This window comes from Metamycoplasma alkalescens (genome assembly GCF_900476125.1).
Taxonomy (GTDB): Bacteria; Bacillota_I; Bacilli_A; order Mycoplasmatales; family Metamycoplasmataceae; genus Metamycoplasma; species Metamycoplasma alkalescens.
In genome coordinates, this window is record NZ_LS991949.1 from 403,701 (window position 1) to 519,043 (window position 115,343).

92 protein-coding genes, 4 tRNA genes, 2 rRNA genes and 1 pseudogene (2 of these 99 cut by a window edge) are annotated in these 115,343 nt (G+C 26.4%); 21 read left to right on the forward strand and 78 right to left on the reverse strand.

The annotated features are described in order from the left end of the window. The 16 genes from D2845_RS06360 to D2845_RS06410 form a co-directional block, all read right to left on the reverse strand. On the reverse strand, positions 1–435 hold the 5' portion of the coding sequence (locus D2845_RS06360; protein WP_117275968.1) for a BspA family leucine-rich repeat surface protein. Its footprint begins 171 nt before the window's first position; 435 of the gene's 606 nt are visible here — the first part of the coding sequence; its start codon is at positions 433–435; the stop codon falls past the left edge of the window. A gap of 55 nt (positions 436–490) precedes the next feature. After that, positions 491–874, reverse strand: a complete 384-nt coding sequence (locus D2845_RS06365; RefSeq protein WP_117275969.1) for a hypothetical protein — start codon at positions 872–874, stop codon at positions 491–493. Further along, complete coding sequence (locus D2845_RS06370) at positions 864–2,384, reverse strand: BspA family leucine-rich repeat surface protein (RefSeq protein ID WP_117275970.1); 1,521 nt, start codon at positions 2,382–2,384, stop codon at positions 864–866. Before D2845_RS06370 ends, D2845_RS06365 begins: the two co-directional genes overlap by 11 nt. Next, positions 2,369–3,208: a BspA family leucine-rich repeat surface protein gene (locus D2845_RS06375; protein WP_117275971.1), complete on the reverse strand. Its 840-nt coding sequence runs from the start codon at positions 3,206–3,208 to the stop codon at positions 2,369–2,371. Before D2845_RS06375 ends, D2845_RS06370 begins: the two co-directional genes overlap by 16 nt. Next, the gene (locus tag D2845_RS06380) at positions 3,183–3,905 is read right to left on the reverse strand and encodes an Mbov_0392 family ICE element protein (RefSeq protein WP_110858393.1); all 723 of its coding nucleotides are present in this window, start codon (positions 3,903–3,905) and stop codon (positions 3,183–3,185) included. Before D2845_RS06380 ends, D2845_RS06375 begins: the two co-directional genes overlap by 26 nt. 86 nt (positions 3,906–3,991) lie before the next feature. Further along, on the reverse strand, positions 3,992–4,765 hold the full coding sequence (locus D2845_RS01820) for a C-5 cytosine-specific DNA methyltransferase (RefSeq protein ID WP_110858392.1): 774 nt from the start codon (positions 4,763–4,765) through the stop codon (positions 3,992–3,994). A gap of 814 nt (positions 4,766–5,579) precedes the next feature. Next, a complete protein-coding gene (locus D2845_RS06385; RefSeq protein WP_110858391.1) occupies positions 5,580–6,245 on the reverse strand; it encodes an Mbov_0400 family ICE element protein in 666 nt (221 codons plus the stop codon). 484 nt (positions 6,246–6,729) lie between these two features. Then, positions 6,730–7,173 carry a hypothetical protein gene (locus D2845_RS06390; protein ID WP_110858390.1) on the reverse strand — a complete coding sequence of 148 codons (444 nt, stop codon included), beginning with the start codon at positions 7,171–7,173 and terminating at the stop codon, positions 6,730–6,732. Between the two features lie 75 nt (positions 7,174–7,248). Further along, positions 7,249–7,707, reverse strand: coding sequence for a single-stranded DNA-binding protein (locus tag D2845_RS01835; RefSeq protein WP_110858389.1), 459 nt, complete (start codon positions 7,705–7,707; stop codon positions 7,249–7,251). A 55-nt stretch (positions 7,708–7,762) separates the two neighbouring features. After that, on the reverse strand, positions 7,763–10,462 hold the full coding sequence (locus D2845_RS01840; protein WP_110858388.1) for an Mbov_0397 family ICE element conjugal transfer ATPase: 2,700 nt from the start codon (positions 10,460–10,462) through the stop codon (positions 7,763–7,765). Next, entirely contained in the window at positions 10,449–12,068 is a 1,620-nt protein-coding gene (locus D2845_RS06395) for an Mbov_0396 family ICE element transmembrane protein (protein WP_117275972.1), read from the reverse strand. Before D2845_RS06395 ends, D2845_RS01840 begins: the two co-directional genes overlap by 14 nt. A 125-nt stretch (positions 12,069–12,193) precedes the next feature. Continuing rightward, positions 12,194–12,529, reverse strand: coding sequence for an Mbov_0395 family pilin-like conjugal transfer protein (locus D2845_RS01850; protein WP_110858386.1), 336 nt, complete (start codon positions 12,527–12,529; stop codon positions 12,194–12,196). Positions 12,530–12,571: 42 nt separating this feature from the next. Next, positions 12,572–13,891, reverse strand: coding sequence for a hypothetical protein (locus tag D2845_RS06400; protein ID WP_110858385.1), 1,320 nt, complete (start codon positions 13,889–13,891; stop codon positions 12,572–12,574). Beyond that, positions 13,875–14,561, reverse strand: a complete 687-nt coding sequence (locus D2845_RS01860) for an EcoRI family type II restriction endonuclease (protein WP_110858384.1) — start codon at positions 14,559–14,561, stop codon at positions 13,875–13,877. Before D2845_RS01860 ends, D2845_RS06400 begins: the two co-directional genes overlap by 17 nt. A gap of 229 nt (positions 14,562–14,790) precedes the next feature. Next, positions 14,791–15,201 carry a hypothetical protein gene (locus D2845_RS06405; protein WP_110858383.1) on the reverse strand — a complete coding sequence of 137 codons (411 nt, stop codon included), beginning with the start codon at positions 15,199–15,201 and terminating at the stop codon, positions 14,791–14,793. Between the two features lie 8 nt (positions 15,202–15,209). After that, positions 15,210–15,941, reverse strand: coding sequence for a hypothetical protein (locus D2845_RS06410; RefSeq protein ID WP_110858382.1), 732 nt, complete (start codon positions 15,939–15,941; stop codon positions 15,210–15,212). 1,205 nt (positions 15,942–17,146) lie between these two features. Here D2845_RS06410 and D2845_RS06415 point away from each other — a divergent pair. Both D2845_RS06415 and dnaB (D2845_RS01880) read left to right on the forward strand, forming a co-directional pair. Next, entirely contained in the window at positions 17,147–22,231 is a 5,085-nt protein-coding gene (locus D2845_RS06415; RefSeq protein ID WP_110858381.1) for a hypothetical protein, read from the forward strand. A 2-nt stretch (positions 22,232–22,233) separates the two neighbouring features. After that, positions 22,234–23,628 (forward strand): replicative DNA helicase, encoded by a 1,395-nt coding sequence (dnaB, locus tag D2845_RS01880; RefSeq protein ID WP_110858380.1) that lies wholly within the window; start codon positions 22,234–22,236, stop codon positions 23,626–23,628. 44 nt (positions 23,629–23,672) lie between these two features. Here dnaB (D2845_RS01880) and D2845_RS06420 read toward each other — a convergent pair whose 3' ends face one another. Beyond that, positions 23,673–24,266: an Mbov_0392 family ICE element protein gene (locus D2845_RS06420; RefSeq protein ID WP_110858379.1), complete on the reverse strand. Its 594-nt coding sequence runs from the start codon at positions 24,264–24,266 to the stop codon at positions 23,673–23,675. A 177-nt stretch (positions 24,267–24,443) separates the two neighbouring features. Between D2845_RS06420 and D2845_RS06425 the strand changes: the two genes are divergently transcribed. Then, a complete protein-coding gene (locus D2845_RS06425; protein WP_110858378.1) occupies positions 24,444–28,862 on the forward strand; it encodes a hypothetical protein in 4,419 nt (1,472 codons plus the stop codon). A gap of 70 nt (positions 28,863–28,932) precedes the next feature. Next, positions 28,933–30,120 carry an Mbov_0401 family ICE element transposase-like protein gene (locus D2845_RS06430; protein ID WP_110858377.1) on the forward strand — a complete coding sequence of 396 codons (1,188 nt, stop codon included), beginning with the start codon at positions 28,933–28,935 and terminating at the stop codon, positions 30,118–30,120. A 283-nt stretch (positions 30,121–30,403) separates the two neighbouring features. Here the strand turns inward: D2845_RS06430 and ychF are convergent, their stop codons facing one another. Continuing rightward, positions 30,404–31,507, reverse strand: coding sequence for a redox-regulated ATPase YchF (ychF, locus tag D2845_RS01900; protein WP_110858260.1), 1,104 nt, complete (start codon positions 31,505–31,507; stop codon positions 30,404–30,406). A gap of 145 nt (positions 31,508–31,652) precedes the next feature. On the opposite strand from ychF, the gene D2845_RS01905 reads away from it, so the two are divergent. Next, positions 31,653–32,219, forward strand: coding sequence for a thymidine kinase (locus D2845_RS01905; protein ID WP_110858261.1), 567 nt, complete (start codon positions 31,653–31,655; stop codon positions 32,217–32,219). A gap of 89 nt (positions 32,220–32,308) precedes the next feature. Here D2845_RS01905 and D2845_RS01910 read toward each other — a convergent pair. From D2845_RS01910 to msrA, 6 genes and pseudogenes are all read right to left on the reverse strand, one after another. Continuing rightward, positions 32,309–32,384 (reverse strand) — tRNA-His (locus D2845_RS01910). A gap of 125 nt (positions 32,385–32,509) precedes the next feature. Beyond that, the gene (locus D2845_RS01915) at positions 32,510–34,300 is read right to left on the reverse strand and encodes a S41 family peptidase (protein WP_110858262.1); all 1,791 of its coding nucleotides are present in this window, start codon (positions 34,298–34,300) and stop codon (positions 32,510–32,512) included. Positions 34,301–34,441: 141 nt separating this feature from the next. Continuing rightward, complete coding sequence (locus D2845_RS01920; RefSeq protein ID WP_110858263.1) at positions 34,442–36,205, reverse strand: S41 family peptidase; 1,764 nt, start codon at positions 36,203–36,205, stop codon at positions 34,442–34,444. Positions 36,206–36,834: 629 nt separating this feature from the next. After that, positions 36,835–37,140, reverse strand: a complete 306-nt coding sequence (locus D2845_RS06435; RefSeq protein WP_002882072.1) for a hypothetical protein — start codon at positions 37,138–37,140, stop codon at positions 36,835–36,837. Positions 37,141–37,182: 42 nt separating this feature from the next. Continuing rightward, positions 37,183–37,614, reverse strand: coding sequence for a peptide-methionine (R)-S-oxide reductase MsrB (gene msrB / locus D2845_RS07005; protein ID WP_416371573.1), 432 nt, complete (start codon positions 37,612–37,614; stop codon positions 37,183–37,185). 105 nt (positions 37,615–37,719) lie between these two features. Further along, positions 37,720–38,112 (reverse strand): annotated as a pseudogene (gene msrA / locus D2845_RS07010) (peptide-methionine (S)-S-oxide reductase MsrA); the annotation flags it as partial. Positions 38,113–38,474: 362 nt separating this feature from the next. Here msrA and D2845_RS06440 point away from each other — a divergent pair. Beyond that, complete coding sequence (locus tag D2845_RS06440) at positions 38,475–39,209, forward strand: hypothetical protein (RefSeq protein ID WP_040545238.1); 735 nt, start codon at positions 38,475–38,477, stop codon at positions 39,207–39,209. A gap of 149 nt (positions 39,210–39,358) precedes the next feature. Here the strand turns inward: D2845_RS06440 and D2845_RS01940 are convergent, their stop codons facing one another. From D2845_RS01940 to D2845_RS06445, 9 genes are read right to left on the reverse strand one after another with little or no spacing between them, the layout of a single operon-like run. Further along, positions 39,359–39,733, reverse strand: a complete 375-nt coding sequence (locus tag D2845_RS01940) for a F0F1 ATP synthase subunit epsilon (RefSeq protein ID WP_002882069.1) — start codon at positions 39,731–39,733, stop codon at positions 39,359–39,361. Between the two features lie 8 nt (positions 39,734–39,741). Then, complete coding sequence (gene atpD / locus D2845_RS01945) at positions 39,742–41,187, reverse strand: F0F1 ATP synthase subunit beta (RefSeq protein WP_002882067.1); 1,446 nt, start codon at positions 41,185–41,187, stop codon at positions 39,742–39,744. Positions 41,188–41,200: 13 nt separating this feature from the next. Then, positions 41,201–42,079, reverse strand: coding sequence for an ATP synthase F1 subunit gamma (gene atpG / locus D2845_RS01950; RefSeq protein WP_002882065.1), 879 nt, complete (start codon positions 42,077–42,079; stop codon positions 41,201–41,203). Further along, positions 42,058–43,641, reverse strand: a complete 1,584-nt coding sequence (gene atpA, locus D2845_RS01955; protein ID WP_002882064.1) for a F0F1 ATP synthase subunit alpha — start codon at positions 43,639–43,641, stop codon at positions 42,058–42,060. The genes atpG and atpA overlap by 22 nt, the downstream gene beginning before the upstream one ends. Positions 43,642–43,660: 19 nt before the next feature. Further along, the gene (locus tag D2845_RS01960) at positions 43,661–44,200 is read right to left on the reverse strand and encodes a F0F1 ATP synthase subunit delta (RefSeq protein WP_110858265.1); all 540 of its coding nucleotides are present in this window, start codon (positions 44,198–44,200) and stop codon (positions 43,661–43,663) included. A gap of 2 nt (positions 44,201–44,202) precedes the next feature. Beyond that, a complete protein-coding gene (locus D2845_RS01965; RefSeq protein WP_040545236.1) occupies positions 44,203–44,742 on the reverse strand; it encodes a F0F1 ATP synthase subunit B family protein in 540 nt (179 codons plus the stop codon). 38 nt (positions 44,743–44,780) lie between these two features. Continuing rightward, positions 44,781–45,089, reverse strand: a complete 309-nt coding sequence (atpE, locus tag D2845_RS01970) for an ATP synthase F0 subunit C (RefSeq protein ID WP_002882061.1) — start codon at positions 45,087–45,089, stop codon at positions 44,781–44,783. 27 nt (positions 45,090–45,116) lie between these two features. After that, complete coding sequence (locus D2845_RS01975; protein WP_002882060.1) at positions 45,117–45,914, reverse strand: F0F1 ATP synthase subunit A; 798 nt, start codon at positions 45,912–45,914, stop codon at positions 45,117–45,119. After that, positions 45,914–46,378: a hypothetical protein gene (locus D2845_RS06445; protein WP_110858266.1), complete on the reverse strand. Its 465-nt coding sequence runs from the start codon at positions 46,376–46,378 to the stop codon at positions 45,914–45,916. The genes D2845_RS01975 and D2845_RS06445 overlap by 1 nt, the downstream gene beginning before the upstream one ends. Before the next feature lie 269 nt (positions 46,379–46,647). Here D2845_RS06445 and D2845_RS06450 point away from each other — a divergent pair, with 269 nt between their 5' ends. Continuing rightward, positions 46,648–48,795, forward strand: a complete 2,148-nt coding sequence (locus D2845_RS06450; protein WP_002882055.1) for an ATP-dependent Clp protease ATP-binding subunit — start codon at positions 46,648–46,650, stop codon at positions 48,793–48,795. 48 nt (positions 48,796–48,843) lie between these two features. Here D2845_RS06450 and D2845_RS01990 read toward each other — a convergent pair. Continuing rightward, positions 48,844–48,919, reverse strand: a tRNA-Lys gene (locus D2845_RS01990). Between the two features lie 173 nt (positions 48,920–49,092). Between D2845_RS01990 and D2845_RS06455 the strand changes: the two genes are divergently transcribed. The 5 genes from D2845_RS06455 (at position 49,093) to D2845_RS02015 (ending at position 55,148) form a co-directional block, all read left to right on the forward strand. Further along, positions 49,093–50,706: an ABC-F family ATP-binding cassette domain-containing protein gene (locus D2845_RS06455; protein WP_110858267.1), complete on the forward strand. Its 1,614-nt coding sequence runs from the start codon at positions 49,093–49,095 to the stop codon at positions 50,704–50,706. A gap of 875 nt (positions 50,707–51,581) precedes the next feature. Further along, positions 51,582–52,079 (forward strand): hypothetical protein, encoded by a 498-nt coding sequence (locus tag D2845_RS06460; RefSeq protein WP_231992752.1) that lies wholly within the window; start codon positions 51,582–51,584, stop codon positions 52,077–52,079. Between the two features lie 127 nt (positions 52,080–52,206). Then, a complete protein-coding gene (locus D2845_RS06465; RefSeq protein WP_110858269.1) occupies positions 52,207–52,971 on the forward strand; it encodes a hypothetical protein in 765 nt (254 codons plus the stop codon). Beyond that, on the forward strand, positions 52,952–53,716 hold the full coding sequence (locus tag D2845_RS07000) for an MAG0920 family protein (protein WP_110858270.1): 765 nt from the start codon (positions 52,952–52,954) through the stop codon (positions 53,714–53,716). The genes D2845_RS06465 and D2845_RS07000 overlap by 20 nt, the downstream gene beginning before the upstream one ends. A 379-nt stretch (positions 53,717–54,095) precedes the next feature. Beyond that, positions 54,096–55,148, forward strand: coding sequence for a zinc-dependent alcohol dehydrogenase family protein (locus D2845_RS02015; protein ID WP_231992758.1), 1,053 nt, complete (start codon positions 54,096–54,098; stop codon positions 55,146–55,148). Between the two features lie 110 nt (positions 55,149–55,258). Here the strand turns inward: D2845_RS02015 and D2845_RS06475 are convergent, their stop codons facing one another. From D2845_RS06475 to D2845_RS02035, 3 genes are all read right to left on the reverse strand, one after another. Beyond that, complete coding sequence (locus D2845_RS06475) at positions 55,259–55,948, reverse strand: hypothetical protein (protein WP_110858271.1); 690 nt, start codon at positions 55,946–55,948, stop codon at positions 55,259–55,261. Positions 55,949–56,424: 476 nt separating this feature from the next. After that, a complete protein-coding gene (locus D2845_RS02030; RefSeq protein ID WP_110858294.1) occupies positions 56,425–57,417 on the reverse strand; it encodes an IS30 family transposase in 993 nt (330 codons plus the stop codon). Positions 57,418–57,513: 96 nt separating this feature from the next. Beyond that, positions 57,514–57,589: transfer RNA gene (locus D2845_RS02035), tRNA-Lys, on the reverse strand. Positions 57,590–57,772: 183 nt separating this feature from the next. On the opposite strand from D2845_RS02035, the gene D2845_RS06480 reads away from it, so the two are divergent. Further along, positions 57,773–59,386, forward strand: coding sequence for an ABC-F family ATP-binding cassette domain-containing protein (locus D2845_RS06480; RefSeq protein ID WP_110858273.1), 1,614 nt, complete (start codon positions 57,773–57,775; stop codon positions 59,384–59,386). 156 nt (positions 59,387–59,542) lie between these two features. Here the strand turns inward: D2845_RS06480 and D2845_RS06485 are convergent, their stop codons facing one another. The 3 genes from D2845_RS06485 to D2845_RS02050 all read right to left on the reverse strand — a co-directional run bounded on the left by D2845_RS06485 (position 59,543) and on the right by D2845_RS02050 (position 63,349). Continuing rightward, a complete protein-coding gene (locus D2845_RS06485; protein ID WP_170107387.1) occupies positions 59,543–59,710 on the reverse strand; it encodes a hypothetical protein in 168 nt (55 codons plus the stop codon). Positions 59,711–60,139: 429 nt separating this feature from the next. Continuing rightward, positions 60,140–61,870, reverse strand: a complete 1,731-nt coding sequence (locus D2845_RS02045) for a M28 family metallopeptidase (protein ID WP_110858274.1) — start codon at positions 61,868–61,870, stop codon at positions 60,140–60,142. Between the two features lie 219 nt (positions 61,871–62,089). Further along, entirely contained in the window at positions 62,090–63,349 is a 1,260-nt protein-coding gene (locus tag D2845_RS02050) for a hemolysin family protein (protein WP_002882049.1), read from the reverse strand. 95 nt (positions 63,350–63,444) lie between these two features. Here D2845_RS02050 and def point away from each other — a divergent pair, with 95 nt between their 5' ends. Beyond that, positions 63,445–64,002 (forward strand): peptide deformylase, encoded by a 558-nt coding sequence (def, locus tag D2845_RS02055; protein ID WP_002882048.1) that lies wholly within the window; start codon positions 63,445–63,447, stop codon positions 64,000–64,002. 17 nt (positions 64,003–64,019) lie between these two features. On the opposite strand, the gene D2845_RS06490 is transcribed toward def, so the two are convergent. The 3 genes from D2845_RS06490 to D2845_RS06495 are packed head-to-tail and all read right to left on the reverse strand — an operon-like array spanning position 64,020 to position 69,219. Further along, positions 64,020–65,156: a hypothetical protein gene (locus tag D2845_RS06490; protein ID WP_110858275.1), complete on the reverse strand. Its 1,137-nt coding sequence runs from the start codon at positions 65,154–65,156 to the stop codon at positions 64,020–64,022. A gap of 17 nt (positions 65,157–65,173) precedes the next feature. Further along, on the reverse strand, positions 65,174–68,857 hold the full coding sequence (locus tag D2845_RS02065; protein WP_110858276.1) for a DEAD/DEAH box helicase: 3,684 nt from the start codon (positions 68,855–68,857) through the stop codon (positions 65,174–65,176). After that, on the reverse strand, positions 68,857–69,219 hold the full coding sequence (locus D2845_RS06495) for a PTS sugar transporter subunit IIB (RefSeq protein WP_110858277.1): 363 nt from the start codon (positions 69,217–69,219) through the stop codon (positions 68,857–68,859). The genes D2845_RS02065 and D2845_RS06495 overlap by 1 nt, the downstream gene beginning before the upstream one ends. A 198-nt stretch (positions 69,220–69,417) precedes the next feature. Here D2845_RS06495 and trpS point away from each other — a divergent pair, with 198 nt between their 5' ends. Both trpS and thrS read left to right on the forward strand, forming a co-directional pair. After that, positions 69,418–70,425: a tryptophan--tRNA ligase gene (gene trpS, locus D2845_RS02075; protein ID WP_110858278.1), complete on the forward strand. Its 1,008-nt coding sequence runs from the start codon at positions 69,418–69,420 to the stop codon at positions 70,423–70,425. Continuing rightward, positions 70,409–72,154 carry a threonine--tRNA ligase gene (thrS, locus tag D2845_RS02080; RefSeq protein WP_110858279.1) on the forward strand — a complete coding sequence of 582 codons (1,746 nt, stop codon included), beginning with the start codon at positions 70,409–70,411 and terminating at the stop codon, positions 72,152–72,154. Before trpS ends, thrS begins: the two co-directional genes overlap by 17 nt. Before the next feature lie 156 nt (positions 72,155–72,310). On the opposite strand, the gene D2845_RS06500 is transcribed toward thrS, so the two are convergent. From D2845_RS06500 to D2845_RS02095, 3 genes are all read right to left on the reverse strand, one after another. Further along, positions 72,311–73,051, reverse strand: a complete 741-nt coding sequence (locus D2845_RS06500) for a hypothetical protein (RefSeq protein WP_002882042.1) — start codon at positions 73,049–73,051, stop codon at positions 72,311–72,313. 105 nt (positions 73,052–73,156) lie between these two features. Continuing rightward, positions 73,157–73,813 (reverse strand): hypothetical protein, encoded by a 657-nt coding sequence (locus D2845_RS06505; RefSeq protein ID WP_002882040.1) that lies wholly within the window; start codon positions 73,811–73,813, stop codon positions 73,157–73,159. A 14-nt stretch (positions 73,814–73,827) separates the two neighbouring features. Further along, the gene (locus tag D2845_RS02095) at positions 73,828–74,538 is read right to left on the reverse strand and encodes a M48 metallopeptidase family protein (RefSeq protein ID WP_110858280.1); all 711 of its coding nucleotides are present in this window, start codon (positions 74,536–74,538) and stop codon (positions 73,828–73,830) included. Positions 74,539–74,657: 119 nt separating this feature from the next. Here D2845_RS02095 and rpsT point away from each other — a divergent pair, with 119 nt between their 5' ends. Then, entirely contained in the window at positions 74,658–74,921 is a 264-nt protein-coding gene (rpsT, locus tag D2845_RS02100) for a 30S ribosomal protein S20 (RefSeq protein WP_002882038.1), read from the forward strand. 71 nt (positions 74,922–74,992) lie between these two features. On the opposite strand, the gene rsmI is transcribed toward rpsT, so the two are convergent. The 6 genes from rsmI to dnaX are packed head-to-tail and all read right to left on the reverse strand — an operon-like array spanning position 74,993 to position 80,091. Further along, positions 74,993–75,697, reverse strand: coding sequence for a 16S rRNA (cytidine(1402)-2'-O)-methyltransferase (gene rsmI, locus D2845_RS02105; protein ID WP_002882037.1), 705 nt, complete (start codon positions 75,695–75,697; stop codon positions 74,993–74,995). Next, entirely contained in the window at positions 75,687–76,562 is an 876-nt protein-coding gene (locus D2845_RS02110) for a DNA polymerase III (RefSeq protein ID WP_110858281.1), read from the reverse strand. Before D2845_RS02110 ends, rsmI begins: the two co-directional genes overlap by 11 nt. Next, positions 76,562–77,203 carry a dTMP kinase gene (tmk, locus tag D2845_RS02115; RefSeq protein ID WP_002882035.1) on the reverse strand — a complete coding sequence of 214 codons (642 nt, stop codon included), beginning with the start codon at positions 77,201–77,203 and terminating at the stop codon, positions 76,562–76,564. The genes D2845_RS02110 and tmk overlap by 1 nt, the downstream gene beginning before the upstream one ends. Before the next feature lie 16 nt (positions 77,204–77,219). Further along, the gene (locus D2845_RS02120; RefSeq protein WP_110858282.1) at positions 77,220–77,810 is read right to left on the reverse strand and encodes a toprim domain-containing protein; all 591 of its coding nucleotides are present in this window, start codon (positions 77,808–77,810) and stop codon (positions 77,220–77,222) included. After that, complete coding sequence (locus D2845_RS02125) at positions 77,810–78,103, reverse strand: YbaB/EbfC family nucleoid-associated protein (RefSeq protein WP_002882033.1); 294 nt, start codon at positions 78,101–78,103, stop codon at positions 77,810–77,812. The genes D2845_RS02120 and D2845_RS02125 overlap by 1 nt, the downstream gene beginning before the upstream one ends. A 17-nt stretch (positions 78,104–78,120) precedes the next feature. Next, the gene (dnaX, locus tag D2845_RS02130) at positions 78,121–80,091 is read right to left on the reverse strand and encodes a DNA polymerase III subunit gamma/tau (protein WP_110858283.1); all 1,971 of its coding nucleotides are present in this window, start codon (positions 80,089–80,091) and stop codon (positions 78,121–78,123) included. A gap of 137 nt (positions 80,092–80,228) precedes the next feature. Between dnaX and D2845_RS06510 the strand changes: the two genes are divergently transcribed. Both D2845_RS06510 and D2845_RS02140 read left to right on the forward strand, forming a co-directional pair. Beyond that, on the forward strand, positions 80,229–80,750 hold the full coding sequence (locus tag D2845_RS06510; protein WP_110858284.1) for a hypothetical protein: 522 nt from the start codon (positions 80,229–80,231) through the stop codon (positions 80,748–80,750). Continuing rightward, positions 80,738–81,163 carry an NUDIX domain-containing protein gene (locus D2845_RS02140; protein WP_002882027.1) on the forward strand — a complete coding sequence of 142 codons (426 nt, stop codon included), beginning with the start codon at positions 80,738–80,740 and terminating at the stop codon, positions 81,161–81,163. Before D2845_RS06510 ends, D2845_RS02140 begins: the two co-directional genes overlap by 13 nt. 30 nt (positions 81,164–81,193) lie before the next feature. Here D2845_RS02140 and secA read toward each other — a convergent pair whose 3' ends face one another. The 9 genes from secA to D2845_RS02185 all read right to left on the reverse strand — a co-directional run bounded on the left by secA (position 81,194) and on the right by D2845_RS02185 (position 92,536). After that, on the reverse strand, positions 81,194–83,782 hold the full coding sequence (gene secA, locus D2845_RS02145) for a preprotein translocase subunit SecA (protein ID WP_110858285.1): 2,589 nt from the start codon (positions 83,780–83,782) through the stop codon (positions 81,194–81,196). 99 nt (positions 83,783–83,881) lie between these two features. Then, positions 83,882–84,073 carry a hypothetical protein gene (locus D2845_RS06515; RefSeq protein WP_002882024.1) on the reverse strand — a complete coding sequence of 64 codons (192 nt, stop codon included), beginning with the start codon at positions 84,071–84,073 and terminating at the stop codon, positions 83,882–83,884. A gap of 3 nt (positions 84,074–84,076) precedes the next feature. Beyond that, positions 84,077–85,111, reverse strand: coding sequence for a carbohydrate ABC transporter permease (locus D2845_RS06520; RefSeq protein ID WP_110858286.1), 1,035 nt, complete (start codon positions 85,109–85,111; stop codon positions 84,077–84,079). Beyond that, positions 85,053–86,069: a carbohydrate ABC transporter permease gene (locus D2845_RS06525; RefSeq protein WP_002882019.1), complete on the reverse strand. Its 1,017-nt coding sequence runs from the start codon at positions 86,067–86,069 to the stop codon at positions 85,053–85,055. Before D2845_RS06525 ends, D2845_RS06520 begins: the two co-directional genes overlap by 59 nt. Next, a complete protein-coding gene (locus D2845_RS06530) occupies positions 86,069–88,021 on the reverse strand; it encodes an ATP-binding cassette domain-containing protein (protein WP_110858287.1) in 1,953 nt (650 codons plus the stop codon). Before D2845_RS06530 ends, D2845_RS06525 begins: the two co-directional genes overlap by 1 nt. Before the next feature lie 21 nt (positions 88,022–88,042). Next, positions 88,043–89,002 carry a thermonuclease family protein gene (locus D2845_RS06535; RefSeq protein ID WP_110858288.1) on the reverse strand — a complete coding sequence of 320 codons (960 nt, stop codon included), beginning with the start codon at positions 89,000–89,002 and terminating at the stop codon, positions 88,043–88,045. 74 nt (positions 89,003–89,076) lie between these two features. Then, a complete protein-coding gene (locus D2845_RS02175; RefSeq protein WP_110858289.1) occupies positions 89,077–91,218 on the reverse strand; it encodes a P68 family surface lipoprotein in 2,142 nt (713 codons plus the stop codon). Positions 91,219–91,474: 256 nt separating this feature from the next. Beyond that, the gene (locus D2845_RS06540; protein ID WP_110858290.1) at positions 91,475–92,308 is read right to left on the reverse strand and encodes a hypothetical protein; all 834 of its coding nucleotides are present in this window, start codon (positions 92,306–92,308) and stop codon (positions 91,475–91,477) included. A gap of 143 nt (positions 92,309–92,451) precedes the next feature. Continuing rightward, positions 92,452–92,536, reverse strand: a tRNA-Leu gene (locus D2845_RS02185). A gap of 145 nt (positions 92,537–92,681) precedes the next feature. Here D2845_RS02185 and D2845_RS02190 point away from each other — a divergent pair. Then, positions 92,682–93,167 carry a dUTP diphosphatase gene (locus D2845_RS02190; protein WP_110858291.1) on the forward strand — a complete coding sequence of 162 codons (486 nt, stop codon included), beginning with the start codon at positions 92,682–92,684 and terminating at the stop codon, positions 93,165–93,167. A gap of 77 nt (positions 93,168–93,244) precedes the next feature. Here D2845_RS02190 and D2845_RS02195 read toward each other — a convergent pair whose 3' ends face one another. The 17 genes from D2845_RS02195 to D2845_RS02275 form a co-directional block, all read right to left on the reverse strand. Beyond that, a complete protein-coding gene (locus D2845_RS02195; protein ID WP_110858292.1) occupies positions 93,245–94,330 on the reverse strand; it encodes a M42 family metallopeptidase in 1,086 nt (361 codons plus the stop codon). A gap of 297 nt (positions 94,331–94,627) precedes the next feature. Further along, entirely contained in the window at positions 94,628–95,002 is a 375-nt protein-coding gene (locus tag D2845_RS06545; protein ID WP_002882007.1) for a hypothetical protein, read from the reverse strand. 284 nt (positions 95,003–95,286) lie between these two features. Beyond that, positions 95,287–98,198, reverse strand: a 23S ribosomal RNA gene (locus D2845_RS02205). Between the two features lie 186 nt (positions 98,199–98,384). Beyond that, positions 98,385–99,905, reverse strand: a 16S ribosomal RNA gene (locus D2845_RS02210). The 16S and 23S rRNA genes sit together here, the layout of an rRNA operon. A gap of 508 nt (positions 99,906–100,413) precedes the next feature. Further along, complete coding sequence (gene greA / locus D2845_RS02215) at positions 100,414–100,884, reverse strand: transcription elongation factor GreA (RefSeq protein ID WP_002881994.1); 471 nt, start codon at positions 100,882–100,884, stop codon at positions 100,414–100,416. Positions 100,885–100,888: 4 nt separating this feature from the next. Beyond that, positions 100,889–101,626, reverse strand: a complete 738-nt coding sequence (locus tag D2845_RS06550) for a BC85_0335 family putative methyltransferase (RefSeq protein WP_110858353.1) — start codon at positions 101,624–101,626, stop codon at positions 100,889–100,891. A gap of 30 nt (positions 101,627–101,656) precedes the next feature. Next, positions 101,657–101,974: a hypothetical protein gene (locus D2845_RS02225; protein WP_002881992.1), complete on the reverse strand. Its 318-nt coding sequence runs from the start codon at positions 101,972–101,974 to the stop codon at positions 101,657–101,659. Then, positions 101,974–102,408 (reverse strand): Holliday junction resolvase RuvX, encoded by a 435-nt coding sequence (gene ruvX, locus D2845_RS02230; protein ID WP_002881991.1) that lies wholly within the window; start codon positions 102,406–102,408, stop codon positions 101,974–101,976. Before ruvX ends, D2845_RS02225 begins: the two co-directional genes overlap by 1 nt. Continuing rightward, complete coding sequence (gene alaS / locus D2845_RS06555) at positions 102,408–105,062, reverse strand: alanine--tRNA ligase (RefSeq protein WP_110858354.1); 2,655 nt, start codon at positions 105,060–105,062, stop codon at positions 102,408–102,410. Before alaS ends, ruvX begins: the two co-directional genes overlap by 1 nt. Before the next feature lie 24 nt (positions 105,063–105,086). Further along, positions 105,087–106,199 (reverse strand): tRNA 2-thiouridine(34) synthase MnmA, encoded by a 1,113-nt coding sequence (gene mnmA / locus D2845_RS02240; protein ID WP_110858355.1) that lies wholly within the window; start codon positions 106,197–106,199, stop codon positions 105,087–105,089. Positions 106,200–106,302: 103 nt separating this feature from the next. Continuing rightward, entirely contained in the window at positions 106,303–107,709 is a 1,407-nt protein-coding gene (locus D2845_RS06560) for a DUF2179 domain-containing protein (RefSeq protein WP_197712587.1), read from the reverse strand. A 5-nt stretch (positions 107,710–107,714) separates the two neighbouring features. Beyond that, positions 107,715–109,154 (reverse strand): replicative DNA helicase, encoded by a 1,440-nt coding sequence (gene dnaB / locus D2845_RS02250; protein ID WP_110858356.1) that lies wholly within the window; start codon positions 109,152–109,154, stop codon positions 107,715–107,717. 34 nt (positions 109,155–109,188) lie between these two features. After that, positions 109,189–109,626, reverse strand: a complete 438-nt coding sequence (gene rplI, locus D2845_RS02255; RefSeq protein ID WP_110858357.1) for a 50S ribosomal protein L9 — start codon at positions 109,624–109,626, stop codon at positions 109,189–109,191. Further along, positions 109,607–111,577 (reverse strand): GGDEF domain-containing protein, encoded by a 1,971-nt coding sequence (locus tag D2845_RS02260; protein WP_110858358.1) that lies wholly within the window; start codon positions 111,575–111,577, stop codon positions 109,607–109,609. Before D2845_RS02260 ends, rplI begins: the two co-directional genes overlap by 20 nt. Positions 111,578–111,994: 417 nt before the next feature. Then, positions 111,995–112,849 (reverse strand): hypothetical protein, encoded by an 855-nt coding sequence (locus D2845_RS06565; protein WP_110858359.1) that lies wholly within the window; start codon positions 112,847–112,849, stop codon positions 111,995–111,997. Between the two features lie 227 nt (positions 112,850–113,076). After that, positions 113,077–113,775, reverse strand: a complete 699-nt coding sequence (locus D2845_RS02270; RefSeq protein WP_002881979.1) for a pseudouridine synthase — start codon at positions 113,773–113,775, stop codon at positions 113,077–113,079. 120 nt (positions 113,776–113,895) lie between these two features. Further along, a complete protein-coding gene (locus D2845_RS02275; RefSeq protein ID WP_110858360.1) occupies positions 113,896–115,119 on the reverse strand; it encodes an endonuclease in 1,224 nt (407 codons plus the stop codon). A gap of 218 nt (positions 115,120–115,337) precedes the next feature. Between D2845_RS02275 and D2845_RS02280 the strand changes: the two genes are divergently transcribed. Then, on the forward strand, positions 115,338–115,343 hold the 5' portion of the coding sequence (locus D2845_RS02280) for a BspA family leucine-rich repeat surface protein (RefSeq protein ID WP_110858361.1). It continues 1,395 nt past the right edge of the window; 6 of the gene's 1,401 nt are visible here — the first part of the coding sequence; it begins with the start codon at positions 115,338–115,340; the stop codon falls past the right edge of the window.

A 115,343-nucleotide genomic window follows, 5' to 3' on the forward strand; every position in this document is an offset into this window, starting at 1 on the left:
AGAACCTATTGGTTGATTGAAGGATGAGGCAAAAAAGAACATAGTTGTCATATTTTCTACTTGTGATACATTTCAATCTGAAATATCTTGATTGAATTTCAATGCATTTTTAAACATTGATTCCATATTAGTTACATTTGAAGTGTCTCAATATGAGATGTCTTGATTGAAGGATTCTGCAAATTGAAATGTTGATTTCATATTAGTTACATTAGATGTATCTCAATACTGAATTCCTTCGATTTCTTTGTTTAGATTTCTTGCAAAAGCATATGCTAAACTGGTGATTTCTTTTGGAAGTTCTTTTGGAACTTTTTTTGTTGTTTCAAGAAATGGAATGATTGTTCCTGAAGAATCAAAACCTATTTCTAGACATTCAGTTTCATCATCATTGTAAATTGCTTTTTTAGGTGTGATTTTTATTTTCTTTTTCATTTGAACTCCTTAGTTTTTATTTCATTAATTTTGGGTTAAAGTAACAGTAATTTTTTTAGTCATACTCATTTTCAAAATCTCCTTTCTTTTTAGTATCTTCAATTTCTATTAAAATCTTATCTATTTTATTACTAATAAAATCAACAAACTCATTGTTATTTTTTTTAGATATTTCATTATCAATATCTTTATTTTTTGATGAATCTCAATTAAAATCTAAAATCTTGTGTTCTTTTTCTTTGTTTTGAATTTGTTTCAATGTTTCAGCAAATGTTTCGATGATAGATGGATTTTTCAAAGCATCTTTTAACTCTTCATTGGTTATATTTTCTTTTGTATATTTCAAATAATCACTTAACCTACTTTGTTTAATTATTTCAAGCAAATCATTAGAAAGTTTTGTTTCAACTTGTTCTTTTTTGAGATTTTTATCATTCATAATTATTTTTTACTTCTTTGTTTTTTGATGGACAAAACTCATTTTTGATTGGACAAGAAGCAAACATATAAGACATTTTTGTTTTTTTATTTAGATTTCATTTTGAAATATCTTGATTGAAGGATTTTGCTCAATGAAACATTTTGGACATATTTATAACATTTGAAACATCTCAAGAACCTATTGGTTGATTGAAGGATGTTGCTGAGGCAAACATCCCTGACATATTAGTTACATTTGATGTATCTCATTTTGATATGTCTTGATTGAAATTATAAGCATGTGCAAACATTCAAGACATATTTGTTACATTTGATGTATTTCAAGATGAAATGTCTTGGTTGAAATAACTGGCAAAGGAAAACATAAAACTCATATTTGTTACATTAGAAACATCTCAATTATTCAAAGGTTGGTTGAAAGAACTGGCAAAGGAAAACATATGATTCATATAAGTAACTTTTGATGTATTTCAATTTGATAAGTCTTGATTGAAGGATGAGGCAAAATAGAACATTTTAGACATATCAGTTACATTTGAAGTGTCTCATTTAGATATGTCTTGATTGAAGGATTTTGCTTCTTCAAACATAAAACTCATATCTGTAACATTTGATGTGTTTCAATTGTCTAAAGGTTGGTTGAAGTTTGATGCCTTGTAAAACATAAATCTCATATTAGTTACATTTGATGTATTTCAGGTGTTCAATGGTTGGTTGAAGGATTCTGCTTCTTCAAACATAAAGTTCATGTCAGTTACATTAGAAACATTTCAATTATTCAATGGTTGATTAAAGGATTTGGCATATGCAAACATTCAAGACATATTTGTTACATTAGAAACATTTCAATTATTCAAAGGTTGATTGAAGGATTTTGCTCAATAAAACATTCAAGACATATTTGTTACATTAGATGTATTTCAATCGTTTAATGGACGATTGAAGGATTTGGCATTTGAAAACATGTCAGACATTGTAGTTACACTTGATGTATTTCAATTTGAAAGGTCTTGATTGAAGGTTTTGGCATATGCAAACATACCTTCCATATTAGTTACATTAGAAACATTTCAATGTTTTAAAGATTTATTGAATTTTTTTGCATTTCTAAACATATTATTCATATTAGTTACATTTGATGTATTTCAATTGTTTAATGGACGATTGAAACTTTTAGCATCTTTGAACATACCTTCCATATCTGTTACATTTGAAGTGTCTCATTTTGAAATGTCTTGATTGAAATAACTGGCAAAGGAAAACATAAAACTCATATTTGTTACATTAGATGTATCTCAATACTGAATTCCTTCGATTTCTTTGTTTAGATTTCTTGCAAAAGCATATGCTAAACTGGTGATTTCTTTTGGAAGTTCTTTTGGAACTTTTTTTGTTGTTTCAAGAAATGGAATGATTGTTCCTGAAGAATCAAAACCTATTTCTAGACATTCAGTTTCATCATCATTGTAAATTGCTTTTTTAGGTGTGATTTTTATTTTCTTTTTCATTTGAACTCCTTAGTTTTTATTTCATTAATTTTGGGTTTGTTTTCTTTTTTCATTGATTTAGCATTCAAAAACATACTTTCCATATTAGTTACATTTGATACATCTCAATCTGATAAGTCTTGATTGAAAGATATTGATGAATCAAACATTTTTTTCATTGATTTAACATTAGAGACATCTCAAGATGAAATGTCTTGATTGAAGGATTTAGCATTTGAAAACATCCAGGACATATTTATAACATTTGAAACATTTCATTTAGATAAAGATTTATTGAATCTTCTTGTTCCCAAAAACATCAAACCCATATTAATTACATTAGATGTATCTCAGTTGTTTAATGGACGATTGAAACTTTCAGCATCTTTGAACATACCTTCCATATTTTTTACTTTGGAGACATTTCAATTAGAAATATCTTGATTAAATGTTTTTGTATAACCAAACATTCAAGACATATCTTTTACTTTGGAGACATTTCAATTAGAAATATCTTGATTAAATGCTTTTGCATCCAAAAACATTCCTGACATATTCTTGACATTTTTAGTATTTCATTTTGAAATATCTTGATTGAAGGATTGGGCATTTTCAAACACTGAAGACATATCTTCAATTTTTGATGTGTTTCAATACTGGATTCCTTCAATTTTTTCATTTATATTATTTTTAAATGCTTCAAATAAACTAATAATTTGTTTTGGTAGTTTTTTTGGAACAAACTTGACTGTATATGGAAATGGTTCAATGAAACCATCTTCATCTCATCCAATTTTTAAACATTTTGTTTTATCATAATTATATTTTGCACTTTTTGCCTTCATTAGTGCTCCAAATGCAATTTTGGTCAATTAAATCTTGATTGTTTAAAAAATTGAATGCTTCATCAATTTCTTCTTTTTTGTTGTCGAAATCAACATAAAAGTCTAAAAGATTGTCTAAAGATTTTTCTGCAAGATATTCTTTTACTATTTCAATGATTTCTTCTTTTTTGCATTCTTTTGCTCTTAGATATCCATCAATTTTTACAAATTGAGAATCAATATTTTCTAAATCTTGTAATAAATATCAATGTTGACTTTCATCTTTATAAATATCAACACTTTCTTTAGCATTTGAAAGTATATTTTCATATTCATAGATTTCATTTTCTTCTAAAATATCTTGAATGTAGATATTACAATTAAAAAGATTTCTTAATTCATCATTTGTTATTTCTAGTAAATCTAAATAAAGGTCATCTAATTGCTCTCAATTATCAACTAAGTTTCAAATCTGAGAGATTTCATCTAAGGTTGTTTTTTCATCAATTAATTTTTTATATATTTTTTCTTTTAATTGAGTTGGTAATTCACTAAAACCAATGTCAATTAGTTTTATTAATTTAATGTAATATTCTTTTGTTTCTTTGTTGATTGAGTTATTTGCTATTCTATTAAAAATATCAGTTGTTGTTGTAACTAAAATAGTGTTGTCGAAAGATGTTAAGTTTGGGATATTATGTGGTGTAAAGTAATTCATATTTTTTCCTTATTTTATTTGGTTGTTGTTTATAGAAAATAAGGAATATAACTTATTATTAATTTAAATCAATTAGATAATTTCTATTATTTAAACTTATTTAATATTTGGTTTAGAATATCAACAATTAGTGGTTCAGGGATTTTAGACCTTTGATTATACCCACCATTTTTAATATGATTTTTATTGTATCCAGTTTTCAAGATTTGTTTTTTTAATTGAAGTTCTAAATTACTTTTGAAAATAGTTGGTTTTTGACTAAAACTTAAATCATAATTGTAATAATAGGTTGGGGTTTTGATACCATAAAAGTTTCAATGTTGTTCTTGAAAATCTCATAATTTGGAAGTTCTTGGATTTTCAATAACTCAATATTTAGGTTGGAATGTTTCAATTATATGAACTGTTGCTCCGGCAGTTGATTCTCCATTTAAACGGTTTTTTTCTTTTTTAACAAAATCTCTAACTCGATTTTTGATTGTTAAGTCTTTAGCTCTTGTTTGATATCATTTTCTATTCAGAACAATCCAATTAGTATTTGAATAATCTTGAGACATTCGACAAATACTATCTGCAATTGAGAAAGACTCGCAAGGTGGACTAGCAAGAATGATATCTGGTTTTGGAAGTTCTGCTAAAGTACTAATTAAATCTTTGTTTGTTAAAGATAAATCAATTTGTTTATATTCATAAACAATATTATTTTTAATTTGTTTGGTTTGTTCAAATGAATTCATTCCAAATCCATAAACTTTTATGTTTTGAAATGATTTAAACAATTCTTGGTTGTTTAATATAGTATTTTTATATGAACAAGAAGTGTCATCAAATAGTAATCAAAACACTAATTCATTTTTCATTATTCTCCTTAATTTGGTAAACTAAAAATTAAAATTAAATAAATAAGTTATAAGTTTCCTTATTTGTTTTGGTTTTTTAGTATTTTCAAATTAAGAAAGTAAAAAATAAACACATATCCTTTCTTTTTTTTGGAAAGAATATATGTTTTATTGTTAAGATTTTCTTCTAACTTTTGGTAATTTAATTATATCAAATTAAGTAATTTTATTTTAAAGAAGATATTTTTAATTAAATTAGAGTTTTAATTTAAATTATTGTTTTTTGATTTTATAAATTATATTTAATTATATTTTTTTGATAATCTTCGTCAAATATTGTAAAAAAAGTGTGCAAATACACACAAATTTTAAAAGTTGTAAACTTTTTTATCTAAATCTTGTAAATCCCTTGCACTAAAAGTTATAAAAAATAATATAGAAGATTTTAGATATATGTTACTTGCAATTGTTTTTCTACCACTAATCTACCACTAATCTACCACTTGTGGTAGATTAGTGGTAGAAATTAAAATATAAATAAACCAAGAAAGTTATATCTTTCTTGGTATCAGATACTTTTTATTTTTTGACTAAGTTAATTTTATAGTCCGGTCAGATAAAGTATAACTCCCGATACGCGTTTTTAGGAGTTTCTCGACAGCACACTCTCCAATCCCTAACAGGAATTAACAATATTGTAACGCATAAAATATAAACATTATTGATAAATGTATTGAAAAATGCTGAATAATCTATGTACCATTAATCTACCATAATTGGTAGTTGCTAATACATAAATTAATTCCAAATACTATTATTTAATTACCATTGAAACTTAATTTTTGTTGTTGTTTCATTTGTCATATCCTAAACTAATTAAATGTTCTTTTAATTCCTTAATTTCTTCTTTCTTTAGATTTAGTACTTTTAATTTATCCAAAGATATAAAATTGCTATCTCATATTTCTTTATATATTTTTATAAAATCTATAATTTCCTTTTTAATGTTGATATCAATTTCATTTTCTCAAAGAAATTGAGTTTGATTATTTTCAAATCCTATTACTTGTGAGAATCAAATATTATTTGAGATTAGATTCTTATTCATTTTTAGCATTACTTTGCCATAAATCTTATCATTAACTTTGACATCATTTAAATTACTGTTTGAGTCATATAAATCTAAAAACATTTGCTTATCCATTATATTTATTACTGAACAATTAATCGAATTGCCTAATTTATTAGTGTTTTCATTATATATATTTCTATTCTTTATTATCACATTTGTTTTATCATTATATGTATTTTCTTTATTTCCTTTTGTTATAGTTTTCACTGCCAAATAGTAAACATATGTTCTTGCAAAAATAATTAAATATGGTCGATTTAATTTGAGAAATCCCGTCTCTATATTCTTAGCATTACGATTCCTTGAAATTGGAAAATTATTTGTTTCATTTCTAACTTTGTATATTCTTCCAAAGAATAAAGTATTCATAATTTAAATTATAAATAAAGTCACCTATAATTGGTGACTTATCTATTTTATTCTTTTTTTTGTTGTTCAATATTAATATAGACAACGAGCTGGTAAAAATATAAACCTCTGATACGCGTTTTTAGGAGTTTCACCCACTCTCCAATCCCAACTGGAATTAACATTATTATAACATATATTTCAATTTGGAGTATTATATAAAGATAATAAATAATTATGTATATATTGTATCTAGTTATTTACATTAAATATACATTAGTAAGAATGAAGAACAAACATGAGAAAGTATGTTTATGATTATTTTTTTTATACTAATAATACCTTATATCAATAGATGTGTATAAATATAATAATATGCTTATTCTAATGTCTTTGAGTTTTCTATAATAAAGAAAAAAGTCATCAATAACTTGATGACTAATTATTTTATTCTTTTTTAGATGCCACCAGTTCTGCAACTCAAGGAAGACAAAATATAAACTCCCTATCCTTGTTTTTTTAAAATTGCTTTATATGTTGTTAAAAAGATTAAAGGAACAAATCCTGGGTTTAATTCATTATTTGATGAAAAATATGAATAAGATTTTTTTCAAGCAGATAATTCAATTGCATTAAGAATAATAAAAATAAATGAAATTACTGTGAAAATAATTGAGGAAGAATAAAGTCATCAAGGAATTGTTTTAATTTCAGATTTCTTTAATAAATCAAGAACAATTGGTTTTAATAAAAACAAACTTAATAAGATAAATAATGAACTTAAAAAAATTATTAGAAAAAATAGTAAGTTTATTTTTTTAGTATTTTTTTCAGTTAAAAAAAGTTTATAAAGGTTTTTAGGGATTTCTTTTTTATGAATATCAAGATTTGAAAATGAAGAAAGATTTACAATTTCACTATTTGTTGTGGTTTGAGTGTTGTTTATCATTTTTTATTTTAATCTAATATGAAATTGAATTACATCAAAAACTATAAGAATTATTATTTAAGAAGATTATTTGATTTAGGTTGGTCAAGATAAACCATCATCTTCGTCTGGAATTGATGTTTCAGATGGTGATGATTTTGAATCTTCAATGTCAATTGATGTGTTTGAGAAGTCTTCAACAACAGTTTGTTCAATTTGATTCTTTGTTACAAAATCTTGAAGAAAAGATGATACATCTGGTTTAAATGGTTTAATTTTTGAGACATTTATAAAATAATCTGAAATAGTTTTGTCTGGTAAAACATAATTTTTTCCTTTTACAAAATAACCTTCTATTTCAACTAAATCTCCTTTTTTGAAATTATTATTAATAAATGAAGCAGTTTTTGCTCAGGATGAACAAGGTAAATATTGTGGTTTGGTTTCTAAATCATAAGATGTTAAAACTGTAAACTTTGAATATTCTTGTCCATATGAACTGGTGCCTTTGTATGGGTCATTTACTAATTTTCCAATTAAAAATGCTTTATTCATATTGATTTTCTTTTTTAATTAATTTTTGGTGGATTTCCACCTTTTTATTGTGAGTTTAAATTATTTGAGATAAATCTCCTTTTTTGAAAATAATTTCTTTTTCAAAGTCATTGTAATGTAATTGAATTAATAATCTATTGTTGCTTCCAATGTTCATTAATCCTTCACCAATTGGTGCTGATGCTAGAAAGTTAATTTCTGCTTTGGTTAAACCACCACGTGATTTATACATTGCATCAACTGCTTCCAAGTCTTTTTGATTTAACCTTAAAATTAAAGAGTAATCAATGTTTTCAATAATTGCTTGAGTTTTAGTAGCAATTTCATAATCTTGTGAGAAATCTGATGGTTGTTGAGTTGTTAGAATCAGTGAACCATTATATTTTCTTATTGTTTTAACAACGTCAAATAAGAAATCAATTATTGCCATATTTTTTTTGTTAATAAACTTATGTGCCTCATCAACAATAATCAAGATTTTTTTGGTATCTTTATTCAAAACAAAGTTATTTGTAATTTTGTTTTGAACGAAATTCATAATCAGATACATTGCTGCTTGAGCAGATGGTGATGTTGTATCTTGAATTAAATTGTATGTATCAATTACAACAAAATCATCATTAGATAAAGAAATATTTGTATATCCGTTATATAGACTTTGGTATGGACCTTGGTCTTGGAAGTCATTTTTGAAATTAATTCATAATTCTTTGATTTCTTTTGAAAAAAACTCTTTTTCAATATCATTATCAAATTGATAAGTTTCTAAAAAATTGATTAAATCTGTAAAAATTGGAAAGTCAGTTGGTTTTTTCTTGTTTAAATCAAAAGATGGTTCATAAAATCCATATTTTGAGTAAAGTTTTTTTAGAACAACTGATAATGCCCTAATTTTGTTTTCAGAAAAATCTGGATACAATGTTTTAACAAAAACACAAACTTTTTTAATATTGTCATTAGCAAGTTGATAATTAGTTACTTTTTGATTTTCATCACTAAATTGATTGTCTAATTGAAGTGGATTTAGAGTTGTCTCTAAACCTTTCCCGAGTTCTATTCAAGCACCATTTAATTTATCAACTAAGTATTTATATTCCCTTTGAGGGTCAATGATAACAATTGAATTGCCATTTAATAAATAGTTCAAAAATAGTTTTGATGTGGCAACAGATTTTCCACTTCCAGGGACACCTCAAACGAACATTGAAAAATTAGTTCTATCTCTTGTTTTTCTAAAAATGTCTAAGATGACTGGCGAGTTTGTTGATTTAGAAAAACCTCATAACAGGTTATTGTTATCATTTAAATCATTGTTTATTCAAGGTCAACCTTGGACAATGTTTCTTGAAACCATTTCCAAATTGTTTTTTAAATAATCTTTATTTGAAAAAAATGTATTTAAATAAACTTTTCTTTGTAAATAAATATTTGGATTTAGGTTTGCTTGGATTGTTGCTGCATTATTTTTATTAATGTCTTCAATTGCTTTTAGAGTTGATGCTTTATCTGCTTTGTTCATTAGAATCAAGTTTGAATCAAAAAAGTTCATATTCAAGACATTTATCAATTCAGTGATTTCTTCTAAAACTTGTGTTGCCAAAGAGTTTTTATTTTTGTTAAACTTAGATTTTTCATCATTGTCATTCAATTCAATTTTTTCTATGGTTTTATCTAAAATCTTTTGTTTTTGAGATAAAGTCAAAGGTGTAAGATTTCAAATAATTGTTGAAGGTGTGTTAAATAAAACATTTGCTCATCCTTCAGATAAATTAAATGAATGGAAGTCATTAATTACTTGAAATGACATAAACTTTTTATCATATTTGATTTTGTCTTTTAAAACATTGATTTTTGAAGGTGCTAAGATTTTGTCTAAATCTAAAACTTCTTTTTTGGTTTTGTTATTTGATGATTGATTTTGGGTTTTTTGAAGTGAAAAATATTTCTCAATTGTTTTTTTTGAAATATTTGGATTGAAATGAAATGACAAGAAATTAATTAAGTTTTTATTTGTTAATAAATGGATTTTTAAAACAGTTGGAGCAAATAATGCTTGAGTTTTTGAAACAATGTTTTTTAACTCTTCAATTGAAATTGCTTTGACAACTAAAAAATAATTATCAATGTTTTCAGTTTGTTCTAAACTTCCAAAATCACTAATATTTTGTTCAAAATATTTTTTCTTGAATTCAAGATTAATATTTGTTTTCTTTTTGGCAGATTCTTCAATATATAAGAAGTTTAGTTCAGTATTTGAAGGTTTGGGTATTTTAACAAATGAGATTGGAAAATCAATATTGTTGAGTGCATTAATCACTCCTTGATAAAAAGCATTTTTATCAGAAGCATCATTGTTGAAAACATCAAAACCTTTGAATTGGAATACTGAGAAGTAATTTGAAGAATCAATTTTAACAATTGAATCTTTGATTATTTCTTTAAAAAAGATTAATTCACTTGGATTAGAACCTTCTTTCTTAGACAAATAATTCTTTTTAAACTTAAAATTAATTCATCTAATAAGAAACTCATAATATTTACAATTATGTCTTTTGTTTTTTAAAATCAATCATCCTAATGAAAGAAAAATACCAAAGGAAATAATGATTTTAAATGCTAAATGAAGTGATGGTTTGGTTAAGAAACCAAGTGAAAAAGATATTGCTGTAAAAATTAATAATAATGCAACATCTAATAAAGAAAAGTTTTTGAAGATTTGTAGTTTAACATCTGATAACTTTTTATTCTGAAGCATTGGTTTGACCGCCTTGTGATAAAATTGAGTTTAACATTTCATTATTTTGTTTAATAGTAGCAAGTTCTTCCATTATTCTATGAGTTTTTTCATTAAACTTTGGAGCAGTGTTAGAACCATATCTTTTGTCTTGTTGAAGTTTTGAAACTTCTTGGTCAACAAGTTGTTCTTTAACTCTTAATTGAGTTTGGAGTTCAGACATTGAATTAACTTTAGATAAATCTAATCCAGATTTTGAAATATTTTGTGTAAACATTTTTTGTTGTTGTTCATTTAGTTTAAGACCAGGAGATGATAAGATAGAGGATGCTGTTTGTTTTGACATTCCTGTTGTTTTTGCAAGTGTTGAAGCATTTCTATTTCTGCTAATTGCCATTTTACCTGCAGCAAACAAACCAGCTGCAATTCCAACTGCGCCACCTCCTGCTGCTCCAGCTAGTAATGATTTAACTGCGCCACCTTTTTTAATAAAACTAGAACCTTGTGATGCTTTTGAACCAAATGATTTTAATCCTTTTGCAAGTGAAAATGCTTGAGTACCAAGTTTAGAATGAATAAATCCTAAAAAGTATTTCAATCCAAATGCTGCTCCAGCTGTGGCAAATGGATGAATTATTATTGTATTAAGAAACTCAGCACCAGCATATCAAGTATTATTTTTAGTTATTTCTGAAGATGAACTTATTTTGATTTTGTCGTATAAATGATAAATTAACCAAACAAATAAGGAGATTGAAAGAATATTTACAACTACAGTTAAAATAGACTTAAAATATGAGTCTTTTCAAGTTTTTAGTTTTCTTCCGTCATCAGAAATTGACATTGTTGAAACAAGTGGAGATGATATGAATAAAACAAACTGGAATATTATTTGTTTGAAGACATTTATTGCTATTTCAACAATAAATCAAATCAAGATTAAATTGATAATAATTAATTTAACAATTGATAAACCAAGATTTAAAGATTGTTGGGGGTGGACAGCAAAGTTTATATATTGAGTTAAGGACATTGGGGCATATCATTGTAATGGATTGGTTGGAGATTTATTAAAATTGTCTAGAACTCATTGTTCGTGGTTATTAACTGTATAATAAATACTTTGAATTGCTGAAGGTGGTTTGTTACTAATTAGAGTTAAATGTGGGTTAGTAATGTGTTGTTCAATTGTACCAACAATTAAAGAAAGGAGGATATTAATTACTAAAACTAATAATGGTAATGCTGCTATTGTGATTATTGCTGGGAATGCATTTTTAAGAGCAACTTTTAAAGGCATTTTTCCAGATTCTGTTTTTTGGTTTTGAGAGTGTTTGATTAAAACAATTACAAACAAAAGAGTAAAAATTAAAATGGAAAACAAAGCAAAAACAAGGAATAGTCGAGGAAGAGATGAAAAGATTGATAAAGGATTAACATTAGAACCTGATGATTTGTTGAAAAGTAAAAGATTTAACAAATCAAAAGAAATAAACTTTGTAAATGTATAAATACCTTCTAGAAGTGCTCAGAAAAAGGTGATAAAGATTCCTCAGAAAACTGAATAAATTAAATATAATATTGGTGAAAATATCAAGGTAAATAAACTACCTATTATTGAACCCATTTGCCTCCTTTCATTTGAATATAAATGTTTGATTGCAATTTATGAAAATAAGTAGATTGAAAAATTGAAATAAAAAACTATTTTTTTTGGTAATTGTTTGTTTAAATTAGTTTTAAATTAAGTTGTTATTTTAAGACTGTGGATTTGATTATTCCTATAGCACTACCGAATAATGCTAAAATTACTAGACCACAAATAAATGCAATTAAGATATTTTTCATTCTTTTTTTTGCTTGAGATGCTGCTTCTTTGTCACCTGATTTTAATTTAAATTGTGCTGATATGGCAGCAAAGATACAAGAAATTGCTAGAATAAATACAATAATTCCTAAAACTGATAATCCAATGGTTTGGATTTGTGGAAATATTCCATTTGCAATACTCTTAATTGATGCTGCTGCATCTGATGTTGCTTGAGTTTGTTGATTGAATTTAATTGGTGTTAATGTTGATAATAACATATGTTCTCCTTTAGTTAATAAAATGTTTTTTTGGGTATTTGATTATTTTTTAAGTAGATTTAAATAGTCTTTTATTGTTTTTTCAAAATCATTATTTTCAAAGTTCTTTGGTTGATGAAACTTAATTGTTGAAAAATAATCTTGTTGGTTATATAAATATGTTTTAAAATATTCAGATTCTTTTTTAAGAGTTGTTTTGAATCAATTTGATTCTTTAGTTTTTTCTTTATTAATACTTAAAATTGGGTTTATTATTAAGTCAGTTAAAACTAAAATATCATTGAAAAATAAAGAATGATTTAAGTCATTTGCAATGTTTGGTGGAGTGAAAAACACATTGATAGTATTTTTTTCATTATTTGGTTCATTAGTTTGTAAAAAAGAATTGGTTTTTTCACTTAAAACATATTTCAATAAATCTTTTAAAGAATCAAGGTCAAAGTCTTTTTCTTTTTCAAGTGTTTCTAAAACTTTTTCTTTAGTTTCAAAATTGGTGAGGTTTTTTAAAATAACTTTGTTTAATTTTGAAATTAGAATTACTAAAGATAAATGTTTTTTTAAGTTTTTTAGGATTGAAAAAGGTTGAAATAGAAGTGTTGATGCAGAAAAAAGTTCTGCTGTTTGATTTAGAATCATTTCTTTTTCAATTTCTGTTTTAGATTTTAAATCACCATTTGTTACTCTCAAATATGAAAAAGATCGATATTCTTTTAAGTATTTGTTTTTTAATCAATTTGGATAATCTTCATTAAGTTTTCATCAATCAGGTGTTTTAATCTTGAATTCAACATCATTTTTAAGTTTTCCATTTAAATCTTGATTTGAGTGTTGTTTATCATTACTCTTATCAGATGAATCTTCTTTTGAAGAACTTAGAATTGAATCAAGATAACTTTCGTTGCTTTTAGAATCAATTTTAAAAAGTTTATTAATATCATCTTGTTCTTGATTGAAAGTTTTGTGTTCTTCTAAATACTTTTGATAAGTTTCAAGTTCTTTAATAAACTCATCTAACTTTAATTTTTGTTGAGATAATTCTAGAGTTTTAGAAAATAAAATAGAAAATAGAACTTGGGTTATTTTTGACATTCCAAAAAGAGTATCTGTTTTTTGTTGATATTCTTTTGGAAAATCAAATAAGTATTGTTTGGAGTCAATTTTTTCATAAGTTGAATTATAGATTTTAGTTTGTTGGATTTCCTGTTGATTATTTGGAATTGGTGTTGTAGGTGATGAAGTTGGTAAAGATGAATTATTTGGAGATGGTTGTGGAGGAGTTTCAATTGGTGAACAAGAAACTAATACTATACTTGGAATTAGTGAAGAAAGTGTTAAAAAAGGTATTTTAGATTTTGATGCCATTTTTAGAAGCAAAATATAAGATTGAACGAGTTGCTATTTCTTCACAAATTGAATAGATTTCATCAAAGTCTCATTCTTCTTCTCGACAAAAATAACTTCCAGGGTTGATTGAACCATATTTAAACAAATTAATTTTGTTTAATGGAGCAAAACAAGCTATTGTTGATAGTCTATCAATAATTTTTGATTTAGATGGATTAAAATCAGGTCCTGAACAAAATGTTACAAAAGGTAATATTTCGTGGTTTATAAAATAATTCCTTAATGCAATGACATTTTTACCAAGTCTTTCTATTGCATTACCTTTAAAAGATGAATTAGAACCTTGATATTTCATTTCTGAAATTAAGATTGGATATTTTTTATTAGTAATGTTGTCAACTAAGAATAGAAATCCACCATCTGGAGAAATAAAAGTAGTTTTGAAAATAGGAGAAAAAAATGTTTCATTTTCAAAATTGTTTATTTCGGATGCAATATCAGATAAATAGATTTTGTTTTTTAGTTCAAAAGAAAGATTTGGATATTTTTGTTGAAGATTAGATAACAATGTATTAACTACATCTCTTAATGATTTTTCTTGTTTGGAAGAATTGATGTTCAAATAATTAGAACCTTTTGTTTCATAATTTAAAATCTGTTGGATTGAAAGTAGTTTTGAGTTACTCATATTTCAGTATTTGAGGTTGATTTGACCTTAAAAGATGATTTAAATCTTGATTTTGAAAATTAATGAAAGGATAAAAACAAATTTAGCAATGGTTTTATATCTTAAATTATTGTAAAATTGATTTTTTGAAGTAAGTATTTGACTCACAAAGACAATGCTTAGGAGAAACAGGTGAATATTAAAATTAATTACAAAATCAATTGAGAAATTGGATTTTTGTTGAATTTTTTTAAGGTATGAAAAAGTTATTATCTGAAGTTGTATATTCTTCATTTAAATCATTAATAATTCTTGAAGCATCAATAAGAGTAATTTTTAGAAATGATGCAAGTTTTTTGATTTGTTTATTTTGAATAAAATTAATAATTGTTGATGAATCATTAACAAATGAAATAATTTGATGTAAGTCATTTAAAGAAGGTCACAAATTATATGGTTTTAAAGAACAAAATAACTGTAATTCTTTGTAAGTTTCAAATCCAAGTGCTTTATTAGTTGACAATCAATAAACAAATAACTTTATTTTGTCATTAATTTTTAAATTAGATGAATCAAAATAAATCATTTGGTTATTTTTTAATGTCAAGATGTTTAATTTCTTGTTGATATTTTTTATTGTTCCTGAAGTAATTATTTCCATAATTCTAGTTAACTTTCAGAAGAAGGTAAAGATAATTCTTTTTTGGTAGATGGATTTGAGGTTATAGAATAACTATAATATTCAGGTGTTGATTTTGATGGGGTTTCGATTGAATTATCTTTTTCTAAAGATTTATCAACTTCTATATCACTTGATTTAATTTCTAATTTAGAATCTTTTAAACTAGTCTTAAATTGGGTATTTTGGATATCTTTATTTAACTCTTGATTATTTTTGGGTTGGTTGGTTTTATCAATTAAAACATTTTCTTGTTGGTTGGTCGGGTGAAGATTAGTTATTTCTTTATCAATTGGTTTTGGTGATTCAGGTGAAACTATGTCTTTTTTGGTAGATGGAGTTGGTGTGGTTTGTTGTTGTTTCTTTTGTTCAGAGGTTACATTAATTGTTTTTTCTTCTTGAACTAAAAAGTTGAACAATTTGAAATGTCTTGGATATGGTTTTGAAGAGACTGAATCTTGGAAAAATTGATTTTTTAGAACTGAAAATGCTATAAATCAAGAAAAACTAAAAGCAAATTGGAAAATAAAAAGAGATAAAACTAAAGATTTTCAATTTGAATGTAAATATTCCAAAAATGTTTGGTTTGAATTAGTTTGTTTGTTTCTTAAAAATACAATGAAGGTTCAACCAAATGGTGCTAAAGCAAAGATAATTAAGAAACTAATGTTTATAAAATGTTTTAAGGCAATTCCTTTTTTTGAAAGAACTGCTGTTTTCAATATTGTCTCCTTTCGATTGAAATTAAGTTTTTTGAATGAATGAAAAAAGTAGATAATAGTCTTTTGATTATTTTGAGAAATATATTTAAACTTTTTGAATTAAATAACAGCAAAACAGAAGAATATTTTCTACTCTTCTTTTTATTTTCTAGTAATTTTCTTGTTTAAATATATGTTTTTTTAGACTGAAATTAAAATTAAAATTATTAGATTTGGAAAGAATCTAATCTTAACTTAAACTTTCTTTTTGGTTTGGTACATACTAATTGTAACATAAAAAAAATAATTTGTTAAAAAAATCAAAATATTTTTCGGAGACTAAAACAAAGTAAAAAAACCATAGACTTATGGAAGAAATTGTACAGCAAAAACTATCGGGATTAAAAATCAAAAAAGAAAAGGAAGATTTTATTAAGGAAACTTCTTTCTTATTAAACTTCTTTTCTTTTTTTTTCTTTTCTTGATTAATTACTTTCTTGAAAGTTTAATTTGATGGATATGATTCCATCAAATATAAACTTACTGTATGATAAATAAAACTTGATAAATAACTGTTTTGAAATGTTTAGTTCTTGACTCAGTAAGTTTTTATTTGATAAATAATTCTCTATAAATAAATGATTAATCTGGTTGTCTGTTCTTGAACAGATAAATAGATTAATGAACAAAGTTATTTTATCTTGAAATTACTTGATAAATATCTATGATATATGTTATTTGTTTTATTTATTAATCTATTTATTATTTATAAATATAAAATATATGAACAAGATTATAAATATAACTTGTTATTTATCTTATAAGACTTTTTTTCTTGAAAATTGGTTTAGATTAATAAAATCTGCTTCTCAGCAGGAATAATCTCTTATATGTGTTTTTTCTACCGAAAAAAGGAAATGTATTTCTAGATTAAATAAAAGATTAATACTTTGATTTTTGATAAATTGTATTTGAAATCCTCTCTAAAGACTTTTTTTCTTTATGTTTCATATGTTGAAAAAAATAAAAAAGTTATTTAAAACATAAAAAACTAAGATTTAATCACAAAAATATCAGGATTGCCAACAAATCCCAAAATAATTTGCAGAAAAAATTCAAAATATGTTACAATTAAAACACCAAAGAAAAAAAGAATAGTTCTAAATCTAAAACTTCATATCACTTTCACTTACTAAAAAAACAATTAAGTGAAAGGTTTTTATTTTATGAAGCAAAATAATTTATGAAAAATATTATTTATTCCAATTTTAACTTCTAGTATTATTCCACTAACTTTATTAAGTGCTAATAAACAATCTCCTGAAGCTAGTAATCAAAAAATGAAATCTCAGATTGAAAAACACTTAGAAAAGTTCAAAGAAACTATAGAAGTTCATCCATTTTCATCATTTAATATTTCTAAACAAATAAACCCCCATAGTAATAATGAATTAATTGACAATCCTAAATATATTCCAAAATATCAATCATATATTGAAGAAGATAACCAAATTATTGTTAAACTAAAACAAGAAACATATGAAAATCCAATTACTTTTTTAATCAAACAAAACGATCAAGGTTCTGGATTTCAAACTATTACATCTTTATCTATAGCAGAAAAAATTAATCAATTCCAAGAAGATACTTATTCACAACAACAAAAAGAAACCAACCAACAACAACTAAATGAATTAGAAGAAAAAATTAAAAAAGAACCTAATGATAATGAAGAATTGAAAAAAGAATTAGAAAAAAATAAAAAACCCAATGAAACACCTAATAACCAAGAAGATCCAATTGAAAAAGAATATAATCAATTAAAAACAAAATCAAATCAAAATAATTCATCTATTTCACCATCCGACTTCAAAAAAATTACTTTTACCAATGACAATTCTTGAAAAAATGATTATTTCAAAACTGATTATTCTAATACATATTCACAAGTTCTAAAAGCAGAACTTCCAAAAGAATTAAGAGATGAAATTGAAAAAGAAATCAAAGAACAAACTAAAAAACAACAACAGTATCGAAAAAAATATAATGATTTAGTTTTAGAGAATAAATCTCAATCTTTAAAAGCAAAATGAATCTTACTTAAGTTACAACAAACTCAAACTAAAATTACTGACTTACAATTAAAACTAACATCTCCACTTCTAAAAACATACACAATTAGAACAAAAATCCCTAATTTAACAATCAATTCTTCAAAAGAACAAGAACGTGGCAATAGTCTATCAGCATCAAAACAAGTAGTTTTTGAACAAACTTTTAAGATTAAAAATAATTTGTTTAATTTAAGTCTTTTACCATCTCCAAAACACACTGGTGCATATTTTAACAATCAAGTTCTTTGATTTGATTCATCTCAATTTACAACTCCATTTCCAACATATGATTCATCATCACAACATCTTTTTCCATTAGAAACCAATTTATCAAACAATCAAACTGATTATGGTTTCTTTGTCAATACTTTAATAACTGACCAATTTGCTATTTTACGTGGTAATTTTCAAGACAATGAAAATGAAGTTTATACCTATGATTTAACAAAAATAATAAAAACTGATAACAAATACAATTGACCATCTCCAAAAAAATATTCATATCAAGAATTACAAAACCATATTAAAGATTCTAATTCAAGATTTTCATCAACCAAAGAACTTTTATTAGTTGTTTTTAAAAACAAAAAAACAAATCTTTCACAATTTCATCTACTTCAATCTTTTCCATCATTAAATAATGAATCTGAAATTAAAAAGTTTTTAGAGTTTTTTAAATTAACTGATTTCACCAAAACCAAAAAAGATTATGAACAAAAAATCAAAGAATTAACAGAAAAAATCAAAAAACAACAAAGTTTTTTAACAAAAAAACAACTTGAAAAAGCAAAAAATAATTTAGAATCTCAATTAGAAACTCTAGAATCAACTCTTCCAAATCCAAACTTCAAGTCTTATTTACCTTTCTATTTAAAAACACTTCAAGAAACTAATCAATTAGAAAACAACTCAATTAATGAAACCTCTTCTGAAACATTATCAAACACAATTAATTCATTTCTAATCCCTTTAACAAACCAATTACCTAATTCATCAAAAAATCTCCAAATCCATCCTAAATCCTCATTTTTCCAATATTTAAAACAATCAAAAAAACTTGATGAAAAAAACATTCAATCTCAAAGTTATTTCCAACTTTATGCTAATTACCAAGAATATTTGACATATTTAGCAAATAAAACAATTGACCAAAAACCAACAAAACCAATTTTAATTAAGTTTGATTCATCTAAAATAAAAGACCTTAAATCTCAATTTACAACTCCATCCAATAATGTTCAAGATATTAATAAACTTTTTGAATCTCAAATAATAAGTTTATTTTTAAATGATAAAAAAATAAAAAACAATGAACTAGAAGAACTAAAAAAGATTCTTAAGATTAGAAAATATGAAATGTCTAATAACAAAAAAGAATTGTTAATTGAGTTTCAATTAGAAAATCCTTCATCAAATAATTCATCATCATATATTCTTTCAAAATCTGAATTCATCTTTGATTTAGAAGAACAAAAAGAAATCACAGATGATATCTTTAATAAAAAATTAATTTTTAATGAACAAAAGATTAAGTCATTTATTAACCAATTTTCAAAAACTCAATTTATCAAACTTTTAAGAAAAAAAGATTTTAATTTATTTTTAGAAGAAAAAAATAGTTTCTTATCAAATGGATTAAGTTCATTAACTGATGAAGAAAAAGAACAACTTAAAAAATCAAAAATTGATTATGATTTTGATACATATTTAGAATCAGAAGGTAAAACATTAAAGTTTACAATTTCATCAAATGATTATTCATTTGGTTCATACTCTTTTGATAATTTATCATATTTAGGTGATATTTTTCAAAATACAAAACCAAACTATATTGAACAATCAAAAAATATCATTGAAATCAATTTATATGAAGAATTAAAAGAAGATTCATCCAAACCTGCTGATGAAAATAAATTAAAAGAATTAATAAAATCAAAAATTGAATCTTGATTAAAAGAAAACAATTCATCATTAACTACTTTTCAAAAAACAAGTGATTCAATTACTAATTTAACTCAAGAAAATCTAAAAAAACTTCAATCAAACAATCAAACTTCAATTGAGCAAAAAAGAAAAGACTTTATTGAAATTGAATTATCATCAATTCAAGATGAAAACACTGAACCATCACCATTGTTATCTTCAATCAAAGAAATCTTAGATAAAAATAAACTTATTTTTAGATTCACAAATATTAAACCATTTGATGTATCTACAATTCAGTTTGAACCAATTCAAACTAACATCAACACATTATTCTCAAACACATACACTGAATTTGAATTAAATCATCGTTATGAAACACTAATGAAAGACTTCAAACAAGAAATATTTAGGTCTTTAGCATCTCAAATTGAATCAAATAAAGACAAACTCAAATCTGAATATACTTTAGAAGATTTCATTAAAAAAGATTCTAATTCATCATTATTTAAGTTTAAAATCATTCCAAAAAACAAAGATTTTACTTGAAAAACAAATAATTTTGAATATGATGAAAATGAAGAAAAAGTATTTCATAAAGAACTTGAAAATCTTTTTTATCCTCAAAGAAAAGTTAATTTAGAAATATTGTTACCTGAATATCTAAAACAATACTATTTAAACACAGACAAATTGACTTTAAGTATTCAAAACAATTCACCTTTATCCAAATTAATTGATTTTTCACAATTAGAAACTGAATTAGACCAATCATTAGAAAAAAAATATCCAAATTGAAAGCAACAATTAAATCAAACATATAAAGAAACATTTAATCAATTAGCAATTCCATTAAGAATACCTTTCAAAGAATCTTATTCATCTAGTGATTTTCTAAAAATTAATCCAATTTTATTAAAAAATATAGTTTTTTCAAATGAACATTTAATCAAAGAAAAACTTCAACCAAAAATTATTGAACTAAAACAACAACTTCAATCAAAAACAATTGATAATAACTATTTTCTAGTTGAAATATCAAAAATATATTCAGATTTCTATGGTCAATTAATTAATAATTTAGTTAAAAAAGAAATCTCAACTTTTACAAAACTAATAGATAGTTCATATGATGAAAATTGATTTAATATTGAAGAGTTTATTTCAAAAGAAAAAGAATATAAATTAGATATCAATAAACTTTTTAGTTTTTTACTACCCAAAATCAATTTTAAAAAGTTTGAATCAATAACAAAACTAAATATCTCATCTGATATCAAAAAAAATCTTCATATCATTCCATATCAATTAAAATCAGGTCATACACCTTTTGCATTTGGTAAAACCTCTGTTGATTTGAACCTATTGTTTAACAAAGAAGAAATATTTGATTTATCTTGAACTCAATATATTTTAGATTCAAACAACAAAGTAAACAATTTTGTTATTCCAAAAAATCTAAAAGATTTCTTATACAAAAAGTATTCATTATCTGATGAAAACAATCCTGAAAAAGTAGTTGACCCAGATAATCCAAATGGTGACAGTGTGAATGATAACAAATCAAATGATAAAAACAACAATCCCAACAATCCTTTGAAACAAAAAAATAAGTTTGATATTAAACAACATTTATTTTGATTAATTCCATTATCTTTAATATCAATTGTTGGTCTTGTCTTCTTAATTCTTTATTTAATCAAAAACAAAAAGAAAAAACCAAACAAGAATCTAAAAGATAAAGATGAAGATGATAATGCTTCAAATCAATCAAAAATAAATATTATTGATATTCTTAAAACAAACAACCAAGATGACTTTAAAAAACAAGTTCTAGATTTAAAAGAACAATTAAATCTTGATGCTAATGTTGAAGAAGATATTGAATTAAATAACAACATTGACTCCAAACCAATTGAAAGTAATCTTAACAATGATAAAAAAGATTTACTACAAGATAAAACTGATGATTTAAATGACAACAACAATGATATTCTTGAAGATATAGAAGATGATATAGAATATTCCAACAATGATGAAAATCAAACCAATATTAGTAGTACATTAGCAACAGAACCTTCTTTATCAAATTATTCAAGTACAAATAAAATTGAAACAAGAAATGACATTTCAAATGATGATATTCAACTAAAACAATTAGAAACAAAAAAACAAAAAGAAGCACTTGAAACATTTGAAAAAGAAAAAACTACTAAAAAAACCAAAAATAAGAAAATCAAAAAACAAAAACCTAAATCTAAGGAGTCAAAATAGAAATGAATATTAATTTGTCTCCAAAAGAAATTGCTATTGCAAATAATGAATCAGCACTTTTAGGACTACTTTTAATTAATCAAGATGCTTATTTAAAAATTGCTTCACTTCTATCACCAGAAATGTTCTATTTTGAAAGCAACAAGATTCTTTACAATGCTATTACTGAAGTAAACATCCAATCTAAACAATTTGATATTTCAAACTTAATTGTTTATTTAGAAGAACAAAAAGATTTAGAAAAAGTTGCTTCTTTTGGAATGTCTGCCCCAGAATACCTTGGTTTTATTTCAGATAATGCAGGTTTCATTAGTGAAATTGAAACTTATGTTAAAAACATCATTGACCAATTCAAAACTTCTACTTTAGAAAAATTACTTTTAGATACTTATAATACTATCAAAACAAAAGTTTTCAATATCTCTGATTTATTATCTCATCTTCAATTATCTTTAATTAATATTGATATATCTGAAATCAATTCATCATATGAAAAAATTGGTGAATCAGCAGACAAAATCTTCCAACAAATCCTTAAAAAACAACAAGATGACATTGGGGTTGGATTAAAATTGGGTTTCCCTCAACTTGATGAAACACTTTTAGGACTTAACAAAGGTGATTTAATGATTTTAGCAGCACGACCTGCAATGGGAAAAACAGCATTTGCTTTAAATATTGCTAACAATGTTGCTAAACAAGGTAAAACAGTATTATTCTTTAGTCTAGAAATGTCTAATTCACAATTAGTCCAAAGAATGTTAGCAATTGATTCATCAGTTCCAATTTCTAAATTGAAAATCAAAAATCTTGATATTTCTGACCAAAAAAGTTTAATTCACACAGTTGAAGATATGTCAACTTGAAATATCTTTATTAATGACAAAGCAACACTAACAATTTCAGACATATCAACCTTGTCAAAACGCTTTGCAAGAAATGCAAAAGTTGATTTAGTAATTATTGATTATTTGCAATTAATTGGTGATACTTCCAAATCATCTTTAGCAAATAGACAATTAGAAATAGCAAAAGTATCTAGGTCTTTAAAGCAATTAGGTCGTGAATTAGAATGTCCAATTATTGCTTTAAGTCAATTAAATCGGAATGTTGAAAAACGTGAAGACAAAACACCTTTAATTTCAGATTTAAGAGAATCAGGTGCTATTGAACAAGATGCTGATAGAGTTGTTTTTTTACATCGTGATGATTATTATAAAAATAAAAAAGACAATTCATCAAACACTTCATCTCAAGACCAAAATCAACCATCTTTAACAAATGTGATTGTTGCCAAAAACCGACATGGTGCTACTAGAAAAATCCAACTACTTTTTGTTCCAGAATATAATAGATTTATTTATGAAAGAACAAAACCTTCAAAAGATTTCAATTAATCTTTTATTTTAAAAAAGTACTAGGAAAAAAACTCCTAGTATTTTTAAAATATTATTTTTTCCAAATCAAATTGAATCAATCACTCTTTATATAACTCTTCAATCTCAAAATAATTTAATTTAGTTCAATTTGTTTTAGTTTGATTGATTCAAAAATAATCATTTACACTTGCTTCAATGACTGGGTTTATTAAATATATTCAATTAGAATGAATACCTTCTTTTCTCAAATCTTGATGTATTAACAAAACTAATGATTTATAACTAAAAATATTATTTATTTTTAAATAATCTTTAACAAAATATCCTCAATTCATCACTTCTTCAGATTTCATAAAAGTAATACTTGGATTTTTAATTGTTAAAAAATGTACAAAGTTACTTAATGCTTCAATTTTATAAATATTTAATTTCTGATTAAACAAAGTTTCAAAAACCTTCTTTTTAAACTTACTTTCAAGTTTTAAATAATTTTCATTTATTTTTTTCATCCAAAGAACAAACTCATCTTTCTCAATTTCAGTATTTTCTTTTAACACAAAAAAATGAAAAATCTCTCAGATTTCTTTATCATTTAACACATTAAACTTATTTTCAAATAAATATTCAACATCAGACATTCTAATTAACATTCCCATAAAATTATCCTTACACAAAAAGAAAAAATATTTTACAAATTAATTATAACATTTTGTTATAATTAAAATAACCAAAAGAAAAAGAAATCTGTTTAAATACATATTTAGTCAAAAATATGTATATTTTGTTATTTTTTCAAAAACTTGCAAATAATATTCACAAAAAAAGGAGTTAAAATGATAAACAATTCAAATAATAATTCAAATCAAGATAATTTAAATAATCAAATACCCAAAAAGAAATCTAAGTTCAAAAAGTTTTTAATTGCTTTTGGAACAATTTTAGGTATTTCAGCAGTTGGATTAGGAATCCGTTCAATCCAATCATCCAAACATTCAAAAAAAATCAATGAAACATCTCATCAAGATTCATCTCAAAAAAATCCTCAATCCCAAACCAAACAAGATAATAAACAAAATCTTGTTTCTAATCAATCAATTTCCAAAGAAATCAATCCATCTATTAATAGTTTTAAAAATGAATTATTAACATATAGTCCTTCAGTTTTAACAAGTACATCATCTCAATCATCAGTTCTTCATTCTAAATCTTTTAACCTAAAACTAACATCTTTAGTTTCTTCACCACCAAAATATAACTACTTTACTAGTCATAGAGCATTAATAAATCCTTTTGTCAATGGATCAAATTGATTTGATGAAAGATTTTTTAATGAATTAGAAGAACAAATCAAAAGAATTATTAATAAAAAACCAAGAACTGATGAACTTTTAATAACAGAAAAAAATGTTACTAAACACCTTCAATCAATCATTGAAAGATTGTCAAAAGTCCCAGATGAAGTCTTAAGAATCTTTCAAACTATCTCATCAGATTTTAAAATAGATTACTCAAATCTACTTAGAACAGGTGATTTACCTTTTCACAAAATCAAAGATTCAAAACTTAGGTCTTCTGCACTAACATTAATCAATTTAGCAACTTTAATCAAAAAAAGACCATCTGTTTTCAAAACTTTATTATTGTCTGACATAAAAAACTTTAAACTTGACATTGAAGAAGTTTCAGAAGTAATTCCACATTTTAAAAGAACAAACAATCAAGAACTTGACCAATATATCACACTTTTAACTTTAGAAAAAACAATAAACTATTTAAAAACAAAAGTAACTAAAATTAATAAAAACAATCCAAGTTATTGAGATAATAATGCCAAATCTTGAGATGATATCAATTATCATTTTAATATAAATAAATATTATTCATTTTGGTTAAAACTTGTTTCAACATATATTCCTAAAAAAGACCAAAAACCTTTTTTAAAAGCACTTTCAGCTGCTGCTTATGACACACCTTCATCAGTTTGAGTTGATAATGTTTCATATTCATCTCAAACTTTCCCAATTTGAAAACCAATCATTTCTCAATTAATTGAATTCAAATCCTCCAATAAAAACACTATTTCATCCAAAATAATCCCATTTTTATCCCAAATTAATAGAACTGAGTATTATCAATCTAAAAACAACATTAAACCTTCATTAAAAGCAATTTCTCATTTCTTTATAGCATCTCAGTTTAAATACTTTGCTTATTATTACTTTAGTCATCTTCATATGTTTGATTATGACTTATTAGAATCAACTTTAATTGATTACATCCCTAGATTTTTTGATGATATCAATAAACTTGACCTTTTTGATAAAAAAGTTTCTTCAACAATCAAATCATCCATAAACCACATAATACAATTAACTGAAGATTTATTCACAAAAACAAAAAAACTTCCTTCAACCAATTTATCAAATAACCAAAAAAACCAAACAAAACTCAATGACCTTCAAAAACAATTCTCTCAACTCAAATCTTCTTATCACAGTTATTTATCTCACTCTAAAACTAATTTTTCAAACCAAGGTTCAAAAATCTTAGCAGATTTAAAAAAAATCTATCATCAATTAAAAAAAGACCATGACCAATACTCTACAACATCCAATAAAAAACCTTTATCCAAAATCAAACAAATCCAACAATCAATCAAAGATTGAAAACATTATTTGTTTTTATTATTTAAATCTTCATATCCAAACAAATTATTAAAATCAACAACTACTTTCAATTCTTTACTAAATCAATTAAATGAACTAAAAACTTTATCTTTAAGAAGTTCTAACCAAAATCAATATTCTGATTTAAACAATGATAACTTTTTATCAAAATGAAATGATTTTTTATTAAAAGCAATTAATTTTGATATTTGAAACAAAAACATTAATTTCAAAAAACTTTTTTCTGATGACCCATCTTCTTCACTTTACCCATACATTGCTTTACAAATTGATTTTGAACGAACTAAAAGATTTAAGTTTATTGATAATAACATCACCATTGAACTAAAAGATATTGATTTAAGTACAATAACTAAAAACAACATTAAATTATTAGTTTCTTCGCCTTATGATCTTGTCATTGATAAAAATATCCAAAAAGTTGAAACAAATCTAGATGGTTCACAAACAACAATCACATTTGAATTAATTTTAAATAAAACTCCATTATTTGAAAAGCAAACTATAATAAAAACTTTAAAATTAACAGCAACTTCAGAAAAACTAGATATATTCAAAAAAATCAAAGAAAAACAACAACAAATTGAAAACTTGTTTACTGATAACAACATAACTTCTGAAACAATGAAAAATGAGTTCCAAGACTTCAAATCAATTTGAGATAATTATCAAACCAAAAAAATGTCTAAGTTTGACAACAAAAAACAATTAAGAGACTTTGAAAAAAAACTAAAAGAATTACAACAAATTGAAAATCAATTCAAAGAAAAATATGCTGAATATTTAATTCAACTAAAGAAAAAATTAATTGAAAGATTCAAACAACAATATGACAATTTTATCAATGAAATTGACAAATTAAAAGAAAAGAAGTTCAAAAAAACGATTTCTTCATTTAAAGCAAAAAATTGAATTGAATGACAAAAACAATTTAATGTTTATTCACAAAAAAAAGAGTTTATTAATTCTTTATCTAAGTCAAACACTGAAGACTTCTCAATTGCATCACATATTGACATGCAGAATTACTTAAAGTTTTTAGAAGACTTAAATACAAATCTTCAAAATGAAATTGAAAGAATAAATAAACTATTTGATATTTCAGATTTAAAACTAAACCTTCCAATTACAAATCAAACTCCTAAAGAAAAATTAATTGAAGCATTTAAGAATGAAATCCCAAAAGAATTAAATGTTCAAGAAAATATTGATTTTCAATTAGAAATTAAATATGCTAACTATGGTATTTTAGGAGAAATCAAGTTCATTGCTGATGATTCTAAAAATAAACTAGTTGGTGAATTGTTAATCCCAATTTCTATGATTAATAAAGATATTTCCAAAATAAAATTAGGTATTCCAATATCTAATTCAACAAAAAAAGAAGATATCATTGCTACATTAATAAAAAAATTAGGTTTTGAAGTTATTGAAAATGTTGATTTCAAGTTCTTTAAACAAAAATCAACAAAAACCAATGAAGGTTTTGTTTTGATATCATCACAAGGTTTAAAAATAACAGGTCAACTTCAACATCAAATCCAAAAAATCTCAAAAGATGATATTTCAGATTTAATTTTCAATCTTGATTTTACAAAACCAATAACTAAACCAATCATCAAAGAAAAATTAATTGAAGCACTTGGATACAAAGTTGATGAATGACTTGATTATGAAATAAATATCAAAGAATCAACTTCTACTTCACCTGGTTTAATTACAATCACAACAACTAACAATAAAATCACTGGCAAAAAAGAAATTGTTATTCCTCAAAAAAATCAAATTGATTTATCAAAACTTGAATTAGATATTAAAGATAAAATTACTTTGTTCACCAGAAAAGAAGATATCATTGAATCCTTCAACAAAGCACTTGGATTTATTCCAACAGAAGGAAATGACTATGCCTTAATTTTATATAAAGACCCAACTTCTTGAACTGGTCATGCAATATTTTTCCCAAGGTCAACCATTTTTGAATCCGGTGAAAATAAACATTTAAAACTTGACTATAATCAACCTCAAACAATTGATATTTCAAAATTAATTTGAACAAAAAGAGTAACAAATCACACTCCAGTTTGAGAAATAACAGAAGAGTTTATTGCACTAGCAAGAACATCTTGGTTCCAACCTGAACCACAGTATGATTTTACATATGAAATAAAAAGACCAACTAAACAAAAAGAAATTGGAACACTCAAATTCATTGGAAAAGGTTTAGTTTTACAAAACCAATTAGAAATCCCAATTTTTTACACTGACCAAGTAAATGAAAAACCAGAACCAAATCTTCCAGTTGAAGACAATTCAAACCCAAATCAATCTCAAAATGATAAAGAAACATCTCAAGATAATAATTCATCTTCACCAATAGAAACTCCACCATCACCTTCAGACCCAAACTTCATCCCAAAAATCATTGGTGGAACACTAACTGGATTAATCTTTTTAGCAGTAATTCTTTCTGTAGCAATTGTTTTTATTAAAAAACATAGAAATAGAATTAAATTAGAATTAAGTGAAGAAGATTTTGACAATGACGAAGATAATAATGAGTAAAATAAATCTTCTTTTTATAAAATCAAGATATACTTTTTCAAAATGAAATAAATAATATAAGGATAAAAAAATGCTTGATGAACAAAAAAATTATGATTTAAACATTTTAGAATTATTAAAAAAAGACATTGAACAAGCGGATTTAGATTTTAGACATTCAAAAAAAAGATTTAATAAAAAACTTTGAGTTCACTCAAAGATAAAAAAGAAAATCATTTTAAAAAATGGAGTTTTAATTGTTTATGTAACAAAATACATTAAAAAAGAAAAAAACAAACCTACTAAAACTTATATCTTTGACAAACATCCACTTCTAAAAAATAAATATAAAAATATTGATTCTTCAGTTTATCAATCAGTTATTCAAGATTTTTTAAATGGATATAGTTATCGTCAAAATGCTAAAAAACATAACATTTCCTTAGGTTCTGTTTGAAGCATCATTAGACATTTCAAAATAGAAAAAAATAATTTAATTTCTTTTAAAAAAAAGTTAAATAGTAATTCAACCAATGTTGTTTATATCTCAGTTGATGATACCTATCATAAGTTTTATATTAAAAAGAATGTTGTTCACAAAATCAAATTCAAAATCATCAATTTTTTTATGTTAAATCAATATAAAAAATTAATTAACAAAAATCACTTTTTAATTCTTGATGATACATCCAACAAAATAACTTATCCAGTTTCAGTTTTATCTGAAAAAATCAAAAAGATAATTTCTTATTGTTATGGTGAAAACATTAAATTAGTTGTAACCGGAGATGGTGCATCTTGAATTAAAACTCTTGCAAACAAATTAAAAGCAAAATATATCCTTTGTAGATTCCATATATTTCAAAAACTTAAAGTTATTTTTAACAACTCAAAAGAATTGAAACTTATGTTAAAAAAGTATTTTAATGAAACAGGAATTGCACTTGATAGAATTATTAATAAATTGTTAAGATATCAAAAATATCAAGATTTAATTAAATTATTAAAATCTTCACTAGATAATTTAAAAGAGTATTTTAATTTATCAAGATGAACTCATCTTTTTAACTTTTATAAATATATAAAGAATAATTTAAATGGTTTAATAGATGTTCCTATTAATGATAATTTGTACTTTGGCAATGTAGCAGAATCCTTTGTCAGTCATCTTGTGAAGAAAAAGATTAAGAGATATTGAAGTATTTATAGTATCAATTCAATTTTGTTATTAATTACAAAAGAAACATCTGGTTTGTATATTGAAAACTATATATTTTAAAAAATAAATAACTTTTTTACAAGGATTTTTTATCCTTGTTTTTACCTTAAAAGAAATTAAATATTTTTTAAATCATTCTTTATTTTTATGTTATAATTTATAATGTAATAAGTTTGGTTTATATAACTACACTTAATTCTTGACATTACCAAATATTTTTTCATTTTAAACAAAAAAATAAGTTATAGAAACATTTAATTTATAATAAAAAAAGCAAATGCAACAGTGTTGCACTTGAACTTTTCATTTAGGAATAACTGGCTTTTAACCAGTTATTTTTAAATTATTTTGCAATTTTGAAATAGCAAACATCCCCATCTTGCAGCAAATAGTTTTTACCTTCCAAAAACATTTTTCCAGCTTCTTTAGTTTGTTTTTCACCTTGATAAAAAATATAATCTTCATATTTGATAATTTCAGCTTTTACAAATTTTTTTTCAAAATCAGTATGAATGATTCCAGCACATTGTGCTGCATTCATTCCTTTTTTAAAAACTCATGCCCTTGTTTCAGTTTCACCAGCAGTAAAATAAACTGCTTGATTTAATAAATAAAAACTTTTTTTAATAATTTCATCTAATCCAGAGTGAAGAATATTATATTCATTCAAAAACATTTTCTTTTCTTCAAAAGAAAATTGTGAGATTTCATATTCTAATTTAATACAAACTGGAATAACAATTTCATCAAATTTTTCAAGATATGCTTTTAAAGCTAAATAATGTTTTGCTTGATCAAGATTTTTATAAGATTGTTCATCCAAATTAGCAACATAGATTGTTGGTTTGCTTGTAAGAAATTGATAATTTTTAACAATAAATCATTCATCATCATCAAAAGCAATGTTTTTTAACATTTTTTCATCTTCCAAATATGACTTGATTTTTAAAAGAATTTCATATTCTTTTTTTAATTCTTTATCATTTGAATTAATTGCTTTTTTGGAAATTCTTGATATGACATTATCAACCATTTGTAAATCTGATAAAATCAATTCTAAATTAATAATTTTCATATCATCCAATGGATTAATTTTGTTTTTAACATGAACAATATCATCATTTTCAAAACAACGAATGACATGCACAATTGCATCAACTTCACGAATATTAGCTAAAAACTTATTACCAAGTCCTTCGCCTTTAGAAGCGCCTTCAACTAATCCAGCAATATCAACAAACTGAAATGTAGCAGGCGTAATTTTTTTGGTATTAACAATTTTAGCAAGTTGATATAGTCTTTCATCTTCCAAATTAACAATTGCAACATTTGGTTCAATTGTTGTAAATGCATAATTTGCTGATTCTGCTTCATTTAATGTTAAAGCTGAAAAAAGTGTACTTTTTCCAACGTTTGGTAATCCAACAATTCCTGCTTTTAATGACATAAGTTTACTCCTAGTTTTGCAATCCAAAAATTCTAAATTTTATTATTAATTAATAATTTTAATTGAATATCAAAAAAATAAAAAATAAAAGATATGATTATTAAATCATTTGCAAGAATTAAAAAAAGAAGGGGATTAATTTAAGATGTATAAAAAATTTTCAGATGGGATGATTGAAGTTATTACTGGACCAATGTTTAGTGGTAAAAGTGAAGAGCTATTAAAAAAATTAAGAACTTTATCATATGCTAAATTTGATGCATTAGTAATCAAACCAGATTTTGATAGTCGCTTTTCTAAAGATGAAATTGTTAGTCGTTGTGGATTAAAAGAAAAAACATTTACAATTAAAGATATTAAAGATATTTATTCCTTATTAGAAAAGAAAAAATATCAAGCAATCTTAATTGATGAAGCACATTTTTTTTCAAATGAATTGGTTGATGTTGTTGATGATTTAGCAAACAAAGGTTATTTAATTATTGTGGCTGGATTAGATCAAGATTATCAAAGAAAACCATTTGGACCAATACCAAATTTAATGGCAATTGCTGAAAAAGTCACAAAATTACAAGCAATTTGTGTAGTTTGTCAAAATATCGCTACAACTTCTTATAAAAAAATTAACAATCATCAATTACATTTTTTAGGTGATTATGATGAATATGAAGCACGTTGCCGTAAATGTCATAATAAAGGAAATAATTTGTAATTATTCCTAAATGGAAGTTCAAGTGCAACACTGTTGCATTTGCATTTGCTTTTTTTATTATTTAGTAGATAAAAAAGAAATAAAAAAAATGGGGCGTTCGAAGGGGATCGAACCCTCGTATGCCGGAGCCACAACCCGGAGCGTTAACCACTTCGCCACGAACGCCATAATTTTTGCTTTATTATTTTAACATAAAAAATTAAATCATTCAATAAAGATTTAAGGATTTAAAAATATTTCAATTTACATAATAAAACACCACAATTTACAATGGTGTTTTATTTATGAAATTATTGTTTGTTGACTGCTGCGATTGCTTTTTTAATTGCATTGTCATCATAGAAGTCTTTATAATCTAATTGATAATCTGGATCAATCCCACTTTCAATTTCTTTATTATCTTCTCCTTGAACAGCATTGTTTGGTGAACTCATTGTTAAAGTTGTTCCATCATTGAATGTAATTGGGAAAACAGCTGACATTCCGCCCCCAGTTTTTTGACCAATAATTTTAGCAATACCCATTTCTTTGACAATGCTTGTTCCTTGGTTAGCAGCACTAAATGTATTTAAACTAACTAAAATATTTCATTTGTATTTTTGGTCATAGTCATGAGGTTTAAACTCATCACTTTTTTGTGTATCAACATTAGCTTTAGTTATACTTGCAATTTTATTTAGTTCATTATATTCACGATTTAAAATTTGTTTATTTGTCATGAATCCAAGTGCTCGAATCATTGCATAAACACTTCCACCCCCATTCATTGACAAATCAACAAGAATATTTTTAACGGTTTCTTTTTCCTTAACTTTTTTCATGAATTCATACATTAAATAATATGTATCATATTTTCAAGCATCGTTTTTTTGGTTTTGTTCTTTAGTTCCATCAAAAAAACCAAATGTTCTTAGTATAGCAGTTTGATCATTGTCAATAAATTTTATATGATCATCCAATGTATAATTTCTAATATCTTTAGGATATTTCTTATGAAAATTCTTTTCTAACATATCTTTTGTATCAAAGAATCTGTTGTAATATTCACCATAATATTTTTTTGGATCTTTTTTTAATTTTGATTCACGCAGTGATTCTTCTGATGATAAATCATAATATGAAAATGAATCTAATCTTGTATGCAATTCATTTAATTTTTTATGGAATACATTTATATATCCTTCATGAAATTCATCGGGATTAGTTGATAGAATTTTTTTCTTATCTTCATTGCCAATATAATCTTCAAATGAAGTAATTTTTTTGTAATCTTTTAATCCATAAAAATAATCCATTGCAAATAATAAATGATTGAAGTTAACAACCCGGTCTTTTATTGTTTGTGGTTTTTTGGCAACTGTTGCTTGGTTTTTAATTCTTTGGCGAGCCTCAGGTGGGAATGTGGCTGAAGAATATGAATCAATGCCGCCAAATACATTTGTAAATGTGTCACCGTTAAAATAAATATTATTATAATTTTGACTCATAAATAAAGTATTAAAAATTAAGAAAGGAATTAAAATTTTTTGATCTTTATAAATGATGTCCATATGGTATTTAGATAAATCAAAAGTAATCCCATTTTCATTTTCATACTTAACTTCATAATCAAGTTCTAAAAATTGATTACCATCTGTTAATTCTTGCGGTTTTAGAATGCTTCAAAAAAATGTAGTACCATTGACAAAAATGGTGTTTTTTTCTCAATCAATTACCATTTGGGCTGTAACTTGACCATCTTCATCTTTTACTTCATAAATTTTTTGATGTTTTTCATAATCGACTCTTGAAATAAATTTCGTTGGATCAATAAATCCATCTAGTGCTTTTAAAAATTCATCAAGGTCCACAAAAGCCATTTCTTCCTGATTTTTAATCCGATAAACTGATAAATTATTATCATTGATTGTATATTCAGGATTGTAATTTTTAAATGAATGCTGTGTGACAGACATTTTTAGTTGGCTATCAGGAATTTTTTTGTTTTCGCAACTTGCTGAAATTACTGAAATTGGAATAATGCTTGTTGCAATAATTGGTAAAATTGTTTTAAAAAATTTTGTTTTATTTCCTTTTTTCATATAAATATTAAATAAAAAATTCCTTGTTTTTTTGGGACAAGTCCCATAAGAATTTTATTCCTTAATTTTTAAACTAAAAATAAAATATAAACTAAAAAATTAAAAAATTCCCAATCGTATTTATTTGGGAATTTTTGTAATTTAATTTCTTGATGCATTTAAAGCCTGGTCAATTGCTGCGTCGTTGTAAAAATCTTTGTAATCAAGTTTAATGTCTGGTTCAATTCCGCTTTCAATTTCTTGATTATTTTCACCATGAACAGCGTTATTTGGCGAACTAATTGTGATTGTTGTTCCGTCATTTAAAACAATTGGCATAATTGCTGACATACCACCCCCTGATTTTTGACCAATGATTTTGGCAATGCCCATTTCTTTGACAATGCTTGTTAATTGGTTGGCTGCACTAAATGAATTCATTCCCACTAATAAACTTCAGTTATATTTGTCATATGCGTCGCCATCATATTTGCCATCGCCATTTGTATCAACTTTTGATTTACTTAAATCAGCTCTTTGATCAAGAACATTATATTCACGGTTTAAAATTGGTTTATCTGTCATAAATCCAAGGGTTCTTATCATTGATAAAACACTTCCGCCACCATTAATTGCAATATCTAAAACAATATTTTTAATTTCAGGTTTTTTTGCAACTTCTGCCATTAAGTGACGCATTAAGAAATATGTATCATGTTTTCAAGCGTCTTTCGAAGCTATTTCTTCAGCCGTTCCATCTTTAAATCTTAAAAGCGTAACAATTGCTGTATTGCCATGATAACGAATATAATCTTCAGGTTGAAATTCACTTATTTTCTTTTTAAATTTTTCTTCAAATTGTTTTACTAATGATTCACGGTTGTTATTAAATTCATTAAAATAATCACCAAAATCATCTGGTCTTTTTAAACGGTTTCGCAAATGTTTTTCATGGTATCCATCATAATATGAAAGGGTATTAATTCTTGTATGCAATTCATTTAATTTCTTATGAAAAATATCAATATATGCTTGATGAAATTCCTCGGGATTGATTGATAATAATTTTTCTTTGTAACTAGGACCAATTCAGTCTTCAAATGACTTAATTTCTTTATATTGCTTTAATCCATAAAAATAATCCATTGCAAACATTAAATGATTAAAATTAGCTTCACGTTCTTCTTTTGTTGGAGTAAGTTGACTAATTTTTGCATCTTTAATGATTCTTTCCTTAAAATCATCTTTTTCATCAGTTGGAAAAATATCGACTGCGGCTTCAACGTTTGTAAATGTATCACCATTAAAATAGATATTGTTATATGCTCAACTCATAAACAAAGTATTAAAGACTGAAAATGGAATTAAAACTTTTTTATCTTTATATAAAATATCCATCTTATATTTAGATAAATCAAATGTTATTCCTTTATCATCCTCATTTTTTGACTCATATTCAGTTTGTAAAAAACGACCTGAGTCAGTTAATTCGCGAGCTTTTAAAATTTGAAAGAAAAATGATGAACTTGGAGTAAAAATTGTATTTTTTTCTCAATTGATAACAAGTTTATTTAAGATTTTCCCGTTTGTATCAATTACTTCATATATTTTTTCATTATTATTTTCATCAATTTTAATATTATAACTTTCTTCATCAACCAATCCACTTAGAGCGTTTAGAAATTGATCAACATCAATATAAATCATTTCATTTTTATTTTTAATCCGGTAAGCTAATAAATCATCTCTTTCTTGGATTGTATATTCTTTATTAAAATTTTTGAAACCATGCTTGCTAATTTCAAATTCAAGATGATTATCATTAATTGGCTTAGTATTTTCACATCTTGCTGATAATAAAGCAACCGGGAATAAACTAAGAGCTGCTGCACTCAAAAAATATTTTAATGTTTTTTGTTTTTTCATATTTTTTTGATATATTCCTTTCTTATTTATTAATTTTTAAATTATTAAAATGAAAAAATGGGGGTATTTTTCTTAATTATTTCTTATTATTAACATTTTTATAGAAAATAAATTTTTGTTAAAAAATTAGCAAAAATAAAACAAATTTTTTAATTTTATTTTCCTTTTTTTAAAAAAAATCCTATTTTTTTGTTGATTTTTAAAACTATATCCAAATTATTTGGAATGAAACAAAATAAGTATTTTTAAAATTACTAAAAAAATCCGAGTTTAACCTTATTTAAAAGTTTAAAATTTTATTTTAATTCAAAACTACTTTATCAATCAAAATAAAAATTATCTTTATGAACTGCTATATTGTTTTTTTATATTATTAAACTAATATAAATAATAATTCATTTAAGCAATTTTTGAACATAAAAAAATATAAAAAAGCAAGTTTATTATTAAAACCTGCTTTTTTTGATTCATTTTTTTAATTTTGTCATCTTAAAGTGATACAGAACTAGCAAAACTACACTCTGCTAATCGAAGTTTTAAAAATATTCCTTCAATTCTAATATTAGGTTTAATATTAGTTATAACAAATTTTTAAAATTAACATTAAATAAGAATTTTTTTATTTGATTTTAGTGTTTTTTCAAAATTGGTTGTGAATGACTCTCTAAAGTGTTTAAAGCATCTTTAAAATCATCGTTATTTTTTTCTTGATTGTTTAAAGTTTGATTTGCTTCCTCAAGAATTTTTTTGATCTGTTCTTTTTCTTCCTCAGTTCAATCCTTTTTTTCTTTTGAAAGATTAATAACTTTTTGAATTCCTTGTTTAAGCTTGAATTTTGGACTTGAAACCCGGGCAGCAATGACTGTTGCAGCAATCGTTGTAATAGTTGCGAATGTTGTCAAACAAATTAATGATACTTTGGTGATTTTTTTCATTTTTTTTAACCTTAAAATTTTTAAATAATCGAATTTATATTTTTATTTAACAAATTCTTTATATGCAGAATAACCTTTTTCATCCATTTCTTCATACGGAATGAAATCCAAAGCTGCACCATTAATACAGTATCTTAATCCGCCCATTGCTTTTGGGCCGTCATTGAAAACATGACCTAAATGATTATTGCCTTGTCCCGATCTTACTTCAGTTCGAAGCATGTTGTGCGAAGTATCTTCAAAGTATAAAATACTTTTTTTAGCAATTGGTTCTGAGAAACTTGGTCAACCACATCCTGCATCAAATTTTGTTGATGATGAAAAAAGTGGTTCACCCGTGATTTTTTCAACATAAATTCCCTTACGATACTCATTATTTAAAAAAGAAGTATGTGGTGCTTCAGTTGCCGAATTTTTTAGTACTTCATAACTTAATTTGTCCAAACTAAGTTCTTTTCTTAATTGCTTGATAATTTCTTTGTCCTTGCTTGTTAATCCATAATTAGCATTTAAATTAACATGACAATATCCATAAGGATTTTTTTGTAAATAATCTTGATGATATTCTTCCGCAACAACAAAATGATCTAAAGGTTTTAGTTCAACATAAAAAGGATCATAATCTTTTTTTAGATATGCAAATAATGCTTCAAGTTTCATTAAATCAGCATTATCTTGATAATAAACGCCAGTTCGATATTGAATACCAACATCATTTCCTTGTTTATTCAAAGAACTTGGGTTAATAATCTTGAACAAATACAAAATTAATTCTTCTAATGAAACTAAATTTGGATCATAGGTGATTTTTAGTGTTTCTGCATGTTGGGTATTTTTTAGATTTTGATAACTAGTTTCTTTGGTAATGCCATTTGCATAACCAACTTCTGTATCAACTACACCTTTAATTTTTGCAAAAAATGCTTCAACACCCCAAAAACATCCGCCAGCAACATAAATAACTTTTTCCATAAATAACCTCCAACTCCTTAAAAATGTTTAATTTTCTTTCATATTAAAGCGCATTAAATTAAATAAAAACTACAAATATTTTACCTTTTTTCAAAAATAAATTAAAAACTTAATCCAAGACAAAAAATAAAAGTTAAAACAAACAAATTTTTTTAAAAATATCTCAACTTAAACTATACTATTTTTAAAAGATTTTGTTACCTTTTTTTATAAATATTTATTTTATTTATAAAAAAGTAGAAATTTTTTTTACACTTAAATAGTTAAAATCACTTCAGATTTGCATAAGATAAGTTATAATTTTAGGAATATAAAATCTTTCTCATTAAACTAAAACAAATTAATTATTGAGGTTTATAAACATGCGAAAACTATATTTTTTAGATTGAAACAAATTATTTGCCCATGGTGATGACATTTTTTGAAAAGATGAAATAACATTATTAAATGCTTTAAATGATTCAATCATTATCAAAGATCAATATTTAAAACTTTATGATGAAGAAGACAATAAAATTTATGATGCACCCCTTTCTTTTGTTGATAGTTTAATTGAAATTTTAAGTGATACTAATGAATCTAAAAAATTAAGCTTTTGAACAATCATGGATAATTTAGAAAATTATGATAAGAAAAAATATGACAAAGCACTTTGTTTCTTAATGCATCTAAAATATAAAGTTCAAGATTACCGCACATTTTTCTTTTTAACACTAGGAATTAAACTTGTAAAAAAATTAACGCAAATTATGACAAACTATATTAAAGATAAATATGGATTAATTGCTAAAACAGGTTATAATGACATTTTTGATGAAGATATTTATTTTTATCATGATGCTGAAGTTAAAACTTATCAAGATGAAATTAATGATTTTTACAAAAATATTTTAAAAAATGTTGGAATTGATTTTGAGCTTGGTGATTTGTGTCTAAAAATGTCTTCATTAACAAATCAGGATGAAGAAGAAGACAATAATTTCTATTTATCAAATGCAATTGAAAATACAATTAATGATTTTTGACAAATATTTAAACCTTCAACAAACCAATTATTAGAGTTAGATAATTTGTTAGAAAAAAAATATAATGTTTAAATATTTTTATTAGTTTTATGTTTAAGATATTTAACAAAATTTTTTTTAATAATAAAAAATATTTATAACAGCAAAAAAAGTTTATTTTTAAAATGCATCAAACTTTTTTTAGTTTACAAAAAAATACAGAAACTGGTTTTTCTGTATTTTTATAAATTGTTTTTTTGTTCAGCAACTTTCTTTTTAACGTATAACTCTTCAATCACAGTATATCTTGTTTGTTGGTGTGATTTTTCGAATTTTGTTTCCAAATCAAGCGCCTTTGTATCAATATTATTGACAATTAAAGATAATAAATTATTTTTAAATTCAACAATTCCGCGATCAATATAAAAAATTTTATTTTGATTATTCTTGGTTTTAATAATTACTTGTGATGGTACCAAAGCAGCTAAAAAAGGTGTTGCATCTTTCATCAAGCCAATCTGGCCTTCAGTTGTTGTAAAAGTAACAATTGGCGTTTTTGTTTCATAATAGACACCATTTGGTGTGCTTATTACTAAATTTATTTCTTTATCATTCATAACATAAATTAAGCTTCAAAATTATAACCAAGAGTTTTTGCTTTTTCAATCACATCTTCAATTGTTCCCACATATAAAAATGCTTCTTCAGGTAAATTGTCATATTTACCACTTAAAATTTCCTTAAATGATCTGATTGTATCAGCTAGTTTAATGAATTTCCCAGCAATTCCACTAAATTTTTCAGCAACAAAAAATGGTTGTGATAGGAAACTACGAATTCTTCTTGCTCTTGCAACAACTTTTTTATCTTCTTCAGATAGTTCATGCATTCCTAAAATTGCAATAATATCTTGTAATTCTTTGAATCTTTGTAAAATATTTTGCACTTCTCTTGCGGTATTATAATGTTCCAAACCAATAATATTTGGATCCATCATTCTTGAATTTGAACCAAGTGGATCAATTGCTGGATAAATTCCAAGTGCGGCGATATCACGATCTAAAACTGTTTTAGCATCAAGATGTGTAAACGTTGTAGCCGGCGCTGGATCTGTTAAATCATCAGCTGGAACATAAACTGCTTGAACAGATGTAATTGAACCTTTGTTTGTAGAAGTAATTCTTTCTTGCAACTGTCCCATTTCCACAGCTAATGTTGGTTGGTAACCAACGGCTGATGGCATTCTTCCTAAAAGTGCTGAAACTTCAGAACCTGCTTGGGTGAATCTAAAAATGTTATCAATAAATAACAAAACATCTTGTCCCATTTCATCCCGAAAATATTCAGCCATTGTTAGTGCAGTAAAGGGAGCTCGCATTCTGGCTCCAGGGGGTTCATTCATTTGTCCAAAAACTAAAGCTGTTTTATCCAAAACACCACTTGCTTTCATCTCATGGTATAAGTCATTACCTTCCCTTGTTCTTTCCCCAACACCTGCAAAAACTGATAATCCTCCATGTTGCTTGGCAATATTATTAATTAATTCCTGAATTAAAACTGTTTTGCCAACCCCAGCACCACCAAATAAACCAATTTTTCCACCCTTAATATAAGGGATTAAAAGATCAATCACCTTAATTCCTGTTTCAAAAATTTCAAGTGTTGATTTTTGCTCTTCAAACCCAGGTGCACTACGATGAATTGGCATTTTTTTAGCAAATTCACCACCTAATAAATCAATTGGTTCACCTAAAACATTAAACATTCTTGACAAAATTTCTTGTCCAACTGGCGCTGAAATTGGTGCTTTTAAATCTAAGACTTTCATTCCCCGTCTTAACCCAATTGTTAGACTCATTGCAATCGTTCGAACTGTATCATTGCCAATATGTTGGGCAACTTCTAAAATTTGTTTATTATGAGGATTTTTTTCATCAATAACTTCAAGTGCATTGAGCATCTTAGGCGCTTTACCTTCTTCAAACCTAACATCGATAACTGCACCTAAAATTTGTGTGATTACCCCATAATTTAATTCTTCTTTTTTATTTTTTGTCTTTGTTTGTGCCATTTTATAGACTCCTTTAAGAATTCGAACCATTAATGATTTCTGTTAGTTCTTGTGTAATTTTTGATTGACGAGAAATGTTGTATTGATTTTTAAGATCATCAATTAGATCTTCAGCATTATCACTTGCTTGCTCCATTGCTGTCCGACGCTGACTTGTTTCAGCTAATTTTGAATTAATAAGTGCATGAAAAATTGAAGCCTCAAAAAATATCTTGAATGAATTCATTAAAATTGTTTCTGGATTTGGTTCAAATATAACATCTTTTTGAACTTGATTTAAAGAATCAGAACCTTCTTCAAAATCATTAATTGTTTTTTTTGAAATCGGAAATATTTCTTGCACAACCGGAAATGATTTTAAAGGGTTTTCATAATTTGTATAAATTAATTTCACTGAATTTAACAATGATATTTCTAAAACATCATAAATTTTATTCGAAAGTATTTGCGCTATATCAAAATTTGGATTATCACTAATTTGGGTTAATGCTTGAATAATATGATATTTTTTATTTTTTTCAACAAGACTTAATAACTTATTGCCAATCACAATTAAAATATCTTCAGCCTTCACAACGTCAATAATTTTTTTATACATTTCTGAATTAAATGAGCCACAAAGTCCTAAATCGCTTCCAAAAACAATGTAAAGATTCCGACGTGCTTTAAATTTCCATGCGCGGCTATTTAGCAACTTATCAATATCTTGGTCGATGTTTTTAATTAAACTAATAAAAATTTTTTCGACATTTTTAAAATATGCTTTGATATTACTAATTTTAGTTTTATTTTTTGCAAATTTTGCAGCTGCAACTAATTCCATTGCTTTCGTAATTTTTTTTGTTGAATTAATTGAATTAATTCGGTGCTTTATTGTTTGTAAGCTTTTCATGGTAAATCTGGAACTGGGGTGTAATTATCACTTGAATACATTGGAATTGTTTTAACAAATAAATCATTAAATAAAATAATTTGTTGATAAATTTCTTCAATTAATTCATTTGTTCAATCATTTGCTTCTTCAATTTTTCGAATGATTTTAAGTGCTTCAGTATTAGTTGCAAAATAAGTTAGAATTTCTTGACCATATTTAGCAATCATATTTTTAGGAATCACATTAATCAAACGATATTTCGCACAAAATAGCAAAATAATTTGTTGTGCTGGCGAATATGGTGAAAACTGCGGTTGTTTCAATAATTCATAAACTTTTGAACCATGTTCCAAGATTGTTCTTGTATTTTGATCAAGGTCTGATCCAAATTGTGAAAATGCTTGCATTTCATTATATTGTGCTAATTCAAGTTTTAAACTTGAAACAACTTTTTTCATCAATTTTGTTTGTGCAGCTGAACCTACCCGACTAACTGAGTACCCAATGTCAATGGCTGGTCTTTGCCCTGAGTTAAATAATGATTCTTTAGTAAAAATTTGTCCATCTGTAATTGAAATTACATTTGTTGGAATATAAGCTGAAATATCTTCTGCTTGAGTTTCAATAATTGGTAGTGCTGTAATTGAACCACCACCATAATCACTATTTAGTTTGGCTGATCTTTCAAGAAGTTGTGAATGCAAGTAAAAAACATCGCCTGGATAAGCTTCACGTCCTGGTGGTCTTCGAAGTAGCAGTGATAATGTTCGATAAGCAACAGCATGTTTTGATAAATCATCATAAACAATTAAAACATTTTTTCCTCTTGCCATTCATTCTTCAGCAATTGTAATCCCTGTATACGGAGCAATATATTGCAATGGTGCACTATCTGAAGCTGAGGTTGCAACAACAACTGTATATTTTAAAGCATCATTTTTTGCTAATTGATCAACGATTTGGGTAATTGTTGAATTTTTTTGACCAATTGCAACATAAATACAATAAACATCTTTACCTTTTTGGTTAAGGATTGTATCAATCGCAATTGCTGTTTTTCCAGTTTGACGATCACCAATGATTAATTCACGTTGTCCTTTACCAATTGGAATTAAGGCATCAATTGCTAAAATTCCTGTATGTAGAGGTTCAGAAACTTCTTTTCTTGTCATCACACCAGGCGCAATTTTAAAAATTGGACGATTAATTTGTTCATCAATTTTACCTTTACCATCAATTGGCTTAACTAATGCATTAACAACTCTTCCCAATAATGAATCGCCAACACTTACGGAAATAACTTGATTGGTTCGTTTGACACTTGAATTTTCAACAATGTTTCGATCATCGCCCATGACAACAATCCCAACTAATTCTTCTTCAAGGTTTAATGCCATTCCAACAATGCCGCATTCAAAAATTACTAATTCACCATATTCAATATTATTCAAACCACTTACAAGCGCAATTCCATCACCAACGGTTATTACCCGACCAACTTCATCATAACTAATTGTTTCATTGAAATTTTTAATTTGGTTTTTAATAATTGCTGATAAATCACTTGGTTTTAGTGCCATACTATTCCTTTCTTAAATTTTATAATTCAATTGATTTTTTAATGTTATTTAATTTGCCTAAAACTGAATTATCAATTAAAAATTCATCAACTTTTATTTTGATTCCACCAATTAATTTTTTATCAATTTCATTGACAAGAACTACTTTTGATTTGAGTTGTGAAGATAATTTGTTTTGCAGTTTTGTAATTTCTTTTGCAGTTAATTTTTTTGTTGAATAAACATAACCAAATTTAATATTTAATTTATCATTTGATAACTCAATGAAGCGATGTAAAATTCCATCAAGATATTTAATTGCATGTTTTTTTGTTGCTAGCTTAATTGTATTTAAAAGATAGGGATGATATGAACTAAAAGCTTCGTCAATCAATTGATTTTTTTGCTCCATTGAAAGATCAAAAGAATTTAGTATTTTTAAATAATCCTTATTTTGCTTAATAATTTTTAAAATTTGAACACTTTCGTTGCTTATTTGACTTAATAATTGATCTGTTTCTCTTGCTAAATCAAATAAAGCAAATGTTCAATTATTAACAGTTTCATTTAATTCCGTCATAATTATTTGTTAATTACTTCATTAATCATTTTGATATTATCACTATCTTTAATTTCCCGACCAATGATTTTTTTAGCAACTTCAATTGCGTTTTCCATAATAATCTGCTTTTGCTCATTTTCAAATTCAGCACGTTTTTTAGAAATCAAAATTTCGGCTTGTTCAAGCATAAGTTCAGCTTTTTTCTTTGCTGAGGCTGAACCACTATTAACAATTCTTTCGCTTTCTGCTTTTGCATTATTAATAATTACTCTTGCTTGATTTGTTGCTTCAATAATCATTCTGTCACGTTCTTCTTGCACTTTTAAGACTTCATCTTTTGCTTTGATTGATGCATCAATATTATCTTGAATCAATTTTTGGCGTGATTTAACCATTTTTTTTAATGGTTTATAAACTAAAAAAGTAATAATTGCCGTTACCAACATTAAAACAATTAATGAAAATACAAAGATTGGTCAATTAAATTTTAATTGTGAAAAAGTATTATTAAGTTCTTCAGAAATACTTTTTTTAGCATTTAATACTTCAACTATATCCATAAAATTATACTTTTCTTTCAAATCTTAAATCTGATATTTTATACAAAGATTAATAATAAAGCAATAACTAAACAATAAATTGAAGCTGTTTCAACAATTGCTAATCCTAAAATTAATAATGTCCGAACTTTTGCTAAAGCCTCAGGATTTCTTCCAACTGCTTCACAGGCTTTTCCAACAGCAATACCTTGTCCTAAAGAAACAATTCCGGCCCCGGCAATTGCAACACCAGCTCCCAACATTGTTAATCCATAAGCAAGTGGATAATTTGCATTATCTTTATTTCCTGCTTGTTCGGGATTAAATCTTAAAATTGTTTCACTAATTTTATCTAATTTGTCAATCATATTATTTTAAACTCCTAAAAAATAAATTTAAATTTGTGTTGCTACTTGTTTTTCAATCTGATCTTTTTGTTTCTTTGCAAGTAGTCTTCTTTTTCAATCTTTGATTTTTTTCTTATGTTTTTCTTTAACATCAACCTCAGCTGCCTGTGCTCAATAAGACATTGTTAAAACAACAAATACAAATGCTTGAATTGCGCCGCCAAATAAATCAAAATAAAGATTAAAAGCAGGCATAATCAAGATTCCAAAAGGATTGAATGTTGCGGCTGAAGCTGATGGCTCAACACCAATTATTTTTGCTCAAATATTATTTAGAAATATTGTATTAAGGGTTACTAAAACAACACCACCAATAATATTTCCATATACCCGGAAAGTAAGCGAAATAATTGGTGAATAGTTTGATGCGAATTCTAATGGATTTAGTAATTTAATAAGATGCTTAAATTTGCTGTACGCAAATCCAATTCCTGCAGTTCCAAGTCATGTTACAACCGTTGCTGCTAAAACTGCTGATAAACTTGAACCAATTGGTGCAAAACCAACTAATGAAAGGATATTACCAAAAAATATAAAAGCAAATAAGGATATTAAATATGGATTTGCTTTATCAAATTTTGATTCATGTGTATCACTTAAGAAATTATCTCCACCAATCACAACACTTTCAACCAAAACAATTGCTGCATTTGGCGCTTTATTAATTTTTTGACGTTTGATTGCTATATAAATAAGGACTGATAAAACTAAAACAATAAAAACTAATAAAACAAGCGAAAAAAGATGGTTGGAATTAATTTCATTACTTCCAAATAGCTTATCCATTATTCTCCTTTCTTTTTATTTGTAAATAACATTGCAATTCCCCGAATGATAACAAATAAGGATAATAATAAATAAGGACTTGTCATTGTTATTACATGAAACGGAAAAAATGCAATTTTTGAACTTAAATCATAAGTATGATGATAATAATAATTTACTCAAATAAATAATGCAAAAATTCCAATATTTAAAAACATAAATAAAATAAAAATTAAAATTGCTACAAAAAAATTCCCAATTTGCCTTTTTTTTAGTTTTTTTGCTTGGGGATTATCAGCAGCATTTTTGATCATTTTTAAAACAATTAAAAGTGAACATAAAAATAATAAAAAACTAATTATGCCAACGAAATATCCTAATAATAATGAGTAATCATAAAAGGATATTGAACTAAATATAAGCAATAATGCAATATTAAAAGTAGCATAAGTTATTCAAAAATTTTTTCCATTTAATTTATTCATGTGCAATATGGCTATTCATAAGAAAATAACCTAATTATCATTATATTACTTTTTGTTTAATTAAATAATTAAAGTTTAATAAATCCAATATCTTATTTTAAATATAAGGATTTAAAAAAGAACAAAATATTTTTCCTAACAATATTTTAAGCAAATAAATTAAAAAAATCCATAAAAATCATGTTAAAAAAAATTAGCACTTTAATATAAAGAGTGCTAAAAGATATGTTATAATTTAGTCTGTAATCAAAATTAGGAGGTTTATAAATATGCACGCATCATGAACACCTGCTGAAGAAAAACAAAAAAAAGATCCATTAACATTATATGGAAGAAATCTAACACAACTCGCACTTGAGCGAAAACTAGAATTAGTAATTAATCGGGATGAAGAAATTCGCTCACTGGTACGAATTTTGTCAAGAAAAACTAAAAATAATCCAGTTTTAGTTGGCGAACCTGGTGTTGGTAAAACTGCAATTGTTGAAGGACTTGCTTTAAAAATTGTTGAAAACCAAGTTCCTGAAAATCTTAAAAATAAGCAACTTTATGAATTAAATATTTCTTCAATTGTGGCTGGAACTTCATTCCGGGGACAATTTGAAGAAAGAGTCCAAGAAATTCTAAAAAGAATTGAAGAATCAAATGGAGAAATCATTCTATTCATTGATGAGATTCATATGATTGTTGGTGCTGGTCAAAGTGGGGATGGAAGTATGGATATTGCTAACATGCTTAAACCAATGATGGCAAGAGGTCAATTACATTTAATTGGCGCAACAACACTAGAAGAATATCGAAAATATATTGAAAAAGATTCTGCTCTTGAGCGAAGAATGCAAAAAATTTTCATTCAAGAACCTTCAATTGAAGACACAATTTCAATTCTAAGAGGAATCAAAGAAAGATATGAAACATATCATGAAGTAAAAATTAAAGATGAAGCATTAGTTGCTGCTGCAAATTTATCAGCAAGATATATTTCAGATCGTTTTTTACCAGACAAAGCAATTGATTTAATTGATGAAGCTGCTTCAAATATTAAAACAGAAATGAAATATATTCCTGAACCAATTGAAAAACTAAATTATGAAATTGCAAAATTAGAAATTGAAAAAGCAGCAATCACAAACTCAGTTAACAAAAATCTTAATAATAATGCTGATCGAATCAAACAAATTAATGATTCATTAACGAATTTAAAAAACGAACATTCTAATTTGATTAATCAATGAAATCATGAAAAAGAATTACTAACGAAACTTTCTGCATCTAAAGATAATCTTGAGGATTTAAAAAGACATCTTCCAATCTTGCAATCAGAAGGCAATTATTTAGAAGCATCAAAAATTATGTATGTTTTAATTCCACAACTTGAAGAATCACAAAAAGAGATTGAAAACAAACTAAATTCCTTAAAAAATCGTTTAATTAAAGAAACAATTGATGAAGAAGAAATTGCTAATATTGTTAGCAAATGAACAAAAATTCCAATTACTAAATTATTAGAAAGTCAAAAAACAAAATTACTTAACTTAAGCAATAATTTAGCAAAAAGAGTTAAGGGACAACCCGAAGCAATTAAACTTGTTTCTGAGGCAATTAAAAGAAATAAGGTTAATATCAATGATCCAAATCGTCCTATTGGTTCGTTTCTTTTTTTAGGACCAACTGGGGTCGGAAAAACCGAATTAGCAAAAGCTTTAGCTGCTAATTTATTTGATAATGAAAATCACATTATTCGTTTAGATATGTCTGAATATATGGAAAAACATTCAACATCAAAATTAATTGGTTCGCCTCCGGGATATATTGGATATGATGACAATGGTGGCCAACTAAGTGAAAAAGTCCGTCAAAATCCTTATTCAATTATTTTGTTTGATGAAATTGAAAAAGCACATGTTGATGTTCTAAATATTTTGTTACAAATTCTTGATGATGGAGTTTTAAGTGATAATAAGGGAAGAAAAATAAACTTCAAAAATACGATTATTATCATGACCTCAAATATTGGTTCCGAAGAAATCATCAACAAAATGCCAACAAAAGAAGAAATTAACAAAATTCTATTAAAAAAATTCAAACCCGAATTTATTAATCGAATTGATGAAATTATTCCTTTTAATTACTTAGATTTAAAAACAATTCAAGAAATTACACAATTAGAATTAAATAAATTAAGCAAAAGAATTTTGGATAACACAAAAATTAAATTAGTTTTTGATAAATCTGTCATTGAATTTATTGCTAACAAATCATTTAACGTTGCATTTGGCGCAAGAACAATCAAAAGATTTATTCAAAATCATATTGAAAATCAAATTGCAGATTTAATTTTAAGTAACCAAAATCTTGATCAAGCAATCATTGAAATCACTGTTTTGGATGATGATTTAAATATTGAATTTATATAGTTTTTGAAAACAAAAAAGGCAAGCGTTCTCACTTGTCTTTTTTTGATATGGTACATCCTGTGGGGCTCGAACCCACGACCCAGGGATTAAGAGTCCCTTGCTCTGCCAACTGAGCTAAGGATGCTTATTTTTTTTAAAACAAATAAATTATAAATCATTTTTTAATATTAAAATTTAATTTAAAAATTTATGTGTTAACATTTATAAAAATTTATTTAAATTTTAACAAATATAAATTTCAAATAAATATATTAAAAGATGTTACAAAGAAAACAAATAAAAAGGGGGGTATAAGTAATGTTAGATGTCGTTGGAATTAGTAAAATTTTCCCTGATAAAAAACTTTTTTCAAATATCAATATCAAATTTTTACCAGGAAATGTTTATGGCATTATTGGTGCAAATGGGGTTGGAAAATCAACATTTTTAAAAATTTTAAGTGGTGAAATTGAAGCGTCAGAAGGACAAATTATTAAAAATAAAAATGCAAGAATGAGCGTTTTATCACAAAATCAAGATGAATTTAATGCTTATAATGTCACTGACGTTGTGATTATGGGAAATAAAGAGTTATATGAAATTAATCTTGAAAAAAATAAAATCTATGAAAATCCAAATGCAACAGATGCAGATTATGAAAAAGCAAGTCATCTTGAAGAAAAATATGGTGAAATGGGAGGATGAAGTGCTGAAAATGATGCACAAACTTTATTATCAAATTTAGGAATTGAACCAAGTAAGTGAAATATTCAAATGAAAGAGTTGAAAGCAAATGAAAAAGTTAAAGTTTTATTAGCTAAAGCATTATTTGGCAATCCTGATATTTTGGTAATGGATGAACCAACAAACCGTCTTGATTTAAAAACAATCAAATGACTTGAAAACTTTTTAATGGATTATCCCAATATTGTGATTGTTGTTAGTCATGATAGTGATTTTTTGGATGCAATTTGTACTCATATCATTGATATTGATTACTCTGAAGCTAAACTATTTATTGGCAATTATTCATTTTGAAAACAATCAAGCCAACTTCTTATTGAAATGCAGCAAAAAACCAATCTGCGTAAAGAAGAACAAGCTCAAAAACTTAAAGAATTCATTGCTAGATTCTCAGCTAATGCTTCAAAATCAAAACAAGCAACAAGTCGGAAAAAACTGCTAGAAAAAATTGTTATTGATGAAATAAAACCATCTTCAAGAAAATATCCATTTATCAAGTTTGATCTTAATCGAACTCCAGGTAAGCAAATACTTAATGTTAAGAATTTAACTTACATTAATGAGAATAATGATATCTTATTTGAAAATGTATCATTTAGCCTTAAAAGTGGTGACAAGATGGTTATTATTGGAAATGATGATATTGCAAAAACTAGATTTCTTGAGATCTTAATTGGCAAAAGAAAACCAGCTTCTGGAACTGTTGAATGGGGAATTACAATTACTCCAAATTATTTTCCATCAAATAATCAAGAATATTTCAATGAGTCTCAATCAATCATTGATTGAATTAGCAAATGACCTCTAAATAATAGCACTCAAGAAACTAAAGATAATAGTGATGCAAGAATGCGTGCTTTTCTTGGCAGAATGTTATTTTCAAATGATAGTGTATTTAAAAATGTTCAAGTTACCAGTGGGGGTGAAAAGGTTAGATTAATGATGTCCAAACTAATGCTTGAAGAAAGTAACTTTTTAATCTTTGATCAACCTTTAGACCACTTAGATTCTGAATCAATTGATAGCCTAATTGATGCACTCAAATCATACAAAGGTTCTACTATTTTTACTACATATAACCGTGCGATGATTAAAGAATGTGCAAACGTAATTCTTGAAATCAAAGAAAAAGAAAGTTTTCTATTCTATGGAAGTCTTGAAGAATATGAAGAAGCAATGGGATATTAATTACTAACTAAAAATTAAATCTTGCTTGTTAAGCAATAGACCAATTTTAAGTTTTTTGGTCTATTTTTATTTATTTTTTGACATCATAAAAAATCTTAAAAACAAATTTTTATAAAGTTATAAAATAAAAATGAGATGAGTAATTATAGTTATAAAAATTAGCAATTTAAATTAGCTTAAGGTTTAGGTTATTTTAATCTCATTTGATTAAAAAAATTAATGAAATAAGATAAAAAGAAGTTTAGATTATGCAATTATTCAAATTGATGAATTCATTATCAGCTTCCATTTTGCCACTTACTGCAAATAGTGTAGTCTTTGAAGAACATAAATATGTCAATTGAACTTAGTGCAATAATATCAAATCTTAAAAAAATTAATATGAATTGTGATAAATGAAACTAATCTTGATATATCTTATGAAAATAGATATAGATAGAATTAATACTCACTTTAAAAACCAAGAAATAGGTGAAAAACGTTGAAAAAATTATTGAAATTAAGTGCAAATGGACTTGTAAGAGTTAGGGATCCAAAGAGAGATGAATATCTTAGAACATTTCCAAATAAAATAAAATGAGATAACTTAGGATAATTAGTATATGTCAAATACATCTTTTATTATAGTTGTAAGTGTGTTTTTACCAATACTTATATTTGGTATCATTTTAATCCATTCTATTCCTTACATTCATGCTAAAAAAACAAGTAACATCTATAACATTAAAATTCATTCTAAGAAAACAATGTTATCACAATCAATAAGATTACCAAAAGAGACATTTAATAATTTTTATATATTTTTTAGAAAAGAAAAAATTTATCTTAGTCTTCTAATTGCTCTTATTTTATTTCTACTCTTATTAAATATAATTATGACCTTAGAACCTTATTTTGCTTTTTTAAAAAATGATAAGAAGGCAATAAAATGAAGTTTTGATTGAATTTCAATACCTATATTTATTCTTGTAATAGCTTATCCATTATTTTGGTTTATAAGAGAGCTTGTTAAGATAAATAAAACTAAAAAAATAATTGATGACTGAGTAATACAAAATGAGAAACTTCTTCAATGAAATAAACAAATAGAAAAGCCCTTAGATTATGATAAATTCAAAAACACAATATTGTATGAAGATTTCGAAATAAAAATTCCTGTTTTCAAGGATTCTAAAGCACATTTTTATACAAATAAGATTTTAAATTCAAAAAAACTTTTTATAAAAGATAACAAAATAGATATTCCAAAATTACTGTATTTCTTGTTATTCGATTATGATTCAGAAATACAAATCAATAATGTTATTTATTCAAAAGAATACTTCTTATTCTTTATAGATGAATGTTTAAATAATAATTCAATTAACAAATAGATTTTTTCTTTGAACTTAAAAAATAAACTTTTTTTTGCATACTAAATTTTCTAAATTTAATAAATCTGCTTAAACACAAAATTAATGAATAAAATGAACAAATAAAAGACTAGGATCTTATTTCGAAATGTTAAATATAATATCAATTTTATTTATAAGTATCATCCTTCCTAATTTTGGATTTCTTCTTATTTTATTTTCTTGTGCTAATTGATGACTTAAAAAAGATGATTGAGAATATATTAATATTAAGATCAGATCTAAAGAGTCAATATTATCAAATTCAATAAAATTACCAAAAGATATTTTTAACAAGTTTTCTATTTTTTTAAGGAGAGAAAGAAACTATTGTGCATTTTTAATTGCTTATATTATATTTATCTTACTAGTAGATTTAGGTCTAGGAATATCTTATTATTTTATAATTTTAAAAACGAATAATATTACTGATTCCCTTGTTTTATTTGCATTAATTGGTTTTCCAATTCTTACAATTATAGCAATAATAGAAACTACATTTGATCTTCTTAAGATAAATAAAAATAAAAAAATAATTGACGATTGAGTGATACAAAATGGAAAACTTCCTCAATGAAATAAGCAAATAGAAAAACCCTTAAATTATGAGCAATTGAAGAACATAATATTATATGAAGACTTAGAATTAAAAGTTCCTATTTTTAAGAAATCAAAGATACATTTTTATACAAAAAAGATTAAAAGTACAAATAAAGATTTTATAAAAGATAACAAAATAGATATTCCAAAATTACTGTATTTCTTGTTATTCGATTATGATTCAGGAATACAAATCAATAATGTTACTTACTCAAAAGAATATTTTTTATATTTTATAGGAGAGTTCTTGGACAATGATTTCAGCAGACAATAAACTTTTTAACCCGCTAGCAACGACATTTTCTTTTTTAAATCTCTTTTTATTAATTGCTTTTTATATATTTCTTCTTATATCCCATTATCAAATAAAAAGAATATGAATAAAAGAAAAATCGTCAAATTTCTTTTTATCTAAAAATATTAAAATAGACAACACATTCTTTGATACATTTAATAATAAACTTAAAAAATTAATTCCCCCTTTTATTGTTTTTATAGTGATTTCAATAACTTTATTCTTCATATCACTTTCATTTATAACAAGATTTCATATTGATATTTCAAAAGCTAAGATTACCTATTTTATTTATCTATGATGAGCTGCTTTAGGTTTTGCAATTGCAGTATTCTCTATTAGTTTGCTTTTTATAAAAAAGATGAATAAAGTAAAAAAAGAATTTAATCAATGAAAAATCAAAAATAGTAAATTAGATGGTCATTTGTTTGAAGATATTCAAACAAAAGAAAATATTGACCTACTAAATAAATTTAAATTTTCAGACAACTTAGATTTATATATCATTGTAAGAAAAAGAGATTATTATTTAACTAAAAAATATAAAATTAAAAATGATAATTGAAAAGAACGCTTTTATAAATACGATGATAAGAAATTAAGTGAAGAATTTTATTATTTTCTAATCTTTAATTATGATGATGTTGCTATTAATATGGAATCATATACACTTGAAAATTACTCATATGTTTATCAAAACCGCAACTATATATTTAATCGATAAATCTTTATTACCTAAATAAAATAACAAAAAACCTTAAACTAAATTTAACAAGAAACTACTAATTTTCTTGTTTTTTATTCTCCTTTTTAATCTATCCTAAATAAGCAATCCTAGGCTTATATAGATATTAGTATGAAATTAGCAGCAAAATCATAAGATTAATTTTTAAGCTACTTTTTGCTAAATAAAAAATACAAGATTTTAAAACTCTTTAGTCATTGAGGTATCAATCAAAATACCTGTATTAATAAATTAGAGATTATAATAAGCACCTAAACAATCAAACATTACTTATATATCTATAAGTCTTTTAATACATTATAATTTTTATGTAAGAAATGTAAGAAAAATATAAAGAAGAGATTTAGAAATATAAATTATGAAAATGAAAGCTTTAGTTTATCACGGGGAACATAATATTTCTCTTGAATTAGTTGATAAACCAACAATTTTAAAACCTACAGATGCAATAGTAAAAGTAACAAGAACAACAATTTGTGGAACTGATTTAGGAATTTATAAAGGAAAAAATCCTGAAGTAGTAAGTGGCAGAATCTTAGGACATGAAGGAATCGGAATTGTTGAAGAAGTTGGAGAAAGCGTATCCAATGTTAAAGTCGGTGATAAGGTCTTAATTGGATGTATTACTCCTTGCGGAAAATGTGATAATTGCAGAAAACAATTATATTCACACTGCCGCGAAACAGAGGGTGGATGAAAACTTGGTTATATGATCAATGGAACACAAGCTGAATATGTAAGAGTTCCATTTGCAGATAATAGTTTATACAAATATCCACAAACAATTAACGATGAAGTTGCAGTTATGCTATCAGATGCACTTCCTACAGGTCATGAAATTGGTGTGCAATATGGACATGTTAGTCCAGGAAAATCTGTTGCAATTATAGGAGCTGGACCAGTAGGGATGGGTGCCCTATTAACTGCCCAATTGTATTCACCAGCGCATCTAATCGTAATTGATTTAGATAAAAATCGTTTAGAAATGGCTAAAAAATTAGGTGCTACACATACACTAGTACCAGATGAAAAATTATTTGATAATTTAAAAGAAATTGTCGGAGAAGATGGTGTTGATGTTGCAATTGAAGCAGTAGGGATTCCTCAAACTTGAGATGTTTGTCAGCAAATTGTTAAGGCAGGCGGAAACATTTCAATTGTTGGTGTGCATGGAAAACCAGTTAATTTCAATGTTCAAAATCTATGAATTAAGAACATTACATTAACAACAGGATTAGTTAATACAAATACATTGCCAATGTTAATTAATGCTGTTTCAACTGGAAAATTACCTGTTTCAGATTTAATTACACATAGATTTAATCTTTCAGATATGATGAAAGCTTATGAAACATTTATCAATGCATCAGATAATAAGGCAATGAAAATATTTATTGATGCAACTAAATAGGCAATTTGAAAATATTGAATTTAATTATACTAAGATAAAAAATCTAAGAAAATAAGTCTAAACCAATAAAAAAACCGCAGTTTTTATACTGTGGTTAATTTTTTTAGATACTAGAAATTTTCTATATCCTTTATATCTTCAAGTCCTCACTCTTCTAAAAATTCATTAATTGAATAGTCTTTATATCAATTCATTATTTCATTGATGGAAACTTTTTCTAGTCAATTTATTAATTGCTCACCATCAATATTAATAAATTGCAATTCAGTGTTATTATCAATCTTTTTGAATTTTTCTATTTCTTTTGGATCTACAATTTTTTTAATTTCCTTTAGTTCCTTAGATGAATATAAATAAGTGATATTCTTTTCATTTGGTACTCGTTGGTCACTTGTATTTATTTCAATATTGGGTTCCCCATAGGTATATAAGACGTTATTTTTAGCGTACTCAGATACAACATTGTCTTCTATTGATATATAATTAAAATCAAAATGACTAATTCTTCGTAAATTGCTTGCAAAGCCAAAAACTTTTGCCAACTCATCTAGATTTGTTGTTGATAGAATCTTATCGCAAATTTTTTGATTAGATGCCCCATCCAAGTTAAATTCAATTTCATGAATCATAAAAACAATTCCTGATATTAGGCTATAGTAAAGGTGCTTATCTTCAAATTTTTCAAAACTTTTTGTGTTATCTTCAAAAGTCTTTTGTATTTCTTCTTCATCTATATTATTAGATGAATAAGTGTTTATTAAATAAAATCAATCTTTTACGTTTTCAAAATATTCTTCCATAATTTAAGTTCCCTTCAGGCATTGTTTACATGTATAAATTGGATTAAAGCAGCAAAGCTTTATTTTAAATTTTAGGATCCGGAGAAAATAAGTGTGTTTTCTAATTTGCACAAGAAAACTCCTATATCCAATTTTATAGCTTTTTTTAGAATAATTAATTTTTTTATTTTTTTTGAAGGTGCAATTTTTGCTGGCGCAGCACATCAGAAATTCCTTTACGCGCGCGCCCGCACCTTTAAAGGCAAGATAAGAATTGCGCCAGCACCTTTTACCAAGGGGCAATTTTTGACACTACTAATTATTAATACGTCAAGTATTATAATTCCCAAAATGAAAAGTCAAGTGCAACAGTAATTGCTTGGCTTTTTTTATTATAGACTTTTTGATTGATTAATTAAAAAAAATTAAAAATGGATAACAAAAAACACTCCTATAGATAGGATTTTTGTGATTTCACATAATTATGTTATAAGTTTTTAATACAAATTATTAAAGTAGATTTCTTCGGATGATTTTCAACCAAAAATTTCTCGAGGCATATTATTTACTTTTAATACAATGGCTTGCAATTCTTCATTAGTAATGGCATTAAAGTCAAAACTTTTCTTAAATTGACGTCTAATTAGTCCATTTCAATTTTCATTACTTCCTCGTTGGAATGATGAATACGGTTCAGCGCGATATATTTTTATGTTTAACCATTTAGCAAGAATTCCAATTTTTTCAAATTCAATCCCATTGTCAATAGTTATTGTTTTAACGTATAGATTATTATTTTTTATAAGGTTTTTTAATGTCGCATTGATTGTCATTGGGTTTTTGCTTTTAACCTTAATTGCTACCCCAAATCGACTTTTTCTCTCAGTTAATGTTAAGATATTGTCATATCCTGTTGCTCTCTTTCCTATAATTAGATCAGCTTCCCAATGACCAAATTCTTCTCTTAAATCAATTGTTTTGTCTCTTGTTCATATCGGGAAAACATACTCTACACCTTGCAATAATCTTTCATATACCGAACTAGTTCGCTTTCCGCCTTTTTTATATGACGTTCTTAGTCGATCTCTTTTTTTTATTTCTCACTTATTGGTTTTTATTCAATTAAATACAGTTCTAAGAGATGGACATTTTATATTTTTGTTTGATATTATGTAGTGATGTGTTGCTTTTATACCATAATATCTTTTATCATATTTTCTTTTAAAAATCTTTGTAAATTCATCATATACATTGTTTATAGTGAATTTGAAAAAGTGTTTATGATTACGTCTTGCTATGTATTTGTATTGTGAGTATTTATGTGAATAAATTCCATTATAATTAGTATTCCTTTTTATTTCTCTACTAATTGTTGATTTACTTCTGTTTAATACTCTTGCAATATGACTTATTGTGCCACCTTGTTCAAAAAGAGTTTCGATTATTACCCTTTCATCATAGGAAAGATGCTTATATTTTGTATAATTCATATGGGTTCTCCGGTTACGAAGGTGAACCTTTCTTTTTTTCAAATTAATAATTAAAAATCAAGGAAAAAAACAAGCTTTAAACTTGTTTTTTTTATTTGGTACATCCTGTGGGGCTCGAACCAACGACCCAGGGATTAAGAGTCCCTTGCTCTACCAACTGAGCTAAGGATGCTTATTATTATTAACTATAAAAATTATATTAATTTTAAAGATATTTTAATATTTTTAATGACTTTTATATGTTAATATTTAATAAACTTATTAAATTATATACTAAAAATAATAATTGAATAATCTATTGTCTTATATAAGTTTTTAATTGATTAAAATAACATAATAAAAAAGGTGGAGCTTTATGTTAGATGTTTGTGGGATTAGTAAAATTTTTCCTGATAAGAAGCTTTTTTCGAATATAAATATTAAATTCTTACCAGGCAATGTTTATGGCATCATTGGTGCAAATGGAGTTGGTAAATCAACATTTTTAAAAATTTTAAGTGGTGAAGTTGAAGCTACAGAAGGTCAAATTATAAAAAATAAAAATGCAAGAATGAGTGTTTTATCTCAAAATCAAGATGAATTTAATAATTTCAATGTTACTGATGTTGTTATTATGGGAAATAAAGAGTTGTATCAAATAAATCTTGAAAAAAATAAGATTTATGAAGATCCTAATGCAACAATGGAAGACTATGAAAGAGCTAGTCATCTTGAAGAGAAATTTGGAGAAATGGGTGGGTGAAATGCTGAAAATGATGCCCAAACCTTGCTTTCAAACTTAGGGATTGAAGCTAGCAAATGAAACATTAAAATGGAAGAATTAAAGGCTAATGAAAAAGTTAAAGTTTTATTAGCTAAAGCATTATTTGGCAATCCTGATATTTTGGTAATGGATGAACCGACAAACCGTCTTGATTTAAAAACAATCAAATGACTTGAAAACTTTTTAATGGATTATCCCAATATTGTGATTGTTGTTAGTCATGATAGTGATTTTTTGGATGCAATTTGTACTCATATCATTGATATTGATTACTCTGAAGCTAAATTATTTGTTGGAAATTATTCATTTTGAAAACAATCGAGCCAACTATTAATTGAAATGCAACAAAAAACGAATTTAAGAAAAGAAGAACAAGCACAAAAACTTAAGGAATTTATTGCCCGTTTTTCAGCAAATGCCTCAAAATCAAAACAGGCAACAAGTCGGAAAAAATTGCTTGAAAAAATTGTGATTGATGAAATTAAACCTTCTTCAAGAAAATACCCATTTATTAAATTTGAATTAAACCGTTTGCCAGGAAAACAAATTTTAAATGTCAAAAATTTAACATATGTCAATGAAAGTGGCGATACTTTATTTGAAAATGTTTCATTTAGTTTAAAAAATAATGAAAAAATGGTTGTAATTGGCAATGATGATATTGCTAAAACAAGATTGCTTGAAATTTTAATTGGAAAACGTCAACCAACATCAGGTGAAGTTGAATGAGGAATTACTATTACTCCAAATTATTTTCCATCAAATAATCAAGAATATTTCAATGAATCAGAAAGCATTATTGATTGAATTAGTAAATGACCACTAAGTAATTCAACACAAGAAACAAAAGATAATAGCGATGCAAGAATGCGGGCTTTTTTAGGAAGAATGTTGTTTTCTAATGATAGCGTTTTTAAAAATGTGCAAGTAACAAGCGGGGGCGAAAAAGTTCGATTAATGATGTCAAAATTAATGCTTGAAGAAAGTAACTTTTTAATTTTTGACCAACCCCTAGATCATTTAGATTCTGAATCAATTGATAGTTTAATTGAAGGAATCAAATCATACAAAAGTTCATGTATCTTTACAACTTATAACCGTGCAATGATCAAAGAATGTGCCAATGTCATTCTTGAAATCAAGGAAAAAGAAAGTTTCTTATTCTATGGTAACCTTGATGAATATGAAAAAGCAATGGGATACTAAAAAATTTTAAATAAAAAGGAGAATTGTAATTAGCTCCTTTTTTTATTTAAATTTACAAATATAATAATCTATTAAAGCATTAATCAGAATGACAATTATTCCATCTTCACGACGATAAGTTGCATTGCCAAAACCAACAGTTGATTTGTATGCTTGCTATTCTTCCAACCCCTCTATGTAGAACTCTTTTTTTCTTGGTGTTGAGGAACCTGTTAAAATAAATAATCCATTTTCTCCTCTTCGATCAACTTGTGATCTTATTTCATCTCGCAATGTAGTAACTTCTTGTCATTCATCAATTGCACTTGGATTATCTCCACCCAAAACAAATGTCGGATTAAATCTAGCTAAATCTCAATTAATAAAATTATTTCTAGGATCTCTATCAAAAAATACACTTTTAGAATTATTTAATGAAGTTCATGTTTCCCTACACCACCTTGGTCCTTCAACACAAACGGTGCCAACAAGTTTAAGGTATTTTTGAATTACTTTATCAATAATTCTTGATTTGTAGTCTTTAATATTAATAAATTTTTCATCCTTAAATTCTTTCCTAAACTAAATTTCAAAAAATCCTTAAATTTATATTATTTAATATAAAAATTAAACAATATTTGGCAAACTTTTTTTACAATATTTAATAAGATTATCAAAAAAATATAATTAATAAAATCAAAAAGAATAATAATTTAAACTTAAATTAAAACTCTGAGACTTAAATTTCTCAGAGTTTTAAAATATTAATTTTAATTATTCGAAATATACTAATTTGGTTTTACCATCTTTATCAGTTTTTAATTGTCAATTGGCTAATAAATAAGATATTACTGTTTCATAAGTTGTATCTAGTTGTTGATAGAATTTTTTTCCAACATGCTTATTAAATCATTGTGGTGTGTCTAAATCACTATGTCAAATATTTCCAGGAATTGCAAAATCACTTAGTTTATATTTATTTTCATCAAACTTATATGTTTTGATTATTCCGTCTTTATGAACTGTTTCAATCAATTCTGTTGGTTCATATTTAATTTCAGTTTTTCCATCTTTATTTGTTGTCTGAATTCTTCTTAATCATGCATTAGGATTATTTGTCATTGAATATCCATCATATTCTCCAGCAGGAGAATATACTGAGAAATTAGTTGCCTCAATGTTAGCTACAGGAATTTTTGCTTTCTTATAAAATGGTGCATGATCAGAAAAGTCTCCAGTTTCTCCTACTTTATATCCATTAGGTTCAAACATTGGATGAAGTTCTAATTGTTGACTTGGATCCTTTAATTTAATACTTCTTTGTTGTGAAATTGCATAAATTTGATCACGTAAATGTTGTGAAACATTTGCTCCAGGACTATTTTTAACATTTTCTTCTCTTGAATCTGGACCATGAACATATAAAATGTCTCCACCTGCAACCGTATCTAAATTAATCATACCTAATGAATTTTCTTGCATTGCAGTTTTCTTACTATTTCTTTCAGATAAGAATTGTTGTACAAATGCTTCTGAACCAAATTTTCCTAGTTCTTCTGCATCAACAAACATAATATGCAATCTTACGCCTAAATTTTGACGGTTTTTTTCATCAGAAAAATATTTCAATAATCTTAAATTAACAGAAACAGATGTTGCATTATCAGCTGCTCCTCATGAAGTACCATTTGGACCAACATTATTCATTGAGTCATAATGTGATACAATGAAGAAATCCTTAGGATTTTCTTTATTTTCACCTGTTGGATTAATTGTAACAATAACATTATTCCCAACATTATTAAATTCTTCTAAATTTTTATTTTCAAATGGACCTCTTGGTCTTCTTGTGAATAAAAATCCATGTGTAACAAACCCATCTTCATTTAATTTTTGTTCAAGTTGCTTATGCTCTTCTGTGGTATTTTTAAAAATAGTTACCGGAATTGTAGTAGTATCATTAATCTTGACAAATTCAGTATTTTCCATATCAGAAATTTCTGCTTTACCAATTTTAATTTTTTGTCCATTTTTAAAAGAAATTTCTTGTTCAGTAATTTTGTTTTGAGTTGGATAAACAATTTCTTCGGGATTGTTGTTTTTATATCCCATTTTTTTTATTTCATCAAGCAAAATTTGGTAAGCACGATAATTTCCTAAATTGTCTTTTTCAGTTTCAAGAAAAGGGTTATTTGCATCATATGGATGTAATAATTTATCTTCAAAAATTTTGTTTGTTAGTTTTTGATTATCTGCTAATTTAAAGCCTTTAAAAATTCCTGATTCACTTTTATCAAGAATGCTTGGATCAAAATTGAAAACATTACCAGCAATTCTTCCTCTTGTTGACATAATAAAATTATTAAATACTTTATATGCCTCCATACCTCGATAATGTCTTGCTTGATCACCTTTTACTAAAGCAAAACCAACTCCTAGACCAAGACCTAAGGGAACTAATAATGCTCCGGTGGTTATTAAACCAATTTTTGTACTAGTTTTCACTAAGTTTTCCTACCTTTTTTAATATATTTATATTTAATTTTTTTATTATATACAATAAATTATATCTGCTTTAGTTGCATAAATTCCAATTAAAGATACTAAACAGAAGCATCGCTTTAAATCTTTTTTAGAATAATTAAAAAAATAGCATTTGTTGATTTTTTTAAAATAATTATGCTATTTTTAAAAATTTTAATTTTGTTTATATAAGAAAATTTTTTAATTACTTCAATCAATTTCAATGTAATCAAATGGTTTTTCTTTTGATTTTTTTTCTAATACTTTAAAAGTGATTTTATCATCCAGTGTATACTTTGAATTTTTTCTTAATGAGCGCCCAATTTTTTGCTCTAATCATAAAGAAAGTTTTTGATTTTTTTCTTTATCATCTAATTTGTAATCTAAAAAGTCACTTAATTCTAATTGTTTTCATAATGTTTTCATTAAAACTGTGCCTTTAGCTTCACATCTTTCTAAACTAATTTCATAAATTTGCTCATCAGTATCAAATTCATCATAAATTTCACCAACAACCTCTTCTAAAATATCTTCAATTGTAATAATTCCAATTGCTCTATCATTATTATTACTTTCTGTAACAAAGGCCATTTGTGTTCTTGATTTCCGCATCTTCTCAAGTGCTACTGACAAAATTGAATTTGTTGAAACTCTTGGAACTCTTTTAACATAGTTCATAATATTTCCTCGTTGTAAAAAGAAAATATCTTTTAATAATAAAACACCAATTAATTCGCCATCTTTTTCAACAGGAATTCTTGAATAATTTGTTTTTTTAAACATTGCAAGTGCATCATGCATTGAAGTTTTTCAATTAATGAAATCAACATTTTTTAATTTCACATAATGTTGTGAGACTTTTGTTGAGTCTAAATTTAAAACATTTTGTGCCATGATTGATTCATTAATTTCTAAAACACCTTCATCTTGGGCAATATTAATTAAATTTTTAACTTCTTCTTCGGTATTTGTAATGTAGATTTTTTTACCAATTTTTGAAATTGGATATGTGAAGGGAATAAATATTCAATAAAGCATTTCAATAAACCAATAAAATGATTTAATTGTTTGTTCTGGTTTTGATTTAGCAATTAGTTTCGGAATAATTTCAGCAAACAACACAATGATTGGTGTCATGACAAGTGTTGAAATAATTGAAGCTAATCCTGCTCTTTCAGCCCCAAATGCTTGTGTTAATAAATAAACTAAAAGTGTTGATGAGCCAATGTTGACTAAATTATTAGCAATCAAAACTGTGCCAAGTGTTCGATTAAAAAATTTGTGCTGTTTTTCAATTAATTTTGCACCTTTGATTTTCTTTTCAATCATTGTTTCAATCTTTACTTTTGATAAAGATGTATAAGCTGTTTCCATTGATGAAAAAATTGCCGAACAAACAAGCAACAATACTAGGGAAATTATTAATAGTGCATATTGTCAGGAAGCGAGGTGTATATCCATCTAAGTTTTCTCCATAAAATATAAAATTATTTTTTCATAATAATATTAACAAAAAAAATTATTTTAATTCAAATAACTCATCTATAATGTATATTATGTTTAAATTTGAAGATGTAAAATTAGTACAATTACCTAAAAAAATTCTTCGTGAAAAATCAAAAGATATTCCAATTCCCTTAATTTCTGAAGATATTGAATTAATCGAAAAAATGATCTTTCATGTGAATGATAGTCAAACCCCCAACACAAAATTTCGCCCTGCTGTTGGTGTAGCTGCGATTCAATATGGAATTCCTAAAAATATTTTTTATATATTAATCACAAATGAAAAAAACGAAGTTATTTTTAGTGATGCTTTAATTAATCCGAAATTAATTGGTCACTCAGAACACAAAATTTCACTTTCTGAAGGAGAAGGATGTTTAAGTGTAAATGAAGAATGACCAAATCAAGAAGGATATGTCCCAAGATATTCTAGAGTAATTGTTGAAGCATATTCATATTTTGAAAAAAAATTCAAACGTTATGAAGTTAGTGGTTACACTGCAATTGTTTTTCAACATGAATATGATCATTTGCAAGGAAAATTATTTATTGATCATATTAATAAAAAAAATCCTTGAAATAAAAACAAGGATCTTGAAGTAATTTAAAACTCAATTTGAGTTTTTTATTTTGGAATTTTTCTAAATGAAAGTGGAGCATTAATTTCAATCTCTTGGTCATCAGTTTTAATTTCAATATAAATCCCATATTGAACTTTTTTTGATCCCAATTTTTCAGTATGTGTTGATAGGGTTAAAATTTTTGCATCAAATTTTAATCTTGAAGTTTGTTTTCAATTTTCTTCATCAAAATTAATTAATTCAATTTTTTTTGTAAAAACAATTGGTGCAAAAAAATTAAATGTATCAGTTGTAATATTTGAAGCAATTTTCATTTGACCTAAATTATTTGTTGATTGAAAAGGTTCAGAAAAATTTCATGATAAATCAAGATTTTGGTAAAACTCATTGGCAGTTTCAATTTTTTTATTATATTGATCAATATATTTTTTAAATTCTTCTTTATATGATTTGATTGTTGACACAGGAAAATTATCCTTTAGATCAATTTGCGTATAAAAATTGTAAGCAATTTTTTTCTTAATTTCTTCAATATAAACTTTCCCAAGTTGTGTTTGTTTTTCTTTGATTTGCGGATTTTCTGTTGAATATTTCTCTGTTTTTTTGCTTGTCTTGATTGGAAAATTTTTAATTACAAAATCAATTGGTGTATTGCCTTTTTCTTTCAAAACCAAATCAACATATAAAATATCTTTTGAAATTGTATCAATAACAAAATTTTCAAATTCCATTTCCCAGTTTTTTTGCTTATTTTTTAAATTAAATTTAGCATAAGCTTCATTATTAGTATCACCAAAAATTAAGCGGACATTCTCTTCGTTTTTATTATTAACAATTTCCTTAATCAAACCTTCGGGTGTGAAAGCAAGAGAGTTATTTTTATTAATTTCTATTTGAATATCAGGATGTTTTCCTTCCTTAATATCTGAAAATGAATACTTTTTTATCCGATCATATCAATATATTAAGGCTTTAGCTGGTTTGTTTAATGCAATCCCAATTGCAGCACCAATGATTGCTGTTAGTGCAGAAGAAGTAAAAGTTCAAAATAAAATTTTTTTAATCTTTTTATTTTTAACAACTTTTTTTGCATATTCCTTATGTTTTAATTGATCCTCAGCACTTATTTCATTTTCGATTGAATCAATTCAGTCAAATTCATTTTTTTTATTTTTTTTCACTAATTTATGCTCCGATACTAAGTTTGTTTATTTTGATTTTTGATATTTTTTTCTAAAAAATTTGAGGAATCTAGTTGATTATTAGATTGCTTTTTTTCTTTATTATTTGAATTTAAATTTTCTAATGAAGAAATATGGTCATATTCTTCATGATCTTCATCCTCAGGTTCTTGATATCTATTATTTTCTAATGAACGTTGATCAATTTCAAATTCAACAAAATCAGCTGTTTCATTATATTCAATATCATAAGATTTATCTTCATCATCTAAAGTATCAATGTCATCAAAATTACTTTCATTGTTTTCAAATGATGAAAGATGTTTTTCAAATGCATCAATTTCTTTAATTTCTTTTGCAACATCAATTTTTTCTTCAACATAAAAATCATCAATCTCATTTAAGGCTTTTTGTTTTTTATCATCTTCAATTTCATTCATATTTTCTTTACCTCCATCAAAATTATCAATTTCACTTTCATTATCGATTTTGATCTCATTGGTCTCATTCACAACATTTAAGGCATCTTTGTTTGAAGAATTATTTTCTTTATTTGCAAAAACTATTTGATTATTTTTTTGCTCAGACGCAATAAGTGTTTTTATATAATTAAAAATTTGCTTTTTCATAATTGGTCATTTGATTTCTGAAATTGTAATAATTGGATATTTTTTTGAGATTAAAAAATTAATATTATCTTTGAAAATTAAATAATCACGATAATTGTTCCCGTAAGAAAAATTATCTAAAATAAAACCTTGGACTAATTTGTTATTAATTTTATTAATTAAAACGATATCAATTGTTTTTGTTCCAATTGAATAATTCGATTGAAATTCAAAATCAGGATCAGTTAATAAACTTTTTAATTCAGTTAAAACATCAACTTTGAATTTTAAATCCTCTGGAATTGCAATAATTTTTGTTGCCAAGAAATCTTCAACTTTATCCAAATAATTTTTTTGTTTAGTTAAAGATAGATCAAGAAATTCAAGCCATTCTTTGAACATGATCATGTCGGCTGTTGAACGTTCATTAATTTCAATATCATATGAATAAATTGATTTAACCACAAAGATTTTTTCTTTTGCCCGAGATATGGCGACATTTAAAGCATTTTTTCCGCCTTTTCTTGCAACATATGTATTATACAAGGCAGTGTTTTTATCATAAACAACTGACATAATAACTAAATCTGCTTCATCACCTTGAATATTTTCAATATTTTTTAAAACAATTTTTTCAGTCATCAAGGCTTTTTCTAACAGTGGTTCATTACCAAAAATTTTATTCACCAAATACTCTTGCTGTTTAATATTAAAAACAAGAATAATAATTTTTTCATACTTATTTAAATTATTTTTTGCTAATTCAATGACTTTTTTTCCTTCAGCTTCATTCATACTATTATCTCATTGTCCATCAACTTGAAAAACTTCAATTGCTTTATCATTTGATAATGAGACTTCATAATCATCAATAACATCAAGTTTTGATTGATAAAAATGTTTTGAAGAAAAAGTCATCAAGGTTGCTTTTTTGGAACGATAATTTTTATCTAATAATATTGAATAAACTCCTCTTGCTTTGGCATAATCAAGCAATGATTCAATATTGCCAAAATCATCTTCTTCATCAAAATTATAGGTTGCTGAAAATCATCTTGTTGGTTGCATTTGTTGATTATCTCCAGCCAAAACTTTTCTTTTTCCTAAATACAATAAAGGAATCCCTTTTTCAATATACATTTGTGATGATTCATCCAAAATTACATAATCAAATTCTTGTTTATTCCACATTGATAAATCTAATTCTGGTGTTGTTACAATGACTGGAAATAATAGTTTAATCATTTCTTTATGTTTATGAAAAAACTTATATGGTTTTAAATGTCCTGTTCGAATTGCCATTGCAAAAGCATTGTATTGCGTTTTTTGTAGATCATCAAAATTTTTCATTCGTTCAAAAGTTTTTTCAAGCAACATTTTGACTAATTTTTTATCATCATTTAAATCTATTGTTTTGTTTATCAAAATCTTTTTGTATTCTTGTTCAAATTGAGTGATTTCTTCATAAGTTACATGATTAATATATCTTAGAGCTTGATTAATATCAATTGTTGACAGAGTTTGATTAATAACTAAAAGTTCAGCCATATTTTTAATTATTTTTGGAACAAGACTAAAAATTGTATGTTTTTTATTAAAGTTTAATTCATATAATTTTTTAATCACACTTTTTTTATCAAAAAAATCATCAGCAATTGCATAATTTAAACTTGGATCAAGTGATTTAAGAATCTCATAAATTTCTTTTGAAAAATTCCCATTCATAACTGTTGAATAGAAATTAATAATGTTATCTAAATTTTTTATTTGCTTAATCGAATTAACATTTTTAACATACTCTTCATCTTCATCACTAAAAATTGGAATGCCATTTTCTTTGGCATAACCATCATAAAATTCCAATAAATCAAGAAATTCTCTTAAAGGTTCATAAAATGTTTCACTTCTTAAATTTTTATCATTTAAAGTAAATAAGCAAAAAATTGAGATTTTTTTTAGTCGACTTCGTAAAACATCTAAAGCTGCTTTTTTTTGACTTACAACTAAAGCAGTGTATCCTCTTGAAATGACATTGACAATTAAATTTGTAATTGTTTGTGATTTCCCAGTTCCTGGAGGACCTCAAATAATTGTGTCTTGGTATAATGATGAAACAGTGGCAACATCTTGTGAAAAATTTGTTTCCTGAATTTTAAATAATTTAAATTTATCATCAAAAATTACTTTTCTAACTTTTTCACGATATAAATTCTTATTAAAATTTGGATTTAAAATTTCATCAAATTCATTTCTCTCAATAATTTTTTTCATTTGGTTTCATAAATAACCTGATGAAACATTATAAAAACCTAAAACAAGACCAGGATGAAGTTTAATTGAGGTGTTATTAATATGGTCAGCATCTAAGTTTTCAACACCACTTTTTAAACTTTCAGGCATTTTAAACATTGGTGCCCAGAATTTCTTTAAATACTCATAAATTTCTTCAATTGACAAATTGTTTAAATCAAATGAATCAATGTTTAAAGAAAATCCTTCTTGGTTTAAAAAAGTTACTAATTTACTATTTAATCTAACATCTGAATTTGAATGTAAATGAACTAAAGAGTTTTTAACTTCAATGACTATTTCTTTAAAAAAAAGTGGAGCATAGATTGTCTTTTTTTCAGTTTTAATTGAAATATATAAAAACCCAATATGCAACGGTCAAATATTTGTTTCAATATTCATGTTTTGCGCTTTATTAAGAATTTTTTTTCATTTGACAATTGATTTTTGAAATTCAGTTTCTTGCTTGGCAACAATGATATTTTTTGCTTTTTCAAAATTTGAACTAAGAAGTTTAAACACACTTTCATCAATGATCTTGTTATAGCTTTTAAAAATTGCAATAACTTCTGTTTTATTTTTTGCCTCATGAACTTTTTTAGCAATATCTTTATTTAAAACCTCAGTTAGAATGCAATCAAAATGAAAGTTTTTATAAATCTTGTCAAAAGTTTCTTCGCCAAAACTTTTTAAAACATCAAAATATTTTTCATTATCAATTGAACTAAACAATGATGAATCAAGCGTATCAATGTTTAATAAATTTGCCATCAATGTTTGATATTTTGGATTTGATGCATTCATTATAGCACTCCATTAATTTGCTCTTCTAAATGTTTTGCAACATTGCCAACAACAAGTGAAATACTCTTAGTTTGAAATGTCATTCCACTTATGCCATCCAATTCTTTTAGTTTTAAAATATTTACTAATTCTTTATTATGAAAATTTATTTTCAAAACTTTTTGTGTTGAAGAAACATTTGCAATATTTTTAGCGCCACCTAAATTAGCTAAAAAAATATCAAAATCAAAATTTAGTTTTGTATTCTTTGATAAGTAATTTTTAGTTTCAGTTTGTTTGTATTTTTTCTTTCAATATATCAAAATAAAGCCCAATGTTATGATTATTAAAAAAACATATAAAAACTTGTTTTTTGTATTCATTGATTCTTGCTCCTTTAATCAGATTCAAATTCATCTTTTATTACTTTTAAATTATATTTTAATTTAAATCTAAAAATCTAAATTAAGAAATGAAATATTTTATACAAAAATTAATTTAGATGATTGAATAGTTTTTATGCAAATGTAATAAAATTAATAAAGAATTTTGTTTTTTAACAAAAAAACATGGAGAAATTTATGACAAAAAAAAGAGTTTTAAGCGGAATAACTGCAACAGGAAATTTAACAATTGCAAATTACATTGGAGCAATCAAAAATCTTGTTAAATTTCAAGAAGAATATGAAAGTTATATTTTCATTGCTGATCTTCATGCTTTGACGCTTCCAATTGAACCAAACGAGCTAAAAAAGAATAAAAAAGAAATTTACGGATTATTTTTAGCATGTGGAATTGATCCAAAAAAATCAACATTGTTTTTTCAATCAGATGTTATTGAACATGGTTTAATGAATTGACTAGTTTTGACAAATACAACAATTGGTGAATTGTCAAGAATGACGCAATTTAAAGATAAATCAACAAAAATAAAAACTGCAAATGGAATGGAAACAATTCCAACAGGTTTGTTAATGTATCCAACATTGATGGCTGGTGATATTCTTTTATATGATCCTGATTTAGTTCCTGTTGGTGTTGACCAAAAACAACATGTTGAATTAACAAGAAATTTAGCACAAAGATTAAATCATAAATTTAATTTAGATTTCAAAATTCCGCAACCATATATTCCACAAATTGGTGCTAAGATTATGTCATTAATTGACCCAACTAAAAAAATGTCAAAATCTGATTCAAATAAAAAAGCTGCAATTTATTTATTAGATGATCCAGATGAAGCTTATAAAAAAATTATCAAAGCAGTAACTGATTCGGAAGGAAAAATTTATCTATCTGATGATAAACCAGGAATTAAAAATTTATTATCAATCTATGCTTCTTTGGTAGATATTAGTTTAGAAGAAACTGAAAAAAAATTTCATGATAAAAATTATGGTGAATTAAAACAAGAAGTTGGTTTAGTTGTTAAAAATTTTTTAATTGAAATTCAAAAAAAATATCACACTGCATTGAATTCAATTGATGAATTTGCAAAAATTGGGGCAAATCAAGCTAAAAAAATTGCTTCAAAAAATTTAGAAAAGTTAATGAAAGGTTTAGGATTAAAAAATGAAAGCAAATCATAAATTAAATCACTCCACATCGCATTTATTAGCAGCGGCTATTTTGAAACTTTATCCAAATACAAAATTAGCAATTGGTCCAGCCATTGAAGAAGGTTTTTATTATGATTTTGAATTTGAAAATCCAATTCTTGAAGCAGATTTATCCAAAATTGAAAAATTAATGAAAAAACTTGCCGAACAAGGTTATGTTACAAAACAAGTTTCAAAAGAATTTTTTAATTTTAATAATCAACCATACAAAACTGAACTTTATAATGAATTTTTAAATGATAAAAAAGAAATTACATTTTTTCAATTTATTCATCCAAAAACAAATGAAATTCTTTTTACTGATTTATGTGCAGGTGGACATATTGAAAACACAAAAGAAATCAAACATTTTAAACTCCTTTCAACTGCTGGTGCATATTGAAGGGGTGATTCAAAAAATAAAATGTTAACAAGAATTTATGGAACTTGTTGAGAAACTAAAGAACAATTAGAACAATATTTAGCAATATTGCAAGAAAGAAAAGAACGAGATCATCGAAAAATTGGTAAGGATCTTGAATTATTTATGTTTAATCAGCTATCAGGTCAAGGTTTTCCGATTTGATTAGAAGATGGAATGAAAATTCATAACATCATTAAAAACTACATTTTGAAATTAGATAAAAAGTTTGGTTTTAAAGAGGTATTAACTCCACATTTTGGTGAAAAAAAATTATATGAAATAAGTGGTCATTGAGATCATTATCAAGATACAATGTTTAATCCGATTAAAATGGATAATGAAACACTTGTTGCAAGGCCAATGACATGCCCGCATCATATTATCTTATTTAATGCAACAAGACGCTCATATCGTGATCTACCAATTCGTTATTCAGAACAATCACGTTTATATCGCTATGAAAAATCAGGTGCTTTATCAGGACTGGAAAGAGTTCGATCAATGGATTTAACTGAAGGACATGTTTTTGTTAGACAAGACCAAATTAAAGAAGAATTTAAGCACTTATACAAAATGATTTTGCAAGCATTAAAAGATTTCAATATTGAAATTGATCATGTTTCATTATCACTAAGAGACCCAAATGACACTGAAAAATTTTTCCAAGATAATGCGATGTGAAATCGGGCTGAAAATGATTTAAGAGAAGTTCTTGATAAATTAAAAATTAAATATCAAGAATTTATTGGTGAAGCAGCATTTTATGGTCCAAAAGTTGATTTTCAAGTTCGTACTGCACTAAATAAAATCATTACGATGTCAACATTGCAATTAGATTTCTTGTTACCACAAAGATTCGATATGAAATTTGTCAATGACAAAGAAGAATTTGAAAAACCTGTTTTAATTCATCGTGGTTTAATTGGAACATATGAACGTTTTATTGCGACACTTCTTGAACAAACTAAAGGAATATTACCTTTTTGGTTAAGTCCAAAACAAATAACAATTTTACCAATCACAAATGACTTTGAAATAATTCAATATGCACAAGAGTTATATGAAGAATTATCAATCTTGGATTTCAATGTTAATATTGATTTACGCAATGAAAGAATCAACAAAAAAATTCGTGAATCACAAATTCAAAAAACCAAATTCATTGTGATTATTGGCAAAAAAGAAGTTGAAGAAAAGCTTTTAGCTATTCGTGAATATGGTTCTGAAGTAACTAATGAATACAAAAAAGATGAATTTATAAATAAACTCCTTTCTTTAAAAAAAGATTTAAAATAAACAATAAAAATATCAAGCAACTGTTTGACTTGATATTTTTTTTAAAGTTTGTGATTAAATCTTTGATTTCTTTGATTAGAATATTGAAATGTTTTTTTTATACAAAATTCAATACAAAATCAAGATTTTTTTATATTTAAAAATTATTATCTAAAATTAAATTTGATTTGTAATTCGTAAAACAATTAAAATAACATTTGCTAGTGTTAATAATAATAAAATTATGAAAAATGTTCAAAATATTTCTTTTTCTCTCTTGGTTTTTAACGCCATTGCTTCTTTTTGACAGCATTCACATGACTTGCATTCGCAATGTTCAACAAAACCGGTTATTTTATATTCAAATGTGTCTGATCTTTGATCGCCATTAATTAAATGGTAAGCAATCACAATAGTTTGGTTAACATGTGTAACTTTTTCAATGTAAACTTGATATCTTGAATCTCATTTAATATCTTTAAAACGAACGTCAGAAATTTTTTTGTTGCCAGGATTTTCAACAAAAAATCTTGTTTTTTTAGCTTCATCATTAATATTTGAAACTGGAATTAGTTTCTTAGGAACTGGTTTATCAACTAAGTTCTCTCTATCAATGTATTCAATAACTTCTTCGTTCCGGATATTGCTTCCTTTAAGTCTATCAAGAATAATGTATGCTTTTTTAACATTGACGCTACCACGATAAGCTCCATCACGGTGGAATCAAACACGTGTTTCATTATTTGTTTTTTCGCTAATTCTAATGAATTCTAAAAGTGCATCGCTGAAATCTTTAAAATTACCAGAAATTTTTTCATTTGCTTTTTTAATATTGAATGATATATTTCTATTTTCATCAAACTTTTCAGCAATATAGTACTTTTCTAAAGTACTTTTTTCTGATGAGTTATTTCCCATTTTTTCTCCTAATTTTGTTAAGTCTTTATTTATATTTGTTTAAACTACCTATACTATATTTTAAATAAATATAATTAAAAATTAGCATTTTTTTTGAAAAAATCGCTATATTTTTGAGGTTTTTGCATTGTTATTGTTCAATAAATCAATGATTTGATTGACATTTTCATTGCTCAAGGTTGGTTGCAATTGAGATTTTATTTGATACATTAGGTCTGGTAAATTACTAATATTTGTATATAATAAATGTCCTTGAAAGTTGCTAAGTTTAAATTCTTTTACAAATTTACAAATCAATATTCCTAAGATTGGCAGATTCTTTGGCAATAAAGGAATCAAATTTTCAATATTTTTATTCAATGCTCAAAACAAATTATTGATTGAATATTGTTGATTATCAGTGTGCAAAAATCATTCACGTTCATTGAAATTTCCTTCAAGAATCATTGCTTGATCATTAAATTCTTTTAAAACAAATAATCCATAGTTATTAACCAAGATTTTTCCAGAATCGAAACTATAGTCATTAGTTGATAAAGAAGTAATATTATTTAAAAGATATGTATTTGGAATAAGTTTATTTATTTTGTCAACTTGTTGAGACAAATTAGGAGTAATATTTTCAACCAAATTTAAATCTTGATTTTTTGATTTCTTTTTTTGATTAATAATTTTTTTAACGATTACAAGAATATCAATAATTAAAACAACTAGAAAAAAACTATAAGCAATTGTTAAAATCAATATTATTTGTGAATCCATTTTAATTCCTTATTTTATTTAAAAATATGATTTTTTAATTTGTTTTTAAGTTCCTGATAATTGGGAATATATTTTTTTAACAATGATCAAAATTCCTTTGAGTGGTTATGATGTATTATATGGCAAATTTCATGATATGCAACATATTTAATAATTTCATCCGAAAAATAAATTAAGTCACTACAAATATTAATTTTTTGTGATGCAACAGTAATTGAAGCTCATGATGTTTTTTTATCTCGTAAAGAGTATTTAAAATCTAAATTTTTCTTCAAAATCGAATTCGCGGCTTCTTTTGCAAAAAAATCAAATTTAGAAAGCAATTCCTTTTTTAAAAAATTTTTAATTAAAAAAGCATCATCAAATTTGTCATTATTTGACTTTTTAAATTTTTTAATAATGTTATTTTTCGCATCAATCAAATAAATTAAATTATTTTTTATTTGATAGTTAAGCAAATTTCCAAAATAATAAATTTTTTTATTCAATGTATCAATTTCTAATTTTGGTTTGCTTTTTAAACTAAGTTTTTTCAAAATATTTAACATTGCTTTATTCAAGAAATTTTCAAACCTAGAATTTAATAAATTAATTATTGAACCCCTTACTAAAAAAGCACCATCTTCATATGTTAAATAAACATGCTTAGCATTTGAATAAAAAAATTTAATTTCATATTCTTGATTATTTATTTTTGTTTTTCGAACTTGATTTGGATGCTTCATATTAAAATATTTTAATAAATTAAAATAAAATTTAAAAAATAAATGAAATCTTAAAAAAATATTTTTTTTATGTAAAATTATGGATGCTAATTAATTTTTTTTAGCAAGAGAGGCAAAAAATGGCAAATATTAAATCAAAACAAAAAGCAATATTATCTAACGCAAAAGCAAATGCTCGTAATTCTGCGATTAAATCAACTGTTAAAACTGCGATTAAAAAAGCAAAATTAGCTGCCCAAGCTAAAGATGAAAAAACAGCTGAATTAGTAGCTAAAGCACACCATGAAATCGATAAGGCTGTTTCAAAGGGTGTTTTACACCAAAATAATGGTGCAAGAAAAGCTAGCCGTTTAGATGCATTTATTGCTAAAACAAACAATTAATTTTGAAAAAACTATTTCAATAAATTTAAAATAAAAAATTAAAAATAGGCCAAAAAATAAAAGCCTATTTTTTATTTTGCATATTTATTAATCTTAATTCTTTTTTGTTTTTTAATTAAAAAAACTAAAACATATTCACCCTTAATTGCATCATTTTCAAGCATCAAAAGAATTTCACTTGGCTTGCCAAAATAATCTTTTTCATGCAATTTTGTTAATTCTTTACATAAATAAATTTCAATTGTATCCAAAAAAACAGTTTCAAAATCTTTTAGGGTATTAATTAATTTATGTGGCGAAACGTATGCAACATATACACCTTCATTTAATTTTTTTAGTTGATTAATTCTTTCTCCACTTTTATCCTTTAAAAAACCTAAAAAACTAAAAGTTGACCCAAAATTTGCCTTGATGAAAGCATGTACAAAAGCACTAACTCCACCAATTACATCAATAAAAATATTATTTTTTTTAGCTTCAGAGATTAAATTAAAACCAGGATCTGAGATACATGGCATTCCGGCGTCTGAAATTAAGGCAACTTTTTTATCAAAAAAAATGTATTCAATAATCTTGTTAACTAATTTTTTTTCATTAAATTTATGATAAGCAATTAAATGCTTATTACTAATATCATAATGATTTAAAAGTTTTTTACTTGTTTTGGGATCTTCACAAAGAATAATATCGGCCTCTTTTAAAATTCTTATTGCCCGAAGTGTAATATCTTCTAAATTGCCAATTGGAGTACCAACAATAAATAATTTATATGTCATAAAATTGCTCCAACTTTAATAATAAATTGCTTTTTTGCAAATTAAAATTTGCTGAACTTTCTAGATTAATTTTAGTCTCTTTCAATAAACTAATAATTTTATAAATTGGAATATAATCAAATGATTCTTTTTTAATTTTGTTTGCATCCAAAAGATCTAAATTCCGAATTTCTTTTTTAATCTTATAAACATCAATAAATGCCATAATTAAAAAATCAAGAATTATTTCTTTGTTCTCATAAACAAAAAATTCAATAACTGCTTCTAAAAAATCAATTGGTTTTTTTGATGATTGATAAATTGTTTCACTTAATTTCTTAAAAATCAAAACTAAATCTTCATCATAGACTGAATTTGTATTTGCAAAAAAGTTTTTAAATGCTTCATTCGAGTTTTCTAATTCGTTATCATTTGTTGAAATTTCAATAATGAATGCCCGAGACTTAATTGTTTTAAGCACTTTTGCAATAAAATTACATGACATAATAATAATTGTGTTCTTAGGTGGTGATTCAAGATACTTAAGCAAACTATTTAAAGATTGCATCGTTGCATTTTCAATATTATTAATAATTAAAATCCTTTTTTTATTTTGATTCAAGATTGATGTCTCAGAAGTATCATTCATTGCGTCTAAAATTGTTTGCTTATGAATATTTTGGTTTTTTCCATCAATATAAAAATATAAATCCCCAAATTTAATATCAGAAAAGTTTTGATAATTTTCATGATTAATTTGATTAATAAAATATAAAAAATATTCATAAAAATTTTTTATTTTTTTTGATGACAATAAATAAGCATGACTTAATTTTTTGGCATTAAGAGAATTATTGATTATTTTAATAAAAACTTCATTTAGCATTATAAAACTTTTTCTTTTTGTAAAATATCAATCACTTTATTAAATAATTCAATGATTGAACAATTCGCATTAACAACACGATATTTTTGTGGGTTTTTTGCAATGATTTTTTTGTATGATTCTCTTAGTAAAAAATAATAGCCAACATCATTTGTTTCTAACCGATCCATCTCATTCCGCATTTTTGTAATTCTTTCAATTGAAATTGCAGGTTCCAAATCAAAAAAGATAATAAAATCAGGTTCCGTATTATTTGTAGCAATTTTATTAATTATTTCTACATTTTCTAATTGCGCATCACCTAAGATTCCTTGATAAACATATGAAGATGTCGTATAACGATCTGAAATAACATTTTTATTATTTTTTAATGCAGGTCAAATTCCCTTTTCCAAATTTAGTCTCCGACTTGTTGCAAACAATAAAGCGTCAACCATTGAACTGAATGAATTTGCATTATCCAAAATTAATTGTCGAATCTTCTCGGCTTCTTTGGAAAATGCTGAACCAGGTTCTCTTGTAAAAACAAAATTATTAATTAAATTCCGATTAATTAATTCATCTTTAAGCATTTGAATAATTGTTGTTTTTCCTGAACCATCCATTCCTTCAAAGACAATAAATTTACCTTTCTCAAGCATAAATTAACCTCATTTTCTATAACTTTTTTTTATTTAAAATTGACTGTGTTAATGATATTGAATCAATTGCTTCAATCGACATTCCAAATGGTATTCCAATTGATAATTGGTAAACATTTTTTTGGGGATAGGTATAACGAATTTGTTTTTCAATGTATTTCATTGTAATTTGACCATTTAAATCAGTATTTAAAGCTAAAATAATTTCATCAAACTCTTTGATTAATTTTAAAAATAAACTAATTTTGTTCAAAACTAAATCTGAAATTTTTTTTAAATTTATATTTTCATTGAAAACAAAATATTTGCCTTTTTCAATCTCAAGTGATTCAAATTTCTCAATATCTTGCGAGTCTGAAACAACAAAAAGCTTTTTAACCCTTTTTTTATCTAAACAAATATTACAAATTTCATTCTCTGTATAAGCTAAACATTGTTTACATTTTTTAGTTTTTTGTTGCAAATTGACTAACTCTTCAAACAAATTTTTAGTAAAACTTGGCGGATTCTCCAAAAAAAATGTAACAATTTTTTTTGCTTGTTTATTTGAAATACCAGGAATTTTCCTAAGCATTTCAATAATTTTTTTAAACTCTTCTTGCTGCATTAGAATGGCATTCCAGAGTTTGAATATTTATTACTAATTTCATCATATGCTGCATCAACAACATCAATTGCTTCATTTACTGCTAACATCACTAAATCTTGAATTAATTCTGGATCTTCAGGATCAATTAGGGCTTCATTAATGATAATTTCTTTAATTTTTCTTGATCCTAACATTGTTATTTTGATGCCTTGTTTCTCAATGACAAATTCTTTTTTAGCAACAATTTGTTCATCTTTTTCCATTTCACCTTGAATTCTTTTCGCATTTTTTAGCATTTCATTTATATTCATAATTTTCTCCAGTAATTTTATTTTGATGGTTCTTTAACAATATCTCCAAATAATTTTTTGGCATATTCAACTGTTTCAGAAACTTTATTTTTATAATTATCTAAATTCAATAAAGAAATCATTTTTATTTCTTCAGGATTTTTTGTTTTCCAGTTATTTTTACAATACTCAATTGCATTTGTTACTTGGTCTTGGGTAACTGCAACAACATTAAGATATCTTGCAAAAATACTATTACTTGCTTCAATAAATTCATCTGCGTTTCGACGTAAATTTAATTGATGAACCTTAAAAATATCATCGGATTTCAGAACAATTAATTCATTTGAACACAAAAAGACTTTAAAACCAAAAAGCAAATCATTTAAATGCTCATATTTTTTGCCTAATCGATTTTTTAACATATTGTAATGCATAACATCTAAATTTGCTTGAATTTTATTACCATTTCATCCATACAAATTCATTTTCATATATTGATAAATAAAAGCTAATGTATTGACTTCTTCTTGATCTAATTCTGGTTTTAAAGACAGTTGTTCATTATTATCATTTTTTTGATTTTGATCATTTGGACTTAAAAGATCATCTAATAAATCATTAATGCTTGCTTTTTTTGCAAAAGAAGCATTTTTTTCTTTATCTTCCTCAATGTTTTGCTTTATTTCATCTAATTGATCTTGATTTTTTTTAATGTCATTAGTTATGATTTCTTTGTTTTTTTCTTGATCAAATGCTAAATCATAAGAATTAGCAATGCTTGCTAAATCAAAAACTGAATTAAACTCTTTTGCACTATTATTAATTTGAAGATCGTTATTATCTTGATTATTTTTAAATACAGGCTCAAAATTATTGTTTTCAGTTAAATGTTTATTTAATAAAAAATCCGTTGAAACTAAATTTTCTTTAAGTTCATAAGAAACCATTTTTAATAAATATAGTTCAATAATTTGTTTTGGCAAATTTGAATTTTGGATTTCTTTAATTGCTTTTTGCATTAATTCAAAATAATAAAATAATCTTTCATCATCAATTTTCAATTCAACTAAATCTTTTTTTGAACAAAATTCTAAAAGCTTCTCATCATGTGTTTTTTTTAAAACAAAATAATCTTTTAAAACATTGAAAATTTGTGAAATTAATTTTTCAACACTTGCACCATTTTCAACCAAATAATTATATTTATTAATTAATTGCGTGTGATTATTTGTCAAAATTGCTTTGATTAAAAACAAAATGTTTTGAATATCCACAATTCCATACAATTCCTCAATTGCTTGTTTTGTTATAATTCCATTTGAACAATAAACTGCAACTTGATCGGCAATACTTAAAGTATCACGAAAACTTCCATTACCTAAGTCAACAATTAATTTAATTGCTTCTAATTCAGCATTGATATTTTCTTTATTAAAAATTGTTGTGATTTGTTCAAATAATATATCTTTATCAATTTTTTTAAAATTGAATCTTTGCACCCGACTTAAAATTGTTAGCGGAATTTTTTGGGGGTCAGTTGTTGCTAAAATAAAAATAACATGTTTTGGGGGTTCTTCAATTGTTTTTAATAAGGCATTAAATGCACTTTTTGAAAGCATATGAACTTCATCAATAATATATATTTTATATTTGCCATGCGTTGGAAGATGCTTGATTTTTTCTTTTAATTCGCGGATATCATCAATTCCTGTATTTGAAGCTGCATCAATTTCAATAATATCAATATTTTGATTAATATTTTTAATACATAAATCACAAGGATTTTCATTGAACCGATGTTCACAATTAATTGCATTGGCAAAAATTTTTGCAGTTGATGTTTTTCCATTTCCATGTGGACCGCAAAATAAATAAGCATGTGTCAATTTATTTTCTCTAATAATATTTTTTAATGATTCAATAATATGTTTTTGACCATAAACATCATCAAATGTTTTTGGACGATATTGTCGATATAATGCTAAATATTTTTTTTCAAACGTCATTATACCTCCCTAAAATATATTTATATTTTACCAAAATTAAGGATGCAAAAAATTTAAAGATAATTTTTTAAATTTTATTAATTTGAATCCAATTTTGATTAAAACAAATTAGTTTTTTTATCTATATAATTTTTGTTATGAATAAGGTCGATAAAATTATTAGTAATATCCATCAAAGAAATTTTTTAACATTTTTTATACTGACAATCATTTCTTTATTTGTTGCAATCTTTTCAATCATAGGAATTAGTTTTTTAAATCCTAAAATCAATCGAAATATTTTTATTGGAATCATAATTTTAATTGTTTTAACAATAATTATTGTGTTTTTTAGTATTTTTAGTTTTTTTGCAATTTATAAAGAAAGAAATTCCTTGCAACATCAAAAACTATTAAAAATAATTTTTTGATTTGTTATTGGCTTAATTGTTATTATGCTACTGTTTCTTGTTTTAGTTTTTTCTTTAAATGTTACGCATCAAAATATAATTAAATATTTAAATGCAGAAAATGAGCAACTTACGTTACAAAATCAAAAACTTTTTGCAAGTATCAAAATAATTTATCTTATTGCAAATTCTCTTTTAATTTTAAATATAATTACAATTGTAGCGATAAATATTTTTATCAAAAATAGAGGTGGGATATGAAATATGTAAAATCATGTGGTGCAATTGTTTTAAATAATGTTGAATCAAAATTATATGTCTTATTAGTTCAGCACACCGCTGGACATTGGGGTTTTCCAAAGGGGCATGTTGAAGAAAACGAAACTGAAGAAGAAACTGCGATTAGAGAAGTTAAAGAGGAAACAAATGTTGATATTGAAATTTTGGATGGTTTTAAGGAAACAATAAATTACTCACCATTTTCCAATGCAACAAAAGATGTAATATATTTCTTAGCAAGACCAAAAAATTTTGATTTAAAAAAACAAATTGGTGAAATTGATGTTGTGGAATGAGTCAATATCAAAGAAGCAATTGTCAACCGAATAACACATGAAAATGAACGTGAACTTTTAGAAAAAACAGTTGATTTTTATTTAAATAATTTTTGAGATTATAAATAAAAAATAGAAGTAAGATAAGCAATCAAACTTCTATTTTTTTTGGTCCTGTTTTTGTAATAATGAATCAAGTTTAAACTTAAATTCTCTTAAAATTTCTTCTTTTTTAGTTTTTAAAATTTCAGTAATTTCTTCTTCTGATTGATTTTTTTCAAGCAGATGTTTTTTTTCTGATTCTAATAAAAAATTGACAAATTCATTTAAGTTTTCAATCCCTTGTTCAAACTTGTTTTCAGAAGTAAAATTGCTTACAAACGGGAAATCAAAGTCCGCATTATTGGCCGGAAGTGCTTCATAGTTGTTTAATAAATTAACACTACATTCCATTGCAATCCGGTTTGTTAATTCTTTAAATTTTTTTGAACCTAATTTTGTGTAGATTTGATATGGATTTTTTTGGGCATATTGCACTAAATGCGTACTACGACGTAATTTGTCCATAACATTAATATGATCTTGTCATCCGGCATCAAAAACATTTAAAATAATATTTCGCTCAGATTTAATTAATGATGAAATTCCGTATTTGTCAATGATATTTTGTCTCAATTGGTCGTATTCTTTATTTCAAATTGCAATAATATAAGCAATTAAATCTTCTTTATCCATCTTTTTAAGCTCATCAATGCTAAATTGATGTTTTGTCAAAATCATAAAGTTTTTATTCAAATAATCAACAAAAGCCTCAAAATCAATCGTATCTGTTTTTCTTACAAAATAAGGATTATTAACAATTTGTTTAACAGCAACTTGGAACATCTTATGAATAATTGAACCAAGATCATCACGATTTAAAATTAAATCGCGTTGTTCATAAATTAAATCGCGTTGTTGACGAATAACGTCATCAAAATTTAAAACGCTTTTACGGTTATCGTAATTAAATCCTTCAATCTTCTTTTGTGCTCTTAAAAAAGCTGATTTAATTGCTTTACCTGGAATTGGATCTGAACCATATTCTTTAAAAAGCTCTTTTCATTGGTCTTGAATTGAAAATCTCAAAATTAGTTGATCATCCAAAGATAAAAAGAATTTTGTATATCCAATATCACCTTGACGCCCTGAACGCCCTTTTAATTGATTATCAATCCGACGCGATTCAGCTTTTTCGGTTCCCAAGACATATAATCCGCCATTGGCAATTGCTTCTTTTGATGGTTTAATATCAGTTCCCCGACCGGCCATATTTGTTGCAATTGTTACAGCTCCAGCTTCACCTGCTTTGGAAATAATATCAGCCTCAGAAGCATCTTGCTTAGCATTTAAAACAGTATGCGGAATTCCTTCATTTAATAAATATTCATGCAAGACTTCTGAATCTTCAACTTGGGCTGTTCCAATTAAGATTGGTTGTTTACGTTCATATGCTCTTTTAACCTCTTTTGTCACAGCTTTTCATTTTGAATGCATGTCAACATAAATTTCATCTTGGTCATCAATTCGAATCACTGGTTTATTGGTTGGAACAACATTAACCCGCATATTATAAATATCAATAAATTCTTTTTCTTCAGTTTTAGCCGTCCCAGTCATACCACTAATTTTTTTGAATAATCTAAAAAAGTTTTGATAAGTAATTGTTGCTAGAGTTTTCGTTTCTGATTCAATTTCAACTCTTTCTTTGGCTTGAATTGCTTGTTGCAACCCTTCTGAATAAGCACGCCCTTCCATGATCCGACCAGTAAATGAATCAACTAATTCGATTTTGTCATTTCGCACAATGTATTCAACATCTAATTTCATCACTTTATGTGCTCTTAGTGAATTTTGAATCCGGTGCACAAGTTCAGAATTTTCTAAATCATATAAGTTTTTAAAATTGAAATATTTATTTGCTTTTTCAATTCCTTCATCCGTTAAATAAACTGATTTGGTTTCTTCATCAATAAAATAATCATTGCTATTTAGAGTGCGAACAAATAAATCAGCAATGTTATACATACTACTTTCTTCTTGATCTCCTCCTGAAATAATCAAAGGAGTTTTTGCCTCATCAATTAAAATTGAATCCACTTCATCAAGCAAAATATAATCAAGACCGCGTTGGACTTTTTCTTCTTTGCTCATTGCCATATTGTCCCGCAAATAATCAAAACCTAATTCTGAATGCACAGAATAAACGACATCACAAGCATAAGCTTCCCTTTTTAAATCAGCTGGCATTTGTGCTTTATTAATTCCAACACTTAGTCCAAGAAATTTAAAAACTAATCCCATTTCATGGGCATCACGTTCTGCTAAATATTCATTTACGGTTGAAACAATTACACTTTGTCCACTTAAAGCATTTAAATAAACAGGAGCAATTGAAGTAATTGTTTTCCCTTCCCCTGTTTTCATTTCCGCAACCGAACCAAGATCAAGAATAATTCCACCAAGCATTTGAACATCATAAGGTCTTTTACCTAAAACTCTTTTGGTTGCTTCCCTTGAAACAGCAAATACTTCATGGCGAATATCTTCTTGTGTTTCGCCTAATTTAAGTCTTTCTTTAAACTCAATGGTCTTACTTTTTAATTCATCATCACTTAAAAGTTCAACTTGTGATTCAAGTTGATTAATTTTTTTTAGCGTATGCTCAGCAATTCGCATTTCTGTTGATTGGAATTTAAAAAATTTCATAATTTAATATTTTATATTAAATTTAAAAATCTTGATTTAAATAAAAAACAAGCAACATCTTTATTAAAAAGAATTGCTTGCTTGATATTGTTTATTTTTTTATGTGAATAATCTTAATGTATCTTGATCAAAAATTCGGTATATTCCAATAACTAAGCCATAAATCATGAAAGCTAATAAGATCAATCCAATAATCACAACTAATAAAATTCAAAAAGCTCGAAAAAGTTTTTTTGAAATTCTTTTGGTTTTGGATTTATTAGCCATTGAACTATAATCTTTATATTCCATATTCTATCCTTTTGTTGCTGTTCCACGTCTTGAAATAGCTGACATAATTTTATTTCTTAGAATGAAGTAAACAATAATCATTGGAGCGACAGCTAAAACTGTTGCTGCCATTCTCACTGATAAAACAATTTGAATTTGTCCAGGAGCAACTTCATGTCTACCAGTGGTAAATAATCATAAGTTAATTGGTGCATAATAACCTGCTGTTGGCCCAGGGGCTGAATCTCATAATAGCGCTGGTCATGTATACGAGTTTCATGAAGCAATTGCTGTTAAAATAATCACTGTTCATGTTGTTGCTTTTACCATTGGAAGGGCAATATTAAAGAAATATTTAACTCCACTTGCACCATCAAGCATTGATGATTCTTTAACTGAATTCGGAATTGCTTCGAATGAATTTCTATACATGTAAGCATTGAAAATTGAAGTTGCAAAAGGTACAATCATTGCAATTAAAATCAATGGATTTTTTGTTCCTAATCACCCAGCTTTTGATACTAAAGTATATTGCAATGAAATCAAAGTAATTTCAGGAATAACAATTAATGATAACAAAATTGCAAAAAAGACATTTTTTCCCATTCAGTTTTTCATTGAAAGAGCATATCCTAACGTGATTGCAAAAAACAATCTTACAATCACTGAAATTGTTGCAAACCCTGCTGTAAATAAGAGTGATTGTAAATAACCTTCTTGGATTGCACCTTTGAAATTAGAAAAGAATAATTTTGTTCCTAAAAAACCACTAAATTCTTTATTTGCAGCAATAAATTTATCAAAGTCAAATGGTCATCATGCGATTTGGAATCCTTGACCTTCATAAAATCTTGGGTCAACTAATGCTTGTTCAAGCATAAAGTAAAATGGAAGAAGAATAAGAAAACTAAAAAAGGTTAAAATTGTTATTTTAAAAGATCATTCAAAGATTTTTCCCCATACATTTGTTGTTGAGTATGGTTTTGTCATCAGTTCTTGTTTAGATTTTAAAACTGATTTTTCTCTTTTGTATCTCTGCTTTAAGCTTGTTAATAACATTTCTTTCTCCTATTTTAATTTTTAATTGGTAAATTAATGACACTGATTTTTTTAGTACATATGACAGTAGTATTCCAATAATAAATAGGAACACTGAGGCTGCCATTGCTCTTCCATACCCATTTGATGCAAATCTAACTGCTTGGAAAATATAAATTAATAATGTGCTTCCATTTTCAGCAATAGCCAAGGTTGAATCATTGTTATATAAAGCAAGTGGGAAAACCTTAATTCCATTAATAATTCCGATTGTGAACAAGAATGAAAGAGTTCTTTGAATTGATGGTAATGTAATTGAAAAGAATTGTTTTGAAGGTGAAGCACCATCAATCGCTGATGATTTATATAAGTCAGGATTAACTGATAGCATTGCCGTTGTTAAAATTAAAACTTGAAATGCTAATCCACCTCAAACACCCCGAATTAAAATAACCAAAAATGGATTTCAACGATTAGATGTTCCATATAGTAGTGGTAAGATTGCTCCTTCGCTTGCTCTTCCAAACACTGCAGTGAATGTTAGCGAAACTGCAACCGCTCCTGTCATATATGGTAAAAAGAAAACTGTTTGTCAAAAACCACGCGCATATTTTCTTACTACCATTGTAATCGCTGTGCTTATTAAAATCGAGATTGTTAAACCAATTGGCAATGCAGTAATTGCATATAGCAATGAGTTAACTAATGAAGTTTGGAATTTAGGGTCATTTAATATCCCAACAGTTCCTGTTGTTTTATAGTAATTATCAATTGATCAACCAAATCTTGTAAATGTTGCTGGTGCTCGGAATGAACCAATAATCACAAAGATGAAAGGAACTACGACCATAAATAATAAGGCAATTAATGATGGCAGCATTAATACAAATGGTTTCCAAAATGGTGTTCTTGTATTTAGAATACTTAATGCTTCACCAGTTTTTTTAATCCGGTATTTTTTTCAAAAATAAGTTGTCATTAGATTCTTTCCTTTGTATCAATATCAAACATATGATATAGATCTTCTCTTTTGATACTTAATTTAACATTTTCACCAATTTCATATTTTGATTTTTTGCCTAAAAACACATTTGCAATTTTATTAATTTTTTCAATAAAGATTTGTGCTTGAATTTCTTTACCAAGATACTCAACTAAGCGAATATCTCCAATAATAATTCCTTCTTCATCTTCAACTAAAGATTCACCACGGAAACCTAAATTAATTTTATTTTTCTTATAGTTTTTTGGAACTTTTGTTAATTTTTTATTGCCATAGTATGCATAACCACTTTTTACTTCTGTTTCAAAAACAGTCATTTCTGGCATTCCTAAGAATTTTGCAACAAATTCATTTTTTGGTTTTAAATATAAATCCATTGGTGCGCCAATTTGTTGCACTTTAGCTGTTGACATACAAATGATTTTGTCACTAATTGACATTGCTTCTTCTTGGTCATGGGTAACAAAGACTGTTGTAATTCCTAGTTCTTGTTGAATTGAACGAATTCATTTTCTTGTTGAAATTCTTAATTTAGCATCCAAGTTTGAAAGTGGTTCGTCTAATAAAAGAATTTTTGGTTTTTTAACAATTGCTCTAGCGATTGCTACCCGTTGTTGTTGTCCCCCTGACAATTGGGTTGGACGTTTACCTAAATTTTTGGTAATTTCTACTTTTTGGGCAACATCTAAAACATCCCGTACAATTGCTTCTTCAATACTTAAAACATCTTTACTTAAAATTTTAATTTCGTTTTGAATTTCTTTTGGTAATAAAAGAACTAATTCATTTAATGCTTTTTTTGGACATGAAAATTTAATATTTTTTTGCTCAAAAATTGGAGCTAATAAACTTTTAATTGTTTGTGAATAAATTTCTTCGGTTTCTTTTTCAACAAGTTTAATCCGCATTTTAATTTTTTTAATCTTGTCATTTAATTCATGATGTTTTTGTTGATGTTTTTTAACTTGTAAAAGTTTTTTAGCTTCAGCAACTTTTATTTTGTATTCAGCTTTAGTTTTGTTATATTCTTGCACATAAGCATCTTTTAAAACTTTGATTTGCCCTGAAAGTTCATTTTTAATTAAAGTTTTTTTTGCATTAAAATCTTTTTTTACAAGCGCAATTTGCTCATCAAAATTTATAAAATCTTGATTATTTGCGATTGCAACATCTTTTTGTTCTTTGATGTTTGTAATTTGTTTTGCTAATTCTTGTTTTAAGTTTTCAATATCATCTTTTGCTTTTTCTTTAGCATTGTTTATTGCTTTTAAAACATTTTTAGTTAGTGATGATAAAAGAGCTGTTTTTTTAGTAACAACAAAATTGTAATCATTTAATTCTTTATCAATAATGTTGTTATATTCAGTTTTTAATTCCGTTAAATAATGTTTTGTTTCTTTGGGATTATCAATTGAATGATATAGTTTCATTCTTGAATCAGAAATTATTTCTTCGGGAATATTAAAATGTTTAAAAATTATTTCAAATATTTTTTGTTGTGCTAATTTTGATTTTTCAATTGTTTCTTCTTTTCAGTGTTTATCATTTAACAAAGGAAATGCGATATTATCATACACAGTCATGTGTGGATATAAAGCATAATTTTGGAACACTAACCCAAGTTCTCTTTGTTGTGGTGAGAACTTAGTAACATCAACACCTGAAAAAAATATTTTTCCGGATGTTGGTCGTAGTAAACCAGAAATTGCATTAAGTGTAGTTGTTTTCCCTGAACCAGAGGGTCCTAGTAAAGTAACTAACTCTCCTTTTTCAATAATAAAAGAAACATTATCCACAGCTAAAGATTCACCAAAGTCAATAACCAAATCCTTAACTTCAATCGCAGGAATTGATTTTTTTGCTTGGTAACGTTCTTTTGAAAAACTATGAATATCACTTTGTGTTAATCCATTATTTGCTTTTATCATATTTATTTCCTTAAAAAATTACTATTTTTTTACTACTTGTTTTGTTTTTAAAAATTCATAAATATTATTTTGTGGGTTATTATAAAGTTTTCGATGTTGTTTTTCAATATTAAATGGATATAGAAAACGATATGCATCCGAAATTAATGCTGACCCATGGGCATCAAAAACTTCAGAAAATTGTTGTGGATTTTTAAATTTAAGAGTCTCTTCTTTACCATTGATAGTAACTTTATGGCCTTCAGTTCGATAAAATCCTCTTTTTTTAGTATATCCATCATTGAAAGCTTTTGCTGCATAGTAAGCCAAATATGAAGATATAACTGGCTTAATTTCTTCATTATAATCAGTTACAAATGATTTAAAATCGCTTTCAGAAATTCTTAGCATTGTATAACCATTTGCTAACATTTCAATATCAAATTGTTTTTCAAAATTTTCCCCAAAGAAAATATAAGCAACTTTTCTATCATAGCTTCCTGAAGCTCAATTATCTGAAATCAATCTGACAGTTGTGCCTACAGGTAGCAAAGATCTAGCAAAAGCAGAATCATAAGCTGCTAATCCTTTTTCTCTTTCAGATGCATCCCCATATTCTTCTAATGTATCAGTAAGTGGAACTCTAATTCTTAACTCAGTACCTGGTTCAAACATTTTTTCTTGAGTATCTGAGATGCTTCCTTTTACAACACTAAATCATATTGTATCACCATCAACAACTCTAGTTACTTTTGCTTCAATTGCATTGAAGTTTTCTCATAAAGATTTTGTAACTTTTTTTTCTTCTCTTGTTTCACGATTAACAATTTCAGTTCGTGTAAATTTTTGGTTAAATATTTCTCCGACTTTATGATAATCTTCTACTCCAAAAAATGTTTCATTCAATTTCAAGTTTTCAAACTCAGTATTTGAGCATGAAATTGCTGCCATTGGAGTAAATAAAATTGGCATTGTTAGAAACAAACTTAATTTTTTTTTCATTTTTTACCTTACTTAATAAAAACAACACAAATTTGTGTATGTTTTTATTTTTTATTTAATTTTTGTTATTTATTTTATTTAAATAAATTGCTAATTTGTTTCATAAAATCTTCAAAAGTAATGGCTGTATTTGATGTGTATTGTGCCACCATTTTTCTACCAGCTGTACTAATTGAATCTCTTAATTTATCTGATAGTACTGATGAGACATCTTCTGCTAATTGATAATTATCTGCATCTTTTATTGCTAGATTAAAACTTTCAAATGCAAGTTTTGTAGCTTCATTTAGTACTTTTATAGTTTCTTCTTTTTTATCATCAGCAAAGTATGAGTTTGTTGGTGAAATATAATTTCCAAATCTATTAAAAGCATCAATAGGTTTTATATTTTTATATGTTTGACTGTATTTTTTTCTTCTTAAGGTTATTTCAGGAATATTATGTGTAAACATTCAATTTACAAATAGTTTAGTTCCTTTATTTTCAGGTTCATTGGCATGAATTAATACCATTGAAGGACCTTGAGCAAATATTGATTTTTTATCTCCATCTTTATTAACTAAAGGGTAATTAATTCAATCAGCATCATTTTTATTTAGAAGTCCATCACCGCTTATTGTTTCATTAGAAATTGAATTTTCATCTAAAACTAAAGAATAATTTTTATCATCATCAAATATTTTTCCTAGTAATTTAAATTTACCTTTGTGCTTATCATCTAGTTTAAAACTATTTACAACAGTGCCTTTTGAATCTCTTCCTAAAATTAATGAATTATTATTTTCATCATATTCATATTCCAATAATTTAGCATTAAAATTATTTTTCAATTCATTTAAAAATTTATCTTGCTCATTCTTTGATTTAAACTTCTTGTCATATCTTCCAATTTTTGATTTTGAATCATGAGAATAAATTTTATTTATTTTATCGTCTCCGTCTTCAAATCTTTTAAATTTTGAAATTACATCGCCATTTGAATCTGGTTTATGTAAATTAAAGTATCTATTTTTATCAATTTCATTTTCTTTTTTATCAACAAAATAGATTTTTGATGATGTTTCTTCTATAAATGTGTTATGTCAGCCTGCTGTTGAACCTATATTTAATGCCATGTTATGTTTGGTTAAAATATTTGATCCATAAGCACCGCCACCACCAACTCAAATAGCGCCTTCCTTAATTCCTTCAAATACCAATTTTAATAAATCTTCAAATACTTTATTTTGAGGAGTATTTTTTTCTAGAAATGACTCATAATCATATCCGCCAGTAACTTCATGTTTGTCAGATGGTGTAATATAGCCTTTATTTAAATCACCTTTTGATTGTGAAGCATTCATAACATTTATTGAGGTTGCTAATGAATCAATTCCAAGAATTGGACGGTTCACATTTTTTGGAAAAAGTTTCTTTGCAGCAATAGAGAATTTAATCAATTTTTCATATGATTCAAAAATATCATCTGCTAATTTAATATTCATACTTAAAATATCTTTTTTTACTTTTTCTGTATCGCTTGCTTTATCTTTATTTCATTCAGTATCTATATGGTTCTTTTTAGGTGACTTAGAATAATAATCAATATATTCATTAACCTTTTTGACATTTTTTTCTTCAATTGTTAAATCGACTTCGCTTTTCAAATCATTTAATAATTTGCCTAGTACAAGTTTATTAACAGATTGCATTTCAGATGAAACACCAAATGGAACAACTCATTTTTCATGATTTTTGTTTCCAGCAATTGGTTTGTTAGTATTTTTAAATACAGATGCCAAGTTTAAATTATCAAATTCCTCATCAGATAATGCTAAATTCATTTCACTTTGAGCTAAAATTGAGGCTGCTTGTGGGTAATTAAGAAGGATGTTTCAAAATGTATTTTGGTCTTTAGAAGATAATTTATTTGATAATGGACCAGTATTATATCCATTAGGCAAAAATACTAGTTCAACTGGTAAATATCCTTTTGCTGTTCTTCCTTTTTTTTCTTCATCAGAACCTGAATTTAATCACTTATTGTATTCCTCAACAACACCTTTTATTGCAACCCCTTGATTATTGGTTTCTGATAGACCTGTTGCTAATTTTAAAATTCCATCATTTTTTTGATCGAATTTTTGTGATCCACCACATCTAGCTGCAACTAGAGGTAATGCACATAATGCAGCAACTGAAGCCATTGATATTAAAATCTTATTTGATTTTTTCATATTCGAATTATTTGTACCTTTCCTTTTGTTTGTTATTTTTTTTAATAATTTTATTTTCCTATTTTTATTTATATTATTCTAATCCTCCTAATCCTCAAAATTTATATCATAAATAAAAACACACCGTCAATTAGATACCTAATTGGTAGTGTGTAGTTTTTTTAGTCTCAAGTTTTGATTGTGTAATTCACATAATACATTTTACTATAAATTTGACAAAAACAACAAGAATTGACAAACTAATTTTGCAATAAAACTATCTTTTAATTAATGATGAATTTAAATATTTAAATTCAAAATTATTAAATGATAGGAAATAAAAGTCATTAAAACTATTGTAGTTTTTGATTCCTTTTAAAAGATAAAATTCATAAATTGTGATTGAAACCATTAAAGAAAAAATTGTTGTTAATAAGATAATTAAAATTCTTGTGATTGCTGAAACTGAAATTACATGGTCTAAAATTTGTTTTTGGTGCACAAAAATAATTAACAAAAGTAAAATTGATTCAATTGCTAGCGGAATTAAAAGATCAAGAATGATAATTTTTGTAATTGCAACACTTTTTTGTTTATTAAAATTTGGCGTTAAAAATGAATGCAATGCAAAATCGGTATTAATTTCATTCACTAAGTTTCGATAATGTGGTGACATCATTGAATAATCAAGAATTTTTGCAACAATGAAAATAAACTCTGTTTTTGTCATTTGTGTTGCTGTTTTTTTATAAAGTTCTTGAGGAATTTTTGAATCCTTAAAAAAAGTATATTTGGTTTTGTTGCGCAAGGAATTTAAATATGAATAATAAGAGAAATAATCCTTAATATAAGATCGTTTGATTAAATCTAAAAAAATAAAGGCAAAAAGTATCGTTAACCTTCCTGAAATTAAACCTGTTACAACACTTACAACAATGTCATTAATTAATCTAAATGAATCATCATGCGCATATTTATTTTGAAAAATTGCAACAATATAAATAACTAATAATCAAGTGGCAAAAATTGCAGTTAATAACAAAATTAGATATCAACTTGAATATAATTCATACTTTTTAAGTTTTTTTAATTCGTTTTTGCGGTTATTCATTTTATGCTTTTAATTCCTTTATCAAGATTAAATTGCGACTAATAACTATAAATTATAAACAAAAATACTTATTTCGCAAGAGTTTGAAATAAGTATTTGGCTAAAAAAATATTTTAAATTTGGTAATTTTTTTAAAAATTATTTGGTGCTCCAGACTGGACTTGAACCAGCACGGCTTTTAACCGGTTGATTTTGAGTCAACTGCGTCTGCCATTTCGCCACTGGAGCATTTTTTTTATTAATCTTAAATTAGCATATAAATTATAAAATATATTTTTAAAAACTGCTTCAAGAAAAGTTTGATTTTTTGTTTGAAAAATAAAAAAAGTTTCTTTTATTAATTAAAAAAAGATATCACATATAATATTTAATTATGAATTTAGAAGAAATATTTGAAGCCCAAAAGATTTTAGACAAAGTTTTTGCTGCGTCAATTACAAAAAAAGAAAAAGTTTTCTTTGATAAAAAAATTGTGATTGCGCTTTTGGTCGAACTTGGTGAATTCGCAAATGAAGTCAAATCTTTTAAATATTGAAAAAAGAATAAACAAACCGATCGAGCAAAAATTCTTGAAGAATATGCTGATGGGATTCATTTTATTACAAGCATTGCATATCCGCTTTCAGTTTCATCACAACTAAATCCAAAAATAAAATATAAAAATTTTGTTTTACAACTTGGGCACACTTATAAATTATTTACTAATCTAATCGCACAAAAAAATCAAGAAAATGTCACGAAAGCATATGAGGCTTATTTGGGTTTGGGACAATTAATTAATATTACGGAACATGAAATAATTGCTGCTTACATGGCAAAAAATAAAAAGAATTATAAACGGATTGAAGAAAAATATTAATTTTGTAAGCTATTTCTCTTAAAAAATAATAAAAAAATGCGGGATTTCTAGTTTGAAATTCTGCATTTTTAAATTTTTTAGTTATATTTAATTTCTTTTCATGTTGCTTCATTAAAATCTTCAAGAAAATGAATTAATAAATCCCCGGCTGCAATTAAATCTGAAATTGCACAAACACCAATTGGACTATGTAAATATCTTTGCGGAAGTGAAATTGTTAGTGTTGCTGCGCCACCGTGGGCAAATTGTAGTTCATGAGCATCAGTACCACCACCCATCGCAACAAATTTATAGGTTGGAATTTGATATTTTTTTGCAATATTTTGAAAAACTTTTACTAATTTTGGATCCATCATTGTTCCGCGATCCTTAATTCTTAATGCAGCACCCTTATATAAGCTTGTATTTCCAGGAATTGTATTTGGGGTATCATGTGAAGCACAAGTATCCAAAGCAATTGCAATTTGAGGTTTAATTAACGAAACACTTGTTCTGGCGCCTCTTGTTCCAACTTCTTCTTGCGCTGTTCCAACTAGATATAATTCAACATCTAAATTTTTAGTTGCAATTTCTTTTGCAACATATTCTAACACCGTGACTCCTGCCCGATTATCCATTGCTTTGCCCCCAATTAAGTTAGGGTCATTAAAGAAAATCGTTTCACCTGACATATAAACTAAATCACCAACACCAGCACCTTGTGAAATTGCATCTTCCTCAGATTTAAACCCAAAATCAGCATATAATTCATTATTAGTAATTGCTTTTGATATTTCGCTTTCTTGCATAATATGAATACTTGTATGTCCAAATACACCAAAAAAAGTTTTGTTTTCATCAGTTACTAATTTCGCTTTTGTTCCAATCACAGAAGAAGGTCAAATTCCTCCAACTGGAGATAAAAATAATTGTCCTTTTTTATCAATATTACGCACAATAAAACCAACTTCATCCATATGTGCAGCAATCATGATGCGAATTGGATTTGGATTTTTTGATTTTTTTCTAAAAATAACTGAACCCAAATTATCACGACTTATTTCAAAATCAAGACTTTTTAATTCGTCTTTAAGTTCATTTACGACGGGTTCTTCATAACGCGACATAGCTTCAATATTCATATATTTAATTAAACGATTTTTAAATTGTTCTTTTTTATCCATAAGAAAACCTTTTTTTTAAAATTTAAGTATGCATAAATTGTAACAAATTAAAATCAATTATTTTTTATATCTGAATTAATAAAAAAACAGCATGCATTCCTTTTTAAAATACATGGTGATTTTGTTTTTAATTCATATTTTTTGTAAAAGAATTTTTTTGAGAAAAATAAATTATTAGTGGAATATAAAGTAACATAATTGTAACAAAATAAAGAAAAAATACAATGAAACTTCAATGCACTCTGTCTGCGATGACATTAAAAACTGCTGAAATAATAATGGAAATTAAAGCTAAATTTAAGATGACAAAAAGGCAATTGAATTTTTCTTATTAATCTTTGGATTTTTGTTGTAAAGCTGCAATTTATTAATAAAAAAGATTGCAAAAAAACTTTTTAAAAAGCCATTTTTATTGCTTATAAGAATAAAAAATTTAGTGACATAGATAAGAAATAAAGAAAAATATATTAATGAAAAAGAAACTGGGTAAAGATATTTTCAATTCAGATATCTTATATGTCTTTGTGGTGTTTTTGGTAAGGAATCAAATTGCTGATTATAATTTTTTGTTCAAAGAAAATAAAAACCAATAAAAAATAATGCCAAAATAAGAACAATGTTTAATAATAAATCAAAACTAAAAACAATTTTTTTAATACTTTTATTAGTCATGCAATCCTTTCTTTTAATAAGAAACTTTTTTTGTTTTTTTAGTGCTATAAATAAGAAATTTTCTTAAAAATTATTAAACTTCTTATTTAATTTTTAAATTAAAAAATACATAATTTATAAATAGATTAAAAGAATTTTGTTAATTAATTTTAAAAAACAAGTTCAATTTAAATTTTAAATCTTTTTATACTAAATTTAAAATAAAAAGAGTCGATTAAGACTCTTATTTTTGTTTCTTTGAAAACTGAATATCGCACTTTTTTTTAGATTACTTCTATAGAATCACTATTAAACCAATCAATTTATTAGTACTGGTCAGCTGAATATATTGCTATACTTACACCTCCAGCCTATCAACCTCATAGTCTATAAGGAATTTAATAGGGAATACTCATCTTTGAGGGGGCTTCCCGCTTAGATGCTTTCAGCGGTTATCCCTGCCGTACTTGGCTACCCAGCTATGCTTTTGGCAAAACAACTGGAACACCATCGGTACGTCCACTCCGGTCCTCTCGTACTAAGAGTAGCTCTCATCAATATTCCAACGCCCACATCAGATAGGAACCAAACTGTCTCACGACGTTTTGAACCCAGCTCGCGTACCGCTTTAATGGGCGAACAGCCCAACCCTTGGAACCGACTCCAGCTCCAGGATGCGATGAGCCGACATCGAGGTGCCAAACCTTCCCGTCGATGTGATCTCTTGGGAAAGATAAGCCTGTTATCCCCGGGGTAGCTTTTATCCGTTGAGCGACGGCCTTTCCACAAAGAACCGCCGGATCACTAAGTCCTGCTTTCGCACCTGCTCGACTTGTAGGTCTCACAGTCAATCACACTTCTACCTTTATGCTCTCTGATACGGTTTCTGACCGTATTGAGTGTAACTTTGAACGCCTCCGTTACCTTTTAGGAGGCGACCGCCCCAGTCAAACTACCCACCACACACTGTCCTCTTACCAGGTAATGGTAACAAGTTAGAAGTTCAATTTAACAAGGGTGGTATTTCAACGGCGACTCTTCTTAAACTAGCGTTTAAGCATCATAGTCTCCCACCTATCCTACACAAGTTAAATCAAACTCCAATATGAAGTTATAGTAAAGCTCCACGGGGTCTTTTCGTCTAGATGCGGGTCTCCGGCGTCTTCGCCGGAACCATAATTTCACCGAGTCCAATGTCGAGACAGTTAAGAGATAATTACTCCTTTCGTGCAGGTCAGTATTTAGCCGACAAGGAATTTCGCTACCTTAGGACCGTTATAGTTACGGCCGCCGTTCACCCGGGCTTCACATCAATGCTTCGCAAATGCTAACACCTTTGCTTAACCTTCGGGCACTGGGCAGGAGTCACCCCATATACATCGTCTTACGACTTAGCATAGAGCTGTGTTTTTGATAAACAGTTCCCCCTTACTATTCACTGCGGCCCACTTTTTAGGGTGGGCATCCCTTCTTGCGAACTTACGGGATGAATTTGCAGAGTTCCTTGACATTGGTTTTCTCGCTCGCCTTAGAATACTCATCTTGGGGACGTGTGTCCGTTCTTGGTACGGGTTTCATATAAACTTTATGTTAGAAGCTTTTTTAAGAGGTATGGAATCATCCAATTCGCTACTTGGTCGCCCTTTTGCTATGCATCATAACTCCCGGTTAAAATTATGCGGATTTGCCTACATAACCCAGTTGTTATTTACCCCACAATCCAATAAGTGGTAGTACTATCCTCCCCCGTCACTCCATCACATTTATAGAAAGTACAGGAATATTAACCTGTTGTCCATCGGCTACGCCTTTCGGCCTCGTCTTAGGACCCGACTAACCCTGGGTGGACGAACCTTGCCCAGGAAACCTTCCCCAATAGGCGTCAGAGATTCTCACTCTGAATCGTTACTCATACCGGCATTCTCACTTGTAAGCGCTCCACCAGTCTTCACAGTCTGGCTTCAATGCCCTTACAACGCTCTCCTAACGCATTTTTATATGCCCGTAGCTTCGGTATTGTGTTTTAGTCCCGTTGAATTATCGGCACAGAGTCTCTCGACTAGTGAGCTATTACGCACTCTTTAAACGATGGCTGCTTCTAAGCCAACATCCTAGCTGTTTAAGAAACTCCACAACCTTTCTCACTTAACACAATTTTGGGACCTTAGCTGACGATCTGGGTTGTTCCCCTCGCGTGCATCGACGTTATCACCGATGTACCGACTGCATAGTAATTCATGATAGTATTCGGAGTTTGATTATAGTCAGTACAGCTAGGCGCCGCCATTCCATATTCAGTGCTCTACCCCCATCACTTAACACTACACGCTAGCCCTAAAGCTATTTCGGAGAGAACCAGCTATCTCCAAGTTCGATTGGAATTTCACCCCTACCCACAAGTCATCCGGGCACTTTTTAGCGTACTACGGTTCGGTCCTCCACTTAGTGTTACCTAAGTTTCAACCTGCTCATGGGTAGATCACCTGGTTTCGGGTCTATATCAACATACTAATTTTTGCGCCCTCTTAAGACTCGATTTCTCTACGGCTTCGCTTTATTCCACTTAACCTCGCATGTTGACATAACTCGCCGGTCCATTCTGCAAGATGTACGCCATCACCCATTAACGGGCTCTGACTAACTGTAAGTAATTGGTTTCAGGATCTATTTCACTCCCCTCTCGGGGTTCTTTTCACCTTTCCCTCACGGTACTAGTTCACTATCGGTGTCTGATTAGTATTTAGCCTTACCAGGTGGTCCTGGCAAATTCAGACAGGGTTTCACGTGCCCCGCCCTACTCAGGATACTACAAAGAGATTTAGCCATTTTGCTTACGGGAATTTCACCCTCTTTGTTTAAGCATTCCAACTTATTCTGCTATGTCTAAATTTTTTAAAACTCTTAAAATGTAGTCCTATAACCCCAACAACGAATGTTGGTTTGGGCTGTTCCCCTTTCGCTCGCCACTACTGAGGGAATCATTCTTTATTTTCTTTTCCTGCTGCTACTGAGATGTTTCAATTCACAGCGTGTCTCTTCATTTGACTATTTGATTCATCAAAATGATAATTGAGGATTAGCTCAATTGGGTTTCCCCATTCGGAAATCCCCGGGTCAAAGCTTATTTCCAGCTAACCGAGGCTTATCGCAGGTAATCACGTCCTTCATCGACTTTCAGACCCAAGGCATCCACCAAAAACTCTTATCTTGTTTAATAGTTGTATAAGACCTATTGTTTGTCTTTTGTATGATATATTCTATAGGTTGATCTAAACTTTGAAATATTAATAATTTAATTTTTCAATGTCGATATTCAGTTTTCAAAGAACAAAAAGAGAGATAGATCTCTCAAAACTGGATACAAATCATTTCTCCATAACAAAAGTATGTGTACTCTCCGTTGAAAGGAGGTGATCCATCCCCACGTTCTCGTAGGGATACCTTGTTACGACTTCACCCCAGTCACCAGTCCTACCTTAGGCGGTCGCCTCCGAGGTTAGCTAACCGACTTCGGGTATTACCAGCTCCCATGGTGTGACGGGCGGTGTGTACAAGACCCGAGAACGTATTCACCGCAGCGTAGCTGATCTGCGATTACTAGCGATTCCGACTTCATGGAGTCGAATTGCAGACTCCAATCCGAACTGAGATCGGTTTTTTGAGATTTGCTCCATGTCGCCATATTGCTTCTCTTTGTACCGACCATTGTAGCACGTGTGTTGCCCCACTCGTAAGAGGCATGATGATTTGACGTCATCCCCACCTTCCTCCCAGTTACCCAGGCAGTATCTCTAGAGTCCTCGACATGACTCGTTAGTAACTAAAGATAGGGGTTGCGCTCGTTGCAGGACTTGACCAAACATCTCACGACACGAGCTGACGACAACCATGCACCATCTGTCACTCCGTTAACCTCGACTATATCTCTATAGCTTTGCGAAGGATGTCAAGAGTGGGTAAGGTTCTCCGCGTATCTTCAAATTAAACCACATGCTCCACCGCTTGTGCGGGTCCCCGTCAATTCCTTTAAGTTTCACTCTTGCGAGCATACTACTCAGGCGGATCATTTAATGCGTTAGCTGCGTCAGTGAATTCTCCACCGACTAATGATCATCGTTTACGGCGTGGACTACCAGGGTATCTAATCCTGTTTGCTCCCCACGCTTTCGTCCCTCAGCGTCAGTATAGACCCAGTAAGCTGCCTTCGCCTTTGGTGTTCTTCCATATATCTACGCATTTCACCGCTTCACATGGAATTCCGCTTACCTCTATCCAACTCTAGTTTACCAGTATCCAAAGCGAACCAGGGTTGAGCCCTGGGATTTAACTCCAGACTTAATAAACAGCCTACAAACGCTTTACGCCCAATAATTCCGGATAACGCTTGCGACCTATGTATTACCGCGGCTGCTGGCACATAGTTAGCCATCGCTTTCTGACAGGGTACCGTCAGCTTGGAAGCATTTCCTCAACCAAGTTTTCTTTCCCTATAACAGCACTTTACAATCCGAAGACCTTCATCGTGCACGCTGTGTCGCTCCATCAAGCTTTCGCTCATTGTGGAATATTCCCTACTGCTGCCTCCCGTAGGAGTTTGGGCCGTATCTCAGTCCCAATGTGGCCGTTCAGTCTCTCGACCCGGCTAAACATCATAGTCTTGGTAGGCCATTACCCTACCAACTAACTAATGTTCCGCACCCTCATCCTCTAGTGGAGCTTTAAAGGCTCCTTTCACAACAAAATCATGCGATTTTATGCGTATCCGGCATTAGCCAATGTTTCCATTGGGTATTCCAATCTAAAGGGTAGATTAAGCACGTGTTACTCACCCATTCGCCGCTAGGTTTAAAAAACCTCGCTCGACATGCATGTATTAGGCACACAGCCAGCGTTCATCCTGAGCCAGGATCAAACTCTTAAAAATTAAAATTTGATTTGGTTATTTTATTATTATCTAAAATTATTTCAATTATTGAAATTAAAATTGACGTTATGGTATTTGTATCCAGTTTTCAAAGAACTATCATAAAACACTTTTTATTAAAATTAAGAAGTATTTACAAGTAACAATTATACATTAAATAATTTTTTATTTTAAATAAAAAAATAAAATTTTTATTATTTGTAATGTTTGTAACCTAAGAAAATAAAACTAATTCAAAAAAGGTACTGCTTAATTATATAGGAAATATTTTTGATTAATTAAAAATAAATTAATTTTTTTAGTTTGCTTACGAGGCCAATGAAATTTTAGTGATTTATTAAGTAATATAATAAATATTTATAATAAATCTTAATTTTTTAGGATAAATAAAAAAGATAAAAAAATATGACTATTTTCTAGTCATATTCTAACGTTTATATTTTTATATAATTGACAACATCGAATTTAATGTTATAAAAAGCATAAATTAATAATATTTAAAATTATTTTACATAATTGATTCAATTCGAACTTTATATTTTTTTGGCGCATCAACCTCAACAACTTCATCAACCTTATGATTTAAGATTGCTTTGGCTAAAGGAGATGAATTAGAGATTTTGCCATTAAATGGATCAGCATCAAGTGCACCAACAATTGTCGCTGTAAAAACAGTTTTTGATGTTAGACTCAATAACTTGACTGTTGAACCAATTCGAACAATATTTGACCCTGATGTATCTTCATCAATTAAAATGACATTTTCTAAGATATGTTGAATTTCCAAAATTTCATTTTCGATTGCAGCTTGTTTGTCCCGTGCTGCATCATATTCGGCATTTTCTGATAAATCCCCTTGATTTCTTGCTTCTTTAATTTCTTCAATAACAGCCGGTCTTGCTTCTTCTTGTAAATAAATTAGCCGTTTTTTGTATTGCTCAAACCCTTCTTTTGTTAAATAATTTTTTTTATCTTCCATAAGTTTAATTTTCTTTCTCAATAATTTCTTTAATATTATTTTTTGCTAAAAGTATAACATTTTTATTTTTGAATTTTAATGTTTCATATCGTAAATCAAAAAATCTCGCAATTTCTTGAATTTTTTTAATTTTTTCTTGTTTATTATTTTCAATAATCATCATTCCTGAATCTTTTAAAAAAGGAATTTTTTTAGCAATAACTTCTTTTAGATCTTGATTTTTTAAGTCTAAAAGCACAATTAAATCAGCAAAATCATTTAGTTTATCAACATTTTTTATCAAAGAAAAATCTAGATCTGGAAATTGATTTTTTAATTCATTGTTAAGATTAAAATCTTCTTTGCCATTTCAAGATACTTCTTTTTTTGCTAAATTAGTAATTGAAAGTGCTAAGTAGTTATTATTATTTTCTAAATAAATCTTTTCATAATCATTCAAATAAATTGTATTAATCACAAAGCAAGTAAAAAAATCATTTAGACTATCTTGATAAAAGTTTTTAATTCCATCTAAAACAATTCCAAAATTTGGATTTTTTTCTCCTAGCTTTGCAATTTCAGTTTCTTCATTTAATAATAAATATTTTTTAGAGACTCTTTTTTTATATCAAAGACTTAAAACTAAAACAATAATTGCAATTCCTAAGGCAACAAAAATCGAAATAATTAAACCAATTCTTGTGTTTGGTGATAATTTACTTGTATTATTAAAAATTGAAGCTTTATAAGAAAATTTTAGCATTTAAATATCCAAAAATTAAGTACATTTTTGTTAGTTTGGTTCATCAAAAAAATGTTCCATTAAGCTCTTGCCATTTTCATCAACCAATTCATTTTCTTCAAGAAATTGGTCAAATAAATCAAGTAAAATCTCAATGATAGCTTCATCCTTAATTTCAACTAATTTGTCGTTTTCGATTTTAGCAAAAATAAAAGCCTCTTTATCTGTTAAGACTAAAAAATCTTCGCCATTTTCTTCTATTTCAAAAACAACATATAATTTACTATTATCATCCAAAATAATTTCACGATCTTGAGAATAAATATTAATTTTATTTAATTTCTTTAACTCTTTTTGTTCTTCAGTCATTATTTGTTTGACTCCTTTTTTAAAAAATCTTCTAAGATTATTTGTGCTGCTAGCGCATCTTTTTTTTGTTTTCTTTGCTTCCCATTTAATCCTGCTTCAAATAAAATATTTTCAGCAGCAATTGTACTTTGTCTTTCGTCTTGCAAAACAATTTCAATTGGAATGATTGCTTCTAAACGTTTTTTAAATTTTTCAACCATAAATGTGCGCGGACTTTTAGATAAATCCATTCGCAAAGGATATCCCAAAACAATGCAGTCAATTTCATTTTTATATTGACTTTCATACAAAAAAAATTCAATTTTTTTAATCACATCAATAAAATGTCATTCTTCAAACTTTAATGTTTCAAGCGCAAATGAAATTGAAGCATTTAAATCACTAATTGCAAATCCACATGTTTTTGTCCCTAAATCTAAAGCTAATTTGCGCATTAAATTAATTCCTTAAGGACATCAATTAATTGATTTTTTGCTAAATTTGTTGCAATCGATCCTTGACTTACTTTTTGATTTCCCCCACCTTTACCATCAAATTTATTAAGAATATTTTTAAAAATTAAGGAAGTATCAAACTTGATTGAATTAAGAATTAAAAAGTAATTGTTATTTTTTGTTTCAATCAAACCAAAAATGATTGCATCAGGGTTTTTTTCACGCAACTCAATTGTAATTTTTCTTAAATTATTAATTTCATTTTCAAAAACAAAAAAGATTTTTTTGTCATTAACTAATTGGGATTGATACAAACTAACATCAATGATTTGATTATTTTTTTCTTTCAGAATTTTTTTATAATCTTCTCGAATTTGGTGCTCAATTTGTTCATAAGCTTCTAAAAGTTCTTCTTTATTTTTAACTGATTTAGGAATTGATTTTTCAAATGAAATTACATAGTCAGCTTTTAGTTGTTGGTTGTTTCTAATTAAATTTTCTAGTAGTTCTTGTTTTGCTTTTATTTCATTTTCTAAATATGAATTAACAAATTCATTTGATGTAATAACTCTCAAACGATAAATTCCACTTCCTTTTGAATCAACTGAAACAATTTTGAAATTTTCAATTATCGATGAATTTTCAACATGGGTCCCACCACAAAGATCTTTTGTAATTCCTTCAAACTCAACAACACGAACACTATTTGCATCATGATATTCTGATTCTGCAATTGTCATATAAGCTCCTAACTCTTGAGCTTTTTTAACAGAAGTAATAATATAATTTCTTTTTGCATGCATAGCAATGTAATCATTCATGATATTCTCAATATTTTTAATTTCAGTTTTTGTTGGACGATGGTCCAAACCAAAATCAAATGTAAAGTGATCAAAATGAATATTTGAACCTAATTGCTCGATTACATCGTTTTGATATGTTTTTCTCAATGCATGAAACATAATGTGTGTTGAACTGTGATTTCTTGCATAATTAATTCGTTTATAAGCATCAACATAGCAAGTAATTGCATCTTCTTGATTAATTTTCCCTTTAACAACATGCACATGGTTTCAAAATTTATCTTTAAAAACATCTAAAACTTCAATGTAATTATTATTTTGCAACATATAGCCAAAATCATGATTTTGACCCCCACTTGTTGCATAAAAAGGAGTTTTATCCAAAATTAAATAAGAGAGATCATTATCTGAAGTTGTTTGTTTAATTTTTTCTTCTTCATTTAATAAATACAAAATTTTTGATTTTGATTCTAAAAAATCATAACCAATAAATTCTGAGACTTTATTTGGAACTAATGATAATGAATTAATTACTTTTTGCATTCCAACTTCAGTATTTGCTCGTGATTTTTCTTGGTGTTTTTTTAAATATTCTTGAAATTCATTTAGATTAATTTCAATATTTTTTTCTTTAAGAATCTCTTTTGTTAATTCAATTGGAAAACCATATGTGTCAAACATTTTAAACGCTGTTTTTGCATCAATGAAACCATTTTTTTCAAGTTCATTTTCTAAAAGCTTTTCACCATCTTGAATTGTTTTAGCAAATATCTCTTCTTCTTCCTTAATTACTTTTGTTACTTCATTAACATCAAAATCATAAATTAAAGAATTTTTCACAGCGGCAACTAATTTATACAAGAAAGCTTTTTCTTCAATTCCAAGCGAGATTCCTGAGCGGTAGGATCTTCTTATTAAACGCCGAATAATATAGCCTCTTCCAACATTGGATGGTTTAACACCATCACCAATTGCATTTACACTTGCCCGAATATGGTCAGCAATAATTTTAAATAATGTATTGATTTTAGTTTGGGCTGGATTCTTGACAAAATAATTATTAATATCATAATGAAATTTTGTTAATTTTTCAACTTCTTTAATAATTGGTAAAAATAAATCTGTATCGAAATTTGTCGGAGCATCTTGCATAATTGAAACAATTCTTTCTAAACCCGCCCCAGTATCAATATTTTTTGTTGCTAATTCTGTGTAATTGTTTTCCCCATCATTATTAAATTGTGAAAAAACAATGTTTCAAATTTCAATATAGCGATCATTTTCAAGATCATTTTTTAATAACTCAATTCCCCGCGAATCGTATTTTTCTCCACGGTCATAAAAAATTTCTGTATCTGGTCCACAAGGTCCTTGACCAACATCCCAAAAATTTTGTTCTTTTGAACCCTTAATTAGATGTGTTTTATCAATTCCTAAATCAATTCATTTTTGATATGTATCAAGATCTTTTTCAAAATATGTAATATAAATTTTTTCTTTTTCTAATTTTAGAACATCAAAAATAAATTCATATGCAAATGCAATTGCTTCATTTTTAAAATAGTCACCAATTGAGAAATTACCAAGCATTTCAAAAAAAGTATGATGTCTTGAAGTCACCCCAACATTTTCGATATCATTTGTTCGAATTGAACGCTGAGAATTAGTTAGTCTTTTTGCTGGAGGAACTTTTTTGCCACTAAAATAATCTTTTAAAGTAGCAACACCAGAATTTATTCATAAAAGTGAGGGATCATTTTGGGGAATTAATGATTTTGATTCAATAACTAAATGATTTTTTGAAGCAAAAAAATCTAATCACATTTGCCTAATTTCTTTTGATGAAAGCATTATTTTTTCTCCTTAATCTAGACTTTATAAATAATCTTTTTTGGTGTTTTTGAAAAAAACTTGATCAATGATTGCGGCGCCAATAACCTTATTGTTTTCATAAATTACAACTTCTTGACCGGGTGTGACTGCTTCAGTTGCAGGGTATGTAACTTCAATTTGATTTGTTTCTAAAATTCTAATTTCACAAGGAATATCTTTTTGGCGATAACGAAATTTTGCACTTAGATTTGTTTGACCATATTCTTTTGCAATTAAATTTCAATTAATTCCAATTAATTTGTCTGATAATAAATATTCAGGATGATCATCATTGGCAACATAAATAATTTTTTTTGCAATGTCGTGCCCCACAACAAAATATGGTTTTGCAAATCCACCCAAATTTAGGCCTTTTCTTTGACCAATTGTGTAATACATTGCTCCAAAATGATTTCCAACAATTTTTTTAGAATGAATATCAATAATATTCCCTGGTTGCGCTGGAATATAATTTTCTAAAAACTTTGCAAAATTACGTTCACCAATAAAACAAATACCTGTTGAATCTTTTTTTTGTGCTGTAGCTAAATTTAATTTATTTGCAATTTCTCTGACTTCTTTTTTTGTTAAATTTGCTAAAGGAAAAATTGTTTTTTTTAGTTGTTCATTACTTAGTTGTGCTAAAAAATATGATTGGTCTTTAGAATCATCTTTTGCTTTAAATAATTCCCCATCAACTGTCTTAGCATAATGACCCATAGCAATATAATCAGCATTTAAATGATCAAAAGCATAATCAGCAAAAGCTTTAAATTTGATATATTTGTTACAAAAAATATCTGGATTTGGTGTACGACCAACTTTGTATTCATTGATTAAATATTGAAAAACATTATCCCAATATTCTTTTACAAAATCAACGCGGTGCAATTTAATTCCAAGTTGATTAGCAACATTTTTTGCATCTAAATAATCTTGTTCTTGGGGACAAATATCATTTTTTAAATCTTCATTTCCTAAAAAATCATGGTTTAAAAATGAATCTCAATTGCGCATGAAAAGTCCTTCAACATCATACCCTTGCTTTAGCAACAAATATGCACAAACACTTGAATCAACACCACCACTCATTCCCAAAATTATTTTCTTAGACATTTTGCTCCTAAATAAAAATATATAAAATTATAAGGTTTTTTAACAACTAAATTTGAATTTGTAACCAAACTTAATAAAAAAAGAGGCTTTTTTAAAAAGACCCTTAATCAACAAACGATGTATCAAATTGACCAGATATACCATGAATACTTGAAATTGTTATTCATGCACTTTTATCAACTTTTTTGACTTCTTCCAAAATAATATCTCTTTCAAAAAATAAAGCAACTGTTTCAATTTTACCAAATTCATTATGACTAAATCCACCAACACCATTGAAAATATTAAATGGATGCACATAATTAATTTTCTTAAATTGTTCAGCAATTAATTCTGGGTATTTTGAATAGATTTCAATTTTTACTTTTTTATATTTTGGATAAAATTTATTTACCAAAATTGTAAAGACAAGTAAGTATGCAATTGTACCTAAAATTCTTACTAAAAATAAATTTCCATCTCAAACGTGTCCAGTAATATTTCTTGTATATTCAAGAGATCCAACAACAATTGTTGAAAATGCTGAGAAACAAATTGAAACTAATAAGAATGCATTGCCAACTGGCTTTTTATTTTTATAAGCAATATAGTTTGAAATAACTGAAGACCCCCCAATTGAACCTCTTTGTCTTCAAGCAATAATTGAAGCAAATCCTTCAGTTAGAGCACCAAGAATCGCATAGAAAATAACAGGTCAATTTTGTCCATCATAAATTCCATAAATTTTTGTTTGATTTTTTCCATTCAAAATTTGTGGAATTAAATTATTAAGATTAATATTTTTTATGCCCACTGATTGTTGAATATCCCCAATATTATCGACTATATTTTTCAAATCATTTCCACCAAATTGATTTTGTAAATAAATTGCAATTTCTTTACCTGATTGACTTAATCCTTCAACCTCATTGCCCATTGCAACATTTAGAATATTGCTTATATTATTTGGATCTTCATTTTGTAATTTTGTAAGAACACGGGTATCAAAACCAAAAGGATCCCAATAATAATTTGTTTGTCCAATTGGATTATAAAAAGAAATTTTTTGATTAATAAAATTAACAATAGGATTTGAACCACGACCATTATATTCAATAAAAATTAATTGCACAATGATTTGAAAAAACATTCAATAATAAGTTAAGACCATAAACATTCGTGGATTTAATTTTCAAAAAGCAAACATCAGCGGTAAGTTTACTAATACATAAAATAGTCCAAAGAATTGTGCTGTTGCTGGGGCTGTAAAAGTAATAATTTGTGATAATGACGAAGTTCCAGAAGCAATTGTTGCAGCTTTTTTTAGAAAAATTGTTAGACCAATATTATATAAAAATGAACTAAGTAACATCCACATTACCTTTTTAGGGTATTTTTTTCAAATATTGAAGATGTTAACTTTTTGGGGATTTAGAATTGCCATTTTATCAGCTTTTTGTTTTTGTTTTGCTTCAGCTGAAAGTTTATTTTTGGTAATTTTTTTATCGAGTTTTTTTAATTCTTTGTTCATCATCTCTAATCTTCCTTTGTTCTTTTAATACTATCTAATTGGGTTTTAATTTTATCTTTTGCTACTTTGTCATAAATAAAACGATTATATTCCGGAACAAAAAGTAATTGAATTGTTTTTGTTGCGCCATGCCGATTTTTTGCCACAATTACATTTGTTAATGAAGCTTGAACTTTTTCTTGATCATTTTCATTATTTTGGGCTTGTTCATTATTTTTTTTATTTTTATAATAATCATCACGGTGTAAAAAAACAACCCGGTCAGCATCTTGCTCAATTGCTCCTGATTCTCTTAAATCTGAAATTAAAGGAGTTTTATCTTCACGTTTTTCAACATTCCGACTTAATTGACTCAATGCAATAATTGGACATTCTAATTCACGGCCTAATTGCTTTAATGAACGCGAAATTTTTGCTACTTCTAATTGTCGATTTTCTTGCGAACGTTTTGAAGCATCACCAATTAATTGCAAATAATCAATAATTACTAAATCAACTTTTGCATTTCTTGCAAAACGTTTTGATAAGGTTGATATATCTGAAATTGTCAATGTTGCTTTGTCATTAATAAAGATATTTCAAGTTGACATATCTTCAACTGTGTGAATCAAGTTTCTTTGATCCTCAATGTCTAAATCTTTAATTTTCAATCTTGCAATTGAAACTGATGAATCAATTGCCATCATTCTTTGAACTAATTGCGGATTTGACATTTCTAAGCTAAAAAATAATACTGTTTTCCCTCTTTTAGCAACATTATTAGCAATATTTAAGGCAAAAGCAGTTTTCCCCATTGCTGGCCGAGCTGCTAAAATCATTAAATCACCCTTATTAAGTCCTAAAAGTACTTCATCAAGTTCAGGAAATCCTAATTTTAGTCCTACACCTATATCATTTTCTTCTTTTTTTAGAATTTGTTGCAAAATTGTGTTGGCTGTGTCACCAATTTTTTCATATGTTGAATTGATTTCAGATATATCAATATTAATCAATGATAGCTGAATATGCGACAATAAATCAGAAATATTAAAAACTTTATTTTTGATTGTATCTTCAACTTCTTTTACTAATTCATCCAAACGATCAATTTTATATTGATCAATAATATTCTTTGCATAAATTTCAATTTCACTAATAAAACCAGCATTTTCTGATAAATAACCTAAATACTCAGCTGGTGACATCATGAATGAAGCAATTGCATCAAATTGCTTATTTTCTTCTAAGTAAACAACTAAGTTTGAAATATCAAACTGCTTTGAATTATTATTAACTTCAGCAATTGCATTATATAAGATTTGATGACTTGGAAAATGAAACATTTCTGGACGAATGATTACACCAATTTTCAAATATGCTTCAGGGGAGATTAAAAGTAGCCCCAGCAATGAGGCTTCATTATTTGCAATTGCGATTTCTTTCGAACTTAATGATCTTTTATCCATTTTGTCACTTTCTTTTAATTAATTAAATATTCATTTATTTTTCTTCAAAAATTTCAATTAATAAAATTGCTGTTACTTCATCATGCAATTTAACATTGATATAATGTCTACCAAAAGTATTATATGAAGCTTTTCCCAACGCATGCGGTCCGATTTTTATATTCTTCTTTAACAATTCTTTTTCAATTGCTTTGTTTGTAATTGAACCATGAACAACATTGCGATTTGATTTTAAAGAAAAATTTAGAGTTAATAATTCAATTTTTTCTTTAATTTTTGTTGCCTCAGCAATTTCTTTTTGATAGTCTTCTTTAATATGTTTTTTAACTCTTTCTAAATTTGCTAGTGTTTGCTTATTAAAAGGTTGCGCATAACCATTTTTTATTAAAAAATTTTTTGCAAAACCATCATTAACCTCAACAATTTCGTTTAATTTGTAATTTTGGTATTGTTTAATTATTATTACTTTCATTTTTTACACTCACTATTGCTTGAATTAAATTATCAACAAATACTTCAAGTTTTTCATCACTCTCAGCAGCAGCAGTACCAAAATGACCACCGCCATTAACTTCCTCAGCAATTAATTGCACATTTGTATCAATTCCCCTTGCTGACATTTTATATTTTTTGGTGCCAATTAAGCCCCCAATTACAAATGCTGCTTTTCTGCCACTGACTCTTAAAATCTCTTCGGCAGCAATTGAAATTACATCAGGAGAAACAAAAATATCTTTATATGCCAAAAAATATCCAGGTTTAATTTCAGCCAAATTTTCTAGTAACTCAAAAACTTGGCCAAAAACTTTTTCATTAAATTTTAGGTTGTTAACTGAAACTGAAATTTTTGCTCCTCATTTTTCTAATAATGCAGCAGCTGAAAAAGTTTTTGATGAAGTTTGTTTTTTGAAATTATTTGTATCAAGATAAATTCCATCCAATAAACGTTGTGCAGTTTCACTATCAATCTTATCAGCGTTGTTTGTAATTGCAATCATTTCAGTTACAATCTCTGAAGCTGATGAAGCTAATGAATCAATGTATAAATTCTCTTTATAAATAAAATTAGGATTTGAATTTAGACGGTGATGATCGATGACAATTATATTTTCTTTTTCAATATTCTTAAAAGCTGATTTATTTTCAATGCGATTTTCTGCAGAAGTATCACAAATTACAACTAAAGTTTGTGAATCATTCAAATGTGTTGCTTCTGTTGGATTAATGAAAACTTGTTTTTCAATTGGACTTAAAAGATTAAATGCTTTTTGCGCTGTTTCATCAAAAGTCTTATTTTGAATAAAAGCTTCTTTTTGAAATGATTTTGCTAATTTATAAATTCCCCAAGTTGATCCTAAAGCATCTAAATCAGCATTCCGATGACCATAAACAATCACTCTATTAATATTTTTTGATTTTAATTTATTGATCAAAATATTTGCAATGTAGGAAACATTTGTTCTTGACATATCAATATCAATTTCTGAGCTCGAACCATAATAGCGGGGTTTTTCATCTTTTGTAAGAACTGTAATTTGATCCCCGCCCCGGGCTTTAGATTGTAATAAAGCTTCTCTTGCTAATTTATCCAATGTTTCAAATTTAAAAACACCATATGAAAATCCACCTGAAAGTGTTAATGAAATTCTTTTATTTAAGTTTTTATTATTAAAATTTTGAAATGGTTTAAATCCAATTTTTTCAAACGAATCAAGTGTTTCTTTATTTGTGATAATAAAAAATTGCCCATTTTCATATTGATGATAAACAATATTATATTTTTTAGCAATTTCATCAAACAATAAACTGAAGTTTGAATAAATTTTATATAAATCATCTTGCGATAAAGAAACTTGATATAGATTGATATTGTCAATATGAATTTCTCCCAAAACAAGTGATTGTCTTTTGTAGTCATCAAGTAAGCTACTTTGAAATGTGATATCTTTAAAAATTACAACATTTTTTTCAAAGTTAATATGTACTTCATATTGATAATTACCTTTTTGAAAAATAAATGTATTATTGCCATCTTTTCAATCTTCAACCATAAAAATTTCTTTAATATTTTTGCCAATGATTGATTGCTCAAATTTTTCTAAAATAAAATTTGTTGCTCAAATAATTTTGCCATTATTTAAAAAAACCAAAATTCCAATCCCATAATCACTAATTTCATTTTGAAGATATTGACTCAATGTTCGGTTTACAACAAGCGATTCTTTTAAAAAACTCCGAACAAGAAAAGCAGTATATATTCCTAACCCAAAAATAAGCAAGAAATATAAGACAATGATTGCAAGTTTTCATTCTGTTGAAAAACTAAAAATACCTACAAGAAAAATAATTGTAGGAATGATAAACAAAGTTAATATTTTAATAATAAATATTAATAACCTTCTTTTATCTGCTTTTATTGTCATAGTTTAAATTATACAAAATTAAACCAAAAAAAGCAAAGGGATATAAGAGTAAGTCTTTATAGAATAATTTGAAAATAAAAAATTATTATTTTTTAATAAAACTAATTTGAAAAAACGAAGGTATAACATATATTTTTCATTGCAATTTATTGGAATAATAAAAATTTAAAATACTAAATTTTTTGAAACATTTGATTGTTATAAAATGTTGATTAAATAACTAAAATAATTAACTTAATAAACAAATAAAGTTCTATATTTTTTTCTAAATAATTAGATATTTTTTTGTATGTTTACAATTAAGTTTCATTAAAAAAAGCAATTTTATTTAAAACTTAATTCTTTTTTTAAAATAAAAAATCCCCTATAAAAATAGAAGATTTTTCATAAAATTAAAATTTGTTTTTACATATTTTATTATTTTTCATAACAAGGGATAACTAAAAATGCTGCTAAATAAACATTTTTATTCTTATTTTCCTTATTTGCAGCAATTATAATCATTGCTTTAGCTAAATACATTAAGGCAAAAATAATTGGGAATAAAACAGTTATTGTAAGCATATCAGTTCAACCACTAATAATGTTTAAATAAACTGCAATTTCAAGAATTATTAAAATCAAGAAATAGAAAGCCAATGTTAAAATAATTCATAAATAATTTGCAACATTATTACATTTAATGTATTTATTTGCTTCCTTGCTAAAAGCAAATGGAACTAATATATTATCAAATAAAAACATTTTTATTAATGATGCGCCTGCAAAAGCAATAATAATGTTATTTGCTCAAACACCAGGAAGAACAGGATATCCTAACCCTGGAATTAGTAGCATAAAAGTTAATCCAAAAATCAAGAAATATAAAGAATATCAAATTGCATTAATTCAAGTATTTGTTCAGATTAATTTTGACATTTCTTTTTTATTTTGTATTACATCATATAGATGTTTTGCAAGACTGCTTTTTTGATTGTTTTTTAAATCGTCATTTTTTGCAAGCAATTTATTTGTAATTGGCAATACAATCATAAAATTAATAATTGTTAAAAAGGTTAAGATTAAAATTTTTGCAATTGTGTAACCAAAAATTGCTTTAGTTCCAAAAGAATGATGTTTCATTAGTGTTAAGACTATATCAGTAATAAAAAAGATTGCTAAAACAATTTGAATAAATACACTAAAGAAAATCCCGATATTTCTTTTTTTGCTACTTTTCATTGAAAATAGTGTTCAACTTGCTAATGAAGTTGGTAAAGTTATATTATTCATATATATAATCTCCGTTTTTTCTTGCTTGTTTCTTTATAAACAAGATTACTAAATATAAAATATCTCAAAGATCAAATTAAATTAAAAATTTGTAAGATTACAATTATAAATATTATTGAAATTATATTAAATAAAATTTAATTAATAAAGAAACAAAACTTTATGTTTTTTTAAAAAATTATATTATATTTTTAAAAAAATTGCATTAATATTAATTTTAATTGAATTTATTGCTTAAAGACCAATTGAAGTTCATCAAGAGAAATTTCTTTTAATTGCCCAATTTCATGTTTTTTATCCAATTTTAATTTCCCAATTTGAATTCTTTTTAGATACTTAATTTCATAACCAAAAAATTTCAACATCTCTTTTACTTGATGAAATTTTCCTTCATAAATTGTTAAATATCCAGAATTATTTGATAAGAATTCAAAATGATATTTTTTAACATTGTAATCATTAGAAATTAAAATTGGTTTCGGGAAATGATTTTTAATTTTTTGATCAAACTCAGTTGTAATTTCAAAATAATATTTTTTTGCAATTTCAAATTTAGGATTCATAATTTGGTGTCCTAATTTACCATCATTACTAATTATTAATAATCCTTCAGTATCTTTATCCAATCTTCCATATGCAAAAAAACTATTTGGATCTAGATCAATTATTTCAAAAATTGTTTGATTCAATTTATCAAAATTAGCAGTCACATAACCACTTGGTTTATTAAAAATAAAATATTGGTTTGCTTTATAATCAACAATTTCATTATCAATTTCAACCACATCTTTTTTTAAATCAATTGAAATTGGTTTTTTAAGGATTTTTTTATTTACCAAAACACGGTTTTGATGAATAATTTTTTTTGCATCATTTCTTGAAACATTTAAATGTTGGGCAATAATTTTTTCAATTCTTATTCGCATTTTTAATATCCAATATACCTTTCAAAATCTAACTTTTATTTCAAATAAATCTATTTAAAATCATATAAAAAATAATAGCATCATTTAAATCTGATTTTTGATGCTATTTTTTTAAATAGATTAATTTGCTTTTTTAATTATTTTATTTGCAATTCCCTTATTTTTAAAAACAAAGTTATTATCATTTTCAAAATAAACCGCAATTAATTCAGGATAATCAATAAATGGATTTCTATTTTTTTGATGTTTGTAAATTCCATTATTTCGATCAAGATCAAATTGTGAAATATTGTCCTTTTTTGTTCACTTTAAATATGTATTTAAAAAGTTAGGTTTGATTTTATATTTTCCATTAATCTTTTCAAATACCCTATTTGCCATGTTTCCGCGATTAAGATTCTTATCTTGATATGTTAAGACAAAATAAAAATAAACTCTTGCAATATCACCTTTAAACTCATTGATGACTTCAAAAACATCTTTTCCATCTTCAATTGAAGCTCCAAGTTTTGACCCATTGCTTGAAACAATTTTGCCATTTTTTGTTGTTCCATATGGTAAATTGCCATGAATTGCATTGACTATAACATCACTTGGTCAAACATGATGAGCATCATTTCTCATCGGATTTTTCTTGCCAAATCATGATTGAGGAATGATATGTTCACGGTTGAATTTTTCTCCCTCATTTTTTACCTTTTCACCTTGATAGCGATCATTAAAACTAAAACTATATTTATCTTTTCCATTCGGAATTTCTGTATAAAAATCTAGCACAGTTCCATCATTTTCATAATATTTATCAACAAAAGCATCCTCGTATGTTTTTCACAAATCACTATATTTAGGTGTACTATTTCGATTTGCTTTTTGTAATAAAAAAAGATTATTTCTTAATGCTTCGCCACTTAAACCATCAAGTGATTGATAAAAATCATTCGATTGATCATATTCAATTACATAACCATGATTTAATGAGGGCGCAACATTATCGAAGTGTTCAATAAAATTCTTTTCTTCATCATTATTAGTTTGAGGTTTATTACCTTCATTATTTTCATTAGGTTTATTAGGTGTTGGTTGAAAATTATTATTGTTTTGTGGATCCTTATGATTTTGATTATCAGGTTTTTGTTGAGTATTATCTTGTGAATCATTATTATGAAAAGAATCAGGTATTGGTTGGGAATTATTGTTGTTTTGATTTTCTGAGTTATCATTTTGATTTTGTGAAAAATCATCTTTTTGTTGATTTTTACATGAAACAGAAATTAAGGGAAATTGAAGCAAACAAAAAATTGTAGAACCTATTAATATATTTTTTCTTAATGTGTCTTTCTTCATTCTATATTTTTCATTTCCTATAAATTACTTATGAATTAATTATAAACAATATAAGATCCTCTTTTTTAAATATATTGAATTATTTGTTGATTATTTATTTAAAAGCTCTTATTTAAATGATATTTTTAATATTTTTTGCCATAAAAAAAAACAAAAAAATATATACTTTATAATTGGATTTTGACTTAATTTAAATACTAAATTTAATAGAAGGGATAATGAAA